The following is a 109,195-nucleotide window of genomic DNA, read 5'->3' on the forward strand; positions in this document are numbered from 1 at the left end:
GGCCCTGGCGGAGGACCCCGGCAAGCTGCACCCGGTGCGGGTCGCCAAGGCACTCTCCACGGCCCTGCGCGCCAGCGACCAGATCGCCGGCGGCGGGGACAGCGACGCCCTGGACGTGGAGAGCCTGCCCGGTCTGGGGCTGCGGGTGCTCCTGGTGGACTTCGACCCGCAGTGCCACCTGACCAACCAACTCGGCGCCACCCCGCTGCCGATGAACGGCGACAGCCTCACCAACCACATGGCGGGCGACCCCAAGGGCGATCTGCGCGACCTGATCGTCTCCATCGACGACGACACCTTCGGCGGCCGGCTCCACCTGCTGCCCGCCTGCCACGACGCCTTCCTGCTCGATGTGCGCCTGTCGGCGGTACGGGCCCGGGAGGCGGCGCTGGAGCGGGCACTGCTGCCGCTGGAGAGCGACTACGACGTCATCCTCGTCGACTGTCCGCCGAGCCTCGGCCTGAGTATGGACGCCGCCGCCTACTACGGCCGGCGCCGCGAGGGCGAGCGCCCCGGCCAGTCCGGCGCCCTGATCGTGGTCCAGGCGGAGGACAGCTCGGCCGACGCCTACGACCTGCTCACCAACCAGATCGAGGACCTGCGCGGCGACCTCGCCCTGGACCTGGACTACCTGGGCATCGTCGTCAACCTCTACGACGGCCGCCGGGGTTACATCGCCACGTCGTCCCTCCAGGGCTGGGTCGACATAAAGGACCCCCGCGTGGTCGGACTCATCAGCGACCTCAAGGAACAGAAGGAGGCCGTACGCATGAAGCAGCCTCTTCTGTCGTACGCCCCCTCCTCGCAGCAGGCGGTGGGCATGCGGGCCCTCGCACGGGAGATCTCATGAGCAAGGCCGACCAGCTCGGAACAGGCCGCTTCGGCGCCACCGCACGACCGGTCAGCGCGCGCCGGGCGGCGATCGGCGCGGCGACCGGAGTCCCCACGGAGGGCGTCGCCCCGCCCACCCGGCTGCCCCTGGACCGCATCAGCCCCAACCCGGACAACCCGCGCACCAGCCTGGGCGATCTGACCGAACTCACGGGCAGCCTGCGCGAACACGGCCAGAAGCAGGCCATCACGGTGATGAACCGCGACGCCTATGTGAAGGCCAATCCCGAGCGCGAGCAGGAACTGGCCCCTGACGCCACCCATGTCGTCGTGGACGGCAGCAGCCGGCTGGCGGCGGCCCGTGAGGCGGGACTGACCCATCTGAACGTGATGGTGGACGACGACCAGGGAGCCGACTCCGAGGCCATCCTGGAGTCCGCCCTCGTCGCCAACGTGCACCGCCAGGAGCTGGAACCCCTGGACGAGGCCAGGGCGCTGCAACGGCTGCTCGCCATCCACGGCACCCAGACGAAGCTGGCGAAACGGCTCCACAAGTCGCAGGGCTGGGTGTCGCAGCGGCTGGCCCTCCTCAATCTCGCGCCCGCGCTCCAGGAGCGCATCGGCGAGGAGCGCATCGATCTGCTGCGCGCCGTGGGCAACAAGCCCCCGGAGGAGCAGGAGGCCGCCCTGGAAGCGCTCAAGCGCGAGCAGGCGCGGGTGGAGGCGGAGAAGGCGGAGCGACGCAGGGAGCGGCAGGCCGCGACTGTCGAGGACCCCGCCTACGCCGAGCAGCCCGTGGCGGCCCACCAGGCCACGGCGGCCGACCCCTCCCCCGCGGCTGCGGCCGCCCTGGTCACCGAGGACACCGCGGCCACCGGTCCGGCGTCGGACCCGGGCGACACGCCCGGCCGCGCGGACGGCTTCTCTTCTTCCTCGCACGGTTTTCCGCAGGGTCCTTCGTCCGGGGGAGGGGAGGAGCCGCGGCAGCCGGCGGCCGGGGGAGGGGAGGGGCAGGCACCGTCCGAGGCGGACGAGGCGCGCTCCGACACGGAGACCGAGACCGACACCGAGCACGGGACCGTCGCCGGCGCCGAGGGCGCGCAGCCGCCCGCCGTATCGACCGAGTCGACGGAACCGGCGCGTGCGACGGGACGGACGGAGCAGACGCAGGGGACGGAACCGGCCGCATCGGCGGTCCCTGGCCCGGCCGAGTCCCAGGACGACGGCGAGCAGCGCCCGGTGTCCCCGGCACACCTCACCCCGGTCCCTGCCATGGCCCCGTCCGGTCCCTCGCCGGCCCTCGCCGCCCCGGCGGCCACCGCTTCCGTGGACGCCGTCCCGGAGCCGCGGGGTGCCAGGACGGGTGTGGACGGCGATCACGCGGAGAGCGAACACCCCCAGGAGGAGCGGGGGATCGGCGACCACGCGGGCCCGGACACGGCCGTCCCGCCCCGGCTTCCCTACGACGACGGGGTCTTCCTCGCCCACCATCTGATCCGCAAGATGCCGGACACCGCGTTCGACAGGATGCTGGAGCTCCTCAACGAGCACCAGCGGCAGCGTGACGCGGCACGTCAGGACAGTGCCTGAGCCGAGGCGGACGGGGAACCAGGGACCGAAATCCCTGCGTCCCTGCCCGACGGGGCCGCTGTTCGTGCGTCGTTCGCGCCGGTCAGGGGCCCAGGACAGGTGTGTTCAGGGACCGGAGGGACCCGGTTCCGAAAGAGAGCCCGACAGGGAGTCCGCCCTTCCGGACGGCTCCGTGACCCCGGGAGGCAGGGTGCCGGACACCCCTCAGCAGGGTGAAGCGCGGGCAATTCACCCGCATGGTGACTCCCGTCCAGGGACCAAGGGACTCAAGGGACCGAGAAAACTGATAGAAACGGCACGCGGGGGGGCTGCGGGATCCTTCGGGCCAGTGAGCCCTACACTCTTTCTGGATTACAGTCCCTTCGGTCCCTGACAGGGCGTCACCTCCCGACCGGGCCGCCGTGGAGTGACCGAAGACGAGATGTGACAAGGACGATTCGCGTGCCGCGCCATGGTGAGATCAGCGAACGCACCGCTGCGGGCGGCCCCGTGCCGCCGCGCTCGGTCGCGCGGTGGTGCGCCGCCCAGGGCTGGCCGGTCCATCCGCTGGCCCCGGGACGGAAGACACCCGCGGCCAACTGCCCGGAGTGCCGCGCTCGCCGGCACGCTCCGGCGGACTGCCCCTGTCTGCCCGCCGGGCGTCCCTGCCACGGTTTCCACGCGGCCACGACCGACCCCGGGCGCATCGACGAGTGGTGGACCGCCACCCCGTCGGCGGGCGTGGGCGTCGCCTGCGGCCCGGCCGGGCTGGTCGTCATCGACATCGACGCCCACGCTGCCGAGGTGCCCGACCGCGCCAGGCTGCTGCCCGGCATCCCCATCCCCGAGCAGGTGAGCCTCGCCGGGCTCGCCTCCGGCTTCGACACCCTCGCCCTGCTGGCCGCCTACCGCGGCCGCCCCGACCCGGCCGCCGACGAGGACACCCTCAGGGTCCGTACGCCCTCCGGCGGGCTGCACGTGTGGTACCGCACCCCCGATCCGGACACCCGGCTGCGCTGCTCCACCGGCTCGGGCAGCAGGGTCGCCCTGGCCTGGCAGGTGGACGTCCGCGCCGACGGCGGCTACATCGTGGCGCCCACCACGCGCACGGCACAGGGTGTGTACCGGCCGGTGGGCCCGACGCGCGTCCCGGCGCCGCTGCCGGACTGGCTGCGCGACGAACTCGTCCGCACCGGCCACCTCGTCGCCCCGGCGCCGTCCGAGCCTCCGGAAGGGCCGCTGACGGGCTCCGCCGAGGGTGCGGCGCACGACGGGGCGAGCGGCGCCCCGGACGGTACGGCCCGTCGGCGGGCCACCCGCTCCGGTCACGTGCCGTCGGCCCGCCGGGCCCCGCGGACCGGCGCGGCGCACCGGATCCTCGATCCACTGATCGCCCAGGTCGCCCGCTGCGCCGAGGCGCGCGAGGGCACCGCGTTCACCGAGAAGCTCAACCGGGCCGCCTACACCGCGGGCGGACTGATCGCGGCCGGGCACCTGGACCACGCCGTGGTCCGGGACCGGCTCGTCCGGGTCGCCCAGCACGCCAGGCCGTGGCAGCAGGCGCGCAACGAGGCGATCGTCGACGATGCCCTCGCCGTGGGGTCCGCCCGTCCGCTCCATCTCGAAGGACGTTCATGAGCAGCGCCGAGAGCACGCCGCGGTTCGACCCACAGGCCGCCGCGCAGCAGATGCTCGACCTGCAGATGCTCGAGCAGCCGGTCGAACAGTCCTCGCCTGCCCTGGTGCCCCCGCAGGCCTCGCCGGACGCCGCCGCGGCCCCGGCCCGCCCGGCGGGCTCGGGCATGCCGACCGCTCCCCTGCCGCCCTCGCTGACCGATCGCGGCAACGCGCGACTCTTCGTACGGCTGCACCGCGACCAGTTCCGGCATGTGGAGGGCCTCGGCTGGTTCGTGTGGGACGGCTACCGGTGGAAGCGCGGCGGCGGTGAGAAGGCCGCACTCTGGGCGGCGGGCGAGATGGCCGAGGACATGCCCGACAGCGACCCGCGCGGTGTGTTCAGCGAGCGGGAGATCGCCCACCACAAGCGGCGCACCCTGTCCACGGCCGGCATGAAGGCGCTGCTGACCCAGGCGAAGGCCTCCCCCGACCTGTCCGTGGACCCCGACGACCTGGACGGCGACCCGTACGCGCTGTGCACGCCCGCCGGCGTGGTCGACCTGCACAACGGCCACATCCGGAAGGCCGACCCGACGCGCGACTTCCACTCCCGCGCCACCAGCGTGGCCCCGCAGCGCATGGAGACGCCCCGCTGGCACCGGTTCCTCGCGGACACCTTCGGCGACGACGCCGAGGGCCGGGAGATGATCGACTTCCTGCACCTGATGCTGGGCTACTCCATCACCGGCGACGTGGGCGCGCAGGTGCTGCCGTTCCTGCACGGTGAGGGCAAGAACGGCAAGTCGGTGCTGCTGGACACGATGATCCAGATCCTCGGCGACTACGCCGACGCCGCCCCGCCCGGCTTCCTGATGGACCGCGGCGCCTTCTCCGAGCACTCCACGGAGCTGACCGAACTGCACGGGCGGCGGCTGGTGGTGTGCAGCGAGCTGAAGCCCAACGACAAGTTCGACGAGGCCCGGGTGCGGCTGCTGACCGGCGGTGACAAGATCAAGGCGCGCCGGATGCGCCAGGACTACTTCTCCTTCACGCCCACCCACCACCTGTGGCTGCTCGGCAACCACCGGCCCGAGGTGTCCACGGGCGGGTTCGCCTTCTGGCGCCGTATCCGCCTGCTGCCCTTCACCCGGACCGTCCCGGCCGAACGCCGGATCGACAACCTGGCCTTCGAACTGGTCCGCGACGAGGGACCCGGTATCCTGCAATGGCTGATCGAGGGCGCTCAGCGCTATCTCGCCACCCGGGACCCGCTGGAGGGCCCCGACCGGGTGCGCATCGCGACCTCCGCCTACGCCTCGACGGAGGACCACATCGGCCGGTTCCTGGCCGAGTGCTGCACCCGTGACGGCGAGAACGCGCGTGACCTGCGGGTCGAGCAGGGTCTGCTGTACACGGAGTACAGCTCCTGGTGCCACGCGGGCGAGGGGATCCGGCCCGCCACCCCGCGTGCCTTCGCCAACCGCGTCCGGCAGGAGGTCGGAGTGGCCTCGCCGGCCGACATGATCAAGTCGAACGGACGCAAGTACTACCCCGGTATCGCACTGCTGGAACAGGCATGATGACAGTCGCTTTCGGGCACTCCCTAGCATGCGGCCTACACCGCCGTCCGCATGCGCTCTACCATGGTGACCGGGCCCCGCACACGGCGACCGCCACACAGCGGCCCGCCACTGGCCGGTGCGCAGGCCACCCTGGAGCGCACATGCACACATGCCGGGCCACGTCCCCCAAGGTGGGGACCGAGCCGATGAAGGAGGGGCTGCAGCCATGAGCTCGCTGTTGACCGAGAGCGACCTCATCCACGAGGAAGAGGTGGTGTGGCTGGAGAACCCGGAAAAGCTCGACTACGTCCGTCAGGCGCTCGACAAGACCAAGCGCCGCAACACCAAGCCGCCCTACGCCCGCGACGGCCGCATGGTCGGCTACGCCCTGCTCGACGACCAGGCCGCCCCCGACCCGGACAGCGGTCTGTACAAGCGGCGGGTCTTCTTCCTGCTGCCGCACGACCGGGACAGCCTGCCGGACGGCCTCTACCGCGAGGGCGCCCCGGGCGAGGCCATCGACCCGCGCACCATCGAGCCCGGCAAGCCCGGCGCGAAGACGCCCCGCTCGCAGCGGGGTCCGGTGGCGATGGCCTCGTCCACTCCGTGAGGCTGTTCGCGGCCTGGTAAGGCCCTCGGGATCCTCCTCCGGCCCGTGTGGGGCCCCTACGGGGGCAGGGGGGCTCAGATCGTCCCGACGCCGTTCTGAGGGCCGGACAGGGGCCCGGAGGGGCTCGAAAGGACTGACCGGCGGTCACCGGCTCTCCATGTGCGGGCCGGTGACCGTCGCTGTCGCAGGAACCCAACTCGCCGTTACCCGGCCCCTGTTCCGCGGGGCACAGTTCGAGAAGCAGAGCTTGAGAAGGGGGCGGGGCGGCCGGATTCGAACCGGCGTCCTCCGAGATGCTGTCGCGGCGCACTACCTCTGTGCTACGACCCCGCCCTGAGGATGATCATACCCTCCTCCCGGAATGGCCGACCAGGCGATTACCCACCCCTCCCCCGCCCCGGGTGGGGCAGCCGGCCGCCGCTGCGGCAGGCTCCGCGGGATGCGTGATCATGTGGACACGACCTGGGGCCCACCGCTGCGCCGCCGGCCGGCCGCGGGCGTACGGGCGGTACTGACCGCGTTCTCCGAACCGTCGATGACGTGGCAGACCGCCGAACCCGCCTCGTCACCGGCCGCGGCCCGGCGGTGGATCGCGGCCGAGGCCGCGCAGCGGGACTCCGGCACCCGTCTCGCTTCGCCGTGACCGACGAGGCGGTCACGGTGCTCGGCAACGTCGCGGTGGGGGCCGTGGACCGGCGGCACCGGCCGGGATGGGTGACGTACGGGACCCGGGCAGCGGCCCGCGGGCAAGGCGTCGCATCCCGCGCCTGCCGGCTGGTCTTTCGAGGAAGTCGGCCTCTCCCTGCCGGAGTTGGGGCATCGGGTCGACAACCCGGCCTCCTGCCTCATGGGCAGGGCCGCCGGCTTCGCCGTCAAAGGGCTCCAGTGTCGGAAGCTGGAGTAAGACGGCGTCCGCTGCGCCGTCGAACTCCACGCCCGGCCGACCGCGGACGTCCAAGTCCCCGGCCCGGTCACGCCCGGGCGGAGGCGTCCGCTGCCGTCCGGTCCGGCCAGGCGGGGACGAGGGCTGCCAGCGTCAGGAACGCGGTGAGCACGAACGCCCAGGGGTAGCCGGTCAGTCCGGCCAACGCGCCGAATCCGACCGCGCCGCACCCCATCCCCGCGTCGTAGCCGACGTTCCACAGGGCGCTCACCGTCCCGTACCCCGAGGCCGGGACCCGGGAGTACATCAGCGTGATGGTCGCGCTCTGGATGATCCCGAAGCCCGCCCCGAACACGGCCGCCCCCGCGACGACCGCGGTGGGGAGGCAGGTGAGGGCGACGACGAGCAGGCCGGCGGCACAGACGACCAGCCCCGGTACGAGCAGGCCGGCGGCGCCACGGCGGTCGGCGCGACGGCCGGCGAACCAGCGGAACGCCGTGGCGGCGGCCGGTTGTGCGAAGAGAGCCGCGGCGATCGCGCCGGAATGGCCCGGTGCGACGGCCAGCGGCAGAAAGGTGACGACAATGCCCGCGCCCACCGCCGTCACGGCGAACACGGCCGTGGGACGGCCGAGCGCGCCGGTGCGCGCCCCGGCGAAGAGTCCCAGCTGGGGTCCCTGTGCCGCGTCCCGGCCGGGCAGGCCCGGGACGGCGGCGACGGCGACCAGGGCAGCCGACGCCGCCACCGTCCACACGGGCCCGTATCCCGAGTGCGCCGCCAGCCAGGTACCGAGCGGCAGCCCCACCAGCGACGGCACCCCGGCCACGACGCCGATCAGGGCCAGCCCCTCCCCCCGGCGTTCGGGCGGGATCAGCGACGCCGTCAGCGCCCCGCCCGCCACCAAGGTGAACGCGAAGCCGAGCCCCCGGACGAGGCACACCGCCAGGATGCACGCCATGCTCCGCGACATGCTCAGGGCCGCCGCCGGAGCGCCCAGCAACACCAGTCCCGCCCCCAGCAGCACGCGATGACCGCAACGTGCGGCGAGCCACGGAGCCATCAGTTCGCCCGCCACCGTGGCCAGCATCAGCGCACCGGTGACGAGACCGGCGACATCGCTCCCCCGCCCCGGGACGCTCTGCGCGTACGCCGGGACGACCGACAGCAGCAGATAGAAGCTCGCCGAGGAACCGACGACCGTCACCAGGCGCAACAGCAACGGGCGGGTCACCAGCGGCGGCCGCGCCCCGCGGGTTCGGTGTTCAGGATCGACGGATGAGGCCATGAGCTGAAAACTAAGGGACACGGCCGTCGCCCGAGTACCGCATTTTCCACACACCCGACCCGTGCACCGAGGAGAAGACGCCTTGCTGAGCCTGGATCTGCACCCGCTGTTCCGCAACAACCGCGACATCGAGCTGGCCCTGCGTCAGTTCGTCTTCCGGGCACACCGGTCGGGCGAGCCCGTCGCCGAGATCATCCCCGGCAAAGGCACGGGACAGCTCCGCAACCGGGTGCTCGCCTTCCTCGGCCAGAAGCACATCAGACGGCTCTACGACCGGGTCGAGGTCAGCGAGGCCAACACCGGCCGGGTGCTGGTGCACTTCACCCCGCGCTGAGCCGGGCGGGACGGCGGCGGTCGGGACACCGGAACCACGGCGGGGCGCGCGGTGCGCCCCTCCCCCCTCCCCCCTGCCCCCCTCCCCCGGCATCCGCCCCGGGGGCGGGAGGGCTTCACGGTGCGTCCAGGGCCACCTAGCCTGGAGACGTGACCCAGCAGACCGCCGCTTCGGACCGCCCCGACGAGAGCGACGGGACCGAGTCCGCGCGATCCGAACACCACGGTCCCCCGGGACCGGCGGACCCGCACGACCTTGGGGGTGCGCTGTACGACGCCATCGGTCTCATCGCGCGGCGGCTTCGGCACCGCAGGGCCCCCGGCGAACTGTCGCTGCCCGAGCGCTCGGCGCTGTCTCGGCTGGCCGGCGCGGGACCGGCCTCGGCGGCCGAGCTGGCACGGGCCGAGCAGGTCACCGCACAGGCCATGGGCACCGTCGTGAACGGGCTGGAGACGCGCGGCTTCGTCGAGCGACGGCCCGACCCACGCGACGGCAGGCGGATCATCGTGTCGCTCACCGAGACCGGCGAGGACGTACTGCGGCGCAAGCGCGAGGCCCGTGGCCGCCAGCTGGCCGTGGTGCTCACCGAGCAGTTCAGTCCGGCCGAACTACAGACCCTGGCGGCGGCCGCACCCCTGCTGGAACGTCTGGGCGAAAACCTCTGACAGCGCATGAACACCGGCCGGGAATGGGCACCCGGCCCCCATGAGCAACAGCACCATGCAAGCCGTCGGCTACCGCAAGAGCCTGCCGATCGGTGACGAGGACAGTCTGATCGACCTGGAGCTGCCCCTCCCGGAGCCGGGCCCGCACGATCTGCTGGTGGAGGTGGCGGCGGTCTCCGTGAACCCCGTCGACTACAAGATCCGGCAGAGCAGCGATCCCGGTGGAGAGCCGAAGGTGCTCGGCTGGGACGCGGCGGGCACGGTCGTCACGGTCGGCGAGCAGGTGGAGCGCTTCAAGGCCGGTGACGAGGTGTACTACGCCGGTGCCGTGGACCGCCCCGGGGCGGACTCCGAGTACCACGTCGTGGACGAACGTCTAGTCGCCCTCAAGCCGACCAAGCTGTCCTTCACCGAGGCAGCCGCACTGCCCCTGACCTCGCTCACCGCCTGGGAAGGCCTGTTCGAACGGCTCGGTCTGGAGAACGGGGGCCTGAACCAGGACGGCGCCCTGTTGATCACCGCGGCGGCCGGCGGCGTCGGGTCCATCACGGCTCAGCTGGCCCGGTCCCTGACCAGCCTGACCGTCATCGGGACCGCCTCCCGTCCGGAGACCGTGGAGTTCGCCACCCGTATGGGTGTGCAGCATGTCATCGACCATCACAAGCCGCTGGTCCCCCAGCTCACCGAGGTGGCCGCGGACCGGCTGACCCATGTGTTCAGCACCGCCCACACCGACCGCAATCTGGCCGACTACGCGGAGGCGCTCCAGCCCTTCGGCCGGATCGTCGCCATCGACGACTTCGACTCCCTGTCGGTCGGAGTGCTGAAGCCGAAGAGCATCTCGTTCCACTGGGAGTTCATGTTCACCCGCTCCCTGTTCCGCACCCCCGACCGTTCCAGGCAGGGGCACATCCTGTCCCAGGTCGCCCGGCTGGTGGACGCCGGCGTCCTCACCTCCACCGCCACCCGGGACCTGGGCCCTGTCAACGCGGCCAACCTCCGAGAGGCGCACCGCATCCTGGAGTCCGGCACGGCCATCGGCAAGATCACCCTCACCGGCTTCTGAGCACCCGCCGCGGGCCAATCCCCCGCTGAAGGACGGGACCGCCGTCCGAACGGCGGGGCCCGCCGTGGCCGGAGCGGCGCATCGCGGGTGGGAGGTGTGTCAGGGACGGCAGAGAGGGCAGGGAGGGCCGGAGAACGAGAAAAGGGCCCTGGTCGACACCGAGACATGGTGTCGACCAGGGCCCTTCCCGACAGGGCAGGCGTCAGGGACCTGGTCCGCCCCACTCCCCCACTGACGAACGCCCCCGGGAACTGCTCAGTCGGTGCCGAACTCCATCGCGGCGCGGTCCAGCATCTCGTCCTCGTCGGAGACCTCGCCGCGGGAGGCGATGGCCTCCGCGCCGCCCTCCGGCAGGGAGCCGATCAGCCCGGTCGCGGCAGCCTGGGCCGCGCCGATGGCGGGGTTGGCGGTCCCGATGAGACCGATCGCGGCGTACTGCTCCAGCTTGGCGCGCGAGTCGGCGATGTCGAGGTTGCGCATGGTGAGCTGACCGATCCGGTCCACCGGGCCGAAGGCGGAGTCCTCGGTGCGCTCCATGGACAGCTTGTCAGGGTGGTAGCTGAAGGCCGGGCCGGTGGTGTCGAGGATCGAGTAGTCCTCACCGCGCCGCAGCCGCAGGGTCACCTCACCGGTGACGGCCGCGCCGACCCAGCGTTGGAGCGATTCCCGGACCATCAGGGCCTGCGGGTCGAGCCAGCGGCCCTCGTACATCAGGCGACCGAGCCGACGGCCCTCGTTGTGGTACTGCGCGAGCGTGTCCTCGTTGTGGATCGCGTTGACCAGACGTTCGTAGGCCGCGTGCAGCAGGGCCATACCGGGGGCCTCGTAGATGCCGCGGCTCTTGGCCTCGATGATCCGGTTCTCGATCTGGTCCGACATGCCCATGCCGTGCCGACCACCGATGGCGTTCGCCTCGATGACCAGGTCGACGGGCGAGGCGAACTCCTTGCCGTTGATCGTCACCGGGCGGCCCTGCTCGAAGCCGATGGTCACGTCCTCGGTGACGATCTCCACCTCGGGGTCCCAGAACCGCACGCCCATGATCGGATCGACGGTCTCCACACCGTTGTCCAGGTGCTCCAGGGTCTTGGCCTCGTGAGTGGCGCCCCAGATGTTGGCGTCGGTGGAGTACGCCTTCTCCGTGCTGTCGCGGTACGGGAGGTCGTGGGCGAGAAGCCACTCCGACATCTCCTTGCGGCCACCCAGCTCGGCCACGAAGTCCGCGTCGAGCCAGGGCTTGTAGATCCGCAACTGCGGGTTGGCGAGCAGGCCGTACCGGTAGAACCGCTCGATGTCGTTGCCCTTGAAGGTCGAGCCGTCACCCCAGATCTGGACGTCGTCCTCGAGCATCGCCCGGACCAGGAGGGTGCCGGTGACGGCGCGGCCGAGCGGGGTGGTGTTGAAGTAGGCCCGCCCGCCCGAGCGGATGTGGAACGCCCCGCAGGTGAGTGCGGCCAGACCTTCCTCGACGAGCGCCGCCCGGCAGTCGACCAGGCGCGCGACCTCGGCACCGTAGGTCTTGGCACGGCCGGGCACCGAGGCGATGTCGGGCTCGTCGTACTGGCCGATGTCGGCGGTGTAGGTGCAGGGGATGGCGCCCTTGTCACGCATCCACGCGACCGCGACCGAGGTGTCGAGGCCGCCCGAGAAGGCGATGCCGACGCGCTCGCCGGCGGGGAGGGAGGTTAGGACCTTGGACATAGGAAGATTATGCAGTATCTCGCATGGTCATGCAAAGAGGGGGGTCAGGCGTGCTTTCCGTCGCTGCCTCGGTCTATTACGGCGTAATAGACCGAGGCAGCCTGTGGGGGCGGGCTCCTATGTCTTTGGTCAAGGGAAACGGGGGTGCGTCGACTCGGTGAGCCGGGGCAGCATGGCGAGGTGGCTGATCTGCCGTGGGATGACCTGAAGTGCTTCTTCGACCCGGACTTGATGGGGTCGCTGCCGTACGTGCGTGTCCCGGATGCCTCGGTGAAGGACTGACGGTCCTTGATCTTGTCGCGGAGAAGGGCTGGAGGTGCTTCCGGTGCCTCGGGCGGAGGCCGTGCTGTCCCGTCCGGCGGGGGCCGAGTCCCCGGAGCTGCGGGACTGGCCGGTTGCCGGTGTGTTGGCGATCTTTCGTTTCCATGCTGCCGATGAAGTCGACTTTGACGTCGACCTGCGGAAGTCTGCAGGGCCAGGAGCGACTGGATGTGTTCTGCGGCTTCCTCCGGGAGATCGGCCGGCGGCTGGGCAAGCCCGTGCTGATGGACCCGGAGGGCGACGATGGCCATCCGGTGCTCGGCTTCGACGTCGAGGCCGATCGAGTCGTCCTCCTCGGAGACTCACAGGTCAGGTGACTGCGGCCGACGGCTGCGGCTTCATAGAAGGTGCCGTTCGCGGAGCATCGCGAACAGGACGTCGGCCCGGCGTCTGGCGAGGCAGAGCAGGGCCTGGGTGGGGGCTTGCCCCGGCGGTCTTCTTGTCGTAGGGGGCCCGCGATGCCGGGTCACCCAGAGCGGCGGACGCGGAGAGGAAGAAGGCCCGTTTTGAGCTGCTTGATTCCTCTCCTGGAGGGCTGTTCACCACGGATCGACGACCCGGAACTGCGGGGCGCGGGTGCGAGTCCTGCAGAGGCGGCGAGGTGGGCGGCGGTCGGGAAGGTGCTGCCGTCACCGACCTCGATCAGGAGGCGGGCTCCGGTTCTGACGCCGATGTCCGGCATGGACGTAAGGACCTTCGAAAGAGGGTGGTCCTCCAGCAGTTCCTCGATCCGCCCGGCCAGCAGCTTGCACTGATCGAGCACGGCGGCGAGCGATCCGGCCAGGCTCGAGACGATCAACGCGGCCGCCTCGGCGCCTTCGGCCGCAGCAACATGACCAGCCGCCGACGGCCCGCCTTGCGTATCTGTGCCGGTGAGCCGGTCCGCTCCAGCAAAGCCAGGACGGCAGGGGGCTGTAACCACGGTCCCAGGACCCGTTCCAGCGACGGGGGGATCTGGGTCAGCAGGCCGTGCAGCCGGTTGGCGCCGCGGGTGGCCTCGCCGGCCAGATCGTCGCCGAAAACGACGGTCATCTCCAGCTCGGCGATCGTCTCGTCCTCGCCGTCGATCGCCCGTAGCGTGGGCTGCATCGCGCGGGCCGCGACCGCGACGGTGAATGCGTCTCTCGCATCGGTCTTCGCCTCGCCCGGATCATGAACAACAAGGGGGAAAGTCATGCCGGACCCGAAGGCCGGAGGCCCCATTGCCGGGCCACGAAAAAGGTAACGAGCGGCGGAGGCAGAGACCGGCTCGGCTTGCGGGCAGCGGGGACTGCCGGGGGCGGGTCACCGGGACTGAAGGGACCAGAGATCGGCCTGAGCGGTGTCGTCGCCCCGGGGCGCGGGGAGGACCCAGCCGCTCCTATTACGGCGTAATAGCTTGGACCGCTGGAGGGAACAGCCGGGCGGCGCGGCACGGCGGCTTGAGTCCCTGCCGGGGGCGCGGCACTCTCCCCCTAGAGCGCTTCCTCTCAGCCCCTGGTCCCTCACCTCTCAGCCGCTCGGTCCCTGAACCTGATCGCTGGCGGTTGCGTCCCTCACTTCTGGTCCCTGGTCCCAGGACGGAAAGCAACTCCCTGCAGGGACCTGCACCGCGAGGGACCCAGCGCAGGGCGGGAACAGGGTCTGCAGCTTTTCGGTCCCTGAGCCTTAGTCCCTGGTATTTCCGCAGGTCACAGGCTTGTGAAGCTCTCCAGAGGGACCGGAGGGACCAAAATCGCTAATTATGACGTGCTCAACTACTTGTTTGTATGCGCGCGCGCATATGAACACACAAACAAGATTCAGCTCATAATTAGCGGGTTGGGTCCCTACAGTCCCTCAATCCCTAGCTAAAAGCCCTCTGACCTGCGGAAACGTGCCAGGGACCGAATGTGGACCCCGCCACTGTCAGGCCCTCCGTTTTGGTCCCTGGTCTCTGAGGGTCCCTCGCTGCACAGCCCCCGCCGCCGCGCCGCGCCGGGAGTCCCGGTCCCTGCCGCCCTCCCAGGCCAATCCCGAGGGGATTCGGTCCCTGATGCCTTGAGTCCCTGGCACCGTCCTCGGAGGGAAAACGCCAGTCCCTAGGGACTGAACCGCACGTGCTGCCCCTGGCTCTTTTTCCGGATCATGCAGGGACTCGCAGGTCCTGACACCGCACCTCGCCGCGCTGCCGCCTGAGCCCCCTGGCCGGTGCCGCCTGGCGGCCCGCGCTCGTCCTGCCTCCGCGCCCCGAAAACGGAATCCGAGTCACTTCGGTCCCTTCGGTCCCGCAGCCGATTCTGCGGGCGCGAGCTCTGGGAAACGGCGTGACCGCCGCTGCCCGTCCGTTCTCTGACGGGTGGTCTGGTCGCCACAGCTATTACGCCGTAATACTCACGTGCCGACAAGCCCTGCGGAGGCAGGATTCTGACCCTCCCTCACTCCCAACCGGGGTTCACATTATGTGAATCCACTGCTCTCCGGCAGACTTCTCTGTATGGCGAAGCGCAGGCAAGCAGCGGCCCGACCCACAAAGCCGCTGGTCAAGCCGCCGATCCGAATCGGCTTCCTGGATGCGGCCGCAGTGGTCGCGGAGTTGCGTGAGGTGCACGAGGCAGCAGGCGACCCGGACATCGAGCGCATGCCGGGGGACGAGGAGATCTACGCGGCGCTCCTCTACACCGAGAAGCACGCGTCCGCACTGCGGCACTGCGCGGCCGAGGTTCAGCGGTCCGCCGCGCTCAAGCGCGTGCAGCTGTGGGAGTACCTCAGGGAACAGACCGATCTGCATCAGCTCCGCGCGGTGACGGACGCCCGCAGTACGGGAGTCCCCTGGGCGCAGCTCGCGCCCGCCCTGGCGGTGGCGGCGCCGAGCGCGGCGTACAACAAGACGAAGCGCTTGCAGGCGGTCACCCTGACCGACGACACCCCCGACGCCCGCCCGGTCCGCCGGACGCCGGAAGCGGTTCTCGAAGCCGAGCGCCGCCGAGCACTGGAGGCGGAAGCGGAGCGGCGCCGGCAGGAAGCCGCCGAACGTTCTCATCGGCTGTTGCTTCCCGTCGCCCGTCGCCTCGTCGAGCAGCGTGAGGCCCTGGTACTGGACGAGGATGCGGAGTACTGGCTGGACGAGATCTCGGCCGTACTTCCCGACTGCGTCACTCCCACTCAGATGCTCAGCCTCAACCGCTATCTCGCCGCCGCTGTACGGTCCCTGCGCAAGCTCGAACAGCGCACGGCCTCGCCCGTCACCACGACACGGGAGGCGCGTGCGGCCTACCTGGCCGCGGCCGCCCTCTGGTCCGAGCCGGACTTCTCGGCCCGTTCCTGAGCCGCAGATCTATTACGCCGTAATAACCCGGAGAGCGAGCGGGTGGTGCGGGGGAGGCCTTGGCGTGCCCCGCCCGCCGAGCCCGGCACCGCCTCCGCTGTTCCCGTTGGGCCTCTTTTGAGGAGGCTCCGTACGGTCGTGTCCCCGTCGGGTTATTACGGCGTAATAGCCCAGCCGCCCCCCTCAGAGGGCCCGACCACTGTCTCGGCGACCATCTTCTGATTTTGAGGCCCTTCAGACCCTTCGGACCCTGTTCAGGAGTCCGCTCTCTGAAGTGTTGAAGCCCTTAGTAATTGAGTGCTAACTTACTTTCATGGTCAGGATGAGTGCCCAGGAACGGCGCGAGAGCGTGATCTGTGCGGCGACGAGCGAGTTCGCGCGAGGCGGCTACCACGGGACCTCCACCGAGGCGATCGCCCGGCGCGTCGGGGTCTCGCAGCCCTATCTCTTCCGGCTCTTCCCGGGCAAGAAGGCGATCTTCCTCGCCGCGGTCGATCGCTGTACGGAGGATCTGTTCCGCATCTTCCAGGAGGCCGCGGAGGGACTGGAAGGCGAGGAGGCCCTTCAGTCCATGGCGGCGGCGTACAGCAAGGTCATCGTCGAACGGCCTGAGTTGCTCACGCTCCAGCTGCAGACGTATGTGGCGGTGGCCGCCGCCGAGGCCGAGGGCGACCAGGAGTTCGGCGAGGCCGTGCGGGCCGGCTGGATGCGGATGTGGGAGGTCGTGCACCTCCCCCTCGGTGAGGACGTCCATGAGACGACGTCCTTCCTGGCGTACGGCATGCTCATCAACGCGCTGGTGGCGATGGGCTTTCCGCCCGAGCATCGGGTGTGGGAGGGACTCTCGCCGTTCGCCCGCGTCAAGGGCCGGCTGCTGAAAGCGGAGCTGGCCGGAGAAGCGGACGAAGGCTGAGGGGCAGCAGAGCAGCGGCAGGAGCAGGGGGAGAGGCGCGCCTGTGACGGTGTGCCGGGGCCGTTCTGTGTCCTGGAAAGTCAGTCATCGCGGTAACCGATCCGAGATCACGCAGGCGATCACTCGCATCGCTGGGGGAGAGATGGCACAAGAGAACGCTCCAGGCCGTGGGGCCACGGCCTGGGCCCTGATCATCACCGGTGTCGCCGGATTCATGGCGGCCCTCGACAATCTCGTCGTCACCACCGCCCTGCCCTCCATCCGCAAGGATCTCGGGGGAGCGCTGGACGACCTCGAGTGGACCGTGAGCGCCTACACGCTCACCTTCGCCGTCCTGCTGATGTTCGGGGCCGCCCTCGGTGACCGCTTCGGCCGTCGTCGGCTCTTCATAGCCGGACTGGCCGTGTTCACCGGCGCCTCAGCCGCCGCTGCCCTCTCGCCGGGCATCGACTCCCTCATCGCCGCCCGCGCGGTCCAGGGGGTCGGTGCCGCTGTGATGATGCCGCTCACCCTGACCCTGCTCACCGCCGCGGTACCGCCCGCCAGGCGCGGTACCGCGTACGGGATCTGGGGCGCCGTGAACGGCCTCGCCGTCGCCTCCGGCCCGCTGATCGGCGGCAGCCTCACCGAACACGTCTCCTGGCACTGGATCTTCTGGCTGAACGTCCCGCTCGGCCTGGCCGTCATGCCGCTCGCCAGGCTGCGCCTGGCCGAGTCCTACGGCACCGGCGCGGCCCTCGACATCCCCGGCACCCTCCTCGCCAGCGGCGGTCTCTTCGGCGTCGTCTACGGCCTGGTGCGCGGCCCTTCCGACGGCTGGACCAGTTCCCTGGTGCTGACCGGGCTGTTCGCGGGCACCGCGCTCCTGATGGGCTTCGTTCTGCACGGCGCCCGGGCCAAGAACCCCATGCTGCCGATGCGCCTGTTCCGCTCGCGCGCCTTCGCCGGGATCAATGCGGCGAGCCTGCTGATGTTCCTGGGCATGTTCGGCTCGATCTTCCTGCTCAGCCAGTACATGCAGGGCGTGCTCGGCTACTCGCCCACCCAGGCAGGTCTGCGGATGCTGCCCTGGACCGGGATGCCGATGATCATCGCGCCGATCGCGGGCGTTCTCTCCGACCGTGTCGGCGGCCGCCCGGTCGTCGCCGCCGGCCTCTTGCTCCAGGCGGCGGGCCTCGGCCATCTGGCCTACGTGGTCACCACGGACGTCTCCTACGGCGTCCAACTGCCTGGCCTGATCATCAGCGGTGTGGGCATGGCCCTGTACTTCGCCCCGGCCGCCAACTTGGTGATGTCCAGTGTCCGCCCGGAGCAGCAGGGCATCGCCTCCGGCGCCAACAATGCTCTGCGCGAGGTGGGCGGGGCGCTCGGCATCGCGGTGATGGCCTCGATCTTCGCCGCGCAGGGCGGCTACGAGAGCGCACAGAGCTTCGTCGACGGTCTGCGGCCCGCCCTCGTGGTCGGCGCCGCGGTGGTGGCCCTCGCCGCGGTCGCCGCCCTCGTGATCCCGGGGCGGCGGGGCACCGGCCCGGACCCGGCGGTGCCCGTTCCGCCGCAGGCCTCCGGGGAGAACACCGACCGTGTCCAGGCGGAACCCACGCTGACCTGACCGGCCGCGCGCGGGCGCTCCCGCCTGGCTCCGCGCCGGTCCGCTCGGCGTGGGCCCGGCCGCTCCACGCCGGCCGCTCCACGCCGGCCGCGGGGGAGCGGCCGGCGCGGTGAGTGCGTGGGCACACGTGGCTCCAGAGGTGGTCTGGGACTTCTGGAGGCCCCCGCGCGCCGTCCGCGGCCCCATCCCGACCGGGGGATCGTGGAGGACCGGCCTGCGGGGGCAAGGGGACCGGCAGGGTGCCGGACCAGGGACGCACCCCGCCGTACGCCGGTCTGGGCCTCAGGACGCGCGGCCGACCGTGTCGAAGCAGCGGCCCGCATCGATGTCCGTGAGCAGATCCGCCCGCTCCGGGGGCCACCGGAGGATTTCCCGGGTCCGGCTGCGGGAGGTCGGGTTGTCCAGCGCGGCCATCGCGCCGGGGAAGCCGAAGTGGGCCTCGGCCTCCTCGCGGGACACGCCGGTCACCGGTACGCCCACATGGCGGCCTGTGGCCTCCGCGATGTCCCGGAAGGGCACCCCCTCGTCTGCGACGCCGTGCGGCCGCGTCCCGGCCGGAACCTTCTCGAGCGCCAGCCGGAACAGCCGCGCCGCGTCCAGCGTGTGCGCGGCGGGCCAGCGGTTCGCAGCGTCGCCGATGTACGCGGACACGCCCTTGTCCCGAGTGGTCGCGACGAGGCGCGGGACGAGGCCGTGCAGATCGAGCGAGCTGTGCACGGACGGCGGCAGCCGTACGACGGACGAGCGCACTCCGCTCTCCGCCAGCGCGATCGCGGCGTTCTCCGCCTCGACGCGGGGGACGGGCGGCGCGGCCACGTCCGCCTCCGTGCCGAGCTGCCCCGGAGGCAGCACGAACGCGAGCATCAGCGTGCCCGAAGTGACCACGAAGGGCTTCCCGGACCCCGCCGGCCCGGAGCCCGCCAGCCCGGAGCCCATGGCTCGACGGCCCGCAGATCGGAGGCCATCGCCCCCTCCGACCGCCGTTCCCCGCCGGCCGCCGAGCCGACTTCCGGGCCCCGCGTTCTCTGACGGTCATAGACATGCCATACAATCCGCGATCACTGGCTTTGACGGACCTTCAGAAGTCGGCCAGAACTTCTACACATTCAGTGGGGGGCTTTTGTCCATATCAAGCCTGTACGGCAGAGTACGTCGTTCCCGGCTGCTGGGCTGCACCGCTCTCGCGGTGGCGGCGGGCATGTTCCTGAGCACGCCCGCCCTCGCGGCCGACCGGCCGTCCGGGGACGTGAGCGTGCCGACTCCGAAGTCCTCGGTGCCCAAGCTCGAGCGTTCGGCACCGCAGAAGGGGCTTCGGGCGCGCCCCGCCATCAAGGCAGGTGCCAACCCGCAGTTCGACGTGGACGGCGACGGCATCGACGAGACCCTCGTCCGGCTCATGGACGGCACGACCGGCGTCTGGCTGAGCAGCGAGAGCGGCGCGTTCTCGACGTACACCATCGGCACCGACGACCCGTCGGTGCAGCAGAAGGACATCATCACCCCCGGAGACCTCGACGGTACCGGTGGTCCTGACGTCCTCACCCTGTCCACGACGGGCACCCTGTCCCTGTACCACAGCGCGGGTGCGACCGGCACGGGGTACGCCGTCTGGAGCGGCAGCGGCTGGCAGATCTACAACAAGGTCTTCGCCCCGGGCGACGTCACCGGCGACGGCAAGCCGGACCTGCTGGCCCGCACGTACGCGGGCGACCTGTACCTGTACGCGGGCACGGGCAGCGAGAGCTCCCCGTTCCGCGGCCGGGTCAAGGTCGGCGGCGGCTGGGGGGCCTACGACCAGCTGGTCGGCGTCGGCGACATGAACAAGGACGGGCTCGGCGACGTCGTGGCCCGCAACACCAACGGCGACCTGTACCTGTACGCGGGCACGGGCAGCGCCACCGCCCCGCTCGCGGGCAAGGTGCTGCTCGGCGGGGGCTGGAACACGTACAACCAGATCGCCGCCGCCTACGACTGGAACGGCGACGGCCAGAACGACCTGGTCGCCCGGACCACTTCGGGCGACCTGTACTTCTACCTGTCGGACGGCGCGGGCAGGTTCCTGTCGCGGCAGAAGGTCGGCAGCGGGTTCAACGGCATCGACCTCCTGGTGGGCAGCGGGGCCAACCCGCGGTTCGGCAAGACGTCGCTGATCGGCATGGACACCAAGGGCACGCTGTTCTGGTACGGGGTACAGAACAACGGCAAGCTGTCGGCCCGCGAGCAGATCAGCGACACGGGCGGCTGGCTGGGCGCGAAGATCGCCTACGCCTCCTCGCTCGACCCGGACGGGTACGCCGATCTGCTGGAGGTGTACGACGGAGTCCTGTACAACAACGGCTCCATCGCCAGTGGTTGGGGCAAGGTCAACCTGTTCCTCGGGCCGGGCGACCTGAACGACGACGGCAAGGGCGACCTCCTGGCCCGGGACAGCTCCGGCGTCCTGTACCTGGAGCGCGGCAACGGCGCCGGCACCGGCGTCTCCGCGGTGAAGATCGGTTCCGGCTGGAACGCGTACGACAAGATCGTCGGCGGGGGCGACTTCACCGGCGACGGCCGTACCGACATCGTCGCGCGCACGCCCTCGGGCACGCTCTACCTGTACCGCGGTACGGGCAACTCGTCCGCGCCGTTCGCCTCGAAGGTGAAGATCGGTGACGGCTGGCAGCAGTACAACAAGCTGGCCTCGCCCGGCGACATCGACGGAGACAACCGCGCCGACCTCGTCGCGGCCAACTCCAAGGGTGAGCTGTTCGTCTACTCGTCCACCGGCACGGGCAAGTTCAAGGCCCGGGTGAAGCTCGGTACGGGCTGGAACACCTACCGGGACCTGTACTGACAGTAGTACCGGTCACCGTGCCTCGCGGCCGTCCACAGGAACGGCGTTGAGGAGGGGGCCTCGCCCCGGCGCTTCGGCGCCGGGGCGAGGCCCCCTTTCCCGTCTCCGGCGGTTGTCAGTGGTCGCCTCTACGGTGTGAGCAGTGGGATTCGCCGGAACGGCCGGGGGAGCCACGGCCCGGGGAGGGGTCTGCCATGTCTGCGGGGAACTCGACGACGTATCTGGAGCTGTCGCAGGACGGCGGCGGCGCGCACAAGTTCTACGAAGTGGCCGTCGTCGGCCAGGTCGTGACGGTCCGTTACGGCCGGATCGGTGCCGCCGGGCAGGCCCAGACGACGACGTTCCCCTCGGTGGAGAAGGCGCGGGCCGCCGCCGCGAAGAAGGTGGGGGAGAAGGTCCGCAAGGGATACGCCCCAGCGGTCCCCGGACAGCGCGCCCCACGCGCGGTGACCCGCCGTCAGGTGTCCTCCGCGCCCTCCACGGCGCGTGCCGTGGCGCCCGTGCTGTGGCGGTTCGCCACCGGCTCCGCCGCGTTCGGCATCCACGTGGACGACGAGCACTGCTGGGTCGGCAACCAGGCGGGCGACGTCTACACCCTGGCCCACGACGGCGGCGTCCTCGCCCGCTTCAGCCTCCCCGACGGGGTGAAGTGCCTGGTCGCGGACGACTTCTGGATCTACGCCGGCTGCGACGACGGCAAGGTCTACGACCTGTCCTCCAAGCTGCCGTTCGCGGCCTACGACATCGCGGCCGACGTCGACATCTTCTGGCTGGACATCCACGAGGGCGTGCTGAACGTCTCGGACCGCGACGGACGGATCACCGTCATCGACCACGAGGACGAGCACCAGTGGGCCCGCCGCAGCCAGGGCGAGCACGCATGGATGGTGCGCGCCGACGACCGGGCCGTCTACCACGGCCACCAGCGGGGCGTCACCGCCTACGCGCCCGACGGCGGTGGTGAGCTGTGGCACAGCCCGACCCGGGGCGGCGTCCTGTTCGGCTGGCAGGAGGACGACACCCTGTACGCGGGCACGGCCCACCGCGTGGTCCAGCGGCTGTCCAAGACGACCGGCGCGATCGAGGCCACCTATGCCTGCGACAGCGCGGTCTACTCGTGCGCCACCTCGCCCGGTGGACGGTTCGTCTTCGCCGGTGACGCGGCCTCGTCCGTGTACTGCTTCGACCAGGACGGCACCCGGCTGTGGAAGCTGGCCACCGGCGGTGGCTCGGCTCTGTCGATGCAGTACCACGACGAGCGGCTGTACCTGGTGACCACCGACGGCTCGCTGCTGTGCGTGGACGCGAGCGAGGCCGCGGTCGCCGCCGCCCAGCAGGGCACGGTGCCCGTGGCCCGGGACGTCAAGCTCGCCGCGTCCCTGCCCTCCTACGCCCCGGCCACGACCGCCGCCGCGGTGGCCACCGTGGCGCAGGCCCCCGCCGGGGCGATCGTGGTCGAGTGCGTGCAGCACAGCGGCCGCCTGCGCGTCCACGTGGTGTCCGAGGGATACGACACCTCCTGGAACGTCCAGTTCCCCCGCGCGATACGCGAGCCGGGCGCCCGCTACGTGGTCGACGCCCTGCACCCGGCGGCCGGCGGCTTCTACCGGGTCCGCGGAGACATCCGCCGCCTGCTGTGACCGGCCCGGCGCGGACGGCGGTCGTCGTGGCCGGTGGCGGAGGTGACATCATGCTCGTCGAGCTACCGCGGCCGCGGGCGGGTACCCGCGCCCGCGGGCAGCCGTCCGGCTCCGGCCCGGCGGCCCGCCCGGACAATCCGTACCCGCACCCGATCGAGGAGCAACCGTGACCGACGTGGCGTCCATGTCCCTGCAGCAGGAGATCGCCCGAGACCTCCAGGTGAGCGCGTCCTTCGACGCCGAGCAGGAGATCGAACGCCGGGTGGCCTTCCTCGCCGACCGGCTGATCTCCACGGGGCTGCGGTCGCTGGTGCTCGGCATCAGCGGCGGTGTGGACTCCACGACCGCCGGGCGGCTGAGCCAGCTCGCCGTCGAGCGGGTGCGGGCCACCGGGCGGGAGGCGACGTTCTTCGCGATGCGGCTGCCCTACGGCGTCCAGGCCGACGAGAAGGACGCGCAGCGCGCGCTGGACATCATCCGGGCCGACCAGGTCCTCACCGTCGATGTGCGACCGGCGAGCGACGCCGCCCTGGACGCGGTGCTGGCCGGCGGGGCGGTCTTCCGGGACGCACACCACCAGGACTTCCTGCACGGCAACATCAAGGCCCGCCAGCGCATGATCGCCCAGTACGCGGTGGCGGGCGCGCACGACGGCCTGGTCGTCGGCACCGACCACGCGGCCGAGGCGGTCTCCGGGTTCTTCACCAAGCACGGTGACGGCGCGGCCGACGTGGTGCCGCTCACCGGTCTGACCAAGCGGCGGGTGCGGGCCGTGGCCGAGGCCCTGGGCGCCCCGGCGGAGCTGGTGGGCAAGACGCCGACCGCCGACCTGGAGACGCTGGACCCGGGCAAGTCCGACGAGGACGCGCTCGGCGTCACCTACGACGACATCGACGACTTCCTGGAGGGCAAGCCGGTCGCCGAGGCGGCCTTCGAGGTGATCGTGCGGCGGTACCGGCTCACGGAGCACAAGCGGCAGCTGCCGATCGCGCCCTGAGAGCGCGGCTCTCCTCCGCTGTTTCGGGGGTGTCCTCTCCGCCGCCGTTTCGGGCGGGTCGGGGATCCTCTTCCGGAGGGGCCGGGTGAGTACGGAGGGGGACACCCGGGAGTGCGATTGAGTACGACGACTCAGTCGGGGGAGCGGGTGGACTGGAAGGATCGCGGGCATGACGACCACTCCGCCCGCCTGTCCTCCGCCCGAGCCCGGTCATCCGGCGCCTCAGCCCGGGTTCCCTCCGGCGCAGGGCGGCTACCAGCAGGCCCGGTCCGGCTTCGGGGCGCCCTCGGTGCCGGTGCCGGTGCAGCCTGGTCTCGGACAGCCGTCCGAGCCTGTCGGGCCTCCCGCTCCGCCCGCGCGGCGGTCCTCGCGTGCGCTGCTCGCCGGTCTCGTCGCCGTGCTGGTGCCGGCCGTCATCGGGGGCGCCGTGTGGTGGGTGAACCGCGGCGAGGACGGTCCCCTGGCGGGCCGGCCCCGGGTGACCGACGCCGAGGCCGGTCTCTCCTACGCCGTACCGGAGGACTGGCGGCACGACGCGGCCAAGGACGAGGACCTGATCGACTCCTTCTCCTCCCAGATGACCAGGAAAGCGGAAGCGGACGGCCCGAGCAGTGCCTTCATGGCCGGCCCGGCCGGCCGGCCGGTGGCCCCCGCCGATCTGACAAGGGCCACGGAGACCGCCGCCCGGTCCAACGCCGAGTTCTTCTTCCCGGACCAGTCCGCCACCCTCCAGGAGTCCCGGTCCGCTACGGTCGGCGGCCGGCCCGCCCACACCACCGTCCTCCGCGTCACGACCGGCGACGGCGACACCGCCTACTTGGAGATGACCGTCGTCACGGTCGACAGCACGCACACCGGCTTCCTGCTCGGCGTCACCACCGGCGGCGCACCGCAGGACTCCGCCTTGCGGGAACTGGACGAGATCACCGCCAGCGCCGACACCGTCACGGCCGCGGGCTGACCGCCGGGACCGAAGGCCTCACGGCCGCCGTGCGCCCCGGTGTGGGTCAGTAAGGCGGTCGCGACCCACCAAAGAGGCCTACGTGCCGTCCGGTCCCCTCGGCGAGATGGATGAGCATCCAGCGGAGGCCGGCGGTGCGGCAGTCGGGGTGGCGGCCGACGTCATCCCGAGAGGCCGCGGCCACGATCTCGTTGTCTCGGGCGCACTGACCTCGTACGACGCACACGCCCGGCCGGGAGTGCGCCCCGTCGCTTCGCGGGAACCGGATGCGCACCACCGGCCCTCGTTCAGGCCCGGGTGTAGCCGCCGTCGGCGAAGAGTTCGGCGCCGGTGACGAACGACGAGGCGTCCGAAGCCAGGAAGAGGGCGGCCTCCGCGATTTCCTCGGCGTCGGCCAGCCGCCCCAGGGGCACGGTGGCCTCGGCGAACTGATCGGCGGCCGGCCCTGCGGCACTCAGCAGGCCGGGGGTCCGCGTGGGACCCGGGCTGAGGACGTTGATCCGGAACCGGCGTTCCCGTGACTGCCGGGCCCAGTTGTGCACGAGGTTGCTCACCGCCGCCTTCGAGGCGCTGTAGACCTCGAGCTGCTCATTGGGCCGCACGCTGTTGCTCGAGCCGACGACCACGATGGAGGCGTTCTCCCCCAGCAGCGGGAGCGCCTTCTGAACGGTGAACAGGGTGCCCTTGACGTTGACGGCGAGCGTCAGGTCGACGTTCGCCTCGGTGTGGGCGCCGAGTGCGGCGTCCGCAGCGATTCCCGCGTTGGCCACCAGCACGTCGATGCGTCCGGTCTCCTCACGGACGCGCGCGTAGAGCGCATCCAGGTCGGCCAGGTTCGAGACGTCGGATCGTACGCCGGTGGCCGCAGGGCCCATCTCCTTGACTGCCGCTTCGAGGCGGTCGACGTCCCGGCCGGTCACGAAGATCCGTGCGCCCTCCCGGACGAAGCGGTGGGCGATGGCCAGCCCGATCCCGCTGGTGCCTCCGGTGATCACGGCCACCTTCTCCTGCAGTACTCCTGGCATGTCGAACCCCTTCAGTTCTGGAACGGATCGTCCACAACGTAGGCGGTAATGGACGATCGAGTCAAGAATGGTTAGGCTGGGACCATGCCCAGACCACGCGCATTCGACGAACGCCAAGTCCTGGAGCGGGCCCGGGAACAGTTCTGGACGACCGGCTATGCAGGGACCCGGATGGACGACATCGCCCAGGCGACCGGCCTGGGCAAGGGCAGCCTCTACGGCGCGTTCGGCGACAAGAGCAAGCTGTTCCACCGCGTGTTCGGCGACTGGTGCACCGCAGTCGTCGAGGTGGCCGAAGGGCGGCTGACAGGTGGCCCGGACGCAGAGGCCCTGGCCCGGCTGTCGGGATACGTCCACCTCATGGCGGAGAACACCGCCTCCGACACCGAGCGCCGCGGATGCCTGTTGGCCAAGGGCGCGGCGGAACTGGCGCAGTGCGATCCGACGGTCGCCGGACGGTCGGCCGAGACCATGACGGCACTACTGACCCTGCTGCGGACGGAGATCAGCGCCGCCCAGCGCCACGGCGACATCGACAGCGCTGCCGATCCGGAGCGGTTGGCGGCACTGCTGCTGGCGGTGGTCCGCGGTATCGAGGCGGTAGGCAAGGCCGGCCTGGACCCGGAGACGCTGCGGAACATCGCAGACACCGCACTGGCGGTCCTGCCCATGCCCGGGGGGCGCGATCGCCTCGCAACCGGGCGCAGTCCGGCACGCGAGAACTGACTTGGTGCCCTCACGGCCGCATGACCCGCCGGACGGCGCCCAGCCCACGACGGCAGGGCCCGCGACGGCGGGACCACCCCCCGCCCCGACGGATGGAGAGACGATGAACACGGCCTCGAGGACGGACACACGCACGCCCGGGCAGCCGTCCGCACGGCACCCCGCCGACAGCCACGACGTGATCCGTGTGCACGGGGCCCGGGTGAACAACCTCAAGGACGTCAGCATCGAGATCCCCAAGCGTCGGCTGACGGTGTTCACCGGGGTCTCCGGTTCGGGCAAGAGCTCCCTGGTGTTCGGCACGATCGCCGCGGAGTCGCAGCGGCTGATCAACGAGACCTACAGCGCCTTCGTGCAGGGTTTCATGCCCACGCTGACCCGGCCCGAGGTCGACGTGCTCGAAGGGCTGACCACCGCGATCATCGTGGACCAGCAGCGGATGGGCGCCGACCCCCGCTCCACCGTCGGCACCGCCACCGACGCCAACGCGATGCTGCGCATCCTGTTCAGCCGGCTAGGCAAGCCGCACATCGGCTCGCCCAAGGCGTTCTCCTTCAACGTGCCCTCCGTCAGCGGGGCCGGCGCGGTCACCGTCGAGCGGGGTGGCAAGAAGGTGAAGGAGCGGCGCGAGTTCAGCATCACCGGCGGCATGTGTCCGCGCTGCGAGGGGCGGGGCCAGGTCACCGACCTCGACCCGGCCCAGCTCTACGACGCCTCCAAGTCGCTCGCCGAGGGCGCGCTCTCCGTCCCCGGCTACAAGGCGGGCGGCTGGAACCACCGGCTCTACAGCGAGTCCGGCTTCTTCCCCGCCGACAAGCCGATCCGCGACTTCACCGCGACCGAGCTGCACGACTTCCTGCACCGCGAACCGACCAGGATGAAGATCGCGGGCATCAACATGACGTACGAGGGACTCGTGCCGCGCATCCGGAAGTCGATGCTCGCCAAGGACCGTGAGGCGATGCAGCCGCACATCCGGGAGTTCGTGGACCGGGCCGTCACCTACACCGACTGTCCCGAGTGCGGCGGCACCCGGCTCAGCGAGGCCGCCCGGTCCTCTCGGATCGACGGTCTCGGCATCGCCGACGCCTGCGCCCTCCAGATCAGCGACCTGGCCGCCTGGGCCGCCGGCCTGGACGAGCCGTCCGTGGCGCCGCTGCTCGCCACCCTGCGGCAGACGCTGGACTCGTTCGTGGAGATCGGGCTCGGCTATCTCTCGCTCGACCGGCCCGCGGGCACGCTGTCGGGTGGCGAGGCGCAGCGGGTCAAGATGATCCGCCACCTCGGCTCCTCGCTCACCGACACCACCTACGTATTCGACGAGCCCACCACCGGCCTGCACCCGCATGACATCCAGCGGATGAACGACCTGCTGCTGCGGCTGCGCGACAAGGGCAACACGGTGCTCGTCGTGGAACACAAGCCGGAGGTCGTCGCCATCGCCGACCATGTGGTCGATCTCGGTCCCGGCGCGGGTACGTCGGGCGGCACGGTGTGCTTCGAGGGCGACGTGGAGGGGCTGCGCGCCGCCGGCACCGTCACCGGCCGGCACTTCGACGACCGGGCCGCGCTCAAGGAGACGGTGCGCAAGCCCACCGGCGCGCTGGAGATCCGTGGCGCGAACACCCACAACCTGCGCGGGGTGGACGTGGACGTCCCGCTCGGGGTGCTCTGCGCGGTCACCGGCGTGGCCGGTTCCGGCAAGAGCTCCCTCGTGCACGGGTCGCTGGGCGGCGGGGCCGCCGGGGTGGAGGTGGTGACGGTCGACCAGAGCCCGATCCGCGGCTCCCGGCGCAGCAACCCGGCGACGTACACCGGGCTGCTCGAACCGATCCGCAAGGCGTTCGCCAAGGCCAACGGCGTCAAGCCGGCCCTGTTCAGCGCGAACTCCGAGGGCGCCTGCCCTGCCTGCAACGGCGCCGGCGTCGTCTACACCGATCTGGCGATGATGGCCGGTGTGGCCGTCACCTGCGAGGAGTGCGAGGGCAAGCGGTTCGAGGCGTCGGTGCTGGAGTACCGGCTCGGCGGGCGCGACATCAGCGAGGTGCTCGCGATGCCGGTGCAGGAGGCGGAGGAGTTCTTCGGCGCGGGCGAGGCGCGTACACCCGCAGCGCACCGCATCCTGGGGCGGCTCGCGGACGTCGGGCTCGGCTACCTCACGCTCGGCCAGCCGCTCACCACGCTCTCCGGCGGCGAGCGGCAGCGGCTGAAGCTGGCCACGCACATGGCGGAGCAGGGCGGCGTCTACGTCCTGGACGAGCCGACCGCGGGTCTGCACCTCGCCGATGTCGAGCAACTCCTCGCTCTGCTGGACCGGTTGGTGGACTCGGGCAAGTCGGTCATCGTCATCGAACACCACCAGGCGGTCATGGCGCACGCCGACTGGATCATCGACCTCGGCCCCGGAGCCGGTCACGACGGCGGCCGCGTCGTCTTCGAGGGCACCCCGGCCGACCTCGTCACCGCCCGCTCCACCCTCACCGGCGAACACCTGGCGGCCTACGTGGGCACCTGACACCCATCGGCGTTCGCCCCGCTCGGCGACCGGACGGGCAGCCCGGCCGCCGAGCGGGACGCAGGACGGCCCCGGCCGGTCTCAGGGCCTGTCCGGCCAATCCCGTCTGCCGCGCGACGTCACGCCCGCTCCCCGAAGTCCTCGAGCAGGGGGACCCCACTCGCCGCACCGGCCCCTGACCCGGGTTCGTCCCGTACGAGGGCCAGGAGCCGGTCCTCCCCCAGGCTCTTCGAGCAGGGGGACCCCCAGAGCACGCACCTGACGCCGCGCGGCCGACCGTCGGGCGACGACGCGAAGGGTCGGACAGGCCTGCCGTGCAGGAGTTCGTCAGTGCACGGAGAACCCGCCGTCCACGAAGATCGTCTGGCCGGTGACGTAGGCGGAACCGCGGCCGGCGAGCCAGACCGCCGCGCCCGCGAAGTCCTCGGCCAGGCCGTTGCGGCCGACCATCGTGCGTGCGGCCAGCGCCGCCACCTTCTGCGGATCGGAGGACAGGCGTGCGTTGAGCGGTGTCATCACGAAGCCCGGCACCAGGGTGTTGCAGGTGACGCCGTACGGCGACCACGCCTCGGCCTGGGAGCGGGCCAGCGACTCCAGCGCGCCCTTGGAGACGCCGTACGCGCCGCTCTGCACGAACGCCCTGTGCGCCTGCTGGGAGGTGACGTGGATGATCCGGCCGAAGCCGCGCTCGGCCATGCCGGGGCCGAACCGCTGCCCCAGCAGGAAGGGCGCCTCCAGGTTCACCGCCATGGTGGCGTCCCAGACGTCGTCGCCCAACTCGCCCATCGGCGGACGCAGGTTGATCCCGGCCGAGTTGACGAGGATGTCCGGCTCGCCGAACACCCCGGCCGCCGCCTCGGCCGCCGTCCGCACTCCCTCGCGGGTGCTCAGATCGCCGGCGACCCACCCCGCCTGGCAGCCGTCGGCCGTCAACTCGTCTGTTGCCTCGATGAGTTGTTCCTCCCGGCGGGCCACGACCACCACACTCGCCCCCGCATGTGCCAGCGCCCCGGCGATGGCCCGGCCGATGCCGGAACTCCCGCCGGTCACCACGGCGGTCCGGCCGTCCAGCGAGAAGAGTTCGGAGAGGTAGGTCTGCGCGTTCATGCGCGCAGTCTAGGCGGCGTGTCCGTGCCGGCAACCGGCAGGGTGTTCGCGCCGGAGGCTCCGGCTCAGACGCGGAACAGCGAGCCGATGAACTCCGTCAGCAGGCGTTCCTTCAGCCGTACCGGGAGGGCGTCCAGCAGCATCAGCACCGGGGCCATCCGGGTGGGCAGTGGGCCGGTGCCGTCGAGGCCCGCGAAGGCGAGGACAGCGGCGACCTCCTCAGGGCCGAGGCCGTCGGGATCGAGTCCGGCGGCGAACTCGGCCAACGCCGGGTCGGGTCGGGCGGGTTCGCTCGCGCGGACCGTCTTCACGGCGTCCGCGAGGTCCGCCAGCAGGGCCTCCACCCGGTCACCGGTAGCCGGTGTCAGGGTGAGGTGCAGGTTGGGCGGCAACGGGCCGAACGACAACTGCGGCTGGAGGTACCAGCCGCGCTCGCGCATCTCGTCCGCCAGGTGCAGCACCCGCCCGAGGTCCGGGGCGCCGTCCGCGCCGGTCACCGTGAACGCCACCAGGGAGCCCGCCGGTTCGCCGAGGACGCGCACACCGGGCAGGGCGCGCAGCGCGGGGAGGAGCCGGTCGGCGGCGTCCGCGATCCGCCGGGCCAGCGCGGTGTAGCCGTCCTCGCCGATGTGCCGCAGCACCGCCCACGCCTGGGCCAGCAGCCCGGCGGACTTGGTGCCCTGCACGGTCGGGTTGACCACCGGATAGCCGGGCCAGCCCGCGTGCGCGAAGTACTGGTGCCGCCGCAGCTCCGCGTCCCGGTACAGGACCACGGAGGCCCCCTTGTCGGCGTAGCCGTACTTGTGCAGGTCCACCGAGAGCGAGGTCACCCCCGGCACGGAGAGGTCGAACGGCTCCACCTCGCGGCCCGTGCGGCGCAGGAACGGCAGGAACCAGCCGCCGATGCAGGCGTCCACGTGGCACAGCACCCCGCGCGCGGCGGCGGCCGCCGCGATGTCGGCCACCGGATCCATCACGCCGTGCGCGTAGGACGGCGCCGACGCCACCACCAGCGCGGTCCGCTCGGTCAGCGCTGCCTCCACGGCCGCGGCCGGGGCCCGGAAGCTCACCGGGTCGACCGGCACCACCACCGCCTCCACACCGAGATAGTGGGCCGCTTTGTGGAAGGCCGCGTGCGCTGTCGAGGGCAGCACCAACTGCGGTGCAATGACGCCGCGTTCGGCGCGGGCGTGGTCGCGGGCGGCCTTCACGGCGAGCAGCACCGACTCGGTGCCGCCGCTGGTGAAGGCGCCCTGCGCGCCGGGCGTTCCCAGGACCGCGGCGGCCGCGCCCACCAGATCGTTCTCCAGCCGGGCCACGCTCGGGAAGACCGTGGGGTCCAGGCCGTTGACGGTCGCGTACGTGCCGTACGCGGCGGCGGCCAGATCGTCCAGACCGGGCAACCCCGCGTCGTAGACGTAGGCGAAGGTACGGCCGCCCCGGGTCGGGGCGTCACCGGTGCGCAGGCTGCGCAGTTCGGCCAGCAGTTCGTCGGCCGGACGGCCCGGCGGCAGTGCGGCGGGGGAGGGCGAGGGGTCGGCGTCGGGTTCCTGGGGCGTCCACACGCCGCCGAGCATGGATCAGCGCCGGGCGGTGTGACAAGGGTGCTTCGGCGTACGTGGGCGGCGGTCCCGGCCGGGGGCGGCGGTCCGTACCCGGCCGGGACCCGGTGCGGCCGGGGCGAGGCGCGCCTCAGGAGGTGTGCCGGCGGAGCAGGAGGTCGGCGACGACCGGCCGGTGGTCCGAGGCCGCCGTGTCGACTGCACGCGCGCGGGTGACGGTGACCTCGGGGGAGACTGTCACCAGGTCGATGCGCCTGACCGGGTCGAGCGCGGGATACGTGTCTCCGGCACCCGGCGCGGCGTCGGCCAACGGCCCCCAGAGCCGCACCAGTTCGGGGGCGGTCGGCTCGGCGTTGAAGTCACCGACCAGGACCTTGGGCCCGCGGTCCTCGGCGAGGATGCCCAGCATGTCGTCCACCTGGGTGCGCCGGACCGACGGGTCGGGACGGTAGTCGAGGTGGGTGCAGTAGACGTGCACCAGCGTGCCGTGGGCCCGGACCGTGACCTCGGCGAAGCCCGGCGCGGGCTCCGGCACCGGGTCGGAGGACTGGGTGGACAGCCGGGTGATCTCGTGGTTCTCGGCGTCGACCATGGGCAGGCGGCTGAGCACCGCGACCCCGAACTGCTGCCGCCGGGTGTGTCCGGCGGCGGGCGGCAGGTCGTAGACGGGTGCGAAGAAGACCCGCATGCGCAGTCGCCGGGCCAGTTCACGTGCCTCGTCGGTGAAGCCGCTGCGGTCGCCCCAGTGCACGTCGACCTCCTGGAGGCCGATCACGTCGGCGTCCAGGTCGCGGATCGCCGACGCGGTGCGGTCGAGATCGAAGACGTCGTCCTCGCCCGCTCCGGCGTGGATGTTGTACGTCGCCACCCGCAGCGGCACCGGCGGGACCGACCGCCCTCCGGTGGACGGCTGGTGCCCGGAGGCGACGCCGGGGGAGGCCGCGCCGAGCGTGACGGCGGCGGCGCCCACGACGGCGGCCAGGATGCGACAGGCGGACGTACGGCTTCTGTGGGACACGCGATCCTCCATACGGAGTGGGTGGTTGAGGTGCCGAGTCACCGGGCGGGGACGATCCGCAGCCGCGTCGGTGCGACGGCGGCCGGCGGGGGCAGGCCGAGGGGTGTGCGGCCGGGGGTGATGCTGCCGAGCAGGGAGGCGTGCCGGGCGCCGGTGCACGAGGGAACCGTGGCGGGCAGCCCGTGCACGGTCAGGAAACCCAGCACGGCGAAGGCGAGCGCCTCCTTCGCGACGGCCGGCAGTCCCACGGCCTCGCTGGTGAGGACCCGTACGCCGGGCAGTTCGGCGCCGATCGCGCGCATCAGCGCCGGGTTGCGCGTCCCGCCACCGGAGACGACGAGTTCGGTGACGCCGTGGGCGCGGCAGGCGTCCGCGACGGTCACCGCGGTGAGCCGGGTCAACGTGGCCAGTACGTCGACGAGTTCGGTGACGGGCCGGGCGGCGAGCGCGGCCAGCAGGTACGGCAGGTGGAACAGCTCCTTGCCGGTGGTCTTCGGCGCGGGCCGCCGGTAGTACGGCTCGTCCAGCAGCAGGGCCAGCAGCCCGGCGTCCACCCGGCCCGCCGCCGCGCCGCGCCCGTCCTCGTCGTAGTGGCGGGCGCCCTCGGTGAAGTGCCGTACGGCGGCGTCGAGCAGCGCGTTGGCGGGGCCGGTGTCGAAGGCGACGGGTGCGGCGGCGTGGGGGACGACGGTCACGTTGGCGATGCCGCCCAGGTTGAGGGCGGCGGCCACACCCGGCCGGCCGCGCAGCAGCAACGTGTCGACCGCGCTGACCAGCGGAGCGCCCTGGCCGCCGGCGGCGACATCGCGGCTGCGCAGGTCGGAGACCACGGGCAGGCCGGTGACCTCGGCGATCCAGGCGGGGCTGCCGAGTTGGAGGGTGCCGCGGACTGTCCCGTCCTCGACCCAGTGGTGGACGGTCTGCCCGTGCGAGACCACCAGATCGGCGGCCCCCGAACACAGTGTCTCCACGGCGTCCACCGCGGCGTCGGCGAAGGCCTGGCCGATGAGCGTGTCCAGCCGGCACACGGCCTCGACGGTCGTCGTGGCGGGCGGCAGGACGGCCCCGATGCTGTGGCGCGGTTCCCCGGACCAGGGCAGGCTGCGGGCGCCGAGGAGGGACATCACCAACTCATCGCCGTCGATGTGGAGTTCCACGGCAGCCGTGTCGATCGCGTCGTAGGAGGTGCCGGACATGAGGCCGATCACGCGCATGCTGTCTCCCGGGGAGGGGCCGGTTGGAGCGGGGCGGCTCAGCGGGACGGGGCGCTCTGCGGCTCGGTCCCCTCGGTCCCGTCGGCCGCGCTGGTCGCGCCGGCTTCACCGGGCTCGTCGCCGTCGGCACCGGTCGCCGGGACGACTGCCGGCGGCCGGTGGAAGAGGCTCATCGTGCCGCCCACGGCCAGCGTGAGGACGACACCGATCGGCACGAGCCACTGCGCGGCGATCCCGGCGGCCACGGTCGCGCCCGCGACCTGGGTGTCGATCCTCACGCCGCGTACGACATACGTCATCACCGCCACCGTCACCACGAACGCCACCAGGGAGTCCGCCTCGTTGGCCCGCTGGACGAGACGGCCGAGCAGGAACGCACCGAGCAGGGCGCCGTAGGTGTAGCCGGCGATGGTCAGGCCGGTGAGGTAGACATTGCCCGTGCTGGTGCTGAAGGCGCAGGCGAAGACCGCCATCAGCACCGCCCAGACCAGCGTCGCCGCCCGTGCCAGCCGCAGTGTCGTCTCCTCGGTGGGAGCGCGTCTGAGGAGGGTGCGGAGCAGGTCGGAGACGGTGGAGTTGGACATCGAGTTCAGCGCGGAGGACAGCGAGCCCATCGCCGCGCCCAGGATGCCCGCCACCAGCAGGCCCGAGACGCCGACGGGCAGGCCGTGCAGGATGAAGTCGGGGTAGAGATCGTCCGAGCTGCGCAGCCCGAGATCGGTGAAGCTCCGCCCTTCGTCGTACGCCCACAGCAGCGCGCCGACCAGGGAGAACGCCGCGAACTGGACGGTGATGAAGACACCCGAGCCGATCATCGCCTTCTGGCTGTCGCGCAGTGAGCGGGTGGACAGGATGCGCTGGACGATCAGCTGGTCCGAGCCGTGGCTCGCCATGGCGAAGACGGCGCCGCCGAGGATCGCCGTCGGCAGGGCGAAGGAGTTGGTGAGCACGTGGCTGAGGGAGAAGTCGGTGTCGAAGACCCGGAGACGGCCGCTGTGCAGCGCGTCGCCGAAACCCTGGGTCCCGACGTGCCCGGACAGCACCGCGATCGCGAGGACGGCGCCGCCGAGGTAGAGCAGCATCTGCACGGCGTCGGTCCAGATGACCGCCTTGATGCCGCCGAGATAGGTGTAGAGCACGGTGACGGCGGTGATCGCGACGGTGATCGTCCGGTAGTCGGCGCCGACGCCCAGCTCGTCCAGCAGCAGCTTGATCGGGATGGCGGAGGCGAACAGGCGGACGCCCTCCGCGAGCAGCCGGGTGACCACGAAGGTGACGGAGGCCAGCCCTTGCAGCCGCGGCCCGAACCGGTCCCCCAGATACGCGTAGGCGCTGACGAAACCGCCCCGCTTGTAGAGCGGGATGAGCAGCGTGGCGACGACGACGCGGCCGATGACGTAGCCGAGGGCGAGTTCGACGTTGCCGAAGGCCTGGTCGCCGTAGGCGCCGCCGGGGACGCTGATCACGGTGAGGACGCTGGTCTCCGTGGCCACCACCGAGAAGCACACCGTCCACCAGGGCATCCGGCCTTCGCCGACGAAGTACTCCGTCGCGGACTTCTGCCGCCCGGACAGCCGCAGACCCAGCCAGGCGATCGCGACGAGATAGACGATGATCACTACGAGATCGAAGTGGCGCACGGGCACCTGCTCCTCAGCGGAAGGCGTCGGCAGCGGAAGGGCGTCGGCGAGATGGGGGGGGTGGAGCGGTGCCGTCGCGCGGAGGCGACATGCGGTCGGCGGAAGACCCACGGCGGCGGACATCGCTCGCTGTTGACGGTGTGTCAAGTATCAGAATCCCTCGCGGGTGTTGTCAATGAGCGACACCCGCGCCTCTGGGCCGCACGGATCTCCGACGTACCAGCTCAGTCGGCGCCTGCCTTCGGTCCTTCGCAGGCGGCCGGGCCGGTGAGCCAGCCGGCGTCCTCGAACTCCGGAGGGATCTCGTCCTCCCACGGGTCGATCCCGCGGCGTTCCAGTTCGTCGAACCAGCGGTCCCGCTGCGACTCGGGGAGGCGCCGTCCGCACCAGGGGCAGAACTCGATGGTGATGCTCGACGTGCCGCCGTCGTGGACGACGAGCCCGTACTCCTGGAACCTGGCGCTGAAGTCGATCAGCGCGTCCGGGCAGCTGAAGGGGGCGTCGTGCTGGTCGCAGTGCGTGTTCACGCGGGCGGCCATCGCCTCGCAGCAGTGCGAGGCGTGTGCGCTGTGGGCGGTCATGATCTCGGCTCCCCGTCGTCATGCGTCGTGACCGGAAGCAGATCACGGCGCGGACCGACGGGGAGCCTCACACCTACTTGATCCCCGTCGTGGCGATCCCCTGCACGATCTGGCGCTGGAAGACCAGGAAGACCGCGATCAGGGGGAGGAAGCCGAGGACGGAGGAGGCCATGACCTCGGCGTACTGGATGTTGGTGTTGTTCACCAGGGAGGCCAGCCCGACCGGGATCGTCTGCGACTTGGTCTGGTTGAGGACCAGCAGGGGCCACAGGAAGGAGTTCCACGACGTGATGAACGTGAGGATCGCGACCGTGGACAGGGCGGGGCGGCAGATCGGCATGCACACCGTCGCGTACACCCGCCACCAGCTCGCGCCGTCGATGCGCGCGGCCTCGATCAAAGGCATCGGGATGCCGCGGAAGAACGCCTGGAAGACGAAGACCGAGACCGGCGCCGCGACCGAGGGAAGGACCAGGGCCCAGAAGGTGCCGAGCAGATGGAAGGAGCGGTACTCGATGAACTGCGGCAGCACCAGCGCCTCGCTCGGCAGCATCAGCCCCGCCGCCACCAGCGCCATGACCACGGCCCGGCCGCGGTAGCGCAGGAAGGCCAGCGCGAAGCCCGCCATCGAGCAGAAGGCCACCGTGAACACGACGGCGAGGGTGGAGATGACCAGGCTGTTGAGGTACCAGGTGCCGATCGGATAGTTGTCCCACGCGTAGGAGTAGGCGTGCAGGGACCAGCCGCCGGCGAACGGCGAGGTCGGGTTCTGGGTGATCGAGCCGTCCGAGCGCAGCGAGGTGATCAGCGCCCAGGCGAACGGCACCAGCCAGATCAGGGCGAACAGGGTCAGACACACGGCGCAGAGGCGGTTGAAGAGCTTGGCGCCGTTCACGGCCGGTGCGCTCCGCTGCCCGGTGGATGTGGGCTGGGTGGTGAGGGTGGTCATGGGTCAGGTCCTCCGCTCAGACCGCGGTGCTGCCGGCGCGCCGGCGCCGCAGTCCGTACCAGGCCGCCGATACCGCGACGATGACGACGAAATAGACCATGGTGGCGGCGGCGCCGTAGCCACCCCGGTACGAGGTGAAACCGGTGTCGTAGATGTATTCGATGACCGGGCGGGTGGACTGGTTCGGACCGCCGCCGAGGAGCAGGTAGATCTGGTCGAAGACCTTGAGGGACGCCAGGATCTGGAGGATCAGGACGAGGCTGGTCGTGCGGCCGAGCAGGGGCACCGTGATGTGCCGGATCTGCTGCCAGGGGCTCGCCCCGTCGATGGCCGCCGCCTCGTACACGTCCGGCGGGACGTCCTGGATGGCGGCCGTGTAGAGGACGAAGTTGAAGCCGAACGTCCACCACAGGGTCATCAGCGTCACCGCGGTCCAGCCGCCCGAGGTGCTGCCGATGAAGTCGGGCACCGGCAGCCCCACCGCGCCGAAGAGCTTCGGCAGGAGCCCGATCTGCGGGGTGTACATCCACAGGAAGATCAGCGCGACCACGGACGACGGCACGACGTACGGCGCGAAGAAGGCGATCCGGTAGAAGACCCTGCCGCGCCGCATCCGGGAGGCGAGGATCGCGACGACCAGGGCGAGGACCACCAGTGGGGGCGTGGTCAGCAGGGTGAAGACCACCGAGTGCCACATGGCGTCCCAGAACAGGGAGTCGGTGATCACCTCGCGGTAGTTCGCCAGGCCGACGAAGTCACCGAGCCCGCTCTTGACGGTGGTGGTGTTGAAGAAGCTCAGGACCACGCCCACGAGCAGCGGGCCGATCAGGAACAGCAGGTAGATCACGAGGAAGGGGGCGGTGAGCAGCGCACCGGCCCGGCGCTCGGAGCGGGCCGGCCGGTCGGCCGGCGGGGCCGCTGTGGACGCCGTGGGCGCCGGTCGCGTCGAGACGACGGTCGTCATGGTGACTGCCTCCTACTTCATCGTGACCGGCGGTCGGGCCGTGGTGTAGCGCTTCAGGTCGGAGCGCATGCGCGAGGCCATGCCCTTGGGCGAGACCCGCCCGGCGAGGGCCTCGATGATCGTTCCGCCGACGACGTTCTGGAAGTCCGAGCCCGCGCCGGTGTACCAGGCCACCGGGTCGTACTGCGCGTCGAAGGCCGCCTGGACGTAGTTGCGCTGCGGCGACTGGTCGAGGAACGCCTTGCTGCGCTGGGTGGGCAGCCAGGCGGGGATGTGCCCGCCCTCGGCCCATACGGCGCTGTGGTCGAGGAGGCTCTTGATGAACTTCGCCGCGGTGCGGGTGCGCGCGTCCGAACGCCTGGCGCTGCGCGGGACGACGAGCGCGTGCGAGTCGGCGTACGCCACCGGTTTCGCGCCGAGGAGCGCCGGGAAAGGCACCACGTTGAAGCGCAGGCCCTTGACCAGCCGGTAGGAGGGGATCTGCCACTCGCCGTCGAAGAGGAAGCCGGCCTTGCCCGTGCTGAACAGGGCGTTCGCACCGGAACCGGTGAGGTTCTTCGGCATCAGGCCGCCGGCGGTGAGGCTCTGCATGAAGGAGACCGTCTCCTGGACCGCCTCGTCGTCGAGGTCGATCCTCGTCCCGGAGTCCGTGACGACCGGCCCGGCCAGACCGGAGTAGATCATGCTGAAGTAGCGCCATGCCGTGGAGGGGTCCGCGGTGATGGACATGACCGCCCCGTACTGCGCGCCGGCCGTCTCCTTCATCGCCTTCACGGCGTCGAGGAAGTCCTCCTTGTCCTTGAGCGGGACCAGGCCGTCGCCGGCCGCGTTGAGGAGCCCGGCCTTCCTGGCCAGGTCCACGTTGTAGTAGAGGACGAAGGGGTGGGTGTCCAGGGGGACCGCGTACACGGTGCCGTCCACGGTGGCCTTCTTCCAGGCCGCGGGTGTGAACCGGTCCTCGGTCACACCCAGTTCGCTCGCCCCGGTCCGCTCGATCGGCTCCAGCAGCCCGGAGGCGGCCAGCAGCGGCAGCCGGGACAGGTGGGTGATGCCGACGTCCGGGGGCGTGCCGCTCGCCGTGGCCAGTGCCAGTTTCGTGTAGTACGGGTTGCCCCAGCCCAGGATGGTCGCCTCGACCGTCGTGCCGGGATTGGCCTTGCGGAAGGCGTCCTCCATCAGCACCATGTTGGCCCCGTCACCGCCGGTGAACAGGTTCCAGAAGATGACGTCCGCGGTGTTCGGCTGCGAGCCCGTGAGACCGGACGCGAGCGGGGAGGAGCACGCCGCGAGCCCTCCGGTCAGGGCAAGACCACCGCCAAGGGCCAGAAACCGACGGCGTGCCATCGCTCCGCTCATGGGGGTATTCACCTCGTTAATTCGATGTGAACTCGATGGCGCAGACCTTGGCACACGATTTGCAACGATGCAATAGGTTGCCTCGAAGAAGCCGGAAGCCCACGTCAGCGCGGGTGCGCCGCGAGCGGGCCCACGGGTGCGCGCCCTGCCCGCGGCGCGCCCGTAGCCGCACCTCCCCGCACCGCCCCGCCGGCCGTCACCTCACCGCCCCGCCGACCGCCACCGCGACGACTCGCGCACCACCAGCCGGAACGGCGTCGCCTCCTGCACGGCGGCGACCGGCGTCCCGGGCTCCTGCGCCGCCCCGGACTTCCCCGTCTGCTCCTCCAGCAGGGCCAGCGCGCGTTCGGCGATCACGTCCAGGTCGGGCGCGATCGAGGTGAGCGGCGGGTGGGTGTACGCCGCCTCCTGGATGTCGTCGATGCCGACCACCGCCACGTCCTCGGGCACCCGCACCCCGGAGGCGTCCAGCGCCCGCAGCGCGCCGACGGCCAGCGCGTCGTTGAAAGCGAAGACCGCGTCGGGCAACGGGCCGTCGCCCTCCAGCAGTTCCCGCACCGCCGCGTAACCCTGCTCCCGGGTCCAGTCCTCGACCGGCACCACCAGCCAGTTCACCCGCCGCACCCGGGCCGCCGACATCGCCTGCTGGTAGCCCTCGGTGCGCTGGCGGCCGTTCTCGCTGCCGTTCTGCCCCAGCGCGACGATTCGGCGACAGCCCTGCTCCACCAGGTGCTCCACCGCCGTGCGGGCCGCCGCCACATTGTCGATGCCGATCCGCGGGAACTGATCCCCGACGCTGTGCTCGCCCAGCATGACCAGCGGGAAGTCCGGTGTGCGGGCCCCGATGTCGGCCGCCGGCACGGTCAGCGCGCTCAGCAGCACCCCGTCGGCGACATTGGTCAGACCGCCGTCGAGGATGCGGCGCTCCACCTCGCTGTCTCCCGCCGTCGCCTCCACCAGCACCGTGATCCCGCGCCGGCCGGCCGCCCGGATGACCGCCTGGGCCAGCTCCGCGAAGTACGGCTCGGCGAGGAACGGCACCGCCAGCGCGATGAACCCGGTCCGCCCCGAACGCAGGCCGCGCGCCAGGTAGTCCATCCGGTATCCCAGCTCGTCCAGCGAGCGCTGCACCTTGGCGCGGGTCTCCGGGCTCACGTGCGGATAGCCGCTGACCACGTTCGACACCGTCCGCACCGAGACGCCGGCGTGCTCGGCCACATCCCGCATCCGCACCCTGGCCACTGGGGCTCCTTCCCGTCGAGTCGGCCCTCTGAGTCTGCCGCACCCGCGGCACGGGCAGTCGGCCACGCCCTCCCTCGCACCTTCCACTGGGCCTTGCATCGATGCAAACGATCACTCATGATGGCAGGGCTTCGATTCTGAAAACGCCGATCAGCGCCGATACCCGGCATGCCCCCATGTTCCTGGCATACCGGATCCGGCAGAAGGAGGACTCGTGAGCGCGAGCGAGCAGGACGGGACGTATCCGAGGCCGATCCTGCGCCGGGAGCGGTGGCAGAGCCTCGACGGCGTCTGGGACTTCGCCTACGACGACACCGGTGCCGGCGAGCGCGAGGCGTGGTACGCCGAGGACGCCGCCGGCGCCTTCGACCGGCGGATCACCGTCCCGTTCCCGCCCGAGGCCCCCGCCTCCGGGATCGGCGAGACCACCCCGCACCGAGTGGTCTGGTACCGCCGCAACGTCCCGCACGACCTGCTCGCCGCAGGCGACGGCCACCGGGCCCTGGTGCACTTCGGGGCCGTCGACCACCGGGCCAAGGTCTGGCTGGACGGCCGCCTGGTCGCCGAACACATCGGCGGGCACAGCCCGTTCACCGCCGACGTCACCGACGCGCTGCGCCCCGGCGCCGACCAGCACGTCCTCGTCGTCCGTGCCGAGGACGACCCCGCCGACCTCGCGCAACCGCGCGGCAAGCAGGACTGGCAGGACCGGCCGCACGCCGTCTGGTACGAGCGCACCACCGGCATCTGGCAGACCGTGTGGACCGAGACGGTCGCCGCCGCGCACATCACCGACCTCGCCTGGACACCCGACCCCGCGCGCGGCGTCCTCGCCGAGATCACCGTGGCCGAGGTCCCCGCCGCCGGGCTCGCGGTCGACATCGTGCTGAGCCACGACGGCGTCGTGCTGGCCGAGAGCACCACCACCGTCCGCACCCCGCGCAGCCGCATCGACCTCGTCGTCCCCGCGCTGCGCAACGGCATCGACCGCGAGGACCTGCTGTGGAGCCCCGAGCGGCCCACCCTGCTCGACGCCCGCGTCACCGTGCGCGACCCCGGCGCCGGCACCGTCCTCGACACGGTCGACAGCTACGTCGGACTGCGCAGCACCGGCGTCGGCGACGGCGCCTTCCTGCTCAACGACCGTCCCTACTACGTCCGTTCGGTCCTCAACCAGGGCTACCGCACCGACACCCTGCTCGCCAACAGCGGCACCGACGAGCTGCGCCGCGAGGTGGAGCTGATCAAGGCCATGGGCTTCAACGCCGTACGCATCCACCAGAAGGCCGAGGACCCCCGCTTCCTGTACTGGGCGGACCGGCTGGGCCTGCTGGTGTGGGGCGAGGCCCCTGCCGCCTACGAATTCGGCCCGTACGCCGTGGAGTTGTTCACCCGAGAGTGGCTGGAGCTGGTCCGGCGCGACCGCAGCCACCCCTCGATCGTCACCTGGGTCCCCGTCAACGAGAGCTGGGGCGCCTCCGACATCCCGCACGACCCCGCGCAGCGCCACTACTCCCTGGCCCTGGCCCACCTCACCCGCGCCCTCGACCCCACCCGCCCGGTCCTGTCCAACGAGGGCTGGGAGCACACCGACAGCGACATCCTCGGCGTGCACGACTACTCCTCCGACCCCGAGGAGCTCACCCGCCGCTACGGCGACGCCGCCGCCTTCGGCACGGTGCTGGCCGGCCCGGGCCCGCAGGGACGCGCGCTGGCGGTCACCCGGCGGCAGACCGAGCGGTACACCGCGGGCGACGCCCCGCTGATGATCACCGAGTTCGGCGGTCTGTCGCTGCGCGCCGACGAGGACGACTTCTCCTACACCCGGACCAGCTCCGACACCCAGTACGCGGCGCTGCTGGGCGACCTGTTCGCCGCGCTGCGCTCCAGCCCCGTCGTCTCGGGCTTCTGCTACACGCAGTTCATGGACACCGCGCAGGAGACCAACGGCCTGCTCTTCCCGGACGGTTCGCCGAAGCTGCCGCTGGAGACGATCCGCCGCATCGTCACCGGCGAGAAGGAGGCAGCCGCGACGCCGACGGACTGAGCGAACGCGGCGGGACGGGGGCCACGCCCCCGCCCCGCCGGACGTGACTCAAGTCGTCGTACACACTGTCCCGTTGAGGGTGAACACCGTAGGCGCAGAATCCGCCCCCGAGTTGGCCCCGGTGAAGCCGAACGACACCGAGTTGCCGCCGTGCGCGGCCAGCCTGGAGTTGTACGACACCGGAGTCGCGATCACGTGCCGGCCGGACTGGCTCACCTGTGCGTTCCAGTACCCCGTCACCGAGACCCCGCTGTCCGGGAACGAGTACGCGAGGGTCCAGCCGTCGATCGGGTTGGGACCGGTGTTGGTGACCGTCACCTCGGCGTTGAAGCCGTTGCCCCAGCCGCCGGTGAGCCGGTACGCCACCTGACAGGTCGACTCGGCGGGCGAGGTGGTGCGTACCGTGACCGGGTCCGAGGCGCGCGACAGCCGCCCGTCGGCGTCCCGGGCCAGCACATTGAACGTGTACGTGGTGCCCGGGGTCAGGTTGCGCACGGTCGCCGAGGTGGCGCTCGTGCCGCTCAGCAGCTCACTGGTGGTGCCCTGCTGCCGGTACACCTCGTAGCGGACCGGAGTGCCGCCGGTGGACGGCGCCCACGACAGGACCGCGGTGGTGTCGGTGACGGAGGCGACCTTCGGGGACCGCGGGGCGCCCAGAGGGGACGTGGTGCCGCTCTTGGGGTGCAGGGTGACGGTGGTGATCGAGTAGGGCGGCAGGGTCTGCGCGGAGCCGTCGCCGGTGCCGGTCTCCACGGCCGACCCCCGGTCGCGGAAGACCGCCACGTCGGCGGGCGAGCCGTCCGCCGTGTAACCGCTCAGCCGCAGGTTCGCGGTGTGCGCCGCCGAGGGGTCCTTGTTGATCAGGAGCACGCTCAGGTCCCCGTCGGCCTGCCGTACGGCGTGCGCGCTCACCAGTGCGTCGTCCGTGGCCGCGTTGACCAGCTGGTCGCCGGGACGGCCGGCGTGGCTGAGCATCTGGATGCCGTAGTAGGGCGGGAAGGGCGTGTTGACGGGCGGCTCGCAGACCGAGCCGGTACAACCCCCGCTGGACAGCAGGCCCATGTCGCCGTAGTCGGTGGCCCCGTCCGGGGCGGTGGAGATGGTGCCGGCCCCGTTGTGGGTGTCCCACCAGTCCACCGTGAACACTCCGTTCGCGAGCGCGGTGAGATAGGTGTCGGCGGCGAACAGCGCGTTGGGCTGGGTGTCCATCAGGACGTTGGAGTTGGTCTCGGTCAGCGCGATCGGGGTGTCCGCCGCGCCAGCCGCGTCCAGTTCGGCGCGTAACTGCTGAAGCTCGCCCGCCAGTTGCGCGGGCGTGTCGAGCATGCCTGCCGCATCCGAGCCGCCCGGGTACCAGTGCACGATCACGAAGTCGGCCTTGCCCGCGACCAGCGGGACGACGGTGTGGTTCCAGTCGGCGCCGTCGCCGTCCGCCACGACGCCGTCCGGCCAGTTGCCCGGCGTGGTGAGCACCGCGCCGACCTTGATCGTCGGGTCCACCGCCTTCATCGCGGAGATGTAGTCGAGGACGCCGTGCGCGTATGCGGCGGGGGAGCGGTCGGCGTGCTCGTCGGTCTCCCAGCCGGAGCCGTAGTGCCCGTTGCCGTACAGCTCGTTGCCGACCTCCCAGAACTTCGCGCCGTACTTCTTGGTGACGTTGGCGTACTTTACCCAGCCGGCCGCCTCCTCCGGGGTGCCCGAACCGTAGTTCGCGATCAGGATCGGCTGGGCGCCCACCTTCCGGACGGTGCCCATGAAGGAGTCGAAGTCGGTACCGGGGGCGACGTAGCCGCCGGGCGCGGTGTGCGTCTGCCAGTGGTAGATGTCGCCGTAACTGCCGCCCGGATAGCGCAGCATGCCGATGCCGGCGGCCTTGACCAGGTCCTGGGTGTCGGGGGTGTTCATGTGCGCGTCCCAGATCGCGCTGTTGAGCCCGAACGCGGTGTCCGGGATGGTGCCGAGACCCTGATCAGCGTTGACGGTGACGTCGACGGCGGTCGTGTCGGCGGGGGCGGGCGCCGCGGCGGCGGGCAGCCGGCCGGCGGTGGCCAGCAGGGCGGCGGTCAGCGCCCCCGCGGCCAGGGCCCGGCGTCCGGGTCCCTGGCCGCGCAGCAGCGGCCGGGCCGGCCGGCCCGTCGATCTGCGGACGTGCGGTTCGGCAGCGTGCACGGCGGTTCTCACCTTCGTCGCGTGGAGGTCGGCGGGACGTGCTGCGTGCGGGCACTCCCGGGGTGGTGCCGGGTTAACCGTGGGAGCGCTCCCATATTGATAGGGCTTGGTGGGGTGGCTGTCAATAAGCGTGCGGAGAGGTGGTCCGGGGCGTGCGGGGCGGGGCCGGCCCGGGAGCGGACCGGGTGCGCGTGACCTGCCGGGTCGGGCGGGCCGCCGGGACCGGCCCGTCCGGCCGGGCGTGCCACGGTGCCCGCGTACCCTGGTCCCGTGTCCGCCTCCGCCCTCCGCCGTGTCGCCGTTCTCGTGCTCGAGGGTGCGAAGCCGCTCGACGTGGGGATTCCCGCGCAGGTGTTCACCACGCGGGCGAGCATGCCGTACGAGGTACGGGTGTGCGGGCCCGCGCCCGGCCTGGTGGCCGGCGGCGACGGGCTGTCGTACCACGTGGCCTACGGGCCGGACGCCCTGGAGTGGGCGGACCTGGTCTTCATCCCCGGCTACCGGTTCCCCGACCGCGACGATCCGCCGCCGGCCGTGGTCGAGGCGCTGCTCGCGGCCCACGCGCGGGGCGCGCGGCTCGCCGCGATCTCGACGGGCGCCTTCGCACTGGCCGCCACCGGCCTGCTGGACGGCAGACGCGCCACGACCCACTGGCACTATTCGGCGGCGCTCGCGGCGAAACACCCCTCGGTGGCGGTGGACGAGAACGTCCTGTTCGTGGACGAGGGCAGCGTGCTGACCTCGGCGGGCGCGGCCTCCGGCATCGACCTGTGCCTGCACATCCTGCGCGGCGACCTCGGGGTGGCCGCCTCCAACCACGCGGCGCGGCGGCTCGTCGCCGCGCCGTATCGCAGCGGAGGCCAGGCGCAGTACGTGCCGCGCAGCGTGCCCGAACCGCTCGGCGAACGGTTCGCCGCCACCCGCGAGTGGGCGCTGCACCGGCTCGGTGAGGCGCTGACCCTCGACGTGCTGGCCCGGCATGCGGCGGTGTCGCCGCGCACGTTCTCGCGGCGCTTCGTGGAGGACACCGGGTACACGCCGATGCAGTGGGTGATGCGAGCCCGGATCGATCTCGCCCGTGAGCTGCTGGAACGGTCCGAGCGGAGCGTGGAGCAGATCGCGGCGGACGTCGGTCTGGGCACCGGGGCGAATCTGCGGCTGCACTTCCAGCGCATCCTCGGGACGACACCGAGCGAGTACCGGCGGACCTTCGCACGCGGGGAGTGAGGAGCGGCCGTCGCGGCTTCTTCCGGTGGGCGTGCGGACCGGCTTCTGCGGCTGCTTCCGGCGGGTGTGCGGAACTGCCTCCCGCGCGCGCCTTCTCCCGGCGGGTGCGACGCGTGACGGGATCCTTCGGGGGTGCACGTGTGGCGAGATCCTTGCGGACCCTGGCACTCACGCCGCTGTCCCGGACCGGCGCGGCGCGCGATCTTGGAAGAGAACCAGCCAGAAGGGACACCATTCATGACCCGCATCGCCATCAACGGATTCGGCCGCATCGGACGCAACGTGCTGCGCGCCCTGCTGGAGCGCGACAGCGAGCTGGAGATCGTCGCCGTCAACGACCTCACCGAGCCCGCCGCTCTCGCGCGGCTGCTCGCCTTCGACAGCACGGCGGGCCGGCTCGGTCGACCGGTGACCGTCGACGGTGACACCCTCGTCGTGGACGGCCGCCGGATCAAGGTGCTCGCCGAGCGCGAGCCGGCGCGGCTGCCGTGGGCCGATCTCGGCGTCGACATCGCCCTGGAGGCCACCGGCCGCTTCACCTCGGCCAAGGCCGCCCGCGCACACCTCGACGCGGGCGCGCGCAAGGTGCTCGTCAGCGCGCCCTCGGACGGCGCCGACGTCACGCTCGCGTACGGCGTCAACACCGACGCCTACGACCCCGAGGCGCACACGGTGATCTCGAACGCGTCGTGCACGACCAACGCGCTCGCGCCGCTGGCCGCGGTGCTCGACCGGCTGGCGGGCATCGAGCACGGGTTCATGACCACCGTGCACGCCTACACCCAGGAGCAGAACCTCCAGGACGGTCCGCACCGCGACGCCCGCCGCGCCCGCGCCGCCGGCGTCAACATCGTGCCGACCACGACGGGCGCGGCCAAGGCGATCGGCCTGGTGCTGCCGAACCTGGACGGCAAGCTGTCGGGCGACTCGATCCGTGTGCCGGTGCCGGTGGGCTCCATCGTGGAACTGAACACGACCGTCTCCCGCGACGTGACACGCGAGGACGTGCTGGAGGCGTACCGCGTCGCTGCCGAGGGACCGCTCGCCGGCGTCCTCGAGTACTCGGAGGACCCGCTGGTGTCCTCGGACATCACCGGCAACCCGGCCTCCTCGATCTTCGACTCGGCGCTCACCCGTGTCGACGGCCGCCATGTCAAGGTGGTCGCCTGGTACGACAACGAGTGGGGTTTCTCCAACCGCGTGATCGACACCCTGGAACTCCTCGCCGGCCGCTGACCGCGAAGGCCCTCGCCGCCCTCGGCGCTGACCAGGGCGGCCCCCGCCCGGGCGCGGGGCCGCCCACTCCGGCGCCGGGGCAGTCACCCTTTCGGGACTTCCCCGAGGGCTCCGGCGTCCCGGCCGCTAGTCTTCCCCGCGTGATGGTGGGCGCCGAACACACTCGGCTGATCGTGCTGCGCGGCAACAGCGCCTCGGGGAAGTCGTCCGTCGCTGCGGGATTGCGGGAGAGGTTCGGGCGGGGGCTGGCTCTGGTCGGGCAGGACAATCTGCGGCGGGTCGTGCTGCGCGAACGCGACCGGCCCGGCGCGGCCAACATCGGCCTGATCGAACTGACCGCGCGCTACGCCCTGGACGCCGGGTACCACGTGGTGGTCGAGGGCATCCTCAGCGCGGACCGCTACGGCGGGATGCTGGCCCGGCTGCGGGCCGACCACCGTGGTCACACCCACGGCTACTACCTGCACGTGCCGTTCGAGGAGACACTCGTCCGGCACGCGACCAAGCCGATCGCCGACGTGGTCACCGAGACGCAGTTGCGGGAGTGGTACCGGTCGCTTGACCTGCTGCCCGGTGGCGCGGAGACCGTCGTCGGTGCGGACAGCGGCCTCACGGCCACCGTCGACCGCATCCTGCGCGAGACCGGCCTGGCCGACCTCCCACCGCTGGACTGCTGACACCGCCCACACCGCGGCCCCGGCCGGCGACCAGGGCGTCCCGGCTCACGTCGTCAGCAGGACGCCGCCGTACGACACACCCGCGATGACCAGCCACGAGCACAGGCCGAGCGCCGCGACCCGGCCTCCGTCGCGCACCAGGGACGGCAGATGGACCGCGCTGCCCAGGCCCACGAGCGCGGCGGCGAGCAGCAGTTCCTGCGCTTGGTGGGCGGCGGTGAGGACGGGCTGCGGGAGCAGGCCCGTGGAGCGCAGCGCGGTCATCGCGAGGAAGCCGACGACGAACAGGGGCACGATCGGGGGCCGCCGCGTACCGCGCGCACCGTCCGGCGAGGTGTGCGCCGTACCGTCCGGCAGGGTCTGCGCCGGACCGCCCGCCCGGCGCAGGGACAGACCGACCGCCGCGACCAGCGGAGCGAGCATCGCCACCCGCATCAGTTTGACGAGGACGGCCTCGCGCAGGGCGGTCGGTCCGGCGGTCTGCGCGGTCGCCACCACCTGGCCCACGTCGTGCACCCCGGCCCCCACCCAGCGCCCGAACTGCGTGGCGTCCAGCCCCAACGGCTGGTGCAGCAACGGCAGTACGACGATGGCGAGGGTGCCGCACAGCGTCACCAGCGCCACCGCCGTGGCCACGTCCTCCTCCTCGCTGTCCGACACCTCGCTCATCGCGCCGATGGCGGAGGCGCCGCAGACGGCGTAGCCGGTCGCGATCAGCAGCGGCTGGTCGCCGGGCAGTCCCATCCGGCGGCCCAGCCACGCCGTCGCGCCGAACGTCGCGGCGACGGTGCCCAGCACCATGGCCACGGTCCCCCAGCCCAGGCCGAGCACGTCGCCGAGACCGACGCTCAGCCCGAGGAGCACGACACCGGCCCGCATCAGGCGTTTCCCGGCGAAGGACAGTCCGGGACGCGCCACGCCCCGCACGACGGCGCGCGGCCCCGGCAGGTGTGCGGCGGCGGCGCCCAGCACGATCGCGGCGGTGAGCAGGGGCACCGCGGGCAGCACCCGGTGCGCCGTCCAGGCGAGGGCGACCCCGACGGCGGCCACCGCGAGGCCGGGCAGCTTGCCGCGGACGGCGGCCGCCGGAGCCCACCCCGGCGCGCGGGGGGCCGCCGCGGCGGCGGGTTCCGGCCGGGTGCGTGCCGTGGTCGTCGTGTCGCGGCCGGTCACCGTTGGCCGGCCGGCGGTTCGTACACGCGGCGGACGCTGCTGCCCAGGCGGGTGATGTCGGCGCCGTAGATGTGCAGGGAGATCGCCTTTTCCTCGCCCGCGTTCCAGACCCGGTGGATGTCCCCGGGCGGCGCGAAGCCGCACACTTCGCCCTGCTCGTTGACGGCGTCCCGGGTGGCGACGAGGCGGGGGCCGCCGTCTCCGGGGACGAGCGCGTAACGGCGCTCGTGCTCACGGCCCACGTGGACGCCGGTGACGCACCAGGAGACGTGGTCGTGGATGGCGGTGCGCTGGCCGGGCAGCCACACCAGGGAGACGATCGAGAAGCTGCCGTCCGGCTCGGCGTGCAGGATGTGCTGGCGGTAGTGGCCGGGGTCGCCCTCGCGCTGACGGTCCGTCAGCAGATCGGCGGCGCCGAGGTGCGGAGCGAGGCGTTCGCCGACCAGGTGCGCGGTGCGGTCGGGTGGCAGGCAGAGCCCGACGGTCTCTCTCACCTCGTGGACGAGACGGTCCAGGCGAGCGGTCACCGCCGTACGCGTCTGGGCTTCGGAAGCGGTCATGTCGGCAGCGTCCGGCCTCGGGGACCTGTGCGTCCAACGACGGTTTCTTCTGCCGTGCCCAAGCCCTGCTTATGGATACGTGTGCGGGTGGCGGCCCCGGGACCCGTGGGCGCGCGGGGCGGCTCAGCAGCCGACGCGGCGTGCGGCGACCGCCTTGAGCGTGTCGATCACCAGGGCGGTGGCCGGGATGCGCAGATGCTCGCGCAGGACGTACGCCGAGATCCGGCGGCGCAAGGCCGGTTCCAGAACGCGGCCGGCGACCCGGTCCAGCCGGAGGAAGGACAGCACGAGGCTCGGCGTCAGGGCCACACCCAGACCCTCGGCGACCAGTGACTGCACGACGAGACCGTCGTCGGTGGTGAAGGCGATGTCGGGCGCGAATCCCAACTCGGCGCACTCGTGCAGGAAACGGGTACGGCAGCGGGCGCACCCGGCGATCCAGCGCTCGCCGGTGAAGTCGGCGAGCCGCACCGACCGTCGCCGGGCCTGCGGATGGCCGACCGGCATCAGCACCGTGAGCTGATCCTCCAGCAGCGGGACCTCCACCACCTCGTCCGGCACCGCCTCCCGCAGCCCGGGGTAGGTGAAGGCGAGCGTGATGTCGCACTCGCCACGCGCGAGTCGGTGCAGCGAGTCGGGTGGCTCGTCCTCCAGGAGCTTCACCCGTATCCCGGGATGGTCGGCGGCGAGCAGGGCCAGGGCCTCGGGGACGAGGGTGGCGCTGGCGCTGGGGAAGGCGCACACTCGCACCCGGCCGCTGTGCAGCCGGGTGATCGCCGTGACCTGCTCCTCGGCCACGGACAGGCTGTCGAGGATGGCCTCCGCGTGCCGGGCCAGGGTCTCGCCGGCCTCCGTCAGCCGCATCCGCCGGCCCACCCGGATGAACAGCGGGCTGCCCACGGACCGTTCCAGCGCCTTCATCTGCTGGGTCACCGCCGGCTGCGTATAGCCGAGCACCGTGGCGGCCCCGGAGTACGTCCCGGCCTGCACCACCGCGTGGAACGTCCTGATGTGCCGTGAATCGAACACGCGTCGAATCATAAGCAGAATTTGGGGTCCGGACCGAAGGGGGTGACTCTTCTTGCGTCAGCAACCCGATACGGGCCGAAAAGCGCCGTCGTGGAGGACGGCCGGGGACGTGGATCGCCCTACCGCCCGGGCGAGTTGTGCGGTGGCGCCGCGCCTCAGCGGTGGCCGTCGAGGTGGAGGGCAGGCCGCTGGTCGTCCTCGGGGACCTGGTGGCCGTTCGCCCACAGGCTGCGGATGTGGGCGAGGTGGCGGCGCATGCAGTCCTCGGCGGCCCGCGCGTCCCCGGCCACCATGAGGCCGAGGAGTTCGACGTGCTCCCGGGCGGAGGCGACCAGGCGTCCCGTCTCGTTCAGACTGCCCAGGCCGTACAGCCGCGACCGCTTGCGCAGATCGGCCACCACCTCCACCAGGCGGTCGTTGCCGGCCAGACCCAGCAGCTCCAGATGGAAGCGGTGATCCGTCTCCAGATAGCCCAGCACGTCGCCCTGCCGCGCCACCGTCACGATCCGCTCGGCCAGCGGCCGCAGGGCCTGCAGCCGCTCGACGCCCGCGGTCGCGGTGACCCGGCCCACGGTCGGGACCTCGATCAGGGCGCGCAGCTCCGTGAACTCGTCCAGGTCCCGGTCGGTCATCTCGGTGATCCGGAAACCCTTGTTGCGGACCGCTTCGACCAGGCCCTCCCGAGCCAGATCCAGCATCGCCTCGCGGACCGGTGTCGCCGACACACCCAGCTCCGCCGCCAGGGCGGGCGCGGAGTACACGACGCCGGGGCGGAGTTCGCCGGCGATGAGGGCGGCGCGGAGCGCGTCGGCGACCTGATCGCGCAGATGGGCCGGGACGGAGATCACCCGCGGTTCCAGATGAGGCATCGTCGTTCCTCCGTGCGCGCCGTCCCAGCAACCCCTCACCCTACAATGTCACGTTGCACCGCTGGCCAGCGTCAACGGCCGCCTCCGCCACCGGTGTTCAGGTCGGGGCTTCGCGCCCGGGACGGCGGTCACAGCAGGAAGCCCCCGGGGGGAACGGGTCGGCCGGGTCCAGGAAGAACCGGGCGGTGCCGGTGAGCCATGCCCGTCCGGTGATCGTGGGGACCACCGCGGGCCGCTCGCCCGACGCTGGTCTCCGCGACCAGGCGACCGGTGAACGAGCTGCCGAGGAAGGACTCGCCGACGAAGTCGCGCTCCAGCGGCAGTTCGCCATGGGCGTGCAACTGCGCCGTCCGCGCGCTGGTGCCGGTGCCGCACGGGGAGCGGCCGAACCAGCCCGGCCGGATCACCATGGCGTTCCGCGCCGCGTTCCAGCGACACGTGCCCGTCGCCGACCAGGATCGCATGGGCGCGCTGAACGGCGTCGGGGAGTGGCCGGCCATCCCCTCGGCTACCTCGGCACGGCCCGCGCGGCGCACGTCCGGGACACCCGGGCCGTGCTCCTGGCTTGCGCCGCGCTGATCGTCGTCACGGCCGTCTCCGACCTCTGCGTCCCGGACGTCCACCGCGTCCGCCGCGTCGGACCCGTGGATCGCGTCACCGGGAACGACGGTTCCCAGGTCAGGAGTTGACCCTCGCCCGGTCCGCCGCTCCCGCGTCCCGCGTCACCCGCCCCGCCTGCCGGGCGTCCAGCACGCCGTAGAGCACCGCCGGTACGACCAGGCCGACGATCCACGAGATGTCGGCGCCGCCCAGGGGTTCGACCAGCGGACCGGTGTAGAAGCTGGTGGCGAGGAACGGGAGCTGGACGGCGACGCCGATGCCGTAGACCAGCAGCGCGGTCCAGCGCCAGCCGCCGTAGCGGCCGTTCGGGTCGCTCAGCGCGGCCAGGTCGTAGCGCTCCCGGGAGATCAGGTAGTAGTCCACCAGGTTGATCGCCGACCACGGGGTGAAGAAGGTCAGCAGGAACAGCAGGAAGTCGGCGAAGGAGCCCAGGAAGGAGTTTCGTCCGGCGAGCGCCACCCCTGTGCCCGCGGCCATGATGCCCGCGATGTACGCGGTACGGGCCCCCCGGGACAGCACACGCTGACCGCGGAATCCGCTCACGCTGGTCACGATGGACATGAACCCGCCGTAGGTGTTGAGCACGTTCACCGTCAGCTTGCCCAGCGCGATCACGAAGTACAGGAACGAGGCGATCAGCCCCGTCCCGCCGAGGCCCACCACATAGCCGACCTGGTCGTCCACGAAGGCCGCCCCGGCGGTGGCCGCCACCAGCACGCCGAAGGTCATCGACCACTGCGCGCCCAGCACCGTGCCGGCCAGTGTCCAGCCGAAGGTCGCGCGGGCGGAGGTGGTGCGCGGCAGATAGCGGGAGTAGTCGGCGACGTACGGGCCGAACGCCAGCTGCCAGGACGCCGACAGGGACATGGCCAGCAGGAACATCGGCAGCGAGAAGTGGTGCCGGTGCGCCATGTCGGCGAGGTCCACATGGTCCAGGAGCCGTATCCCCAGGTAGACGAAGGCGAGGGCGCACACCACGCTCGCCACCCGCCCCAGGGCGTGGATCACGCGGTAGCCCACGGTCGCCATCACCCCGGTGACCAGCGCGAACAGCACGATGCCCGGCACCGGCCCGAGATGTGTCAGCTTGCCCACCGCCTGCCCGGCGAGCACCGAGCCGCTGGCGAAGAAGCCGATGTACATCACGACCACCAGGACCAGCGGCACCACCGCTCCGCGCACGCCGAACTGCGCCCGAGAGGAGATCATCTGCGGCAGGCCGAGCCGGGGACCCTGCGCCGAGTGCAGCGCCATGACGGCGCCGCCGACCAGATTGCCGAGCAGTAGCGCGGTCACCGACCAGACCACGTCGCCGCCGAAGACCACCGCGAGCGCACCGGTGACGACCGTGGTGATCTGGAGGTTGGCGCCGAGCCAGAGGGTGAATTGCGAGAACGCCGTGCCGTGGCGTTCGTCGTCGGGGATGACGTCGATGGACCGCCGTTCGACCATGGCCTGCGCCACGAGCTGCTCCGTCCTGCTGCGCGTCGGCCGGGGCCGACGGGTCGGATGCGGTTCGAGGCACTGGACGCCGCCGGTCGCGGACGTCCGGAACCCGGGCGGCCGCGACCGGCGCGAGGAGGAGCGCGCACTCACCGCTGCATATACTTATGCAGGGTTCCGCTTAGTTGAATGAAAAGCAATACCCTCCCGCGAATCACCGCAGCACGCGCTCACCGCAGCGCCACGACCGCCTCGTCCGTGTACACCAGGAACGTCAGCGTCTGCCGGAAGTACAGCTCGATTGCGGACGCGTCGTGCGCGGTGTAGCCGATCGCGAGATCCTCGCCGAGGCGCAGCTCGAAGTCGCCGCCCCGGGTGGACAGCAGGAACGCGCCGTCCAGCGCGGGCGCCCAGACGGGCGGCGCGTCCAGCAGCCGCCCCAGGTGTGCCGCGATCGGGTAGCCGTGGTCGGACGTCTCGCTCACCGCCGTGTACGCGTCGGCGCCCAGCAGCAGCGCGTACGGGCCTTCGACGCCCGCCAGACGCAGCGTCGTCAGCGCCCGGCTGACCGCGTCCGGGTATGCGCGCGGCTGCTCGGGAAGCGCCGGCACCGGATGGGACGTGCGCTCCCGCAGCCCGTCGACACCGGCCGCCGGATACCCCTCGAAGACGATCCGGTCTTCGGCGAACGCCATGGTGCGCACCGCGTCCTTGACCGGCTGCCAGTCGGAGTCCTGCGCGCCGCGCTCGACGTCGTCCACGGCGTCACGGGTGACCCGGAACGGCACCCGCAGTTCGACCAGCGGCCGCGCCTGGCGCAGCCGTGCGGCCACCCCGTCGGCCGGCGCCTCGATGCCCGTGAGGTGGCCGGTGCCCACCGCAGCCAGCTCCGGGCCGTCGGGTCCGGTCACGTCCACGGCGCGCCGGCCGCCGACGTTGCGCTGGAAGGTCCGGCGGGCCTCGTCCTCGATCTGCGCCCAGGCCGGCGCGGTGATCGGGGCGAGTTCGCGGTGCAGATTGCTCGGTGCGGAGGGCGTGGGCGTGGACATGGTCAGGCTCCTTTGAGGCCACCGATCCCCAGGGAACCCTCCAGCACCACGGTGCCCGTGGGCGCGGCCGGCGGGTCGTCGAGGAAGTCGGCGCTCGGCGCGTGGAAGAGGCAGCCGGTTACCGCGGTGGAGAAGTCGAGGATCCGGTCGTGCACACCCGGACGGTCGCCGAGGAACATGTTCCGCAGCATCTGTTCCGTCACGTCGGGCGTCCGGGCGTACCCGATGAAGTACGTGCCGAACTCCCCGTCCCCGACCCGGCCGAACGGCATGTTGTCCCGTACGATCTTGCGCTCGTCGCCGTTCTCGTCGGTGACGGTGTTCAGGGCGACGTGCGAGTCGACGGGTTTGACGTCGTCCGGCAGCTCGATGTTGTCCGGCTTGGTCCGGCCGATGACCCTCTCCTGCTCCTCCACCGACAGCGCCTTCCAGGCGGTGAGGTCGTGCAGGTACTTCTGGACGATGACGTAGCTGCCGCCCGCGAAGTCCGGGTCCTCGGCGCCGACGAACACCGACTCGTCCGCGAGGGCGCCCTCCGGGTTCTCGGTGCCGTCCACGAAGCCCAGCAGATCGCGTTCGTCGAAGGACTTGAAGCCGTGCACCTCGTCGACCACCGTGGCCGCTCCGCGCAGCCGCTCGCCGATCAGCTGCGCCAGCTCGAAGCAGAGGTCCATACGACGGGCCCGCAGGTGGAACAGGAGATCGCCGGGAGTGGCCGGGGCGTGGTGCCGGGCGCCGGTCAGCGGCACGAAGGGACGCAGGTCGCGGGGGCGCGGGCCGGCGAAGAGCCGGTCCCACGCGGTGGAGCCGATGGAGGTGACGCAGGTGAGCTGCGCCTCCGGGGCCCGGAACCCCACCGAGCGCTTCAGCCCGGCCAGGTCCGGGAGCAGATCCCGGACGACGGACTCGCCGCCGGAGGTGATGGTGCACACGAGGAACAGCGCGGACCTGGCCGGCGGGGCGATCACTGGTTGCGGTTCGACCACGGACCTGCCTCCCAGGGGGTGCGGCGGCTCCCGGGCGGTACGGCGGTTGCGTGCCACGCCCGCAGGGGACGCGCGGACCGGCGTTCAGCCGGACGCCTCCGCGCGTCCCGCACCGGGTTTCCCGCCCCGGCCCGGTTCAACCAGATCGCGGCCCGGTTCGCTCAGGTGTCGAGACAGGTCTTGGGTCAGGTCTCAGTCCCGGTCGGCCGGTGTGCGTCGCGCCATCCACGCGGCGACGACCGCGCCGGAGATGTTGTGCCACACGGAGAACACGGCGGCGGGCAGGGCCGCCAGCGGGCTGAAGTGCGCGGTGGCGAGCGAGGCGGCGAGCCCGGAGTTCTGCATGCCCACCTCGAAGGCCATCGCACGGGACGCGGGCCGCCCGAGACGGGCGAGCCGTCCGCAGCCGTAGCCGAGGGCCAGTCCGCAGCCGTTGTGGATCACGACCGCCAGCAGCACGGTGAGGGCGGCGGACTTGAGGGCGTGCGCACTGCCCGCGACGACCACGGTGACGATCGCGGCGATCGCCAGGGAGGACAGCCACGGCATCGCGCCGAGCACCCGGCGGACGTACCGTCCGGCCGCCAGACGCACCACCAGCCCCGCGATCACCGGCAGCAGCACGGTCTTGAGGATGTCGGTCACCATCGACCCGGCGTCGACGGGCAGGTACTGGCCCGCGAGCAGCAGCGTCAGCGGTGGGGTCAGCAACGGCGCGAGGACGGTGGAGACGGTGGCGACCGAGACGGACAGGGCCACGTCCCCCCGGGCGAGATAGGTGACCACGTTGGATGCGGTACCGCTGGGGGCGCAGCCGACGAGGATGACACCGGCCGCGAGGGTGGGGGAGAGGTGCAGCAGATGGGCCACCAGCCAGCCCAGCCCCGGCATGATGACGTAGTGGGCCACGAGGCCGAGCAGCACCACCCAGGGCCGGCGGGCCACGCCCCTGAAGTCGTCCAGGGACATGGTGAGTCCCATGCAGAACATCACCAGGCCGAGGAGGTACGGCACGTCCGTTCCGTAGCCGCTGAACGTGTCCGGGAACAGGAGGCCGGCGAGCCCGGCGGCGACGACGAGGACGGGGAAGACGGTGACGGCCCGGCGCGCGGCACGGTCGGCCGGGGCGGGGCCGTGGGTGGGCGGGGGGCCGTCGGCGTCCGTGGGAGTGCCGGAGGCGGTGTGGGTCTCGGAGCTGCGCATAAGATGCATGTAAATACCATGTAACGGCGGGCGGCAATCCCGTCTCGGGATCCGGGCAGCGGCCCCCGGCGCCGCTGCCCGAAACCGCCCGCCGTCGAACGGTCGCACCGGCCTGCGCGGATCAGACCGGCCTCCGCCGGTCACACCCGCACGCGCCGGTCACACCCGTACGCGGCCGGTCAGACCACCTTGCAGTGGCTGCCCCGCTGCCACGGGGCCTTGGTGCCGGCGCAGACGGCCACCGCCACGCCCTGCACCGAGGAGTTGCCCCACTGGAAGTGCTTCGTCTTGCCGTTGCGCGGGCCGGCGCCGGCCAGCGGGCCCGTCCACTCCCGCTTCCAGTGCCCGTCGACGAGCTTCTGGTACCGCACGTAGACGTACGCCTTGTGGCGGTCCGTCCGCGTGTCCTTGACGTAGGACGAGGAGTAGTCGATCCGGGCGTTGCGCCGGTTGTCCCAACACAGATGGAAGGCCGTGTACGCCCCGGACACACCGCCCTTGCGGTACTGGTGGTGCGGCCAGTTCCGGCCGCACTCCAGGCCGACGGCGGGCCGGGTGTGCTGCGTGGCCGTGGCCGGTGCGGCGGTGTTCTGCGGCGTGGCGAGCGCGCTGCCCGCCGGGGCGAGCAGGGTCAGGCCGCTGCCCAGCAGCGCCGGGCCGGCCACCAGGGCGAGCGTCTTCCGGACGGACATGATGAGGTCCCCCTGTCTTTCGAACGGTTGGGTGCGCCGAGCGAGGGGCGCGGAGGCCGCGCGGCCGTCGGACGGCGGCGTGCCTCAGCAAACCTCGGTGCCGGGGCGGTGAACAGCGACCGTGTGAAGGACTCGGTCAATGTCGTTCGGCCGGTTTCACTGCCGTATACGGGGGAAGGGCACGGCGTGTCGCCGAGGTGGCCCCGATCCGGGAGGCCGTTGCGACAGGGGAGACGGCGGCGGGACCGGGCTCCCGGCCGCGAAAGGACCGGAAGTCCCGGCAGGCACCAGCAGGAACCTCACCCTGACGGGTGAATCGCATGGTTAGCACATTGACGCATCAGCGGTGAAGCGCGCCCCGCTCAGTGTCGAGAGGCGCCCACTCGGTGACCGTCCGCGCTCAGCTCGGCGACCGTCCGCACTCAGCTCTGCGTTCGAGCGCGTACCCGGCTCAGCGCTCCAGTGCGTCCAGCGCCGCCAGCAGCCGGTCCACGTCCTCCGCGCAGCTGTACGGCGCGAGCCCCACCCGAACGCCGCCCCCGTCGCCCAGGCCGAGCCGCCGTGAGGCCTCCAGCGCGTAGAACGAACCGGCCGGTGCGTCGACGCCGTGGGCGGCCAGCTGCCGGGAGACCTCGGCCGACGGCAGGCCCGCCACCGTGAACAGCAGGGTCGGGGTGCGCCGCGCGGCCCGCGAGTACACGGTGATCCCGCCGATCTCCGCCAGCCCCCGTTCGATCCGCTCGCGCAGGCCGTCCTCGTGCTCCTCCAGCGCGGCGAACGAGGCCACCAGCCGCTCCCGGCGCGTCGCGCCCGCCCCCGGCGCCAGCTCCGCGAGGAAGTCCACCGCCGCACGGGCGCCGGCCAGCAGCTCGTACGGCAGCGTGCCCAGCTCGAACCGCTCCGGGACGGCGTCGGTGGAGGGCAGCAGCTTGTCCGGGCGCAGCGTCTCCAGGAGCGCGGGCGGCGCCGCCAGCACCCCCAGGTGCGGACCGAGGAACTTGTACGGCGAGCACACGAGCGTGTCCGCGCCCAGGGCGGCCAGGTCCACGGCGGCGTGGGAGGCGTAGTGCACGGCGTCCACGTGCAGCAGCGCACCGGCCTCGTGCGCCAGGGCGGCGATGGCCGGAAGGTCCGGGCGGGCGCCGATCAGGTTGGACGCCGCGGTGACCGCGACCAGCCGGGTGCGCGCGGAGAGCACCGCCGCCACGTGCTCGGGACGCAGTTCGCCGGTGGCCGGATCGAAGTCCGCCCAGCGCACCGAGGCGCCGACGGCCTCGGCCGCCTGGACCCAGGGCCGGATGTTCGAGTCGTGGTCCAGCCGGGTGACGACCACCTCGTCGCCCGGCCCCCAGCCCTTGGCCAGCGTCCGGGACAGGTCGTACGCCAGCTGGGTGGCGCTACGGCCGAACACGACGCCCCGCGGATCGGCGCCGAGGAGATCGGCGAGGGCGGCGCGGGCCTCGGCGACGGTGTCGTCCGCGTTGCGCTCGCCCTCGGTGGTGCGGCCCCGGTTGGCCAGCGGGCGGGACAGGGTCTCGGCGATGGCGTCGATGACCGGCTGGGGCGTCTGGGTGCCGCCGGGCGCGTCGAACCGTGCGGAGCCGGACTTCAGCGCGGGTATCCGCGCGCGGATCGCGTCGACGTCGAGGGCCATGGGAACTCCTGTCGGCTCGGGTGCCCGCGGACGAGCGGGCGGGCGGCGGCGGGCGGGCGGCGGCCGGTACGGCCCTGGAGCCGGGACCGCCGCCGCGCGTCCTTACGGGCCGTGCGGGCCGCACCCGCCACGTCAGCCACATGATCGCAGCACAGACGGGCCGACGACAGGGGCACCCGCGATCACCGCCCCGGCCGCACGTCCCCGTGCGATCCGCGCGAGCTGCGGACCTCGCTCCCAGCCCGCACGCTGGCTGAAGAGACCGACGGGACCAGAGGGACCATGAGGAGCGGTGAGCCGACGTGGACGACGACGAGCGCGAAGAGGTCCGGACGGACTTCCACGAGCTGGTGAACATGAAGCCGGCCCGGCTGGAGGAGTGGCTGGCGACCGACGCGTCGCGCAGCGCCGGTCAGCACAAGGACGGCGGGGAGTCCACCGGGCACGCCTCCGGCCGCCGCATCGTGGAGATCCTCCGCGCGAAGAAGGGCGACCTCACGGACGACGACTACGCCCACATGCGCAAGGTGAACGGCTACATCCGCCGGCACCTGGCCCAGCGGCCCTCGGGCGACGTCACGGACACCCGGTGGCGGCACTCCCTGATGAACTGGGGCCACGACCCGCTGGGGTGAAACCGCCCAGCCCCTCACCGCCGGGCGGCGCCACCACCCCCTCGCCGAGCAGGAGTTCGGCGTCCGTGGCCTCCCGCACCCGCTCCACCGTGACGCCGGGCGCTGTCTCCGCCAGCCGCAGCCCCTCGGGCGTCACGTCGAGGACGGCCAGGTCGGTGATGATCCGGTCGACGACGCGGCGCCCGGTGGCGGGCAGCGTCAGCTCCTCCACGATCTTCGGCGAACCGTCCTTGGCGGTGTGCTCCATGACCACGATCAGCCGGCGCGCGCCGTGGACCAGGTCCATCGCCCCACCCATCCCCTTGACCATCTTCCCAGGGATCATCCAGTTCGCCAGGTCGCCGCGGGCCGACACCTGCATGCCGCCGAGCACGGACACGTCGATCCGGCCGGCCCGGATCATGCCGAAGGAGAACGCCGAGTCGAAGTAGGACGTGCCGGGGACGGTGGTCACCGTCTCCTTCCCGGCGTTGATCAGGTCGGGGTGCTCCTCACCCTCGTACGGGTAGGGGCCGACGCCCAGGACGCCGTTCTCCGAGTGCAGCACCACGTGCACGCCCTCGGGCAGATGGTTGGGGATGAGCGTGGGCAGGCCGATGCCCAGGTTGACGTACTGGCCGTCGCGCAGTTCCCGCGCGGCACGGGCGGCGAGCTGGTCCCGGTCGAGCGGCATCGTCAGTTCTCCTCGGTGGCGGTACGGGGCGCGGGCGTGGTGACGGGAGTGTCTGTGCCGGCGGAGGCGGGCGTCGCAGTCGTACGGGCGTGAGGGGCACCGCCCTCGGAAGCACCACCCGCGGAGACACCGCCCCCGGGACCGGCAGCCGCCGGACGCGGACGTACCGTACGCCGCTCGACACGTTTGTCCAGCGAGGTGTCGACGGCGACCACCCGGTCCACGTACACCCCCGGCAGGTGGACGGCGTCCGGCGGCAACTCGCCTGCCTCCACGATGCGTTCGGCCTCGACCACGGTGACCCGGCCCGCCATCGCGCACAGCGGGTTGAAGTTGCGTGCCGCCGCGTGGAAGACGCAGTTGCCGTGCCGGTCGGCGACCTCCGCCCGGACCAGAGCGAAGTCGGCGGTGATGGCCTCCTCCAGCAGATGGCGGCGGTCGCCGAACTCCCGTACCTCCTTCGGCGGCGAGGCCACCGCGACGCTGCCGTCGGGGGCGTAGCGCCAGGGCAGGCCGCCCGTCTCGACCTGGGTGCCGACCCCGGCCGGGGTGTAGAACGCGGGGATGCCCGCGCCGCCGGCCCGCAGCCGCTCGGCGAGCGTGCCCTGCGGCGTCAGCTCCACCTCCAGCTCGCCGGCCAGGTACTGGCGGGCGAACTCCTTGTTCTCGCCCACGTAGGAGGAGGTCATCCGGGCGATCCGGCCGGCCCGCAGCAGCAGGCCCAGACCGTAGTCGTCCACCCCGCAGTTGTTGGACACCACCCGCAGCCCCGACGTGCCGGCCTCGACCAGCGCGCCGATCAGGGTCGACGGGATGCCGCACAGGCCGAAGCCGCCCACGGCGAGCACCGCGCCGTCGGGGACGTCCGCCACCGCCCGCGCGGCCGAGTCCACCACCTTGTCCATGCCGATTCCTTCCCCATCGGGATCTCCGTGCCGCCTGACGAGACGTCGTGAACCGTCGTCGGCCCGCCGCATGAGACGCGGTCCGGGCCGCGGCCGGCCGGTGCGTGACGGCCGGCCCGCGACGGAGGTCAGGCGGTCTCACGATGGCCGCCCCGGACGGCACCGGCCATGTGTGCCGATGCCATGACCGGGCGGACAGGAGCGGGTGCCGGCCACATGCCGTGCGCGCCGCGCCGCTCCTATCGTTCCGGCCAACCACCCACCGCGCCCCCACCGCCGCGGGCTGCGGGACGCCGTTCCCCGGGAGGGACGGCGCCCGGCGGCGGCGTACGGGCGACACACCTCAGGAGCCGGCCATCATGCGTTCCCCAGCCATGCGCACCCTCAGAACGAGATCCGTCTCGATGCTCACCCTGCTCGCCGCGGGCGCCCTGGTCGCCGGCTGCTCCTCGGCGGGCACGGCCGGCACCTCCGCCGCCGGCGACAAGGCGTCGGACCCGGTCAAGGTCGGGCTGGTCTACTCCCGCAGCGGGCTGCTCGCCGCCTACGGCAAGCAGTACGAGGAGGGCTTCAAGGCGGGTCTCGCCTACGCCACGCACGGCACCGACAAGGCCGGCGGGCACCCGATCGAGGTCACCGAGCAGGACGACGCGGGCGACCCGGCGAAGGCCGTCGCCGCGACCAAGACCCTGGTCGGCAAGGGCTACAAGATCATCGCCGGGACCACCGACTCGGGGGTGGCCCTCCAGATGGCGCCGCTGGCCGCCCAGAACAAGGTGCTCTACGTCAGCGGCCCCGCCGCCACCGACGCGGTCACCGGCGTCAACGCCTACACCTTCCGCTCGGGCCGCCAGTCCTACCAGGACACCCTGACCGCCGGTTCCCTGCTCGGCGACCCCCAGGGCAAGAAGGTCACCGTGCTCGCGCAGAACTCGGCGTTCGGGCAGGCCAACGTCGCCGCGGTGAAGGCCGTGCTCGGCGCGAAGGGCGCGAAGGCCGACGCCGTGCTGGCCCCGCCGAGCGCCACCGACCTCACGCCGTTCGCCCGGCAGGTCAAGGCCGGCAAGCCGGACCTGGTGTTCGTGGCGTGGGCGGGCGCCACCGCACCCGCGCTCTGGACCGCGCTGGACCAGCAGGGGGTGCTGGACGCGGGGAAGGTGGTCACCGGGCTGGCCGGCACCGCCTCGTACCCGATCTTCGGCTCGGCCGGCACCAAGGTGTCCTTCCTCGCCCACTACTTCCCGGGCGCCGGCGGCGGCAACCCGGTGGAGAAGGCGATGCTCGACGGCATCACCGAGTCCGGTGGCACCCCCGACCTGTTCAGCCCGGACGGCTTCACCGCCGCCCAGATGATCGTGCACGCCATCGAGTCCGGCAGCGCCACCGACACCTCCGCCATGGTCAAGGCGCTGGAGGGCTGGAGCTTCGACGGGCCCAAGGGCAAGGAGCAGATCCGCGCCGAGGACCACGCCCTCCTCCAGCCCATGTTCACCGCCAGGCTGAAGGGCGCGGGCGCGGCCGCCCGGCCGCAGCTGGTCGCCGACGTCCCCTCGGCCGCCGTCGCGCCCCCGGTGAAGAAGGCGGTGGGCTGAGCAGATGACCTCCCCGAACACGGCGCCGCCGAGCGCCGACGGGGCCCCGGCCGCCGGTGAGGCCCCCGCCTCCCCGGCGCCCGTGCCCGTGCTCGCCCTGCGCGACATCGGCTGGACGATCGGCGGCGCCACCATCGTCGACTCCGTCACCCTCGACGTCCGCGAGGGCGAGTTCCTCGCCTTCATCGGACCCAACGGGGCAGGGAAATCCTCCCTGTTCAACCTGATCAGCGGTATCAACCCGGCCACCCGCGGAACGATCGAGCTGGACGGCGCCGACATCACCGCCGAGGCCGCCTACGCCCGAGCCCGGCGCGGCCTCGGCCGCACCTTCCAGACCTCCAGCCTGTGGCCCGGCATGACCGTCGCCGACCATGTGCGCCTGGCCGCGCAGGCGGCCGGCGGCGGCTCGTACCGGGTGTGGCGGCGCGCCGACCCCTACACCGACCAGGTCACGCGTGTCCTGGCCCGCACCGAGCTGACGCACCGCGCCGACACCCCCGCCGACTCCCTGTCGCACGGCGAGAAACGCAAACTGGAACTCGCGGTCCTGCTCGTCGGCGAACCCCGGCTGATGCTGCTGGACGAGCCGATGGCCGGGGTGAGCGCCGAGGAGGTGCCCGCCCTGACCGAGCTGATCCGCTCGTTGCACCGCGAGGAGGGCCGCACCGTGCTCATGGTCGAACACCACATGGACGTCCTGCTCGGCCTGGCCGACCGGCTCGCCGTGATGCACCACGGCACGCTGCTCGCCCTGGACACACCCGCCGCCGTGATGGCCGACCCCACCGTGCAGCAGGCCTACCTCGGGGAGGCCCTGTGAACACCCAGCCGGAACGAGGTGCGCACATCCCCGCGACGCCACCCGCGCACACCCCAGCGGAGTCCTCCACGCACACCTCCGCCGCGCCCGCCGGGAAGACCGCGCCGCCCCTGCTGACCGTGCGCGACCTGCGCGTCGTCATCGGCGGGCGGCACATCCTGCACGGCGTCGACCTCGACGTGGCGGCCAGCGGCACCACCGCCCTGCTCGGCCGCAACGGCGCCGGCAAGACCACCACCGTGCGCGGTGTCCTCGGGCTCGTCCCGCGCACCGGCAGCGTGCTTCTGGACGGCGAGGAGACGGTGCGCCTGGCCACCCACGCCCTGGTGCGCCGCGGGGTGGGCTACGCCCCCGAGGACCGGGGCGTGTTCGCCGCGCTCACCGTCGCCGAGAACCTGCGCCTGGCCGAGCGGCCCGGTGCGGGCGAACCGGCGTACGGCCTGGTCCACGAACTCTTCCCCGAGCTGAAGCAGCGCGCCCGCCAGACGGCCGGCACCCTCTCCGGCGGCCAGCAGCAGATGGTCGCCATCGCCCGCACCCTGCTCAACGGCAACCGGCTCGTCATCGCCGACGAACCCACCAAGGGCCTGGCGCCCAAGGTGGTCGCCGAGGTCACCCGGGTCCTGGAGCGCGCCGCCGAGGCCGTGCCCGTGCTGCTGGTGGAGCAGAACCTCGCCGTGGTGCGCCGCCTCGCCCGGCACTGCGCCGTGCTCGCCGACGGCCGCACCGCGCACCGCGGCCCCGCCGCCGAACTCCTCGGCGACCCCGACGCCACCCGCCGCCTGCTCGGCGTCGGTCAAGGCGGCGGCCACGGGACCCGCGAAGGACAGGGGCACACCGGCGCCACCGCACCAGAACACACCGCGGCGCACCCCGCCGCCCGGACCGCGGAGGCGGACGCCTGATGTCCACCGTCGTTCTGCTCACCCTCACCGGACTCGGTCTGGGCGCGCTGTACTTCCTGGTCGCCTCGGGCCTCTCGCTCATCTTCGGCCTGATGGACGTGCTCAACTTCGCGCACGGCGCGCTGATGTCGGTCGGCGCGTACGGCACCTGGTGGGCCGCCTCCGGCCACCTGCCCGGCGCCGGTTCCGGCGGCGCGGGTTTCGTTCTCGCGGTCGTCTTCGGCACCGCCGTCGGCACCCTCGCCGCGGTCCTGCTCGAACTCGCCGTCATCCGGCCCCTCTACACCCGCCCGCGCGAGCAGATCCTCGCCACGGTCGGCGTCGGACTGGCCGTACCGGCGCTGCTGTCCGCGATCTGGGGCGCCGACGCCCGGCCCTTCCCCGGACCGCAGGCGCTGTCCGGCACGTTCGGACTGCTCGGCGCCGAAGTGCCGCTGAACCGGTTGGTGTTGATCGCCGCCGCCGTGGTGGTCCTGGCCGCGCTCAAGCTGTTCCTCAGCCGCACCCGGCACGGCCTGGTCGTCCGCGCGGGCGTCGAGGACCGGGCCATGGTCACCGCCCTCGGCATCGACGTACGCAAGGCCTTCACCCTGGTCTTCGCCATCGGCGGCGCCGCCGCGGCCCTCGGCGGCGCCATCGGCGGCCTCTACTTCGGCTCCGTCGACCCCGAACAGGGCACCTCGCTGCTGATCTTCGCCTTCGTGGTCGTCGTCATGGGCGGCATGGGCTCGCTCACCGGCGCAGCGCTGGCCTCCGTCGCCGTGGGCCTCGTCCAGCAGTTCGCCAACTACTACACCAGCGCCGGACTCGGCGACCTCGCCGTCGTCGTCCTGCTCGCCGCCCTGCTGCTCGTCCGGCCGCGTGGGCTGACCGGGAGACTCGCATGACCACCGCCACCCAACCGCGCGGCGAGACCCGCACGGCGGACCACCCCTTCGGCCCGCGCACCGGGCCGCTGCGCCGCGCCACCCGCTGGTGGCCGGCCCTGCTGCTGGTGGTCCTGTTCACCGCCCCCTACAGCGCGCTGCCGCTGCCCGGCCTGCTGGACGGTCCGATCGGCAGTCCCGGCAACCTCCAACTCCTCGCCCTCTGCCTGGTCTTCGGCGCCCTGGCCACCGGCTACGACCTGCTGCTCGGCCGCACCGGACTCCTCTCCTTCGGCCACGCCCTCTACTTCGCCGCCGGCACCTACGTCACCAACACCGTCATGCTGGAGGCGGGCCTGCCGTTCGCCCTCGCCGCCCTGCTCGGCCTGCTCGCCGGAGTCGCGCTGTCCGCCCTGCTGGGCGCGATCAGCCTGCGGGTGAGCGGCATCGGGTTCTCCATGGTGACCCTCGCCTTCGCGCAGGCCGGCTCGATCCTCGTGCAGCGCGACCCGGGCGGCGTCACCGGCGGCGAGGAGGGCCGCGCCGCCCCCGCCGACAAGATGCCCGCCGCGCTCGTCGGCATCGACCACACCGCCAACCTGTACTGGATCGCGCTGGCCTACCTCGTCGTGGTGCTCGCCGTCGTGCACTGGGCGGTCCGCTCGCCCACCGGCCGGGTCTGGGAGGGCATCAAGGAGAACGAGCGCCGCGTGGAGGTCCTGGGCCTGCGGCCGTACGGCTTCAAGCTGACCGCCTTCGTCCTGGCCGGCGCCCTGGCCGCGCTCGGCGGCATCGTCTACCTGCTGCTGACCGGCGGCGCCACCCCGCAGACCACCACCTCCGACTTCACCCTGTCGCTGCTGGTGATGGTCGTCCTCGGCGGCTCCGGCACCCGCTGGGGACCCATGGCCGGCGGCATCCTCTACACCTGGGCCGACCACCGGCTCGGCGACCTGGCCAACTCCGGCGCCGTCGCCGGCCTGCCCGCCGTGCTGCGGGTGCCGCTGTCCCAACCGCTGTTCCTGCTCGGCGCGCTGTTCGTCGCGGTGATATACCTGCTGCCCGGCGGCATGGCCCGGCTCCCGGCGCGCCTGCGCGCCGCCCGCACCACCACGGCCCGCGAGGAGGCGAACGACGCGTGAGCGACATGAGTCAACCGGACTGCGCACCGCCCGAGGAACTGCGGGTGCCGGTGCCCGGCGGTGAACTGGCCGTGCTGCGCTGGCCGGCCGCCGCCCCCGGCGCACCGGTCGTGCTGGCCCTGCACGGCATCACCGCCAACGGCCTGAGCTGGGCCCGGGTCGCCCACCACCTGGCCGGCCGGGTCACCCTGGTCGCGCCCGACCTGCGCGGCCGGGGCGGCAGCGGCGAACTCCCCGGCCCGTACGGCATCGCGGCGCACGCCGACGACATGGCCGCCGTGGTGAAGGAACTCGGTCTGGGCCGGGTGGTGCTGACCGGCCACTCCATGGGCGCCTTCACCGCGGCCCTGACCGCCGTGCGCCACCCCGGCCTGCTCTCGGGACTGCTGCTGGTCGACGGCGGCGTGGGCTTCCCCGCCCCCACCGACATGGACCCCGACGAACTGATCACCGCGGTCATCGGCCCGGCCATGCGACGCCTGTCGATGACCTTCCCGGACCGGGACGCCTACCGCGCGTTCTGGCAGAGCCACCCCGCCTTCGCCGAGGCCTGGTCGCCGTGGGTGGACGCCTACATCCAGCGCGATCTGGTCGGCCAGGAACCGGAGTTGCGCTCCTCCTGCCGGATCGAAGCCGTACGGGTCGACGGCATCGACCAGCTCGGCGAGCAGGTCCTCGGCGCGGTCCACCGGCTGCCCCGCCCCACCGTGCTGCTGTGGGCCGAACGCGGTCTCATGGACGAGCCGCAGGGCCTGTACGACGAACAGCGCCTCGCCGCCGCGCAGCTCGACCCGCATCTGGTCCAACCGGAGCGCGTGCCCGGCGTCAACCACTACACGATCCTCGTGGGCGACGAGGGCGCACGCCTGGTGGCACGCCGCCTGCTGGCCGAGGCGGGGGCGGCGTAACCTGTCAGCTGCTCGTCAGCAGGTGCAGTCGCAGGGCGAGTTGCAGCTCCAGAGCGCGCTCCGGACTGTTCCAGTCGGGACCCAGCAGGGTCTGCACCCGGTCCAGCCGCTGCACGACGGTGTTGATGTGCACGTGCAGTTCGTCCTTCGCCCGGGTCAGGCTCCCGCCACAGCCGAAGTAGGCGTGCAGGGTGTGGACGAGCTGGGTGCCGCGCTGGGCGTCGTAGTCCAGCAGCGGCCCCAGAGTGGCCGTGACAAAACCGTCCACGTCGTGGTCCTTGCCCAACAGCACGCCGAGAAAACCGAGTTCGGCGGCGCACGCGCCGGTCCCGTCCCGGCCGAGGACCCGTAGCGCCCGCAGACAGCGCGCCGCCTCGGCGTAGGCGTCGGCGATGGCCCGCGGCCCTGCGGCGGGCCCCGCGCCGGCCACCGTGACCGGGGCGCCGACCAGGTGGGTGAGCTGCCCGGCGGCGGCGCGGGCCGCCTCACCTGGACCGCCGTCCACGCAAGGCAGCAACAGCACGGAGGCGCCCGCGTGTTCGGCGCTGACGCTGCCGCTGCCGAACAGGTACTGCACGGCGGCCCCGGCCAGCCGCTCCCGGACGGCGGCGCCGGCCTCGGCGACGAGCAGGAGGTGGGGCCGGTTCAGATCGACGCCGAGCCGGCGGCCCCGGTCCACCAGGCCGACGGGATCCCGGTCGGGCGCGGTGAGCAGGTCTGTCATCAGATCGCCGCGGACCCGGTTCTCGGTCTCGGCCACCGAACGCCGCAGCAGGAGCAACAGCGCGGTGACGACACCGCTGCGCTCGAACAGCCGCCGGTCGGGGCCCTCCAGATCGGGCCGCCCGTGCAGCACCAGGCTGCCCAACAGCTCCTGCCCGGCCAGTACGGCGCACACCCAGCGCCCGTCGCGGAACACCGCGTGGGCCGCGGCCCGCGACTCCTCGGCGGCGGCGACCAGCGCGGCGGCGGTGTCCGCGCCCGCGGCGCTTCCGGAGCCCGAGGCATGAGCGTCCCCACCGCTCTCGCGGGCGGTGGAGCTGAGCGGCCAGCCGCCGCTGTCGTGGACGGTGACCTCGCCCTCCAGGAGACCGGCGACGGCGGCGGCGACCTCCGGGACGTCACCGCCGCGCAGCACCAGGTCGGTGAGCCGGTCGTGGGACTCCTCGGCGCGCTGCATGGCGGCGGAGTGCTCCCGGATCACGGCGTTGGCCTCGGCGAGCTCGGCGAGCGCGGCCCGTGCGTCGGCCATGGCCTTGGCGGTGTCGATGGCGATGGCGGCGTGGTCGGCCAGCGAACACAGCAGCGCGACCTCGTCGGGGGAGAAGGTGCGGGGCGCGCGGTCGGCGGCGAACAGCGCGCCGATGACCTTGCCGCCGCTGCCCGAACCCAGCAGCAGCGGCACACCCAGGATGGCGACCAGGCCCTCGTCCAGGACACCGGCGTCGATGCTGCCGGTGTGGCGGAAGCGCTCGTCGGTGCGGTAGTCGGGGGAGGCGTAGGGGCGGGCGGTCTGTGCGACGAGCCCGCCGAGGCCCTCGCCGAGCTGGAGCCGCAGGTTCTGGAACAGCTCCGACACCGAACCGTCGGTCACCCGCATGTAGGTGTCCCCGGCCGCCTCGTCGGGGAGGGTGAGGTAGGCCGTGTCGGTGCCGAGCAGCATCCTGGCGCGGCGCACGATCGAGTGCAGCACCGCGTCGAGGTCGCGCAGCGCCGCGAGGTCCCCGGCGGTGTCGAAGAGCGCGGTCAGCTCCGCCTCCCGCCGCCGGTGCTGGCGCAGAGTGCCGCGCACGCGCAGCGCCGCGGCGGCGGCCTGCTCGACCTCCGCGACGTCCCGGGGGTCCGCGCCGCCGCGCCGTGCCTCGGCGGCGACGGCGCCGAAGTCCTCGGGCGGGGCGTCAGAGGCGAGCAGTTCGAACAGCCGGCGCAGATGGGACACGACGGAGGGGTTCTTCTCAGGCATGGGCGGACCGTAGTCGGGAGAGGGCAGGTGTGGGGAGGGGGGAGACGGCGGGGGTGCCGGGAGGCGGCCCGGCGGAGGGGCGGAGGAACCGGCGGACGCGGCCCACCCCGGCCGCCACCGGGCGACGGGGGTGAGCCGTTGGACGGGGCTGCGGTGGCCGCCGAGACGGTCAGGCAGGCGGACCGGCGGGCGTCAGCTGGACGCAGCTGCCTGCTGGCCGGCGTCCGGGACCGCGTCCGCACCCGGGGCCGTTCGCTCCGCGCCCTCACCGGCGGGTTCCACGGCGGCCAGATCGCTGCCGCGGGTCTCCCGGGCGACGGCCACGGCCACGACGGTGATCACGGCGGACAGGCCGACGTACACCGAGATCGGCACGGAGCTGCCGTAGGAGCCGAGCAGGGCGGTGGCGATGAGCGGGGCGGGCGCACCGGCGGCCACCGACGAGAGCTGTGCGCCGATGGAGGCGCCGGTATAGCGCATCCGGGTGGCGAACAGCTCGGAGAAGAAGGCGGCCTGCGGGGCGTACATGGCGCTGTGGAAGACGAGACCGACGGTGACGGCGAGGACGAGCGCGGGGAAGGACTTGGTGTCCAGCAGCCCGAAGAAGGCCCAGGACCACGCGCCGACGCCGACCGCGCCCACGAGGTAGACCGGCTTGCGGCCGACCTTGTCGGACAGGGCGCCGAACAGCGGGATCAGGCAGAACTGCACGGCCGAGCCGATCAGTACGGCGTTGAGGGCGGTCTGCTTGCCGAGGTCGAGGTGCTCGACGCAGTAGGTGAGGACGAAGGCGGTGATGACGTAGTACGAGATGTTCTCGGCCATCCGGGCGCCCATCGCTACCAGCACGTCGCGCCAGTGGTTGCGCAGCACGGCGACGAAGGGCAACTGGTCGGCCTTCTGCCGGGCCTTGCGCTGTTCGGCCTTGGCGAGCGCGGCCTTGAACAGCGGCGACTCGTCGACGGACAGCCGGATCCACAGCCCGATCATGACCAGCACGGCGGAGAGCAGGAACGGCACGCGCCAGCCCCAGGAGTTGAACGCGTCGTCGCTGAGCGTCCCGGTCATCAGGGAGAGGACGCCGACGGCGACCAGGTTGCCGGCGGGTGCGCCGCCCTGCGGCCAGGAGGCCCAGAACCCGCGCCGCCGGGCGTCACCGTGCTCGGACACGAGCAGCACGGCGCCGCCCCACTCGCCGCCGAGCGCGAAGCCCTGGACCAGTCGCAGGGTGGTGAGCAGCAGCGGGGCGGCGACGCCGATGGTGTCGTAGCCGGGTACGCAGCCGATCAGGGCGGTGGAGCCGCCCATCATCAGCAGGCTGATGACCAGCAGCTTCTTACGCCCGACCCGGTCGCCGAAGTGCCCGAACACCACGGCGCCGAGCGGCCGCGCGGCGAATCCGATGGCGTAGGTGAGGAAGGAGAGCAGCGTCCCGGTCAGCGGGTCGGAGTCGGGGAAGAACACCCGCCCGAACACCAGCGCGGCGGCGGACCCGTAGAGGAAGTAGTCGTACCACTCGATGGTGGTCCCGATGAGGCTGGCGGCGACGATGCGCCTGAGGTGGTTCGGGGCTGGCGGAGCGGCTTCGGGCGACGACATCGGCACCACTTCCTGGCGTGTGACGGGGACGATTGCGTGTCGCCACACGGTAGGAATCCGCAGGTCAGGCGCACATGTGAAGGGGCACCATAGTTCGAGGGTCGGCTATGCGTGCAACCACCATGCCGGCTCGTGGACAGGCGGCTCAGGGGATCGATGGTGGTCGAAACGGGTGCCGTCCGGGACGCGTGGTTCAGGGTGATTTGACGGTGCGGTGCTGACTCCCGTGCTGGTTCGGTGCTGACTGAAAGCTCACGTCATCACCCGTGCTCACCCCTCCCGTGCTGACTTGGTGCTGACTGCGCTCCGTTGAACTCGGATATCTTGGGGCTGATCGGTTCGGGGCCATTGCGCGGTAAGCGACCTGACTGATAAGCCGACCCGGCTTTGCCGCTCTGCACTGCGGGACAAGGACAAGGTGAGGTTGATCCCCGGGAGTGGACACCGGTTTCATGCGGCGAGTGACAGCGTACGTGTCGTGATCAGTTGATGTTCGAATTCGGCTGGTGTGAGGTAGCCGAGGGCGGAGTGCCGACGACGCCGGTTGTAGTACGACAGCCAGCGAAACAGCTCGAGGCGTGTCTGTGTCTTTGAGGTCCAGTGCCTCCCGTGGAGCAACTCGCGTTTGAGGCCCTGGAAGAACGACTCGGCGAGGGCATTGTCGTAGCTCGAGCCGACTCGGCCCATGCTGCGCCGGATGTCGTGTCGGCGGCAGACTTCGGCAGAGGCGGCCGCACTGTACTGGGCGCCCCTGGCGGTGTGGAAAACGACGCCGCGAACCCGGCCACCACGGACAGCCACGGCCATCTCACGATCTCGGCGGCGACGATGTCTTTGCGCTGGGCGGTCTGGGAGGAGTATTCGGCCTCCCACTCGGTGCAGGCCTGCAGGGTCGGTCCGGTCAGGACGCGGTTGAGGTCGATGGGGTTCCTGCTGTCGCAGGCGGGCCAGGCAGCCTTGAGTGATTCGACCTCGGTGCCGGCGCCGCCGTCCCGTCCGGGCCCCGGACCCGGCCCGGCCACCCGGGGACCACCGGATTCTCGCCAGGTGTCTACTATGTCGTTCTCGCCGGCCCCCACGCTCCTCCGGCGAACCGGTGCGGCCCCTCTCCCCCGCGCCGCCCGAGCCCCAAGGACGAGTCAGAACCATGCGCGTGCTCCTGGTCGAGGACGAAGAAGATCTCCGGCATGTCATCGAGGCCGGTCTGCGGGGCGCCGGGTACGCCGTGGACGCGGTCTCCGACTGGCCGGACGCGGACGTCCTGCTCGACCTCGCGCCGTACGGCTGCGTGGTCCTGGACCGCATGGTGCCGTCCGGGGACACCCTGCACGCGCTGCGGGAGCGCAGGCGCCGAGGCTGGACGACGCCGGTGCTGTGCCTGACGGCGATGCACGAGGTCCCGGACCGGGTGGACGGTTTCCGCGCCGGGGCGGACGACTATCTGGCGAAGCCGTTCGCGATGGCCGAGCTGGTGGCACGGGTCGGCAGTCTGGTCCGCCGGGCGCCGGACCGGACGCCCGTGCACCTGCGCCACGCCGACGTCGAGGTGGACGAGGCCCGCCGCGAGGTGCGCCGGGCCGGAATCCTGCTCTCCCTCACGCCCAAGGAGTACGCGGTGCTGCGCCAGCTCCTCCTGCACCCCGAGGAGGTCGTCACCCGCTCGGCGCTGATCGAGCACTGCTGGGACGAGATGGCCGACCCCGTGTCGAACGTGGTGGACGCGGTCGTTGCGGGGCTGCGGCGCAAGCTCGGACCGCCCTCGCCGATCCAGACCGTGCGCGGGCACGGATTCCGGTTCTCCGGCAGCGCGGATCCGGTGTGACGGGCGGCCACGAAGAGCGGTGCTCGGCGGGGAATCCGCGCCGGGCACCCCGGCGCGGGCTCCTGACGCGGCTCCTCCCCCGGCGGGGCCGGGCAGCCGGGCCACGGCGCACCGCGCGTCCGTCGCCGGCCCGTCGCCGGCTCGGCCGGCTCCAGTGGCGGCTGACGCTGGCGTACACGCTGATCACGCTGGCCGGGGTGGGCGCGCTGTCGTGGCTGGTGATCCGTACGGACGCACGGTCCTGGCAGTCCGCCGAGTACGAGGACATGCACCGGCGGGCGGCGGTGGCCGTGTCGCTGATCTACTACACCGACGCGGGTATCCAGCTGGACGGCCTGTACGACGACGAGGCGACCAGCGCGGGCGCGCGGGTGATCGTGCTCCAGGCGCACGGCGGACGGCTGCGGCGGCTGTTCACCTCACACGGCCCCGGCGTGGACGTCGAGCCGGGCGCGGTCGACCGGATAGCGCGCCGGGCGATGAGGGACGACGGCACCGTGAGCACGCGGGCCCGTACCGGCGGCGGCGACCCCGTGTATCTGCTGGCGCTGCCGTACTACCAGGACCAGTCGCAGAAGACGGCCGGCGCGGTGGTGGTGGCCGGCGCCCCGGGGAAGGGGCGGGCCGAGCACCAGCGGCTCGAGGTGGCGGTGCTGTCGGGCTCCGGTCTGCTGGTCCTGCTGTCGGCGGTGACCGGATACGTGCTGTCCGGGCGGAGTATGCGGCCCGCCTGGGAGGCGCTGGACGCGCAGGAGCGGCTGCTCGCGGACGCGGCGCACGAGCTGCGCACCCCGGTGGCGGTGATGCGCGGCTCGGTGGACATCGCGGACACCGATCCGGGCGGCCTGCACTCGCATCTGCCGCGGCTGCGGCGGGCCGCGGACCGGATGGCGGACGTGGTCGACAACATCCTCACCCGCGGCCGGCTCCAGGCGGCGGACGCCTTCCGGCCGGTGCCGCTGCGCCTGGACCAGCTGGTCGAGCAGGTCTGCGAGGAACTGCCGGCCTCCCGGCACACGGTGACGACCTATCTGGAGGCGTCGGTGGCGACGGCCGATCCGGCGCTGGTGCGGATCGCGGTACGCAACCTGCTGGCCAATGCGCTGCGGCACGGGCGGACGCCCGGGGACCCGCAGGACCGCGCCGAGGTGGACGTTATGGTGCGCGGTACGGCGGTGACGGTGGCGGACCGGGGCGCCGGGGTGGACCCGGACGGTCTGCCCGGCCTGCTGGAGCGGTTCAGTTCCGAGGGCGGCGGAACCGGCATCGGGCTGTCCCTGGTGCGGGAGGTCGCCGCCACGCACGGCGGGGAGGTGACGGTCCGCCGCAGGCCGGGCGGCGGGTCGGCCTTCGTGCTGACACTGGGACCGCTCCAGCGGTCGGCCGGACACCGCCGCGCCCCGGGCCGGGCCTCGCCCCCCGGCCCTTCATGAAAACCTCATGGTCGGCGGCTCAGGATGTGCGGGTCAGTACGAACTTTGCACAGGAGTCCGTGTGTCGAAGCACTCCGCTGTACCTTTCTTCCGCCGCAGGAGCACCGTCGTCGCCGGTGCGGTCGGGGTCGCCGCCGCGCTCGGAACGGGGTTGACGCTGTCGAACGTCTTCGCGGACACCCCGGCCCCGAAGGGTGCGCCGAAGGTGGTGCTCCCCACGGCCGGCGCCACGTTCGACTACCAGATCGGCGGCGCCTACACCCCGGCCAAGGGCGTCATCGCCGTGTCCCGCGACCGGACCGCCAAGCCCGCCAAGGGCCTTTACAACGTATGTTATGTGAACGCGTTCCAGGCCCAGCCCGACGCGCTGAGCTGGTGGACGAAGAACCAGCCCGACCTGGTTCTGCGGGACAAGAGCAAGCGGCCTGTGATCGACGGCGACTGGGACGAGGCGCTCCTGGACACGTCCACGGCCGACAAGCGCTCCCGGCTCGCCACGGTCGTCGGCGCGTGGATCGACGGCTGCGCCAAAAGCGGCTTCCAGGCCGTCGAGCCGGACAACCTGGACTCCTACGAGCGTTCCGGCGGCCGGCTGACGAAGGCGGACAATGCGGCCTTCGCGAAGCTGCTGGCCGACCGCGCGCACGCCGCCGGTCTGGCCGTCGGGCAGAAGAACACGGCCGGCATGCTCGCGGACCGCGCCAAGATCGGCTTCGACTTCGCCGTCGCCGAGGAGTGCGGGCAGTACAACGAGTGCGGTGCGTTCGCCAAGGCGTACGCCGACCGGGTCTTCGTCATCGAGTACACGGACAGCGGCTTCAGCCGCGCCTGCTCGGGCTTCGGCCCGAAGCTCGGCATCGTCCAGCGGGACGTGGACGTGTCGGTCCGTGGCTCCGACGACTACACCTTCCGCACCTGCTGATCAAGTCCGGTCCGGAAGGCCGGTGTTCGGCCGCCCGCCGGGGCCGCCGGGCCGGTGCGGACCGGCGGCCCGGGGCGGTCACGGGCCCGGCGGGCACATGCGTCGGGCCTTGCCTCCCTTGATCACCGCGTCGACGCAGCCGCCGGGCAGTCCGTCGTGCGTGGCGGCGGAGAAGTTGGCCGTCGCGGTCGGGGCGCCGTCGCCGAAACTACGTCGAGTTTCTCGCCGAGTACAACGCCTTCACGCTCCACGACTTCGACAACGTCGCCCGCGTCGGCGAACTGTACGGGCTCGGCACGATGATCAAGCTCGACTACGAGCACGCCCACTATCTGGCGCAGCGCGCCGTCGGGTCTGGCTTCAACGGCGTTCTGTTCGCGGACATGCGGACTCGCAAGGACGTCGAGCGGGCTGTCGCGTCCGTCCGCCCGGACACTCCGGAGTACGGCGGCACCTATGGTGCTGCGGCCCGACGTAACGCTCGCCCGAACTACGGCGGCGGCCCGGAGTACGTCGCGAGCGTTGCCGGGACCGTCGTCGGTATCATGATCGAGAAGCGGGAGAGCTTTGATGACCTCGACTCCCTGCTCTCGGTCCCTGGCGTCGACTTCGTGCAGTGGGGCCCCACGGACTTCCGGATGAGTTCGGGCAGGGACACCGCAGACATCGACCTGGCCAGGTCGGAACTGTTCGACGCCTGTGCCCGCAACGGCGTGCCCGCAAGGATCGAGTTGTCCGACCTCCGTGAGTTCAGTGATCTGTGCGCGCGGGGCTTGCGGCACTTCTCCCTGGGCATCGACATCGAGATGCTGTTCAACGGATGGAAGCAGCTCGGAACCGAGGCCCGGAGCATCCTTCAGACGTCGGCAGAGGTGGCCTCATGACGTTCCGGATCGCTTCCACTGTCCCTCTGCCGACACGGTCCGTGACCATGCTCAACGAACACGGGATCGACCTTCTCCCCGTCGAAGGCGTCGCCAGCCTGGCAACGCTGACCGGTATCGACGCGGTCATCGTCACGATCACTGATCCAGTCGACGACTCTGCCACGACCACCCTGCGCGCCGCCGGTGTCCGGCTCATCGCCAATGTCGGGGTCGGGTACAACAACATCGACGTCCCCGCCGCGGCCAAGGCCGGGATCACGGTGACGAACACGCCCGACGTCCTCACCGATGCGACGGCCGACCTCACGATGGCGCTGCTTCTGGATGCCACTCGACGGGTGACCGAGGGCGATCGACTGGTCCGCAGCGGAACTCCGTGGTCCTGGGCGTTCGACTTCATGTGGGGCAGCTCCCTCGCCGGGAAACGTCTCGGCATCGTCGGCTACGGACGCATCGGAGAGGCAGTCGCCTGCCGGGCCCGCGCCTTCGGCATGACCGTTGCCTCCTCCTCCCGCCGCCCACGCACGGAACCGGACGTCGAGTGGATGAGCCTGGAACGGCTCTTCGCAGAGTCCGACGTGATCTCGCTCCACTGCCCACTCACTGAGGACACACGGCACCTGGTGGACGCCGATCGCCTGCGGAGCATGAAGAGGACGGCGGTGCTCATCAACACGGCGCGGGGTCCCATCGTCGACGAAGCAGCCCTCGTCGACGCCCTCCGGCAGGAAACCATCGCCGCCGCGGGACTCGATGTGTACGAGCACGAGCCGCTGCTCTCGCCTGGGCTGGCCGAGCTGGCGAACGTGACTCTGGCACCGCACCTCGGCTCCGCGACACAGGAGACCCGCGAGGCGATGGCCGACCTCGCGGTCCGCAATGTCGTTGCGCTGCGTCTGGGGGCGGACCTGCTCACGCCCGTCGTCGGCTGAAACGCCGAACGGAACCACCTCATCTCGATCACTCACACAACGAAGTGCGGAGTCGTCATGACCAACTCGCCCTCAACGGCCGTGCCTTGGTACCGGGAGGTGTCCCACCGTCAGTGGAAGATGTTCGCGGCATCGTGGCTCGGCTACATGCTCGACGGCTTCGACTTCGTGCTCATCACGCTCGTGCTGACGGACATCAGCAAGGAGTTCGGACTCAGCGGCGTCCAGGCGGCGAGCCTGGTCTCCGCCGCGTTCGTCAGCCGCTGGTTCGGCGGTCTCGCGATCGGCGCGATCGGCGACCGGTTCGGCCGGCGAACCGCGATGATCGCAAGTATCCTGCTGTTTTCTCTCGGCTCCCTGGGCTGTGCCGTCGCCCCAACCTACGGAGTCCTCTTCGCCGCGAGGCTGATCATCGGCCTGGGCATGGCCGGCGAGTACGGTGTCAGCTCCACCTACGTCATCGAAGCATGGCCGCAGCGGCTCAAGAACAAGGCGAGCGGCTTCCTCATCTCGGGCGCCGCCATCGGCACCGTGCTCGCCGGCCAAGTCTTCCGGGTCGTCGTGCCCGAGTTCGGCTGGCGTTCGCTGTTCGTCGTCGGGTTCGCCCCGATCGTCATCACCCTCTGGCTCCGTAGAAGCCTGCCCGAACCCGAGGACTGGAAGCGGGCACGACAGCGCGAACAGGAACCGAACGCCGCCGCCGCGCCGAACGTCTTCGCCCTGCTGTTCACAGGACGGCTCCGAATCCTCAACTCGATCACCGCCCTCGTGGCGATGATGCTGCTCCTGCTCGTCTTCATCGGCCAGCTGCACGGTCTGGTCGTGGGCGGCACCGCACTCGTCATCACTGCCGTGTTCGTGTCGTACATGGTCCAGTTCGGTGGCCGTCGGTGGCCGCTGATCGTCGGGGTGACGGTGACCGTCCTGGCGGCGTTCCTCTACTCGTGGCCCATCCAGGCACTCCTGCCGACTTACGCGGCGTCCGAGCTGCACTACAGCCCGGCGGAGATTTCCGGTGTCGTGTTCTTCGCAGGCTTCGGCTCGGCCGTCGGCTGTGTGGTCGCGGGGTTCGCCGGTGACAGGTTCGGCACCCGGTGGGCGTACGTGGGCAGCCTTCTCCTGTCGCAGCTCTTCGTCTTCCCGGTGTTCGCGGTCGGCGGGACCCAGCTCGCTGTGCTCGGTGGGCTCCTGTTCCTGCAACAGCTCTTCGGGCAGGGAATCTCCGGACTGCTCCCGAAGTGGATCGGCGGGTTCTTCCCGACCGAGCAGCGCGCCGCAGGACTCGGCTTCACCTACAACGTCGGTGCTCTGGGCGGTGCGATCGCTCCGGTGCTCGGTGCCGCGCTCGCCGGCAACTTCTCACTCGGCGTGGCACTGCCTGTGCTGTCATTCTCGCTGACCTTCATCGTCATGCTTCTCATCGGGTTCAACGTGCCCGCGCGTGTGCAACGTCGTATTCGTCCGAGCGGTCTGCTGCCGACGGACTTCGCCAAGGACGGACTCCTCGGCACCGACGGGCTCGTCACCACATCGACCGAGGGGTCGCCGCCGTCAGTGAACAAGACGAGCTGAAACAGATCTTTCACGCTGGAGCGGCCGGCTTCCCAGGCCTGCCCGGTCCCCGGCGGAGACCGAGGTAAGTACAGCCACTTCGTAGCAGTGGATGCCGCGCTGAGCCGCCGAGCTGGGTAAAGACGTCGTGGCCAGCGCGTCCACGAACAGCGCCCCCGTCAGCAACCGCGCTGCGGCGGGGCACCCACCTCCGGCCCTCTGAGGGCCGCGTCATACGCCCCAAGTGCCCTGCAACCGATATCCGTGACGTGCCTCCTGCGTCCAGGACGTCTCGTGCTCCCGCCTGTACGTGTCGCAGCCCCTACGGTCCTGCCGCGTGGAGCGATTCCGTGTCCTGGAGTGGGCGGCAGGGAGACTGGGTGAGTACCCAGGTCCGGCGCGGCGACAGTGAGGCTTTTCCATCATCGTCCTGACCTGGCCAAACGCAGGGTGAGGACGGCCTGGACGAGGCAGGTGATCCGGGTGGTCGAGCACCGGAGGTCGCGAAGGAGCCGCCAGGACTCGAGAGCGGCCATGGCCTGCTCGACGAGGGCGCCGATCTTCGCGTGGGGCCGGGTCACCACCTGCTGACCGGATACTGCTCACGACCCTCTTGGGCCGTGTCCTGCCTGACCTGCCTGCATGGCAGTTCGTGTCTGCCGTGCCCGCTTCGACGCCCCGACCCTGTCGGGAGGAGGTGATGGATCACTGTCCCGCTCTCCGGGTACCGTCAGGGTATGAGTCATCCACACCCCGAACTGAAAGCCGCCCCACCCCTTCCCGAAGGAGGGCTGCGGGTCATCGCCCTGGGCGGCCTGGGTGAGATCGGCCGCAACATGACCGTCTTCGAGTACGCCGGCAAGCTGCTTGTCGTGGACTGCGGCGTGCTGTTCCCCGAGGAGACCCAGCCCGGTGTGGACGTCATCCTGCCGGACTTCACCTCCATCCGGGACCGGCTGGACGATGTCGTCGCCGTGGTGCTCACCCACGGACACGAGGACCACATCGGCGGCGTGCCCTACCTGCTGCGGGAGCGGTCCGACATTCCGGTCGTCGGCTCCAAGCTGACGTTGGCGTTCCTGGAGGCCAAGCTCAAGGAACACGGCATCCGGCCGCGCCCGGTGCGGGTGCGGGAGGGCGACCGGCGTGGCTTCGGGCCCTTCGACTGCGAGTTCGTGGCGGTCAACCACTCCATCCCGGACAGCCTCGCGGTTGCGATCCGTACCGGTGCCGGGACAGTGCTGCACACCGGCGACTTCAAGATGGACCAGTTCCCCCTCGACGACCGCATCACCGACCTGCGCGCCTTCGCCCGCCTCGGCGAGGAGGGCGTGGACCTGTTCCTCACCGACTCCACCAACGCCGAAGTGCCCGGCTTCACCACGTCCGAGCGTGAGCTGAACCCGGCGATCGAGCAGGTCATGCGCACCGCGCCGCGCCGGGTCATCGTGTCCAGTTTCGCCAGCCACGTGCACCGCATCCAGCAGGTCCTGGACGCCGCCCACCAGCACGGCCGCAAGGTCGCCTTCGTCGGCCGGTCGATGGTCCGCAACATGGGTATCGCCCGTGACCTGGGCTACCTGAAGGTCCCGTCCGGTCTGGTGGTGAGCACCAAGGAGCTGGAGAAGCTCCCGGACCACAAGGTCACCCTGGTGTGCACCGGCTCCCAGGGCGAACCGATGGCCGCGCTGTCCCGGATGGCCAACCGCGACCACATGATCCGCATCGGCAAGGACGACACCGTCCTGCTCGCCAGCTCCCTCATCCCCGGCAACGAGAACGCCATCTACCGGGTGATCAACGGCCTCACCCGGTGGGGCGCCCACGTGGTCCACAAGGGCAACGCCAAGGTGCACGTCTCCGGGCACGCCAGCGCCGGCGAACTCGTCTACTGCTACAACATCGTCAAGCCGCGCAATGTCATGCCCGTGCACGGCGAATGGCGCCACCTGCGGGCCAACGGCGACCTCGCCATCCGTACCGGTGTCGACCCGGACCGGGTCGTCATCGCCGAGGACGGAGTCGTCGTCGACCTGGTCGACGGACGCGCGTCCATCACCGGCAAGGTCCCGGCCGGCAACGTCTACGTGGACGGCATGGAGGTCGGCGGCGCCACCGAGGCGTCCCTCAAGGACCGCCTCACCCTCGCCGCCGAAGGCGTGGTCACGGTGGTGGCGATCGTCGACGCGGACACCGGTGCCCTCGCCGAAGCCCCCGACTTCCTGGCCCGCGGTTTCGTCCATGACGAGGCCACTTTCGAGCCGGTCGTCCCGGTCATCGAGAAGACCCTGGCCACCGCGGCCGAGGAGGGCGTCGGGGACGCGCGCCAGCTCGAACAGCTCATCGCCCGCGCCGTGGCGAACTGGGCGTTCCGCACCTACCGCCGCAAACCCCTCATCATCCCCGTCATCATCGACGCCTGAGCCACACCCGGGCAGGCGTCCGGAGGGGGGCGGACGCCGATGTGCACGAGGTGAAACCCGGCGACGAGCCGGTCCTGACGCCCAGCCTCATCACCGGCCCACCGGGTCTGCCCGGGCGGCCCGGTGGCGAGCGCTGCGCCGGGCATCCCGCAGCACCACCGCTCGCGCGGGCGGTGGAGCTGAGCGGCCAGCCGCCGCTGTCATGGGCTCCGGGAGTGCCGCGGACGCCGCCGCCGCGCTGGTCGCGGCCTGCCGTTGGCCCTCGTCCTCATCGCCAAGGGCGACGTGCTCCGCGACGAGGGCGAGGCGTACGCGGCGCGTCTGCGGGACGCCGAGGTCCCGGTCGTGCCGATGCGCTGTCACGGGATCCACGGATTCGTGCCGTTCGGCCAGCTCCGCGGCACGCACGCATCCCAGGCGGCCAGGGTGCAGGTGACGGACACCTTGTACACCGTCCTGCACGCGGCCTGACCCGGCTGGGCCTGTAGGCCATCACCCGCATCGCGCCGGGCGGCGTCTCACTCACGGCCGGCCGTGAGTGAGACGGTCGATGACGCGGTCCACATCGATGTGGTGGTGCTCGGTGCCCGGCGGCACCAGCGCCTCGGACCGGCGCAGGAAGTCCGTGACCACGAGGGCGTGGACCGCGAGAAGCGCCGCCCCGGCGCGGGTCCTGAAGAGGATGCGGACCGACTCCGGACGGCGGCGGTGCCGCGGGATGACCACCACGTCTCCGATTCCCGTGGGCCGGTGGAGTCCCTCCGCGAGCAGCGACCGGGCGAAGACCCAGTCGACGGAAGGGGCCGCAGGGACGCCCATGGACAGGCGCACGGCATACGGGTCGGCCACGTCGTAACGGAGTGCGGCGGGGAGCGGTACCCACGCTTCGCCGGCCACGCTGATATGGACTTCCGTGGGAAAGACGATCGAGCACGCATCCGCGGCATCGGAAAGAGGGATTCTCACTCCGCCCCCTGTGTCTGACTGTTCGTACGGTTGTGGACGACCGTAAGCCGCAGCTGCTCCGTTGCCTTGCCGACAAGTGCACCGGGGGTGGTCCGGAAAGGCACTTGTGCGGCCCGCGTGTTCCCGGAGTGCACGGATTCCGCTCGCCCCTCGCCCCTCCCGCTTCACGCCGGTGACAACGTCTGCGCCCCGCCGAACCCGCTGCGCGGTGTCGCCCAGGACGCCGAGACGCTGTCCGCTTCCTGGCGACCATCTCCGGTCCAGTGGTCCTCGTCGAACGGGTACGCCGGGGAGGCAGAGGGGACTGGCACGCCAGGCAGCCGACCGGGTACGGCGATTGCCTCTCAGCGCCCGTGCAGTGACCCCACGCCGCACAGTCGCGGACGGGGCAGCTCACCCCGGGGGCCCCAGGAGGGCACTGAGGGACCAGCACCGCTGCACGCACGGACAAGGGACACCGCCCGAGCCGTGCCTACATTTCCGGCATCCACACAGCTCGCCGGAACGAAGAGGCGCCCATGCAGTTCGGAATCTTCTCGGTGGGGGACGTCACCCCCGACCCGACCAACGGCCGTACCCCCTCGGAGCACGAGCGCATCAAGGCGATGGTCGCCATCGCGCTCAAGGCGGAGGAGGTCGGCCTGGACGTCTTCGCCACCGGCGAGCACCACAACCCGCCGTTCGTGCCGTCGTCGCCGACCACGATGCTCGGCTACATCGCGGCCCGCACCGAGAAGTTGATCCTCTCCACGGCCACGACACTGATCACCACCAACGACCCGGTGAAGATCGCCGAGGACTACGCGACGCTCCAGCACCTGGCCGACGGCCGGGTGGACCTGATGATGGGGCGGGGCAACACCGGCCCGGTCTACCCCTGGTTCGGTCAGGACATCCGGCAGGGCATCAACCTCGCCAAGGAGAACTACGCGCTGCTGCGCCAGCTGTGGCGCGACGACGTCGTCGACTGGGAGGGGACGTTCCGCACCCCGCTGCAGGGTTTCACGTCCACGCCCCGCCCGCTGGACGGTGTACCCCCGTTCGTGTGGCACGGCTCGATCCGCTCGCCCGAGATCGCCGAACAGGCCGCCTTCTACGGCGACGGCTTCTTCCACAACAACATCTTCTGGCCGGTCGACCACACGCGACGGATGGTCCAGCTGTACCGGCGCAGGTACGCCCACCACGGTCACGGCCGGCCCGAGGAGGCCATCGTCGGCCTCGGCGGCCAGGTGTTCATGCGGAAGAACTCCCAGGACGCCGTACGCGAGTTCCGGCCGTACTTCGACAACGCGCCGGTCTACGGCCACGGGCCCTCCCTGGAGGACTTCACCGACCAGACCCCGCTGACGGTGGGCTCCCCGCAGCAGGTCATCGAGCGGACGCTGTCCTTCCGCGAGACCGTCGGCCACTACCAGCGGCAGCTGTTCCTGATGGACCACGCGGGCCTGCCGCTGAAGACCGTGCTCGAGCAGCTCGACATCCTCGGTGAGGAGGTCGTACCGGTGCTGCGCAAGGAGTTCGCGATCGGCCGCCCGGCCGACGTGCCGGACGCGCCCACCCACGAGTCCCTGCGGACCGCGCTGGAGGTGGCCGCCGCGTGAAGCTCGTCGCCGTCTCGGCGGGGCTGAGCACCCCGTCGTCCACCCGCCTGCTCGCCGACCGGCTCGCCGAGTCGGCCCGCGCCGACCTGGCCGCCGAGGGCCACGATGTGCGGACCGAGGTCATCGAGCTGCGCGAACTGGCCGTCGCCGTCGCCAACCACCTCGTGACCGGTTTCCCGCCGCCCCAGCTGGCGTCCGCGATCGACGCGGTGACTGGCGCGGACGGCCTGATCGCCGTGACGCCCGTGTTCACCGCCTCCTACAGCGGGCTGTTCAAGTCCTTCTTCGACCTCATCGACCCGGACGCCCTCACCGGCACGCCGGTCCTGATCGCGGCGACGGGAGGGACGGCCCGCCACTCCCTGGTTCTGGAGCACGCGCTGCGCCCGCTCTTCGCCTACCTGCGGGCCGGTGTCGTCCCCACCGCTGTGTACGCGGCGTCCGAGGACTGGGGGTCCGGCGGCGACGACTACACCGAGGGCCTGCCCGCCCGCATCCAGCGGGCGGGCGGTGAACTGGCCGTCGCCATGGCGGCCCGCCCGGCGTCGGAGACGACGCCCGACGACGAGGTCACCGCCCTCGAACGGCAGCTCTCCGACCTGCGCTTCGACTGAGGCCCCGCGGTCCCCCGTATCTCCGCCCCGTGTCCCGGATCTAGTGCGTTCACTCGATGCGCCACCCCGTGCCCCGCTGGCACGGTGTCCGCAGCGCACACCGGCTGAAGGGCGGAGATCATGTCGGACGTATCGGAGAAGGGGACGGGGAAGCAGCCCGCGGGCATCTTCTACACCACGGACGGGGTGCCCAGGGAGCGAAGACGGACCTACTGGCGCGACGCCGTGGCCCACACCTTCGGAGCCGTGGACGTCAAGCTCGCCGAGGAGGTGTTCTCCGGCACGATCCGTGCCTCACCGACGGGCCGGACACGGGGCGTCACGGTGGACAGCGAAGCCCTGCAGACCGTGCGCACACCGCGCCTCATCGCGGGATCCACAGGCGACGACCACGTGGTCGTGATGCTGCTGAGCAGCGGGCTCGCCCGGGTCGAGCAGGACGCGCGCGACGCGTATGTCGAGCCCGGGCAGCTCTTCGTCTACGACCGGGCGCGTCCCATGCGGCTGACCTTCCCCGACACCTTCCAGACGAAGGCCCTCGTCCTGCCCCGGCACCTCCTGAGTCTGAGGGAGCCGGACCTGTGCCGGATCACGGCCTCTCCCCTCGACTCCACGACGCCCCTCGGCGACCTGCTGGCCCCCTTCCTGTCCCGGCTCGTGGACACCGCGGGCGCGTATCCGCAGCACGTCGGCGACCTGATCACCGGCAACGTCCTGGACCTGCTCACGGTGCTGGCCGACGAGCGACGCGGCGGTGACACCACGGGCACACCGAGCGCCGCCCGTGTGCTGCTGATGCGGGTCCAGGCGTACATCGACCGTCACCTGGCGGACCCCGACCTGACCCCGGAGGCCATCGCCCGGGCCAACCAGATCTCCCTGCGCTACCTGTACACCCTCTTCCAGAACGAGGGCACCACCGTCCGCCGGTGGATCCAGGGCCGCCGGCTGGAGCAGTGCCGACGCGAGCTGGCCCGCCGGGACGCGGCGAGCCGGACCATCGCCGCGGTGGGCCGACGGTGGGGCTTCGTCAGCGCCGCCCACTTCAGCCGGGTGTTCCGGGCGGCCTACGGGATGTCCCCCGTCGAGTGGCGGGACTCCGCGGCACTCGAGCGTCGTACGCACACGTCGACACCGGGCGCCTGAACCCTGCGCTCGAAGTGCCGCGCCATGCCGTCGCTCGTCCACGGCCGTCGTCGTGGCTGGTCGCGCAGTTCGCCGCGTCCCTTGGCGGCGCTGCCGAACCGTAATCCCCTCCACCCAACCCGCTCAGAGCCGCCGCCCGGCCCTGGTCGCCCCCCGGGGTATGCACTGAGCTGCGGTTCTTGCGATAGTGGACACGCGGAGCGCCGTCCGCGCCCCGGCCGGCCCCCGCCCGGACAGGCGGGCGACGGCACAGGGCGACATCGCCGCTCCGCGTGGCTGCCTGGACCGGAGGCGGTCGGCGAGTGCGGACAGAGGGGCGTGAGTGGAGCGGTCGGACGGGTCGCTGTCCCGGCGCGGTCTGCGTGGCCGAGAGACCGAACTCGAACAACTGCGGGCCGTCCTCGCATCGGTGGCCGGCACCGGAAGCGGCGCGTTGGTCCTGCTCCGGGGGGAGCCGGGCATCGGCAAGACCGCGCTGCTTGGCGAGGTCGTCACCACGGCCGGTGCGGCGGGCTTCGCGGTCGGTCTGGGCAAGGCCGACGAACTGAACCACATCGTCCCGCTCTCGTCGCTGGCCGCCTGCCTCCTGTACGGTGACCGGCCACTGCTGTCCAGTGACGCGTTCGCCGACCTCACCCGCCATCACGACCAGCGGATCTGGCTGGTCCAGCGCGTGGCGGAAGCGATCGAGGCCAGGGCCGCCGAGATGCCCGTGCTGATCGCCCTGGACGACGTGCAGTGGGCCGACCCGCTGAGCCGCTTCGCCCTGAAACAGCTCCCGGCACGCCTGCGGACATCGCCGGTTCTGTGGGTGCTCACCGGGCGGCAGGATCCCGCCGGCCCGGCGCAGGAGATCGTCGAGGCCGCCGAGAGCGGGCTCCTGTCGGTCACCGTGCCCCTGGGACCGCTCTCCGGCACGGCGATCGGCCAGCTGGCCGACGACACCCTGGGCGCGGCCGTCGACGAGCGGGTACGGCAGCTGCTCGACGGAGCCGGCGGGAACCCGTTCCTGGCGGTCGAGATGCTCACGGGACTGCGGACCACCGGCCCGTCGGGGGAGCCCGTGCCCGAGGGGCTCGTGGTGGGCGTGCGCGGCAGGCTCAGGTCACTTGAGCCCAGCACTCTGCGCTTCCTGCAGATGGGAGCGGTGCTGGGACGCAGATTCGGCCTCCTCGAAGCCGCCGCGCTCTACGGCCGACCGCCCGCCGGCCTGCTCGCGGAGCTGGAGGAGGCGGTGCGCGCCGGCCTCCTGGACGACGACGGCGACCAGCTGGTCTTCCGGCACGACCTGCTGCGCCAGGCCGTCTACGTGGACATCCCGCCGTCGGCCCGCAAGGCTCTGCACCGGGAGGCCGCGGGACACCTGGTCGCGGCCGGGCACCGGCCGATCGACGCGGTGTCGCACATTCTCCGGGGCGCTCGGCCCGGAGACGACGAAGCGGTGAACCTGCTGCGGCAGGCCGCCGACGACGTCCTGTTCGTCACGCCGGGCCTCGCGGCCGACCTGATGACGCGCGCCCTGGAACTGGTGCCTCCCGGACGGCCGTTGTGGTACGACGTCGGTGTGCAGGCGATCGTCTGTCTGACCCGGGCCGGCCGGAACCGCGAGGCGCTGGAGACCGGCGACCGGCTGCTGGCCGCCCGGCCGCCGCTGGAGGCGTTCGGCCGGATCCAGGCCGCCCTCGGCGGGACGCTCTGGAACCTGGACGTCGCCGAGGAGTTGCGCCGCCGCGCCGAGACAGCCCTCGCGCTCGGCGGTGCCGCCCCGGAGATCGAGGCGCGGCTCACCGCTCTGCGCGCGCTGGCCCTCTCCCGGGGCGAGGATCTCGGCGCGGCCCGGGAGGCCGGCGAGAACGCCCTGCGTGCGGCCATCGCGACCGGTGACCGGGAGGCACACGTGCTGGCCCTGTCCGGTCTGGGGGAGAGCGCTCTGAACGCTGGTGCGAACGCCGTCGCGCTGGAACGCTTCACCGCGCTCAGCGCCGTCGAGCCCGCCTTCCTTCCCGAGGAGATCGTCGCGCACCAGCACATGGACGACTTCGAAGCCGGCCGGCTGCTGCTGCGGACGGCGGACGACGGCGGTTCGGTGCCGCAGACCATGCTGCTGTGGGCACAGGCCTCGCAGCATCTGGGGCTGGGTGCCCTCGATGACGCGGAGGCCGACCTGGTCACCATGGAGCGCCTGGAGAACGACGTACACATCTGCGTCCAGCAGGTGAACGCCCGGGTGATCCGCTCCTGGATCGCCCTGCTGCGCGGCGACCGGGAAGCAGCACGGCACCAGCTGACCGCCGCGCGGGAACGACGCGCGACCAAACCGAACCCCGGCAACACGGCAGCGGTGCGCTTCCTGGAGGCGCTCATCGCCGACGACGAGGGGAACACCGCGCTCGCCCTCGACAGGATCCGGCGGGTGCAGCAGGAAGGTCCCTTCATGCGCTGGCGGCTGCTGCGCACCTGGGTCGACTCCGCGATACGCATGGCTCTCAGCGGCGCGGACCGGGCGCTGGCCGAGGATCTGGCCGCACAGGCCGAGGCGCACGGCGCCCGCAACCCGGCCGTGCCCACCGCCACGGGCATCGCCGCCCAGGCCGCGGGCCTGGTGCGGGGCGACATCACCCTGCTGGAACGCGCGGTGGCCCTCCTCGAGGAGAGTCCGCGCCCGCTGGTCCGGGCCGGGGCCCGAGCCGACCTCGGCCGGGCACTGCTGACGGCAGGCCGGGGAACCGAGGCCGAGGCCGCCCTGACCCGCGCCCACGGCCTGTTCGCCGAGTCGGGTGCCCACGCCGCGGCGGCACGCGTACAGCGCGATCTGGACCGTGCCGGGGCCGGCGGCCGCGGGGCGACCGCGCCGCGCCCGGTCCAGGGCTGGGAGGCGCTCACGGCCTCGGAGAAGAAGATCGCGCGCCTGGTCGCCGCCGGCCACACCAACCGGTCGGCCGCCGACCTGCTCGTCGTCTCCCCGCACACGGTCAACACACACCTGACCTCCGCCTTCCGCAAACTGTCGGTCAACTCGAGGGTCCAGCTGGCCCATGTGGTCATGGCGCTGCCCGAGGACTGAGCGGATCCGCCGGCACGTCCTGGTACGTTCACGCGATGCCCGCGGTAACCGGATGCGCTTGGCTGGAACGCCAGGACTCATTCGGAGGTCATCGGAACGTGAACGGACCCGCCGCCCACCTGCCAACCGTCGTGCTCGTGCACGGGGCGTTCACCGACGCCTCCTCCTGGGCGGGGGTCGTCACCCTCCTGCAGGCCGCCGGCCTGACCGTGCTCGCCCCGGCGAACCCGCTGCGCGGACTGGCGCAGGACGCCGCCTACATCAAGAGCGTGGTGCGTCAGGTCGACGCCCCGGTCGTGCTGGCCGGACACGGTTACGGAGGCGCGGTCATCACCCGTGCCGCCGGCGACTGCGACCAGATCGTGGCCCTGTGCTACGTCGCGGCGTTCGGCCTGGACGCCGGAGAGTCCGTCCTGGACATCCTGAGCCGTTTCGCCTCCGCACCGGTGACCGACACCACCATCACGGCAGCGCTGCCCGTCCGGTTCACCGGTGGCCCGGAGGACGAGATGTACCTCATCGAGGAACAGTTCGGGCCGACGTTCGCCGCCGACCTGTCACCGCACGTCACCGACGCCCTGGCCGTCACCCAACGCCCCATCGCGCGCCGCGCGTTGACCGGTATGTCGGGGCCTCCGGCCTGGGCCTGCAAGCCGTCGTGGTACGTCATCGCGGCCGCCGACCGGATGCTCGCCCCCATGGCCCAGCGCTTCATGGCCCAGCGCATGGCGGCCACCGAGTACTCGGTGGCCGCTTCGCACGGCGTCGCCCTGTCACAGCCCGGCGTCGTGGCGGCGATGATCCGGGAAGCCGCCGAACAGGGCATGGACCGCGGCGACGGCTACGGGCTCTCGCGCGGCTGATGCGCTGGTCAATCGGCTAGCATCCCTGCTCGATGGTAAGACGCCGGTGTCAAGGTCTCTCCTCGGCGACGCGGGACGCCTGGCCTCGACCACAGGCTCGCTCGGGAAGGCACCACCTTGAACTCACCGGCCCCCAGACCGTCGGCGCGGCGGATCACCACCCTCCTCGGGACCGTTGCCCTCGCACTGGCTGCCGCAGGCTGCGGAGGGGGAACCGGCGCCGCGTCGGCCCCGGACGAGGTGACCTCCGTCACCGCGCTCGACTACTACACCGACGCGACCGAGCACGCCCAGTGGAGCAAGCGGCTCACCGACTGCGGCAGGACCGCCGGGGTCAAGGTCGAGCACACCAGTGTCCCGTTGCCGTCGCTCATCCCCACGGTCCTGCGACAGGCGTCGTCACGCACCCTGCCCGACCTGCTGATGCTCGACAACCCCGACCTCCAGCAGATCGCGAGCACCGGCGCACTGACGCCGCTGGACCGTTACCGCATCGACACCACCGGCTTCGCCGAGGGCATCCTGTCGGCGGGCACCTACCGCGGGAAGGTGTACGGGCTGGCGCCCACCGTCAACACGGTCGCCCTCATCTACAACAAGGACATGCTCGCCGAGGCCGGTGTCGCCGTGCCACGGACCTGGGACGAGCTGCGGACGGCGGCCGCCCGCCTGACCCGCCCGGGGCGCTACGGCATCGCCGTCTCGGCCGACGCGACCCCCGAAAGCACCTGGCAGTTCCTGCCCTTCCTGTGGTCCAACGGCGGGGACGAGAAGCACCTGGACACGCCGCAGGCCGCGCAGGCCCTCCGGCTGTGGACCGACCTGGTGAAGAGCGGATCCATGTCGAGGTCGGCACTGAACTGGACCCAGGCCGACCTGCACGACCAGTTCGCCGCTGGAAAGGCCGCCATGATGGTCAACGGCCCCTGGCGGATCCCCGCGCTGAACAAGGACCGTGACCTGCACTGGGGAGTGGCCCCCCTCCCCGTCCGTCAGAGGGGGCAGACGCTCGTCACGCCCCTCGGCGGCGAGGTGTGGACGGTGCCGCAGAACTCCTCCCCGTCCCGGCAGGAGAAGGCCGCCCAGGTCCTGGCCTGCCTGAACGGCCCCACGGCCATGCTCGCCTCGGCGAAGGAGCACTTCACCGTGCCCTCCCGCACCGCGGTGGCGGCCCGGTACGCCGAGCGGGTCCCGTCGATGTCCGGCTTCGTCACCAGCGTGGAGCGGGCCCGGTCCCGTACCGCCGAACTGGGAGTCAAGTGGCCCGGAACGGCGACCGCGATATCCACGGCGATCCAGTCCGCGCTGACGGGCGAGCAGACGCCTCGGGAGGCGCTCCGACGCGCGCAGCGGACCGCGACCGGTTCATGACCTGTCCGCCGGCCGCGACCCGGACCCGCCTGCGGGAACGGCTCGCCCCATGGCTGTTCGTCGTGCCCGCCGCGGTCTACCTGCTGCTGTTCTTCGGCTACCCGGTGGTCAGGAACCTGGTGTTGAGCTTCCAGCAGTACACGCCCGCCACCTTCTACACCGGGGCCGCGCCGTTCGTCGGGCTGCGGAACTACGCGGAGATCCTGTCGTCGGGCGCGTTCTCCCAGACACTGCTGACCACGGTCCTGTTCACCGCGGGTTCGGTCGCCGGGCAGTTCCTGCTCGGTCTCGCCCTGGCCCTGTTCTTCCGCCGCGGCTTCCCGCTCGGCGGTCTGTTGCGCTCGCTCCTGCTGCTGCCGTGGCTGCTGCCGCTGGTCGTATCGGCCACGACGTGGAAGTGGATGCTCGACACCGACGACGGAGTCGTCAACAACGCACTGCGCGCCCTCCACCTCGTGTCGTCCGGCATCCCCTGGCTCACCGGCACCTCACAGGCACTCGTGTCGGTGACCCTCGTCAACATCTGGGTGGGAATCCCCTTCAACACCGTGATCCTGTACATCGGCCTGCGGAACATCCCGGCCCAGCTGTACGAGGCTGCAGAGCTGGACGGCGCCGGTCTGACGGCGTCGTTCCGCCACATCACGTGGCCGCTGCTGCGGCCCGCCGTGAGCGTCGTGCTGGTGTTGGGCGTGGTCTACACCCTCAAGGTGCTGGACATCATCCTCGTCGTGACGGGCGGAGGACCGGCCGACGCCACGCAGACCCTCGCCACCCAGTCCTACGAACTGTCCTTCCAGCAGTTCGAGTTCGGGCGCGGCGCCGCCATGGGCAACGTACTCGTCATCCTCTCGCTCGTCCTCGCCCTGGTCTTCCTGCGCGCCGACCGGCGCGCGGCGCACCCATGAGGGGCGGGCCGGCGCGGTGCGGACGCCGCCGTGGCCTGCTCTCCACCGTCGTCGGGACAGTCCTGCTCGCGGTGATGCTGTTTCCCGTCTACTGGATGGTGAACGCCTCCCTGCAGCCGACGGGCACCGCACTGGGGGCGGGCTGGTTCCCTTCCCGCCCGCACCTCGGCGGCTACGCCACGGCGCTGCGCGATCAGGGCCCCAACCTGGTCACCAGCCTCGTCGTGGCCCTCGGCAGCGTCGCGCTCAGCCTCGGGCTGGCGGCCCCGGCCGCCTACGCCCTGGCCCGGTTCTCCCTGCCGGGAACCCGCCTCGTACTCTTCGGAATCCTCTTCACGCAGATGGTGCCGGGCATCGTCGTGGCGAACGCGCTCTACGGCGCCTACAACGACCTGGGACTGCTGAACTCCCGCCTGGGACTCGTCCTCGCGGACTCCACCGCCGGGGTCCCGTTCGCCGTCATCCTCCTGCACTCGTTCATGGGGGGCATTCCCCGGGAGATCATCGAGGCCGCGCGCGTGGACGGCGCCGGGAGGCTGCGCACCTTCTGGGCCGTGGTGCTGCCGCTGAGCCGGAACACACTGGTCACCGCCGCTCTCTTCACCTTCCTCTTCACCTGGAGCGACTTCCTCTTCGGCCTCACACTGACCACCACCGGGACTGTGCGGCCGGTTACCCTGGGCATCTACGAATACATCGGTGCTCACACGACCCAGTGGAACGCGGTGATCGCCACCGCGGTCCTGGCGTCGGTGCCGGCCGCGGTGCTGCTCGTCGTCGCCCAGCGCTTCATCACCGTCGACGCCACCAGCGGCGCGGTCAGGTGAGGGTCCGCAGCTCGGTCTGGAGCCGGCGCAGGACCTCCGGGGTCACCGGATCGGTGATGTCCGCGAACTCCTCGTGCTTCTCGAGGAACTTGGCCACATAGGGGCAGACCGGCACGATGCGCATGCCTGAGCGGCGTACGTCGGTGAGGGCCTCCTGGACCAGGCGCGCGGCCAGTCCCTGTCCGGCGAAGGCGTCGTCGACTTCCGTGTGGTAGAAGACCCGCTGCTCACCATGGTCGCGATAGGCGGTCAGACCGGCGAGTCGGCCGCCGACCAGAATCTCGTAACGGTGCCTGTCGTCTGCTCGTTCGACGGTCGAGGTGGGGGAGGGCCGGCTCATCGGGTTCCTTTCGACGGGTTCGGGTCTGCGGTGTGCCGGACCTCCCGGGGACGAGGGGTCCCGAGGAGGCGCCGGAGGTCCGGCTCCGGCGTCCGAGCCGGGGCGTGGTCACCGCCGCGTTCACGGCCGTGGCCGCAGCCAGGGGGCGTCGGCGGCGGAGAGGCGGTGGGTGGTCACGGAGGTGACCACGAGCAGGACGAGGGTGAGGCTCAGGACGACGACCAGGTGGCCGTGCAGCAGGAGCGCGGCTCCGATCAGGGTGCCGAGGAACATGGCGAGCACGGACAGGATTCGGCGGCCGGGGCGCGGCGCCTCGCCGCCGGCCGGGGTGGAGTCGGCGGCCAGACCCGTCAGCGTCAGGGTCAGCACGGTGGTGGTGAGGTCCGGCACGCCGAGGCGCCGGGCGACCGCGTTCTGCAGTCCCATGGCGAGCCCCAGGAACACGATCAGCGTGTACTGGACGGAGGTGGTGACCCGGCCGTCGGCCACCGCGGCGACCACCACGGTGACCGCGACCAGCACCGTCTGCACCGCCGTCGCCGCTCTCAACATGTGCCCTCGGTGCGTGGCGAACCGGGTGCCGAGCCTGCCGCCCGCGAGCGCGCCGAGGAGGAACGCGGTCACCGAGACGACGGACGCGAGCGCGGACAGGCTGCCGGCGCCTCCCAGGGCGAACCCCAGAAAGACCACGTTGCCGGTCATGTTGGCTACGAAGACGTGTCCGAGGGCCAGATAGCTCACCGAGTCCACCAGGCCGGTGACCACCGTCATGGTCAGCAGCAGCGGGGGCAGCGGACCGTGGCGTTCCTCGCCCCGGGGCACCAGCGTGCCGACGGCGTCACTCAGCAGCTTGCGCATGTCGCGTCCCTTCCACCTCGGAGTCCGTCCGGTGCAGCACCACGCGGGTGAGCAGTCCGCTCATCGGGCCGAGCACGATCGTGGCGACGGCGATCCACAGCGGCCAGGGGGTGGTGCCCAGCGCGTGGTCCACGGACCACCGTCCGGGCCCGGTGAGGGCCAGCGAGGCCGAGACGACGACGAGGACCGTCGGGTACTCGTAGCCGTCGTTCTGCACCCAGAGGCCCTTGTGCCACTTGACGGTGCCCGCGACCGTCATCACGCCCATGGCGGCCATCGCGGCCAGGGGCGTGAACAGCCCCAGGGCCAGGAACAGGCCGGCGCCGATCTGACTGGCTCCCGCGACGAGTGCGGTCAGCACTCCGCCGCGGAATCCGTCGCGGCGGAATTCCTCGGTGCCGCCCGCCAAGCCGTTGCCCCCGAGCCGGAAGCTCACCTTCTGCACCCCGTGACCGGCGATGAGCAAGCCCGCCACCAGCCGGAGGACCAGTAGTCCAGCGTCCATCGTGTTCCTGCCTGTTCCTGAATCGGTATCGGTGCGGTCAGCCGGCGGCGTGGGCGCCGATGACGGACTGCGCGTATACGACCCCGAGGCCGTAGGCGCCGGCGTGCTCCTTGACGACCTCGGTGACCGGGACGTACGTCTGCGTGCGCGCCCAGTCCCGCTGGAGCTCCAGGAGCACCTGCACCCACGTCACCGGAATCGCGCCGGCCTGGATCATGCGCTGGACGGCGTGCTCGTGGGCCTGCGGGCTGACACCGCCGGACGCGTCGGTGACGACGTAGACCTCGTAGCCCTGGGCGAGGGCCGACAGCGTCGGCAGCACGACACAGACCTCGGTCCACAGGCCGGCGATGACCAGCTTCTTGCGGCCTGTCGCCTTGACGGCCTCGACGAAGGGCACGTCCTCCCAGGCGTTCATCGAGGTGCGGTCGATGATCTTCTGGTCGGGGAAGACCGCGGCCAGCTGCGGCATGATCGGGCCGGAGAAGGACTCGGCGGCCACGGTGCTGAGCACGGTCGGCACGTCGAAGACCTTGGCGGCCTTCGCCAGGCCCACGGTGGCGTTCATGATCGAGGTGCGGTCGCCGCTGGCGGCGGCGAAGAACATCTGCGGCTGGTGGTCCACGAAGAGCACGGCGCAGTTGTCGGGGGTGAGCAGGTCGGGGCTGGGGGCGGCGGTGACGTCGGAGATGTTGACCATGAGGATGAACCTTTCCTGTCTGGGGAGAACCGTCCGTGTGCGGACGGAGTCGGTGGGTGTCCCGGCATGGGCGCGCAACGGCCCGGCCCCTGCCGGGTGTTCTAGAGGTCGAAGCAGGGATCGAAGGGCGTGCTCGCGGTCTCCGGGGTGAGGCCACGGGCGATGCGCCACTGGCGGTGCTGCTCCGATTCGGCGACGGCCTGGCCGAGGAACTCCGCCTGGCGGGCGCCGGCCGCTGAGGGAGACGCCTGGTAGCCGCCGAAGTGCGCCACCGGGCTCCAGGCGGGGCTGACGGGCGGCAGTTCCTCGTCCAGCCCCTCGTAGGCGCCGGCGGCGTAGACGATCCGCCCGCCGGTCACCGTCAGCAGCGACTCGATGTGCGCGATCTCAGGCTCGGGCACGGTGAAGTAGTCCTCGGACAGCATCGCCAGGTCCGCGTAGCAGCCCGGCCGCAGGACGCCCTTGACCTCGTCCTCGCCGGTCAGTACGGCCCCGGCGCGGGTGAACATCGTCAGCGCGGCCTGCCGGCCGACGCGGTTGGCCGGCGGGCGCAGCGTCAGATCGCCGACGGTGCGGCCGCTGACCAGCCAGTGCAGGGCCACCCACGGGTTGTAGGAGGACACCCGGGTGGCGTCGGTGCCGGCGGCCACGGTCAGCCCGCGGTCCAGCATGGCCCGGATCGGCGGGGCGTCCGCGGCGGCGCCGGGACCGTAGCGGCGCAGGAACGCCTCACCCTGGAAAGACAAACGATTCTGCACGGACATCGCGCCGCCGAGCGCGGCGATGCGGTCGAGGCTGTCCGGGGAGACGGTTTCCGCGTGGTCGAACAGCCACCGGTTCCCGGCCGGGAAAAGCCCGTCCGCGGCGAGTTTCTCGAAGACCGCGAGGTCCCGGCGGATGGTCTCGTCGTAGGTGGCGTGCAGCCGGAAGCCCCACCCGTTCTCCATGAGGAGACGGACGGCCTTCTCGAACTCGACCTCGTAGTCCGACGTGAGTTCTGGACGCGGCTCGGCGAAGTTCTCGAAGTCCGCGGCGGCCCAGGTGAGATTCTCGCCCGCGCCGTTCAGGCGCAGCCATTCGTCCCCGTCCTCGGGGCGGGCCATCTCGATCCAGCGGGCGAGATCGTCGACCTCCTGGCCCGGAGTCTGCGGGAAGAGATGATAGGCGATGCGCATCGAGAGCTGGCCGGCCCTGGCCAGTTCGATGACGGTGGCGTAGTTGTCGGGGAAGTTCTGGAATCCGCCGGCGGCGTCGATCGCCGAGGTCAGTCCGAACCTGTTCAGCTCGCGCAGGAAATGACGGGTGGAGGTCCTCTTGTCCTCCTCGCTCTCCAGGACCGGCGCCTTGGCGAGGGTCGAGTAGAGGATGAGGGCGCTGGGCGCGGCCAGCAGCATGCCGGTCGGTTCCCCGTCCCTGCCGCGCATGATCTGGCCGCCCTTGGGGTCGGGCGTGTCCTTGGTGAAGCCGGCGGCCTTGAGGGCCGCACGGTTCAGCACGGCCGAGTGGTACAGGTGCAGCACGAACACCGGGGTGTCCGGGGCGGCCGCGTTCAGTTCGGCGACGGTCGGCAGCCGGCGCTCGGCGAACTGCTCGACGGACCAGCCGCCCACCACCCGCACCCACTGGCCCTTCGGGGTACGCGCGGCCTGCTCACGCAGCATCGCCAGCCCCTGCCGCAGGCTGCGCACCCCGTCCCAGCGCAGCTCCAGTACGTAGTTCAGGCCCCCGCGGATCACGTGCAGGTGGGCGTCGTTGAGGCCGGGGACGACCCGGCGGCCGCATGCGTCGACCACCTTGGTGGCCGTACCGATGTGCGGGGCCACGGCGTTGTCGTCGCCGACGACGGTGATGACGCCGTCCCGGACCGCGATGGCCTCGGCGTGCGGGCGCCCCGGGTCGGCTGTGTGGATCTTCGCGTTGCGGACGACGAGGTCTGCGGCATCGTCGGAGGCACGCGGAACGAGCCCGCCGACCGGCATTGTCGACATCTCTTGAAGTCCTTTCCGGGACAGGGGAGTTCGGCTCCGTCCACTCGCGTCGCGCCAAGGCGGAGTCCGGGATACGCGCCGCGCCGGTGGGATGGAGGGCAGACGCGGCAAGGGGCCGCGGTCTCGCTCGGGCCCTCACGATAGGCACGGCCGGCCTGCGGCAATGTCTTCCCAGTGCACCGGACTTGGTCCCACAGTGCACTGCGTCGCTCAGTACTCCGCACGCTCGCGAGACGGCCGGAAGCCCGCGGTGCGCTGGGGGAACAGCGGTGGTGCGCTCACGGAGAACCCCGACCTGGCGACGCTCACTAGCGTGACCGGCGCACCACACGAAACAGTCCCCTGGAACATCGGGAGAGGCACATGTCCCACACCGTCGAGCCGGTTCAGCCGGTACTGGAACCCGCGGCGGCCGCCTTCGCGGAGGCGACCGCCAACCCGCCCTACCTCTTCGACCTGCCCCCGGCGGAGGGACGCAAGGCCGTCGACGAGGTGCAGTCCGGCGAGATCGGCAAGCCGGCGGTCGACGAGGAGTGGATCACCGTCTCCGGCGGCCCCACGGGCAGTGTCAGGGCCCGCGTCGTGAAGCCCGCCGGGGCCACCGGCACCCTCCCGGTCATCCTCTACATCCACGGCGCCGGCTGGGTGTTCGGCAACGCCCACACCCACGACCGCCTGGTGCGCGAACTCGCCGTCGGCGCGGACGCCGCCGTGGTCTTCCCTGAGTACGACCTCTCGCCCGAGCACCGCTACCCGGTCGCCATCGAGCAGAACTACGCGGTCGCGCGGTGGGTCGTGCAGGAGGGCGCCGCCAAGGGCCTGGACGGCACACGGCTGGCCGTGGCCGGGGACTCCGTCGGCGGCAACATGAGCGCCGCCCTCACCCTGATGGCCAAGGAGCGCGGCGACGTCTCCCTGGTGCAGCAGGTGCTGTTCTACCCGGTGACGGACGCGAACTTCGACACGCCGTCCTACCATCAGTTCGCCACCGGTTACTTCCTGCGCCGCGACGGCATGCAGTGGTTCTGGGACCAGTACACGACCGACGAGGCCGAGCGCGCCCAGATCACCGCCTCCCCGCTGCGCGCCACCACCGAGCAGCTCACCGGTCTGCCCCCGGCCCTGGTCATCACCGGCGAGGCCGACGTCCTGCGCGACGAGGGCGAGGCGTACGCGGGCAAGCTTCGCGAGGCCGGCGTCCCCGTCACCGCCGTCCGCTTCCAGGGCATCATCCACGACTTCGTGATGCTCAACGCCCTGCGCGGGACCCACGCCGCCGAGGCCGCCATCACGATGGCCGCCGGCACCCTGCGTGCCGCCCTGCACACCGCCTGACCGCAAGGAGATCCGGCAGACATGAGCACCACCACTCCCACCGTCGTCCTCGTCCACGGCGCCTTCGCCGACGCGGCCAGCTGGTCCGGCGTCATCGAGGAGCTCCAGCGCCACGACATCCCGGTCATCGCCCCGCCCAACCCGCTGCGCGGCCTGGCCTCGGACGCCGCGTACGTCGCCTCCGTGGCCGCCCAGATCGACGGCCCCGTCGTGCTGGTCGGCCACTCCTACGGTGGTGCGCTGATCACCGTCGCCGGCACCACGGAGAACGTCGTCGGGCTGGTCTACGTGGCCGCCTACGTCCTCGAAGAGGGCGAGAGCCTCGGCGAGCTGCAGGGCCGCTTCCCGCTCTCCCCGCTGGTGAGCAACCTCAAGCAGTGGACGTACCCCGTCGCGGACGGCGACCCGGCCGTCGAGGTGACCATCGCCGCGGACGCCTTCCCCTCGGTCTTCGCGGCCGACGTGTCCGCTGACGTCACGAAGGTGCTGGCCGTGGCGCAGCGCCCGCTGGCCGCTGCCGCCTTCGAGGAGACGGCCTCCGCCGCCGCCTGGAAGACCAAGCCGTCCTGGGCGCTGGTCGCGGGCGCCGACACCGCGATCAACCCGGAGGTGGAACGCTTCGGCGCGCAGCGCGCGGGGGCGACCGTCGTCGAGATCGAGGGCGCCTCGCACGCGGTCGCCGTCTCCCAGCCGAAGCAGGTCGCCGAGCTGATCCGCGAGGCGGTGCGCGCCACGACCTGACCAGGGGAAAGGGGTGCTGCACGGAGAAGGGCTCCGGGCGGCGCCCCGTTTCCGTGTCACGGGTCCTCTCGCCGTACCCGCTCGGCCCGGTCGACCAGCGTGACCACGACGACCAGGGCCGCCGCCGGAGCGGCGAGGAGGGCCGGCGCCGGCGAGCGGGCAGCCGTCGGGACTGCCACCGCCACCGCGGGAAACGCAAGCTGTTCGGCCCGGCTCCGCCGGTGCGGCCGGACATGCACAGCCCACACGGTGATGAGGAAGACCGCCGCCGGCGCCGTGACCGCGCCACCCGCCGACAACGGCGGGACACCGGTGCGCGCGGTGACCAGCTGGGCCTACGCCGCCAGGCCGGCTCCCTCGGCGGCTGCCGAGCCGAAGATCAGGTAGTGGCCGTACGCCCAGGTGAACCTCCTGCGATGGACCTGGTGCGAGGTGGCGAGCAGGGTATGGGCCGGCCGGGCGAAGTACAGCCACCACAGGGCGAAGACCAGAAGCAGGCCACCTGCCGCCAGCAGGTACAGGGCCGCGGTGCGATGCGCGGGGCGACCTTCTACCGACTCCACCTGGTCCTGGACAAGCACGCGGGGGAACAGCTGGAACTCGTCGACGCCCTCGCCGAGCGGGTCCAGACCCTGGGCGGTGTCGCCGTGGGCGATCCCCGGCACATCGCCGAGATCACGTCGATCCCGCGCCCTCCGGACGGTGTCGAGGAGGCCCCCGCGATGCTCCCGCGACTGCTGGAGGCCCACGAGGTCATCCTGACGGAGGGTCCATGACGCGGCCGCCCGCACCGCCGAGATGGGCGACGACGGCACCAACGCCCTGCTCGTCTCCCAGGCGATCCGGACCGGCGAATCCTCGCCGAACACCTGGTCGATACGCCATTGGTCCGTGTCCGTGTCTGAGCGATGACTCCTCACCGCCCTTTGACCGCCCGCCCGTCGTTCGCGCGCCGCAGGCGTGTCAGTGGTGGGCTGCGCCGCTCACGAGCCCGCGCCGGCGGCGAGACCGAGGACCACATGACGCTCTGCGAGCTGGAGCGGGAGCCCGACCCCTTGGCCAGTGGCCGTGTCCGACAAACCTGTCCTGGCCTGGGCTTGTGTGTGCCCTGCTCAAGACGACATCTTTCCGATGAAACGTCACGTGGAGTGCGTGGCGATCCTGGGATCTGCGGACAAGGGCGCCTGACCTCGGGCTCGTGAGCCAGGCGCTTGTCACGATCAGGCGGCGACGAGCTCCCGCTCACGGTCCGGCGTCTCGACCTCGGACTTCTTGTTCGGCAGCGAGAGCCGGAAGACCTTGCGCCACGCGGAGAACACCTGCTTGGGCAGCGGTCCGGTGACGTACTCCAGCTCGTACTTCTCGAACAGCGCGCGCACCTTCACCGCGACCTCGGCGTACCGGTTGCTCGGCAGGTCCGGGAACAGGTGGTGCTCGATCTGGTGCGACAGGTTGCCCGTCATGAAGTGCATGGCCCTGCCGCCGCTGATGTTCGCCGAGCCCATCATCTGGCGCAGGTACCACTGGCCGCGCGTCTCGCCCTTGATCGAGCGGCGCTCGAAGACCTGCACGCCCTCGGGGAAGTGCCCGCACATGATCACCGAGTGGGACCAGATGTTGCGGACCAGGTTCGCGGTGAACGTGGCGGCGAGCGTGGGGAGGAACGACGGGCCCGACAGCAGCGGATGGATGACGTAGTCCTTGAGCACCTGCTTGCGGATCTTGCGGCCCACGGCCCTGGCCCGCGCGCGGAACTCCGGGTTCTTGCGGCGGCGCTTGTCCAGGTTCTTGCCGAGCTCCAGGTCGTAAGCCGCGATGCCGTACTCGAAGAAGCAGGCGTTGATGAAGTTCCACAGCGGCTGGCCGAGGTGGAACGGGTGCCACTTCTGGTCCTCGTCGACGCGCATGATGCCGTAACCGAGGTCGTTGTCCTTGCCGATCACGTTGGTGTACGTGTGGTGCAGCTCGTTGTGCGAGTGCTTCCACTGGTCGGCCGGCGAGACGTGATCCCATTCCCAGGTGGTGGAGTGGATCTTCGGGTCCCGCATCCAGTCCCACTGGCCGTGCAGGATGTTGTGGCCGATCTCCATGTTGTCCATGATCTTCGCCACGGACAGACCGGCGGTGCCGAGCAGCCACGCGGGCGGGAAGATCGAGAACAGCAGCACGCCCCTGCTGACCAGCTCGAGCTTGCGTTGCGCCGAGATGACCCTACGGATGTAGGCGGCGTCCCTCTCGCCGCGTCCGGCGATCACTTCGTCGCGGATCGCGTCCAGCTCGCGGCCCAGCTCCTCGATCTGCTCCGCCGTCAGGTGGGCGGTGGGGTCGATGGCGGTCAAGGTGCTCCTACCGTTCGATGTCGCAAGGGCCCGCCGCGGCGGACACGCAGGTCTGGATGAGGACGCCCGGCTCTGCCTCGGTGATCTCGCCGGTGCGCAGGTCGCGGACGGCACCGGCCTTGAGCGGCGTGACGCAGCCGAAGCAGATGCCCATGCGGCACCCGGACGGCATGAGCACGCCGGCCTCCTCGCCGACGGCCAGCAACGGCGTAGCGCCGTCCGCCTCGACGGTCTTGCCGGTGGCGCTGAACGTTACCTCGCCACCGCCGCATCCGTCGCCGGCGACGACGATGCCGGGGCGGAAGCGTTCGGTGTGCAGGCGCTCTTGGACGCCGTGCCCGCTCCAGTGCTCTTCGGCGGAGTCGAGCAGGCCCGTGGGCCCGCAGGCCCAGGTCTCGCGCTCGGCCCAGTCGGGCACGAGCTGGTCGAGACGGGCGATGTCGAGCATGCCGTCTGTGGCGGTGTGCACCTCGGTGAGCCGCAGCTTCCTGGCCGCGACCAGGCCGTGCAGTTCGTTGCGGAAGATCACGTCTTGCGGCCGGGGCGCGCAGTGGACCATGACGACGTCGTCGAACTCGGTGTCGCGCAGCATGCCCATCACGGGTGTGATGCCGCTGCCGGCCGTCAGGTAGAGCACCTTGGCGGGCTTGGCCTGCGGCAGCACGAAGTCGCCGGTCGGCTGGTCGAGTTGGATCAGCGTGCCCGGTGCCGCCCTGTGGACCAGGTGGTTGCTGACCTTGCCGTCCGGGATCGCCTTCACGGTGATCGTGACGCGGCCGTCCTGGCGGTTCGTCGGCGAGGTGATGGAGTAGGCACGCCACAGGCGCACCCCGTCGACGTCGACCCCGATCCGCACGTACTGACCGGCTGTGTGGCCGCGCCAGCCCCGTCCCGGCCTGACCACGATGGTCGCGGCGTCATCCGTCTCGCGGTGCACGGCTTCGATGCGCCCCCGCAGGTCGGCGCCCGCACGCAGCGGGCTGACCAGGTCGAGGTAGTCCGACGGCAGCAGCGGCGTCGTGACCATCTCCAGCAGTTTCCACGCCCTGCTGCGGAGGGCAGTACTCGTCATGACTCCAGCTTGCTGCGTCTCAAGGCGTAAAGTCCTGACCGCAGGACGTGAATCTGGTCGGTCGAATTGTTCGCAGGGAACAAAAACGTGAGCCATGCAATCCGGAGGGCCAGTGAACTGGCCCTGGATGAGACGACGGTCACCGCACTTCGGGCCGCGCTGAAGACCACCGCCGACGAGGTCGTCCAGGCGATCATCGACGAGGTCCCTTCCTACGCCAACGCCCTTTCGGGCAGCATGGGCGGCACCATCCGCCGAGCCGTCCGCACCGCCCTGGGGCACTACCTGGACCTCGCGAGCGGGAACGCCACGGGCGGCGGCGGCGGTGACGCGGCCTATGAGCTGGGCCGCGGCGAGGTACGCGACGGCCGTTCGATGGACGCCCTGCTCAGCGCCTACCGCGTCGGCGCCCGCGTGGCCTGGCGATGCCTGGCAGCGGGCGCCGTATCCGCAGGTCTGCCCGCCGCCGAGGTGGCCAAGTTCGCCGAGCTGACCTTCGCCTACATCGACGAGCTCTCCGCCGCGAGCGCCGCGGGCCACGCCGACGAACTGGCCGCCCGGGGCAGGGCCCACGAGCGCCACCTGGAACACCTGGCCCGCGCCCTCCTCGCCGGCGCGAGCCCGGACGTGTTGCTGGCCTCGGCTCAAAGGGCCGGGTGGCAGCCTCCGGATTCGCTGACGGCGGTCCTGCTGCCCGCCGCCCAGGCCCGGCCCGCCTACCGGGCGCTCGACCCGAGCACCCTCGTCCTCGACGATCTGCCGGACGCCACCGGTGTGCTGCTCGTCCCCGATTCCGACCGACCGCATCTCTTGCGGCAGCTGACCGACCGCACCGCCGTGGTCGGCCCGGCCCGGCCATGGACTCGTGCGTCCGCCTCGTACGCACGAGCCGTGCGCGCGCGCTCCCTCTCCTCTGATATCCGCGACACCGAGGACCACCTGCCCGAGCTGGTGCTGAGCGCCGACGCGGACGCGTTCGCAGACCTGCGCGCCCGAGCCCTCGCACCGTTGCGCACCTTGCCCGTCGCGACCGCACGGAAGCTGGAGGAGACGTTGCGGGCGTGGCTGCTGCACCAGGGCAGGCGGGACGAGGTGGCGGCGGCGTTGTTCATCCATCCCCAGACAGTCCGGTACCGGATGTCGCAGCTGCGGGAGCTGTTTCCGGATCTCGCATCGCCACACCGGGTCCTTGAACTGACGCTGGCGGTCGGTCTTCGGGCCGGCTGACGCGTACTGCGACCGTCCACGAACTCCCGGCGCATCCCGGCATCGTGCTCGGTGTCCACCTGGACGTCCGTGGGGCCGGGACGATTCGGGTGAGCGACGCGATCAAGGTTTGGCAGGTCGGCTGAGAGGGAGCGTTCCACCACGAGTCGCTCACCTGCCGGTCCGTCAGGCCCGCGTCTCGCACGACCAGCCACACCGCGGCCGTCGTGCCGACCCCGCGCCTGCGGGGATGCTCCTCCGTGTGCGCTGGTGCCGCCGCCAGCGAGGCCTGGAACGGGATGCACGTCCTCCATGGAGCGCACCCACTCCTCGCGGCCTCCGGACTGCGCCTGGTAGCGGCGGGTCTCCTAGTACACGGTGCTGCTCCTCACTGCATGCAGAAGGTCACTCGGTCACGGTGAGGACGACCTTGCCGCGGGTGCGGCCGGCCTCGACGTGGGCGTGGGCCGTGCGGACCTGTTCCAGCGGGAAGGTCTCCTCCACCTCGACGGCGACCTCACCGGCGTCGATCAGGCCGGCGATCGTGGTCAGCGCGGGACCGTCCGGCTCGACCAGGTACGCGGTGAGGCGCACGCCGGCTGCCTCGGCGGCCTGGGCCAGTTCCGGGGAGACCCCGGACGGGACGGCGACCAGCAGGCCGCCCGGGCGCAGGACCTTCAGCGAGCGGGTGCTGGTCCGGTCGTGGGCGTCGCCCACCAGGTCGATGACGACGTCGACGTCCTCGACGACGTCCTCGAAGCGGGTGGTGGTGTAGTCGATGGTCTCGGCGGCGCCGAGTTCCTTGAGCCACGGGTGGCGGGCGGCGCTGGCGGTGGCGATCACGTGGGCGCCCAGGTGCCGGGCGAACTGGACCGCGAAGTGGCCCACTCCGCCGGCGGCGGCCGTGATCAGGACGCGCTGCCCGGCCCGCACATGGCCGGTGTCGACGACGGTCTGCCAGGCGGTCAGTGCCGCCAGCGGCACGGCGGCCGCGTGCGCGTGGTCGAGGGTGGCCGGCTTGCGGGCCCACTGGCGGGCCGGCGCGGTGACGTACTCGGCGTAGCCGCCGGCGGCGCGCGGGAACCACGGCATGCCGTACACCTCGTCGCCCGGCTTCAGCGTGGTGACGCCGAAGCCGACCTCCTCGACGATCCCGGACACGTCCCAGCCGAGGATCAGCGGGAACGTCTGCAGCCCCGCCATGCCCTGACCCTCGCGGGTCTTCCAGTCCACCGGGTTGACGCCGGCCGCGTGCACCCGTACCAGTACCTCGGTCGGCAGCGGCTCGGGGCGAGCGACCTCCTCGACGGTCAGCACCTCCGGTCCGCCGAACTCGGTCTGGGTGACAGCCCGCATGGTGTGCTCGCTCATGTTGTCCTCGCTCACGTCCGTCTCACTCTCTTTCTTCTGCCGGGACCGCGGTCCCGGCAGAAGAAACAGTGGCGGGTGCGCGACGAGGCGGGTGAGTGGCCGGAGGGTCACCTGTCGTACCATTCCGGCCATGCCGCATCGTGTCGCCGTCCTCGCCCTCGACGGGGTCCTTCCGCTGGACCTGGGCATCCCGGCCAGAGTCTTCAACGAGGCCTGTGAACCGGACGGGACCCGTCTGTACTCCGTCGTCACCTGCTCCCTCGGCGGCCGGCCGGTACGCACGCACGAGGACTACCGGCTGGTCGTCGACCACGACCAGTCGGTGCTGGAGACCGCGGACACCGTCGTTCTCGCCACGCAGGAGCCCACCGAGGACCTGCTCACGACCGGCACGCTCCCCGGGGAACTCGCCGCGGCGCTGGACCGGATAGGGCCGCGGACCCGCATCGTCAGCCTGTGCACCTCGGCCTTCCTGCTCGCGGCGGCCGGTCTGCTGGACGGCCGGCGGGCCACCACGCACTGGGCGCTGTGCGACGCGCTGGCGCGGCTGTTCCCCGCGGTCGAGGTCGATCCGGACGTGCTCTTCGTCGACAACGGACGCATCCTCACGTCCGCCGGCGGAGCGGCCGGCATCGACCTGTGCCTGCACCTGGTGCGACTGGACCACGGGGCGGCGGTGGCCTCGGCCGCCGCGCGGCGCTGCGTGGTGGCGCCGTGGCGCGAGGGCGGGCAGGCGCAGTTCATCGAGCACCCGGTACCGCGGGACACCGACCGGTCCACTTCGGCAACCCGGCAGTGGGCGCTGGACCGGCTGGCCGAGCCGCTCACACTGGAGGACATGGCCCGGCACGCGCACATGAGTGTGCGCACCTTCACCCGGCGATTCCGCGGTGAGGTGGGCAGCAGCCCGCTGAAGTGGCTGGCACAGAGGCGGCTGGAGCACGCGCGCCTGCTGCTGGAGTCCACCGACCTGACCGTCGCACGGATCGCCACCGTCTGCGGCTTCGGCGACCCCGTCGCCCTGCGCAAGCACTTCCACACGTACCTGGGCCTGTCACCACTGGCCTACCGTCGCGCTCACAGCGCACCGAAGCCGATGACGGCACGGTGACCACCCAGGGGGCGGGGCTGTGACAACGCCCCACCACCCACTCGCACGGCAGCGCCACTGCGAAAACTCCAGCGGCGTGGAGGGGGGACCGGCATAGAACCGTCATCCTGCTGCGCCCACTCACGGCACTTCTGACAAGTACCACCGTGCCGGTCAACCACCTTGAATGCCGCGGCAGCAGCCGCCGCCGAGCGGTGGCGCCGGGCGACCGGGTCAGGACGTCCAGCAGGTGTAGGTGAACCAGGTCTGGACCTCGTCGGCGGACAGCACACGAGTCAGCTCTGCCGTCCCCGGGAGCATCGGGAAGAACCGGTCGGCGTTCCAGCTGCGCGGGTACATCGGCTCGTCCAGCACGAGTAGGCGGCGTCCCTCCACCACGGGGATGTCGTCGGGCAGCCCCTCGTTCCAGATCCGCTCCCCGTCCGGTGCGAGGAGTTCGAAGGCCCCGGTCGCGACGGCCCCGGTGCGCCCCTGGGCAGGCTCGGGGGCCATGGCCAGGCGGACGCTCTGCGCCGACGGTGCGGTGCCGGGCACGTGGCCGCCGCCGACGAGCACGTGGGCGAGCAGCGTGTGCAACTGGAAGTTGTCCCCGATGCCGCCGATGCGAACCTCGAACCCGGTCCCGGTGGGCCGGTGCAACACCACCAGGGGCTCGTCGTCCAGGATCGCCAGCGCGTAGGCCAGGCACTTGAGGTCGTGCCGCTCGAGGGCCGCCAGGCCGCGGCAGGAGGGGAGGAGCGTGGATGCGTAGCGACGGCGCACCTCGGTGCTGCGGCACAGCACGGCCAGCGCGGGTGGCTGCCACTGCTCGACCGAGCACCAGGCCAGCGCCAGCCGCAACGCCTCGTGCGCCTCGCCACCCAGCCGGGCCATCAGCGCGTCGTCGATGATCTTCTCGTCGGCCTCCGGCAGTTCGTCCTCAGGTCCGCCGGCGGCGGCCCATCGGCGGGCGAACTCCAGGGCATCGAGCAGGTCCCGATGGGTGCCGTCGAGGATCGGCTCCGCACAGGCCGCCGGATCGGCACCGCGTTCCACGCAGAAGCCTGCCATCGCCGCCAGCATCGGGCGCGGACCGGTGGGCGGAAAGGTGGGGAGCAGCGCAGCCAACCGGGTTCCCACCGGCACGCATTCGGTGCCCGTCGCCGACTGCAGACCACTCATCGCCGCGTTGAACGCACGCTCGGTGCGGCCACCGTCGCGAGCGGCCACTGCCTGCTCCAGCTCTGACATGACGGTGGCCAGGTCCGCGGACTTCTGCTTCCTTCTGAAGATCACCGGCATACATTAGGCCCGAGACCTGACAGAGTCACCAGGTCACCGTCGTCCGAAGATGCCGCCCCGTTCCGCGCTGTCGAAACTGGCCGGTGGCGCTGTTCAACCACGCGGTGACGTGGCTGCGGAAGAACCGGGTGCTGCTGCCGGGGGTCTCGGTGCCGGCCCGGCAGGTGACGGAGGCCCGTACGGCGGCCGAGCGGCGCCTGTACGGGGCGGTGGCCCGGGCCACCGGTCGGGCCGATCCCGGGCTCGCGCCGGCGCTGGCGGGGCTGCTGGTGGTGCCAGAGGGCAGGCGGGTCTCGGAGCGGGAGCGGCTGCGGACGCCGCCGGTGAAGTCGACGGGGACCGCCATGGTGCGGACGTTGGAGCGGGGGGAGGAGATCTCCGCGTTCGCGCTGGGGCGGGTGAACCTGTCCCGGGTCTGACATGGATGTTCCTCAACCCCCGAAGACCCGCGAAAGGCCCCCGGCCAATTCTGTCGGGGGCCCGACTTTCAGCTGTTCGCCGGGATCAGCTCTCCGAGAAGTTGGAACCCGAAATACACGGGCCGGACGGCGGATTCCAGCACAGGTGCACGTAGTACCTGGTCGATCCCGTAATATCGTACGTCTTGTAGGCGCTACAATCCGCGTCGCCGCCATCAGTGATCGTAAAGACAGCTGCACCGGTGCTGAACTTCTTCAGCTTCCCTACGACGCTGTGACCATCGATGTTGGTGTCGCACACCCTGAACTTGTCGCCGCTGTCCACGAACTCCATGAAACCGCGACCGTTCAGCGTCACGGAATGGTCGGCCGCGTAGGCGGACGTGGACAGCGTCGCCATGGTACCCAGGGCGACGGCCCCCACAGCGGCCGAACGGATCAGGGACTTGCTGATGCGTTTCATCTTCGACTCCCTCTTCAACAGGTCATCGTCCTGGATTCGACCGAGATCCCCGGCACATACGGTGCCGCTGACTGTCCGGCCGCCGCACTTGACGCGCGCTCAATCAGTAGCTGGGGACGCCCTGGTAGCGGCCCCTCTTCCCCGCGCTTTTCTCAACGTATATGGCCGCACCATGGATTTCGTTAGCGCTGAGTGCACACCTACTTGGCGATGGGTCTACTCGGCGATGCGCTGCGCTTGGCCTCGATCCGTCAGCGTGATCGCTGCTTGTTGAGGTGATCGGTGCACGCCTTGTGCACCCTGTGCGGGCCGCGCAGGAGATCACGCCGGTGCCGCGCGGATTCGACCACATGGGAGACGAGACGGACCCTTCCGGCGCGTAGGCCGGGCCCTGGATCGGATCAGGGGCTACGGTCACGACTCCTTGGGCCAGGCCGTCACCGCAGCGCCCGTGGTCTCGTCGGCGAGGGAGACGCGGGCCTGGGGCAGGCCGCCGTACTCCCCCACCCAGACGGTGAACTTGCGGCGCAGGGTAGGGCGCCCGGGTGAATCCCTTGTGCGATTCGACGAGTTTGTGCGGTCTGTCGTCGTCGCGCTCTATGAATCTGTCACGCGGAATCCGGTCGCGGTATCTGTCAGTCGACTGCACAGCGACGGCCGTCGCCGTGTCGGAGGACGCCCGGCAGGCGGCACGCGCGTCAGCGCGTAGCCGTGGCGGATTCGGCTGTCAGCTCTGGACGCCGGTATCTGACAGGGTGCCTTCGAGTACGTCACGGAGTTGCGAGCGGGCGGTGATGCCCAGCTTAGCCTCGATCTTGCATGACGGTCCGCCGACGGAGTCGGTGGACCGTTTTCGTACCGTGGGCTGTGGCGGGGCAGGCTGAGGTCCCGAGTGTCGTCTC

Annotated in this window: 89 protein-coding genes, 1 tRNA gene and 10 pseudogenes (1 of these 100 cut by a window edge); 53 read left to right on the top strand and 47 right to left on the bottom strand. The window is 71.6% G+C overall.

Annotated elements, in window-relative coordinates; genetic code table 11:
• The 5 genes and pseudogenes from AB0N63_RS18680 to AB0N63_RS18700 all read left to right on the top strand — a co-directional run.
• Window positions 1-850, top strand: the 3' portion of a protein-coding gene (locus AB0N63_RS18680; RefSeq protein ID WP_365530082.1) for an AAA family ATPase. Its footprint begins 410 nt before the window's first position; only the last 850 of its 1,260 coding nucleotides appear in the window; the start codon falls outside the window, past its left edge; its stop codon occupies window positions 848-850.
• Window positions 847-1,563 (top strand): annotated as a pseudogene (locus AB0N63_RS18685) (ParB/RepB/Spo0J family partition protein); the annotation flags it as partial. The gene AB0N63_RS18680 and the pseudogene AB0N63_RS18685, both read left to right, overlap by 4 nt.
• A gap of 1,347 nt (window positions 1,564-2,910) precedes the next feature.
• The gene (locus tag AB0N63_RS18690; RefSeq protein ID WP_365530166.1) at window positions 2,911-4,038 is read left to right on the top strand and encodes a bifunctional DNA primase/polymerase; all 1,128 of its coding nucleotides are present in this window, start codon (window positions 2,911-2,913) and stop codon (window positions 4,036-4,038) included.
• A complete protein-coding gene (locus AB0N63_RS18695) occupies window positions 4,035-5,597 on the top strand; it encodes a phage/plasmid primase, P4 family (RefSeq protein ID WP_365530083.1) in 1,563 nt (520 codons plus the stop codon). Before AB0N63_RS18690 ends, AB0N63_RS18695 begins: the two co-directional genes overlap by 4 nt.
• 208 nt (window positions 5,598-5,805) lie before the next feature.
• Window positions 5,806-6,189: a DUF6009 family protein gene (locus AB0N63_RS18700; RefSeq protein ID WP_365530084.1), complete on the top strand. Its 384-nt coding sequence runs from the start codon at window positions 5,806-5,808 to the stop codon at window positions 6,187-6,189.
• Between the two features lie 257 nt (window positions 6,190-6,446).
• Here the strand turns inward: AB0N63_RS18700 and AB0N63_RS18705 are convergent.
• Window positions 6,447-6,521, bottom strand: a tRNA-Leu gene (locus AB0N63_RS18705).
• A gap of 107 nt (window positions 6,522-6,628) precedes the next feature.
• Between AB0N63_RS18705 and AB0N63_RS18710 the strand changes: the two genes are divergently transcribed.
• Window positions 6,629-6,832, top strand: coding sequence for a hypothetical protein (locus AB0N63_RS18710; protein ID WP_365530085.1), 204 nt, complete (start codon window positions 6,629-6,631; stop codon window positions 6,830-6,832).
• Between the two features lie 328 nt (window positions 6,833-7,160).
• Here AB0N63_RS18710 and AB0N63_RS18715 read toward each other — a convergent pair whose 3' ends face one another.
• Entirely contained in the window at window positions 7,161-8,357 is a 1,197-nt protein-coding gene (locus AB0N63_RS18715; protein ID WP_365530086.1) for an MFS transporter, read from the bottom strand.
• An 82-nt stretch (window positions 8,358-8,439) separates the two neighbouring features.
• Here AB0N63_RS18715 and AB0N63_RS18720 point away from each other — a divergent pair, with 82 nt between their 5' ends.
• The 3 genes from AB0N63_RS18720 (at window position 8,440) to AB0N63_RS18730 (ending at window position 10,422) form a co-directional block, all read left to right on the top strand.
• Window positions 8,440-8,691: a Smr/MutS family protein gene (locus tag AB0N63_RS18720; RefSeq protein WP_365530087.1), complete on the top strand. Its 252-nt coding sequence runs from the start codon at window positions 8,440-8,442 to the stop codon at window positions 8,689-8,691.
• Between the two features lie 149 nt (window positions 8,692-8,840).
• Complete coding sequence (locus AB0N63_RS18725; protein WP_365530088.1) at window positions 8,841-9,356, top strand: MarR family transcriptional regulator; 516 nt, start codon at window positions 8,841-8,843, stop codon at window positions 9,354-9,356.
• Window positions 9,357-9,396: 40 nt separating this feature from the next.
• Window positions 9,397-10,422: a zinc-binding alcohol dehydrogenase family protein gene (locus AB0N63_RS18730; protein WP_365530089.1), complete on the top strand. Its 1,026-nt coding sequence runs from the start codon at window positions 9,397-9,399 to the stop codon at window positions 10,420-10,422.
• A 255-nt stretch (window positions 10,423-10,677) separates the two neighbouring features.
• Here AB0N63_RS18730 and argG read toward each other — a convergent pair whose 3' ends face one another.
• The gene (gene argG, locus AB0N63_RS18735) at window positions 10,678-12,123 is read right to left on the bottom strand and encodes an argininosuccinate synthase (protein WP_365530090.1); all 1,446 of its coding nucleotides are present in this window, start codon (window positions 12,121-12,123) and stop codon (window positions 10,678-10,680) included.
• A 180-nt stretch (window positions 12,124-12,303) separates the two neighbouring features.
• Here argG and AB0N63_RS18740 point away from each other — a divergent pair.
• Window positions 12,304-12,761: pseudogene (locus AB0N63_RS18740) on the top strand (hypothetical protein).
• Between the two features lie 21 nt (window positions 12,762-12,782).
• Here AB0N63_RS18740 and AB0N63_RS18745 read toward each other — a convergent pair.
• Window positions 12,783-13,593, bottom strand: a pseudogene (locus AB0N63_RS18745) (IS110 family transposase); the annotation flags it as partial.
• Window positions 13,594-14,899: 1,306 nt separating this feature from the next.
• On the opposite strand from AB0N63_RS18745, the gene AB0N63_RS18750 reads away from it, so the two are divergent.
• From AB0N63_RS18750 to AB0N63_RS18760, 3 genes are all read left to right on the top strand, one after another.
• Window positions 14,900-15,730, top strand: coding sequence for a hypothetical protein (locus tag AB0N63_RS18750; protein WP_365530091.1), 831 nt, complete (start codon window positions 14,900-14,902; stop codon window positions 15,728-15,730).
• A 313-nt stretch (window positions 15,731-16,043) separates the two neighbouring features.
• Window positions 16,044-16,643, top strand: coding sequence for a TetR/AcrR family transcriptional regulator (locus AB0N63_RS18755; RefSeq protein WP_365530092.1), 600 nt, complete (start codon window positions 16,044-16,046; stop codon window positions 16,641-16,643).
• A 142-nt stretch (window positions 16,644-16,785) separates the two neighbouring features.
• Window positions 16,786-18,252 (top strand): DHA2 family efflux MFS transporter permease subunit, encoded by a 1,467-nt coding sequence (locus AB0N63_RS18760; protein ID WP_365530093.1) that lies wholly within the window; start codon window positions 16,786-16,788, stop codon window positions 18,250-18,252.
• A gap of 282 nt (window positions 18,253-18,534) precedes the next feature.
• Here AB0N63_RS18760 and AB0N63_RS18765 read toward each other — a convergent pair whose 3' ends face one another.
• On the bottom strand, window positions 18,535-19,137 hold the full coding sequence (locus AB0N63_RS18765; protein WP_365530094.1) for a hypothetical protein: 603 nt from the start codon (window positions 19,135-19,137) through the stop codon (window positions 18,535-18,537).
• A gap of 313 nt (window positions 19,138-19,450) precedes the next feature.
• Here AB0N63_RS18765 and AB0N63_RS18770 point away from each other — a divergent pair, with 313 nt between their 5' ends.
• From AB0N63_RS18770 to AB0N63_RS18785, 4 genes are all read left to right on the top strand, one after another.
• On the top strand, window positions 19,451-21,088 hold the full coding sequence (locus AB0N63_RS18770) for a VCBS repeat-containing protein (protein WP_365530167.1): 1,638 nt from the start codon (window positions 19,451-19,453) through the stop codon (window positions 21,086-21,088).
• Window positions 21,089-21,282: 194 nt separating this feature from the next.
• Window positions 21,283-22,728, top strand: a complete 1,446-nt coding sequence (locus tag AB0N63_RS18775; RefSeq protein ID WP_365530095.1) for a WGR domain-containing protein — start codon at window positions 21,283-21,285, stop codon at window positions 22,726-22,728.
• Window positions 22,729-22,894: 166 nt separating this feature from the next.
• Window positions 22,895-23,725: an ammonia-dependent NAD(+) synthetase gene (nadE, locus tag AB0N63_RS18780; RefSeq protein ID WP_365530096.1), complete on the top strand. Its 831-nt coding sequence runs from the start codon at window positions 22,895-22,897 to the stop codon at window positions 23,723-23,725.
• Window positions 23,726-23,894: 169 nt separating this feature from the next.
• Window positions 23,895-24,686, top strand: coding sequence for a hypothetical protein (locus AB0N63_RS18785; protein ID WP_365530097.1), 792 nt, complete (start codon window positions 23,895-23,897; stop codon window positions 24,684-24,686).
• A gap of 287 nt (window positions 24,687-24,973) precedes the next feature.
• Here AB0N63_RS18785 and AB0N63_RS18790 read toward each other — a convergent pair whose 3' ends face one another.
• Entirely contained in the window at window positions 24,974-25,711 is a 738-nt protein-coding gene (locus AB0N63_RS18790; RefSeq protein ID WP_365530098.1) for an SDR family oxidoreductase, read from the bottom strand.
• Window positions 25,712-25,795: 84 nt separating this feature from the next.
• Between AB0N63_RS18790 and AB0N63_RS18795 the strand changes: the two genes are divergently transcribed.
• Window positions 25,796-26,437 (top strand): TetR/AcrR family transcriptional regulator, encoded by a 642-nt coding sequence (locus AB0N63_RS18795; RefSeq protein WP_365530099.1) that lies wholly within the window; start codon window positions 25,796-25,798, stop codon window positions 26,435-26,437.
• Window positions 26,438-26,540: 103 nt separating this feature from the next.
• Window positions 26,541-28,952 carry an excinuclease ABC subunit UvrA gene (locus AB0N63_RS18800; protein ID WP_365530100.1) on the top strand — a complete coding sequence of 804 codons (2,412 nt, stop codon included), beginning with the start codon at window positions 26,541-26,543 and terminating at the stop codon, window positions 28,950-28,952.
• A gap of 327 nt (window positions 28,953-29,279) precedes the next feature.
• Here the strand turns inward: AB0N63_RS18800 and AB0N63_RS18805 are convergent, their stop codons facing one another.
• The 10 genes from AB0N63_RS18805 to AB0N63_RS18850 form a co-directional block, all read right to left on the bottom strand.
• Window positions 29,280-30,059 (bottom strand): SDR family oxidoreductase, encoded by a 780-nt coding sequence (locus AB0N63_RS18805; protein ID WP_365530101.1) that lies wholly within the window; start codon window positions 30,057-30,059, stop codon window positions 29,280-29,282.
• A 65-nt stretch (window positions 30,060-30,124) separates the two neighbouring features.
• The gene (locus AB0N63_RS18810) at window positions 30,125-31,636 is read right to left on the bottom strand and encodes an aminotransferase class V-fold PLP-dependent enzyme (RefSeq protein ID WP_365530102.1); all 1,512 of its coding nucleotides are present in this window, start codon (window positions 31,634-31,636) and stop codon (window positions 30,125-30,127) included.
• Window positions 31,637-31,751: 115 nt separating this feature from the next.
• Entirely contained in the window at window positions 31,752-32,651 is a 900-nt protein-coding gene (locus AB0N63_RS18815) for an endonuclease/exonuclease/phosphatase family protein (protein WP_365530103.1), read from the bottom strand.
• Window positions 32,652-32,677: 26 nt separating this feature from the next.
• On the bottom strand, window positions 32,678-33,853 hold the full coding sequence (locus tag AB0N63_RS18820; protein WP_365530104.1) for an anhydro-N-acetylmuramic acid kinase: 1,176 nt from the start codon (window positions 33,851-33,853) through the stop codon (window positions 32,678-32,680).
• A 38-nt stretch (window positions 33,854-33,891) separates the two neighbouring features.
• Window positions 33,892-35,493 (bottom strand): sodium:solute symporter, encoded by a 1,602-nt coding sequence (locus tag AB0N63_RS18825; RefSeq protein ID WP_365530105.1) that lies wholly within the window; start codon window positions 35,491-35,493, stop codon window positions 33,892-33,894.
• 224 nt (window positions 35,494-35,717) lie between these two features.
• Window positions 35,718-36,074, bottom strand: coding sequence for a hypothetical protein (locus AB0N63_RS18830; RefSeq protein ID WP_365530106.1), 357 nt, complete (start codon window positions 36,072-36,074; stop codon window positions 35,718-35,720).
• Window positions 36,075-36,147: 73 nt separating this feature from the next.
• Window positions 36,148-37,023 carry a carbohydrate ABC transporter permease gene (locus AB0N63_RS18835; RefSeq protein WP_365530107.1) on the bottom strand — a complete coding sequence of 292 codons (876 nt, stop codon included), beginning with the start codon at window positions 37,021-37,023 and terminating at the stop codon, window positions 36,148-36,150.
• Between the two features lie 16 nt (window positions 37,024-37,039).
• A complete protein-coding gene (locus AB0N63_RS18840) occupies window positions 37,040-37,987 on the bottom strand; it encodes a sugar ABC transporter permease (RefSeq protein WP_365530108.1) in 948 nt (315 codons plus the stop codon).
• Between the two features lie 12 nt (window positions 37,988-37,999).
• Window positions 38,000-39,343: an extracellular solute-binding protein gene (locus AB0N63_RS18845; RefSeq protein WP_365530109.1), complete on the bottom strand. Its 1,344-nt coding sequence runs from the start codon at window positions 39,341-39,343 to the stop codon at window positions 38,000-38,002.
• Between the two features lie 201 nt (window positions 39,344-39,544).
• Entirely contained in the window at window positions 39,545-40,570 is a 1,026-nt protein-coding gene (locus AB0N63_RS18850; RefSeq protein WP_365530168.1) for a LacI family DNA-binding transcriptional regulator, read from the bottom strand.
• Between the two features lie 229 nt (window positions 40,571-40,799).
• Between AB0N63_RS18850 and AB0N63_RS18855 the strand changes: the two genes are divergently transcribed.
• Entirely contained in the window at window positions 40,800-42,632 is a 1,833-nt protein-coding gene (locus AB0N63_RS18855; protein WP_365530110.1) for a glycoside hydrolase family 2 TIM barrel-domain containing protein, read from the top strand.
• A 48-nt stretch (window positions 42,633-42,680) separates the two neighbouring features.
• Here the strand turns inward: AB0N63_RS18855 and AB0N63_RS18860 are convergent, their stop codons facing one another.
• Window positions 42,681-44,801: a cellulose binding domain-containing protein gene (locus AB0N63_RS18860; RefSeq protein ID WP_365530111.1), complete on the bottom strand. Its 2,121-nt coding sequence runs from the start codon at window positions 44,799-44,801 to the stop codon at window positions 42,681-42,683.
• Window positions 44,802-45,071: 270 nt separating this feature from the next.
• On the opposite strand from AB0N63_RS18860, the gene AB0N63_RS18865 reads away from it, so the two are divergent.
• The 3 genes from AB0N63_RS18865 (at window position 45,072) to AB0N63_RS18875 (ending at window position 47,941) form a co-directional block, all read left to right on the top strand.
• Window positions 45,072-46,028, top strand: coding sequence for a helix-turn-helix domain-containing protein (locus AB0N63_RS18865; protein ID WP_365530112.1), 957 nt, complete (start codon window positions 45,072-45,074; stop codon window positions 46,026-46,028).
• 237 nt (window positions 46,029-46,265) lie between these two features.
• Window positions 46,266-47,264, top strand: coding sequence for a type I glyceraldehyde-3-phosphate dehydrogenase (gap, locus tag AB0N63_RS18870; protein WP_365530113.1), 999 nt, complete (start codon window positions 46,266-46,268; stop codon window positions 47,262-47,264).
• Window positions 47,265-47,407: 143 nt separating this feature from the next.
• On the top strand, window positions 47,408-47,941 hold the full coding sequence (locus tag AB0N63_RS18875) for an AAA family ATPase (protein WP_365530169.1): 534 nt from the start codon (window positions 47,408-47,410) through the stop codon (window positions 47,939-47,941).
• Window positions 47,942-47,986: 45 nt separating this feature from the next.
• On the opposite strand, the gene AB0N63_RS18880 is transcribed toward AB0N63_RS18875, so the two are convergent.
• The 5 genes and pseudogenes from AB0N63_RS18880 to AB0N63_RS18900 all read right to left on the bottom strand — a co-directional run.
• Window positions 47,987-49,114 carry a putative sulfate exporter family transporter gene (locus tag AB0N63_RS18880; RefSeq protein ID WP_365530114.1) on the bottom strand — a complete coding sequence of 376 codons (1,128 nt, stop codon included), beginning with the start codon at window positions 49,112-49,114 and terminating at the stop codon, window positions 47,987-47,989.
• Window positions 49,111-49,674: a cysteine dioxygenase family protein gene (locus AB0N63_RS18885; RefSeq protein WP_365530115.1), complete on the bottom strand. Its 564-nt coding sequence runs from the start codon at window positions 49,672-49,674 to the stop codon at window positions 49,111-49,113. The genes AB0N63_RS18880 and AB0N63_RS18885 overlap by 4 nt, the downstream gene beginning before the upstream one ends.
• Before the next feature lie 123 nt (window positions 49,675-49,797).
• Complete coding sequence (locus tag AB0N63_RS18890; protein ID WP_365530116.1) at window positions 49,798-50,703, bottom strand: LysR family transcriptional regulator; 906 nt, start codon at window positions 50,701-50,703, stop codon at window positions 49,798-49,800.
• A 155-nt stretch (window positions 50,704-50,858) separates the two neighbouring features.
• Window positions 50,859-51,572 (bottom strand): GntR family transcriptional regulator, encoded by a 714-nt coding sequence (locus AB0N63_RS18895; protein WP_365530117.1) that lies wholly within the window; start codon window positions 51,570-51,572, stop codon window positions 50,859-50,861.
• Between the two features lie 97 nt (window positions 51,573-51,669).
• Window positions 51,670-51,994, bottom strand: a pseudogene (locus AB0N63_RS18900) (proline racemase family protein); the annotation flags it as partial.
• Window positions 51,995-52,060: 66 nt separating this feature from the next.
• Between AB0N63_RS18900 and AB0N63_RS18905 the strand changes: the two are divergent.
• Window positions 52,061-52,261: a hypothetical protein gene (locus AB0N63_RS18905; protein ID WP_365530118.1), complete on the top strand. Its 201-nt coding sequence runs from the start codon at window positions 52,061-52,063 to the stop codon at window positions 52,259-52,261.
• On the opposite strand, the gene AB0N63_RS18910 is transcribed toward AB0N63_RS18905, so the two are convergent.
• The 6 genes from AB0N63_RS18910 to AB0N63_RS18935 all read right to left on the bottom strand — a co-directional run bounded on the left by AB0N63_RS18910 (window position 52,251) and on the right by AB0N63_RS18935 (window position 59,220).
• A complete protein-coding gene (locus tag AB0N63_RS18910) occupies window positions 52,251-53,645 on the bottom strand; it encodes a cytosine permease (RefSeq protein WP_365530170.1) in 1,395 nt (464 codons plus the stop codon). The genes AB0N63_RS18905 and AB0N63_RS18910 overlap by 11 nt on opposite strands.
• 221 nt (window positions 53,646-53,866) lie before the next feature.
• Window positions 53,867-54,685 (bottom strand): family 1 encapsulin nanocompartment shell protein, encoded by an 819-nt coding sequence (locus AB0N63_RS18915; RefSeq protein ID WP_365530119.1) that lies wholly within the window; start codon window positions 54,683-54,685, stop codon window positions 53,867-53,869.
• A gap of 2 nt (window positions 54,686-54,687) precedes the next feature.
• Window positions 54,688-55,671, bottom strand: a complete 984-nt coding sequence (locus AB0N63_RS18920) for a Dyp-type peroxidase (RefSeq protein ID WP_365530120.1) — start codon at window positions 55,669-55,671, stop codon at window positions 54,688-54,690.
• 192 nt (window positions 55,672-55,863) lie between these two features.
• Window positions 55,864-56,874 carry a bile acid:sodium symporter family protein gene (locus AB0N63_RS18925; RefSeq protein ID WP_365530121.1) on the bottom strand — a complete coding sequence of 337 codons (1,011 nt, stop codon included), beginning with the start codon at window positions 56,872-56,874 and terminating at the stop codon, window positions 55,864-55,866.
• 179 nt (window positions 56,875-57,053) lie between these two features.
• Window positions 57,054-57,566: a hypothetical protein gene (locus AB0N63_RS18930; RefSeq protein WP_365530122.1), complete on the bottom strand. Its 513-nt coding sequence runs from the start codon at window positions 57,564-57,566 to the stop codon at window positions 57,054-57,056.
• 451 nt (window positions 57,567-58,017) lie between these two features.
• Window positions 58,018-59,220, bottom strand: a complete 1,203-nt coding sequence (locus tag AB0N63_RS18935) for a cysteine desulfurase-like protein (protein ID WP_365530123.1) — start codon at window positions 59,218-59,220, stop codon at window positions 58,018-58,020.
• 302 nt (window positions 59,221-59,522) lie between these two features.
• Between AB0N63_RS18935 and AB0N63_RS18940 the strand changes: the two genes are divergently transcribed.
• A complete protein-coding gene (locus AB0N63_RS18940; RefSeq protein WP_365530124.1) occupies window positions 59,523-59,855 on the top strand; it encodes a DUF3140 domain-containing protein in 333 nt (110 codons plus the stop codon).
• On the opposite strand, the gene AB0N63_RS18945 is transcribed toward AB0N63_RS18940, so the two are convergent.
• Window positions 59,797-60,528, bottom strand: a complete 732-nt coding sequence (locus AB0N63_RS18945) for a CoA transferase subunit B (RefSeq protein WP_365530125.1) — start codon at window positions 60,526-60,528, stop codon at window positions 59,797-59,799. The genes AB0N63_RS18940 and AB0N63_RS18945 overlap by 59 nt on opposite strands.
• A gap of 161 nt (window positions 60,529-60,689) precedes the next feature.
• Window positions 60,690-61,433: pseudogene (locus AB0N63_RS18950) on the bottom strand (CoA transferase subunit A); the annotation flags it as partial.
• Between the two features lie 359 nt (window positions 61,434-61,792).
• On the opposite strand from AB0N63_RS18950, the gene AB0N63_RS18955 reads away from it, so the two are divergent.
• The 6 genes from AB0N63_RS18955 (at window position 61,793) to AB0N63_RS18980 (ending at window position 67,669) form a co-directional block, all read left to right on the top strand.
• A complete protein-coding gene (locus AB0N63_RS18955) occupies window positions 61,793-63,025 on the top strand; it encodes a substrate-binding domain-containing protein (RefSeq protein WP_365530126.1) in 1,233 nt (410 codons plus the stop codon).
• A gap of 4 nt (window positions 63,026-63,029) precedes the next feature.
• Window positions 63,030-63,848 carry an ABC transporter ATP-binding protein gene (locus AB0N63_RS18960; protein ID WP_365530127.1) on the top strand — a complete coding sequence of 273 codons (819 nt, stop codon included), beginning with the start codon at window positions 63,030-63,032 and terminating at the stop codon, window positions 63,846-63,848.
• Between the two features lie 119 nt (window positions 63,849-63,967).
• Entirely contained in the window at window positions 63,968-64,753 is a 786-nt protein-coding gene (locus tag AB0N63_RS18965; protein ID WP_365530171.1) for an ABC transporter ATP-binding protein, read from the top strand.
• Window positions 64,753-65,640 carry a branched-chain amino acid ABC transporter permease gene (locus AB0N63_RS18970; protein ID WP_365530128.1) on the top strand — a complete coding sequence of 296 codons (888 nt, stop codon included), beginning with the start codon at window positions 64,753-64,755 and terminating at the stop codon, window positions 65,638-65,640. The genes AB0N63_RS18965 and AB0N63_RS18970 overlap by 1 nt, the downstream gene beginning before the upstream one ends.
• The gene (locus AB0N63_RS18975) at window positions 65,637-66,761 is read left to right on the top strand and encodes a branched-chain amino acid ABC transporter permease (RefSeq protein ID WP_365530129.1); all 1,125 of its coding nucleotides are present in this window, start codon (window positions 65,637-65,639) and stop codon (window positions 66,759-66,761) included. The genes AB0N63_RS18970 and AB0N63_RS18975 overlap by 4 nt, the downstream gene beginning before the upstream one ends.
• A gap of 5 nt (window positions 66,762-66,766) precedes the next feature.
• Window positions 66,767-67,669, top strand: a complete 903-nt coding sequence (locus AB0N63_RS18980; protein ID WP_365530172.1) for an alpha/beta hydrolase — start codon at window positions 66,767-66,769, stop codon at window positions 67,667-67,669.
• Between the two features lie 4 nt (window positions 67,670-67,673).
• Here AB0N63_RS18980 and AB0N63_RS18985 read toward each other — a convergent pair whose 3' ends face one another.
• From AB0N63_RS18985 to AB0N63_RS18995, 3 genes and pseudogenes are all read right to left on the bottom strand, one after another.
• Window positions 67,674-69,632, bottom strand: coding sequence for a GAF domain-containing protein (locus AB0N63_RS18985; protein WP_365530130.1), 1,959 nt, complete (start codon window positions 69,630-69,632; stop codon window positions 67,674-67,676).
• 192 nt (window positions 69,633-69,824) lie between these two features.
• Complete coding sequence (locus tag AB0N63_RS18990; RefSeq protein WP_365530131.1) at window positions 69,825-71,231, bottom strand: MFS transporter; 1,407 nt, start codon at window positions 71,229-71,231, stop codon at window positions 69,825-69,827.
• 450 nt (window positions 71,232-71,681) lie between these two features.
• Window positions 71,682-72,070 (bottom strand): annotated as a pseudogene (locus AB0N63_RS18995) (integrase core domain-containing protein); the annotation flags it as partial.
• A 308-nt stretch (window positions 72,071-72,378) separates the two neighbouring features.
• On the opposite strand from AB0N63_RS18995, the gene AB0N63_RS19000 reads away from it, so the two are divergent.
• The 6 genes from AB0N63_RS19000 (at window position 72,379) to AB0N63_RS19025 (ending at window position 78,799) form a co-directional block, all read left to right on the top strand.
• A complete protein-coding gene (locus tag AB0N63_RS19000; protein ID WP_365530132.1) occupies window positions 72,379-73,053 on the top strand; it encodes a response regulator transcription factor in 675 nt (224 codons plus the stop codon).
• Between the two features lie 197 nt (window positions 73,054-73,250).
• Window positions 73,251-74,486, top strand: coding sequence for a HAMP domain-containing sensor histidine kinase (locus tag AB0N63_RS19005; protein ID WP_365530133.1), 1,236 nt, complete (start codon window positions 73,251-73,253; stop codon window positions 74,484-74,486).
• A 61-nt stretch (window positions 74,487-74,547) separates the two neighbouring features.
• Window positions 74,548-75,408 (top strand): endo alpha-1,4 polygalactosaminidase, encoded by an 861-nt coding sequence (locus AB0N63_RS19010; RefSeq protein WP_365530134.1) that lies wholly within the window; start codon window positions 74,548-74,550, stop codon window positions 75,406-75,408.
• 299 nt (window positions 75,409-75,707) lie between these two features.
• Window positions 75,708-76,292 (top strand): aldolase/citrate lyase family protein, encoded by a 585-nt coding sequence (locus tag AB0N63_RS19015; protein ID WP_365530135.1) that lies wholly within the window; start codon window positions 75,708-75,710, stop codon window positions 76,290-76,292.
• Between the two features lie 47 nt (window positions 76,293-76,339).
• Window positions 76,340-77,227: a D-glycerate dehydrogenase gene (locus AB0N63_RS19020; RefSeq protein ID WP_365530136.1), complete on the top strand. Its 888-nt coding sequence runs from the start codon at window positions 76,340-76,342 to the stop codon at window positions 77,225-77,227.
• 57 nt (window positions 77,228-77,284) lie between these two features.
• The gene (locus AB0N63_RS19025) at window positions 77,285-78,799 is read left to right on the top strand and encodes a sialate:H+ symport family MFS transporter (protein WP_365530137.1); all 1,515 of its coding nucleotides are present in this window, start codon (window positions 77,285-77,287) and stop codon (window positions 78,797-78,799) included.
• 401 nt (window positions 78,800-79,200) lie between these two features.
• Here AB0N63_RS19025 and AB0N63_RS19030 read toward each other — a convergent pair.
• Window positions 79,201-79,374, bottom strand: a pseudogene (locus tag AB0N63_RS19030) (IS5/IS1182 family transposase); the annotation flags it as partial.
• A 141-nt stretch (window positions 79,375-79,515) separates the two neighbouring features.
• Between AB0N63_RS19030 and AB0N63_RS19035 the strand changes: the two are divergent.
• Window positions 79,516-81,201, top strand: coding sequence for a ribonuclease J (locus AB0N63_RS19035; RefSeq protein ID WP_365530138.1), 1,686 nt, complete (start codon window positions 79,516-79,518; stop codon window positions 81,199-81,201).
• A 246-nt stretch (window positions 81,202-81,447) separates the two neighbouring features.
• Window positions 81,448-81,672 (top strand): annotated as a pseudogene (locus tag AB0N63_RS19040) (alpha/beta hydrolase fold domain-containing protein); the annotation flags it as partial.
• Window positions 81,673-81,723: 51 nt separating this feature from the next.
• Here the strand turns inward: AB0N63_RS19040 and AB0N63_RS19045 are convergent.
• Window positions 81,724-82,128 carry an SsgA family sporulation/cell division regulator gene (locus tag AB0N63_RS19045; protein ID WP_365530173.1) on the bottom strand — a complete coding sequence of 135 codons (405 nt, stop codon included), beginning with the start codon at window positions 82,126-82,128 and terminating at the stop codon, window positions 81,724-81,726.
• Window positions 82,129-82,685: 557 nt separating this feature from the next.
• Here AB0N63_RS19045 and AB0N63_RS19050 point away from each other — a divergent pair.
• The 8 genes from AB0N63_RS19050 to AB0N63_RS19085 all read left to right on the top strand — a co-directional run bounded on the left by AB0N63_RS19050 (window position 82,686) and on the right by AB0N63_RS19085 (window position 92,564).
• On the top strand, window positions 82,686-83,771 hold the full coding sequence (locus AB0N63_RS19050; protein WP_365530139.1) for an LLM class flavin-dependent oxidoreductase: 1,086 nt from the start codon (window positions 82,686-82,688) through the stop codon (window positions 83,769-83,771).
• On the top strand, window positions 83,768-84,385 hold the full coding sequence (locus tag AB0N63_RS19055) for an FMN reductase (protein WP_365530140.1): 618 nt from the start codon (window positions 83,768-83,770) through the stop codon (window positions 84,383-84,385). Before AB0N63_RS19050 ends, AB0N63_RS19055 begins: the two co-directional genes overlap by 4 nt.
• A 120-nt stretch (window positions 84,386-84,505) precedes the next feature.
• The gene (locus tag AB0N63_RS19060) at window positions 84,506-85,531 is read left to right on the top strand and encodes a helix-turn-helix domain-containing protein (protein WP_365530141.1); all 1,026 of its coding nucleotides are present in this window, start codon (window positions 84,506-84,508) and stop codon (window positions 85,529-85,531) included.
• A 322-nt stretch (window positions 85,532-85,853) separates the two neighbouring features.
• Window positions 85,854-88,595: an AAA family ATPase gene (locus AB0N63_RS19065; RefSeq protein WP_365530142.1), complete on the top strand. Its 2,742-nt coding sequence runs from the start codon at window positions 85,854-85,856 to the stop codon at window positions 88,593-88,595.
• A 98-nt stretch (window positions 88,596-88,693) separates the two neighbouring features.
• Window positions 88,694-89,458 carry an alpha/beta hydrolase gene (locus AB0N63_RS19070; protein WP_365530143.1) on the top strand — a complete coding sequence of 255 codons (765 nt, stop codon included), beginning with the start codon at window positions 88,694-88,696 and terminating at the stop codon, window positions 89,456-89,458.
• A gap of 240 nt (window positions 89,459-89,698) precedes the next feature.
• Window positions 89,699-90,829 carry a sugar ABC transporter substrate-binding protein gene (locus AB0N63_RS19075; RefSeq protein ID WP_365530144.1) on the top strand — a complete coding sequence of 377 codons (1,131 nt, stop codon included), beginning with the start codon at window positions 89,699-89,701 and terminating at the stop codon, window positions 90,827-90,829.
• A complete protein-coding gene (locus tag AB0N63_RS19080; protein ID WP_365530145.1) occupies window positions 90,826-91,737 on the top strand; it encodes a sugar ABC transporter permease in 912 nt (303 codons plus the stop codon). Before AB0N63_RS19075 ends, AB0N63_RS19080 begins: the two co-directional genes overlap by 4 nt.
• Window positions 91,738-91,811: 74 nt before the next feature.
• A complete protein-coding gene (locus tag AB0N63_RS19085; RefSeq protein ID WP_365530174.1) occupies window positions 91,812-92,564 on the top strand; it encodes a carbohydrate ABC transporter permease in 753 nt (250 codons plus the stop codon).
• Here AB0N63_RS19085 and AB0N63_RS19090 read toward each other — a convergent pair.
• The 5 genes from AB0N63_RS19090 to AB0N63_RS19110 all read right to left on the bottom strand — a co-directional run bounded on the left by AB0N63_RS19090 (window position 92,557) and on the right by AB0N63_RS19110 (window position 96,955).
• Entirely contained in the window at window positions 92,557-92,904 is a 348-nt protein-coding gene (locus AB0N63_RS19090; RefSeq protein ID WP_365530146.1) for a GNAT family N-acetyltransferase, read from the bottom strand. The genes AB0N63_RS19085 and AB0N63_RS19090 overlap by 8 nt on opposite strands.
• Window positions 92,905-93,024: 120 nt before the next feature.
• On the bottom strand, window positions 93,025-93,762 hold the full coding sequence (locus AB0N63_RS19095; RefSeq protein WP_365530147.1) for a YoaK family protein: 738 nt from the start codon (window positions 93,760-93,762) through the stop codon (window positions 93,025-93,027).
• Window positions 93,743-94,267 (bottom strand): DoxX family protein, encoded by a 525-nt coding sequence (locus AB0N63_RS19100; RefSeq protein WP_365530148.1) that lies wholly within the window; start codon window positions 94,265-94,267, stop codon window positions 93,743-93,745. The genes AB0N63_RS19095 and AB0N63_RS19100 overlap by 20 nt, the downstream gene beginning before the upstream one ends.
• Before the next feature lie 37 nt (window positions 94,268-94,304).
• Window positions 94,305-94,967, bottom strand: coding sequence for a hydrolase (locus AB0N63_RS19105; protein ID WP_365530149.1), 663 nt, complete (start codon window positions 94,965-94,967; stop codon window positions 94,305-94,307).
• A 101-nt stretch (window positions 94,968-95,068) separates the two neighbouring features.
• Window positions 95,069-96,955, bottom strand: coding sequence for an amidohydrolase (locus tag AB0N63_RS19110; protein ID WP_365530150.1), 1,887 nt, complete (start codon window positions 96,953-96,955; stop codon window positions 95,069-95,071).
• 363 nt (window positions 96,956-97,318) lie between these two features.
• On the opposite strand from AB0N63_RS19110, the gene AB0N63_RS19115 reads away from it, so the two are divergent.
• Together AB0N63_RS19115 and AB0N63_RS19120 are read left to right on the top strand one after the other, a co-directional pair.
• Complete coding sequence (locus tag AB0N63_RS19115) at window positions 97,319-98,290, top strand: alpha/beta hydrolase (protein WP_365530151.1); 972 nt, start codon at window positions 97,319-97,321, stop codon at window positions 98,288-98,290.
• A gap of 21 nt (window positions 98,291-98,311) precedes the next feature.
• Window positions 98,312-99,031 carry an alpha/beta hydrolase gene (locus tag AB0N63_RS19120; RefSeq protein ID WP_365530152.1) on the top strand — a complete coding sequence of 240 codons (720 nt, stop codon included), beginning with the start codon at window positions 98,312-98,314 and terminating at the stop codon, window positions 99,029-99,031.
• Window positions 99,032-99,087: 56 nt separating this feature from the next.
• Here AB0N63_RS19120 and AB0N63_RS19125 read toward each other — a convergent pair whose 3' ends face one another.
• A complete protein-coding gene (locus AB0N63_RS19125) occupies window positions 99,088-99,216 on the bottom strand; it encodes a hypothetical protein (RefSeq protein ID WP_365530153.1) in 129 nt (42 codons plus the stop codon).
• A 150-nt stretch (window positions 99,217-99,366) separates the two neighbouring features.
• The gene (locus AB0N63_RS19130; RefSeq protein WP_365530154.1) at window positions 99,367-99,612 is read right to left on the bottom strand and encodes a low temperature requirement protein A; all 246 of its coding nucleotides are present in this window, start codon (window positions 99,610-99,612) and stop codon (window positions 99,367-99,369) included.
• On the opposite strand from AB0N63_RS19130, the pseudogene AB0N63_RS19135 reads away from it, so the two are divergent.
• A pseudogene (locus AB0N63_RS19135) lies at window positions 99,565-99,936 on the top strand (ferritin-like domain-containing protein); the annotation flags it as partial. The gene AB0N63_RS19130 and the pseudogene AB0N63_RS19135 overlap by 48 nt on opposite strands.
• A 315-nt stretch (window positions 99,937-100,251) precedes the next feature.
• Here the strand turns inward: AB0N63_RS19135 and AB0N63_RS19140 are convergent.
• Window positions 100,252-101,370, bottom strand: a complete 1,119-nt coding sequence (locus AB0N63_RS19140) for an acyl-CoA desaturase (RefSeq protein WP_365530155.1) — start codon at window positions 101,368-101,370, stop codon at window positions 100,252-100,254.
• A 7-nt stretch (window positions 101,371-101,377) separates the two neighbouring features.
• Window positions 101,378-102,442, bottom strand: coding sequence for a ferredoxin reductase (locus tag AB0N63_RS19145; protein WP_365530156.1), 1,065 nt, complete (start codon window positions 102,440-102,442; stop codon window positions 101,378-101,380).
• 87 nt (window positions 102,443-102,529) lie between these two features.
• Between AB0N63_RS19145 and AB0N63_RS19150 the strand changes: the two genes are divergently transcribed.
• Entirely contained in the window at window positions 102,530-103,669 is a 1,140-nt protein-coding gene (locus AB0N63_RS19150; protein ID WP_365530157.1) for a helix-turn-helix domain-containing protein, read from the top strand.
• A 384-nt stretch (window positions 103,670-104,053) separates the two neighbouring features.
• On the opposite strand, the gene AB0N63_RS19155 is transcribed toward AB0N63_RS19150, so the two are convergent.
• Complete coding sequence (locus AB0N63_RS19155; RefSeq protein WP_365530175.1) at window positions 104,054-105,019, bottom strand: NADP-dependent oxidoreductase; 966 nt, start codon at window positions 105,017-105,019, stop codon at window positions 104,054-104,056.
• Window positions 105,020-105,149: 130 nt separating this feature from the next.
• Here AB0N63_RS19155 and AB0N63_RS19160 point away from each other — a divergent pair, with 130 nt between their 5' ends.
• Window positions 105,150-106,130: a helix-turn-helix domain-containing protein gene (locus tag AB0N63_RS19160; RefSeq protein WP_365530158.1), complete on the top strand. Its 981-nt coding sequence runs from the start codon at window positions 105,150-105,152 to the stop codon at window positions 106,128-106,130.
• Between the two features lie 213 nt (window positions 106,131-106,343).
• On the opposite strand, the gene AB0N63_RS19165 is transcribed toward AB0N63_RS19160, so the two are convergent.
• Window positions 106,344-107,411 (bottom strand): hypothetical protein, encoded by a 1,068-nt coding sequence (locus tag AB0N63_RS19165; protein ID WP_365530159.1) that lies wholly within the window; start codon window positions 107,409-107,411, stop codon window positions 106,344-106,346.
• An 80-nt stretch (window positions 107,412-107,491) separates the two neighbouring features.
• Here AB0N63_RS19165 and AB0N63_RS19170 point away from each other — a divergent pair.
• A pseudogene (locus AB0N63_RS19170) lies at window positions 107,492-107,827 on the top strand (Tn3 family transposase); the annotation flags it as partial.
• Window positions 107,828-107,915: 88 nt separating this feature from the next.
• On the opposite strand, the gene AB0N63_RS19175 reads toward AB0N63_RS19170, so the two are convergent.
• Window positions 107,916-108,293, bottom strand: coding sequence for a hypothetical protein (locus AB0N63_RS19175; RefSeq protein ID WP_365530160.1), 378 nt, complete (start codon window positions 108,291-108,293; stop codon window positions 107,916-107,918).
• Window positions 108,294-109,195: the final 902 nt, after the last annotated feature.

The sequence above is a fragment of the Streptomyces sp. NPDC093260 genome (assembly GCF_040683715.1).
Taxonomy (GTDB): domain Bacteria; phylum Actinomycetota; class Actinomycetes; order Streptomycetales; family Streptomycetaceae; genus Streptomyces; species Streptomyces sennicomposti.

What these genes read in the sequence shown, in the direction of transcription:
- AB0N63_RS18695 (WP_365530083.1), top strand. Translation starts at nt 4,035, where the DNA reads ATGAGCAGCGCCGAGAGCACGCCGCGGTTCGACCCACAGGCCGCCGCG.
- AB0N63_RS18700 (WP_365530084.1), top strand. Translation starts at nt 5,806, where the DNA reads ATGAGCTCGCTGTTGACCGAGAGCGACCTCATCCACGAGGAAGAGGTG.
- AB0N63_RS18710 (WP_365530085.1), top strand. Translation starts at nt 6,629, where the DNA reads ATGCGTGATCATGTGGACACGACCTGGGGCCCACCGCTGCGCCGCCGG.
- AB0N63_RS18715 (WP_365530086.1), bottom strand. Translation starts at nt 8,357, where the DNA reads ATGGCCTCATCCGTCGATCCTGAACACCGAACCCGCGGGGCGCGGCCG.
- AB0N63_RS18730 (WP_365530089.1), top strand. Translation starts at nt 9,397, where the DNA reads ATGAGCAACAGCACCATGCAAGCCGTCGGCTACCGCAAGAGCCTGCCG.
- argG (WP_365530090.1), bottom strand. Translation starts at nt 12,123, where the DNA reads ATGTCCAAGGTCCTAACCTCCCTCCCCGCCGGCGAGCGCGTCGGCATC.
- AB0N63_RS18750 (WP_365530091.1), top strand. Translation starts at nt 14,900, where the DNA reads ATGGCGAAGCGCAGGCAAGCAGCGGCCCGACCCACAAAGCCGCTGGTC.
- AB0N63_RS18755 (WP_365530092.1), top strand. Translation starts at nt 16,044, where the DNA reads ATGGTCAGGATGAGTGCCCAGGAACGGCGCGAGAGCGTGATCTGTGCG.
- AB0N63_RS18760 (WP_365530093.1), top strand. Translation starts at nt 16,786, where the DNA reads ATGGCACAAGAGAACGCTCCAGGCCGTGGGGCCACGGCCTGGGCCCTG.
- AB0N63_RS18770 (WP_365530167.1), top strand. Translation starts at nt 19,451, where the DNA reads ATGTTCCTGAGCACGCCCGCCCTCGCGGCCGACCGGCCGTCCGGGGAC.
- AB0N63_RS18775 (WP_365530095.1), top strand. Translation starts at nt 21,283, where the DNA reads ATGTCTGCGGGGAACTCGACGACGTATCTGGAGCTGTCGCAGGACGGC.
- AB0N63_RS18785 (WP_365530097.1), top strand. Translation starts at nt 23,895, where the DNA reads ATGACGACCACTCCGCCCGCCTGTCCTCCGCCCGAGCCCGGTCATCCG.
- AB0N63_RS18790 (WP_365530098.1), bottom strand. Translation starts at nt 25,711, where the DNA reads ATGCCAGGAGTACTGCAGGAGAAGGTGGCCGTGATCACCGGAGGCACC.
- AB0N63_RS18795 (WP_365530099.1), top strand. Translation starts at nt 25,796, where the DNA reads ATGCCCAGACCACGCGCATTCGACGAACGCCAAGTCCTGGAGCGGGCC.
- AB0N63_RS18800 (WP_365530100.1), top strand. Translation starts at nt 26,541, where the DNA reads ATGAACACGGCCTCGAGGACGGACACACGCACGCCCGGGCAGCCGTCC.
- AB0N63_RS18805 (WP_365530101.1), bottom strand. Translation starts at nt 30,059, where the DNA reads ATGAACGCGCAGACCTACCTCTCCGAACTCTTCTCGCTGGACGGCCGG.
- AB0N63_RS18810 (WP_365530102.1), bottom strand. Translation starts at nt 31,636, where the DNA reads ATGCTCGGCGGCGTGTGGACGCCCCAGGAACCCGACGCCGACCCCTCG.
- AB0N63_RS18815 (WP_365530103.1), bottom strand. Translation starts at nt 32,651, where the DNA reads ATGGAGGATCGCGTGTCCCACAGAAGCCGTACGTCCGCCTGTCGCATC.
- AB0N63_RS18820 (WP_365530104.1), bottom strand. Translation starts at nt 33,853, where the DNA reads ATGCGCGTGATCGGCCTCATGTCCGGCACCTCCTACGACGCGATCGAC.
- AB0N63_RS18830 (WP_365530106.1), bottom strand. Translation starts at nt 36,074, where the DNA reads ATGACCGCCCACAGCGCACACGCCTCGCACTGCTGCGAGGCGATGGCC.
- AB0N63_RS18835 (WP_365530107.1), bottom strand. Translation starts at nt 37,023, where the DNA reads ATGACCACCCTCACCACCCAGCCCACATCCACCGGGCAGCGGAGCGCA.
- AB0N63_RS18840 (WP_365530108.1), bottom strand. Translation starts at nt 37,987, where the DNA reads ATGACGACCGTCGTCTCGACGCGACCGGCGCCCACGGCGTCCACAGCG.
- AB0N63_RS18845 (WP_365530109.1), bottom strand. Translation starts at nt 39,343, where the DNA reads ATGAGCGGAGCGATGGCACGCCGTCGGTTTCTGGCCCTTGGCGGTGGT.
- AB0N63_RS18850 (WP_365530168.1), bottom strand. Translation starts at nt 40,570, where the DNA reads ATGCGGGATGTGGCCGAGCACGCCGGCGTCTCGGTGCGGACGGTGTCG.
- gap (WP_365530113.1), top strand. Translation starts at nt 46,266, where the DNA reads ATGACCCGCATCGCCATCAACGGATTCGGCCGCATCGGACGCAACGTG.
- AB0N63_RS18875 (WP_365530169.1), top strand. Translation starts at nt 47,408, where the DNA reads ATGGTGGGCGCCGAACACACTCGGCTGATCGTGCTGCGCGGCAACAGC.
- AB0N63_RS18885 (WP_365530115.1), bottom strand. Translation starts at nt 49,674, where the DNA reads ATGACCGCTTCCGAAGCCCAGACGCGTACGGCGGTGACCGCTCGCCTG.
- AB0N63_RS18895 (WP_365530117.1), bottom strand. Translation starts at nt 51,572, where the DNA reads ATGCCTCATCTGGAACCGCGGGTGATCTCCGTCCCGGCCCATCTGCGC.
- AB0N63_RS18910 (WP_365530170.1), bottom strand. Translation starts at nt 53,645, where the DNA reads ATGGTCGAACGGCGGTCCATCGACGTCATCCCCGACGACGAACGCCAC.
- AB0N63_RS18915 (WP_365530119.1), bottom strand. Translation starts at nt 54,685, where the DNA reads ATGTCCACGCCCACGCCCTCCGCACCGAGCAATCTGCACCGCGAACTC.
- AB0N63_RS18925 (WP_365530121.1), bottom strand. Translation starts at nt 56,874, where the DNA reads ATGCGCAGCTCCGAGACCCACACCGCCTCCGGCACTCCCACGGACGCC.
- AB0N63_RS18930 (WP_365530122.1), bottom strand. Translation starts at nt 57,566, where the DNA reads ATGTCCGTCCGGAAGACGCTCGCCCTGGTGGCCGGCCCGGCGCTGCTG.
- AB0N63_RS18935 (WP_365530123.1), bottom strand. Translation starts at nt 59,220, where the DNA reads ATGGCCCTCGACGTCGACGCGATCCGCGCGCGGATACCCGCGCTGAAG.
- AB0N63_RS18945 (WP_365530125.1), bottom strand. Translation starts at nt 60,528, where the DNA reads ATGCCGCTCGACCGGGACCAGCTCGCCGCCCGTGCCGCGCGGGAACTG.
- AB0N63_RS18955 (WP_365530126.1), top strand. Translation starts at nt 61,793, where the DNA reads ATGCGTTCCCCAGCCATGCGCACCCTCAGAACGAGATCCGTCTCGATG.
- AB0N63_RS18960 (WP_365530127.1), top strand. Translation starts at nt 63,030, where the DNA reads ATGACCTCCCCGAACACGGCGCCGCCGAGCGCCGACGGGGCCCCGGCC.
- AB0N63_RS18970 (WP_365530128.1), top strand. Translation starts at nt 64,753, where the DNA reads ATGTCCACCGTCGTTCTGCTCACCCTCACCGGACTCGGTCTGGGCGCG.
- AB0N63_RS18975 (WP_365530129.1), top strand. Translation starts at nt 65,637, where the DNA reads ATGACCACCGCCACCCAACCGCGCGGCGAGACCCGCACGGCGGACCAC.
- AB0N63_RS18980 (WP_365530172.1), top strand. Translation starts at nt 66,767, where the DNA reads ATGAGTCAACCGGACTGCGCACCGCCCGAGGAACTGCGGGTGCCGGTG.
- AB0N63_RS18985 (WP_365530130.1), bottom strand. Translation starts at nt 69,632, where the DNA reads ATGCCTGAGAAGAACCCCTCCGTCGTGTCCCATCTGCGCCGGCTGTTC.
- AB0N63_RS18990 (WP_365530131.1), bottom strand. Translation starts at nt 71,231, where the DNA reads ATGTCGTCGCCCGAAGCCGCTCCGCCAGCCCCGAACCACCTCAGGCGC.
- AB0N63_RS19000 (WP_365530132.1), top strand. Translation starts at nt 72,379, where the DNA reads ATGCGCGTGCTCCTGGTCGAGGACGAAGAAGATCTCCGGCATGTCATC.
- AB0N63_RS19015 (WP_365530135.1), top strand. Translation starts at nt 75,708, where the DNA reads ATGATCAAGCTCGACTACGAGCACGCCCACTATCTGGCGCAGCGCGCC.
- AB0N63_RS19020 (WP_365530136.1), top strand. Translation starts at nt 76,340, where the DNA reads ATGCTCAACGAACACGGGATCGACCTTCTCCCCGTCGAAGGCGTCGCC.
- AB0N63_RS19025 (WP_365530137.1), top strand. Translation starts at nt 77,285, where the DNA reads ATGACCAACTCGCCCTCAACGGCCGTGCCTTGGTACCGGGAGGTGTCC.
- AB0N63_RS19035 (WP_365530138.1), top strand. Translation starts at nt 79,516, where the DNA reads ATGAGTCATCCACACCCCGAACTGAAAGCCGCCCCACCCCTTCCCGAA.
- AB0N63_RS19050 (WP_365530139.1), top strand. Translation starts at nt 82,686, where the DNA reads ATGCAGTTCGGAATCTTCTCGGTGGGGGACGTCACCCCCGACCCGACC.
- AB0N63_RS19060 (WP_365530141.1), top strand. Translation starts at nt 84,506, where the DNA reads ATGTCGGACGTATCGGAGAAGGGGACGGGGAAGCAGCCCGCGGGCATC.
- AB0N63_RS19080 (WP_365530145.1), top strand. Translation starts at nt 90,826, where the DNA reads ATGACCTGTCCGCCGGCCGCGACCCGGACCCGCCTGCGGGAACGGCTC.
- AB0N63_RS19085 (WP_365530174.1), top strand. Translation starts at nt 91,812, where the DNA reads ATGCTGTTTCCCGTCTACTGGATGGTGAACGCCTCCCTGCAGCCGACG.
- AB0N63_RS19090 (WP_365530146.1), bottom strand. Translation starts at nt 92,904, where the DNA reads ATGAGCCGGCCCTCCCCCACCTCGACCGTCGAACGAGCAGACGACAGG.
- AB0N63_RS19095 (WP_365530147.1), bottom strand. Translation starts at nt 93,762, where the DNA reads ATGCGCAAGCTGCTGAGTGACGCCGTCGGCACGCTGGTGCCCCGGGGC.
- AB0N63_RS19100 (WP_365530148.1), bottom strand. Translation starts at nt 94,267, where the DNA reads ATGGACGCTGGACTACTGGTCCTCCGGCTGGTGGCGGGCTTGCTCATC.
- AB0N63_RS19105 (WP_365530149.1), bottom strand. Translation starts at nt 94,967, where the DNA reads ATGGTCAACATCTCCGACGTCACCGCCGCCCCCAGCCCCGACCTGCTC.
- AB0N63_RS19110 (WP_365530150.1), bottom strand. Translation starts at nt 96,955, where the DNA reads ATGTCGACAATGCCGGTCGGCGGGCTCGTTCCGCGTGCCTCCGACGAT.
- AB0N63_RS19115 (WP_365530151.1), top strand. Translation starts at nt 97,319, where the DNA reads ATGTCCCACACCGTCGAGCCGGTTCAGCCGGTACTGGAACCCGCGGCG.
- AB0N63_RS19120 (WP_365530152.1), top strand. Translation starts at nt 98,312, where the DNA reads ATGAGCACCACCACTCCCACCGTCGTCCTCGTCCACGGCGCCTTCGCC.
- AB0N63_RS19145 (WP_365530156.1), bottom strand. Translation starts at nt 102,442, where the DNA reads ATGACGAGTACTGCCCTCCGCAGCAGGGCGTGGAAACTGCTGGAGATG.
- AB0N63_RS19155 (WP_365530175.1), bottom strand. Translation starts at nt 105,019, where the DNA reads ATGAGCGAGCACACCATGCGGGCTGTCACCCAGACCGAGTTCGGCGGA.
- AB0N63_RS19160 (WP_365530158.1), top strand. Translation starts at nt 105,150, where the DNA reads ATGCCGCATCGTGTCGCCGTCCTCGCCCTCGACGGGGTCCTTCCGCTG.
- AB0N63_RS19165 (WP_365530159.1), bottom strand. Translation starts at nt 107,411, where the DNA reads ATGCCGGTGATCTTCAGAAGGAAGCAGAAGTCCGCGGACCTGGCCACC.
- AB0N63_RS19175 (WP_365530160.1), bottom strand. Translation starts at nt 108,293, where the DNA reads ATGAAACGCATCAGCAAGTCCCTGATCCGTTCGGCCGCTGTGGGGGCC.